Raw genomic sequence first — 115,343 nt, forward strand, 5'->3', positions numbered from 1 at the left:
TCGGCAATACAATCTTCTGTAATTGCTTATTTGCAATGTTGATATTTTCAATAAGGATTTTAGTATGAATGAATTCTTTTGACTTTTCCCGCTGAGCTTTTATTTTATTAACCGCGGAAACCAGTTCGTCAATATCAATGGGCTTGAGTATATAATAAGCTGCACTGCAATTAAGAGCTTTCATTGCATAATTGCTGAAAGCAGTTACAAATACAGTTTCAAATGTTATCTCATTTACCTGTTCCAGCAAATCAAAGGCATTACCATATGGCATTTCTACATCAAGGAAAAGGATATCCGGTCTACACTTTTCAATAACCTCCAATCCTGATTTTACTGAATCTGCAAAACCTACAATTTCCACATCCTGACAATACTTTTGAATATAATGCGACAATGTCTCTCTGCCGGAAACCTCATCATCTACAATAACAGCTTTCAATACCATATCCGACCTTATTTTGTGCCGATTGTGATTATGACCTTCGTACCAGACTGATTGGCTGCATCCAGATCTTCTATCACAACTTTCATTTGTATTTTGTACAATTCATTAATTATTCCAAGTCTGCTTTCAATATTTTTCATCCCCAGAGAACTGCTTTCTTTTTGATTCTGAGTTTTAAGTTCTTTAGACTTCTTTCTTCCTATACCATTATCTTCAATAACAACCTCTATCCCACTCTGAACCTGAGAAACTTTAACTTTGAGAAATCCCTTATCCTCTTTATATCTTAATCCATGCCATACTGCATTTTCAATATATGGCTGAATTAACATAGGAGGAATTTCAATTTCCCTGTTGATGGATTCATCTATTTCAAAGGTATAATCAAACTTATCCGGAAAGCGTGAATGCTCCAGCTGAAGGTATAACTCAAGTATCCTAATCTCTGTGGCCATAGGAACAAAGTCATGCTGACTGTTTTCCATTACAGCTCTCATTAATTTTGAGAAATCTGATAAGTATTTGTTAGCAGACCTTTCGTCATTTTTTGCAATGAAGTTATTTACTGAATTTAATGCATTAAAAATAAAATGAGGGTTCATCTGACTGCTCAAGGATTTTAATGCCAGTTGCTGATTAGAAATCCTTCTTTTACGTGAACTGGCAAATACAACCCAGGAACTGCCAAATACCAACAGCAATCCGGATAACAATCCATAGATGATCAATTGCTGACGTTTCAATCCTGCCTCTCTGATCTTCTGATCTTTTCTCAACAAGTCAATGGTCTTTTGATTCAGAGCCATATCCTTTTCGAGTATTTCTAATTTCTTTTGTCTGGAAATAAGATCATCTTTTCCATATAAAAGATGATTCAACTCATGTTCTTTCTTTGAGAGAATAGAATCTTTCAGAGATACATATTCTTCATACAATGCCATTGACTTCATGATATTTCCGGACTCTTTATACGCTTTTGACAAAGCTTTTAACCCATCAGCTTTTTTTATAAGATCTCCTGATTCTTCAGATAACTGAATTCCCTTTTCAATATAAGGTACAGCATTAGCAGAGTTTTTTTGTTCAAGATATAAATTACCAACATCCACATATTCTTTAGCCAAAGCCTCTTTATCGTCCAGCTTTTTATTAGCTTCCAACGACTTCTGTTTAGCAATCAATGCATCATCAAGTCTGTTTTGATTACTGTAGGCGCGGCTAATATTACTATACATATCAGCTTTGGTTTTTTCATCTTTGCTTTCTTCAGCTATTTCTTCAAGTTTTTTATAATGTTGAATCGCTTTATTGTTTTTTTCCTGTTCCAGATAAACCTTTCCTATCCGGTTATTCGCATCAATGATGCCTTCCTTATTTTTATCCTTTTCCTCAATAGAAAGTGCTGCAGTATACTCTGCTAAAGCTTGCTGAAAGTTACCGAGTAAGAGATACAAATCTCCATTTTTATATCTCCATTTGACCTGTTCTCTTTTATTGGATTTACCAGATGCATCCTTAATCAACTGATTATTAATTTCAATAGCTTCTTTTATATTGTTACCATTTTCATATGAAAGAGATAAACCTATAAGCGTTTTATTTACAAGATCTGATTCTTGTAAATTTCTGAAGATATCGAGCGCTTTCAGAAAATTCTCCTGACCTTTTGAATAAATTCCCTGATTTGTATTTATTTCACCAAGCAATTTGTAACATAAACCTTCAATTTTTTTATCTCCTTCCTTAAGGTTTAAAGTCAAAGCTTCCTGAATATAATCAATAGCCTTTGCCGGATCTTTAACAGCTATTTTTTCTGCTTTATCTATAAGAGAATAAGCAGGATCCGGAGCCATTGAAGATTTACTAATAATTTTCACTTTTTTATCCTGTGCCTGAAGATGCAATCCTCCTGACAGCACAAGAATTATCAATGCTAGTTTCCGCATCACAATTCATTTATATCAATCAACGGTAAAATTACAAAATAATTGACTAACAGATTTTTACACAACTATAAATATTTTCACTAAGTCCTCTGACAAATTCCCTAAGTGGAACTGTCTGTTGACTCAGTTTAACTTTACGCATGTCTCTATTCCATATACCTTTCAGAAAAAATAAAACTCTTATGGATATGCTAATGAGAAAAAAGACCATTTTCCTGCTTACTACATTTTGGTTTGCTTTTGCCTGTTCACTTTACGGAAATAACTTTCTTTCGCTGTTTAAAAAGACAAGTACTAAGGAAGAATTAACTCCTCCCGATCCTTCACCTAAGCAAAAGAAGATTAAGGTAGCTCTACTACTGGATACCAGCAATAGTATGGATGGACTGATAGAACAAGCTAAATCACAGCTCTGGACTATTGTCAATGAACTTGCCCAGGCAAAGTGTGATGGCATAAAACCTACAATTCAGATAGCTTTATATGAATATGGTAATGATAGACTTAGCGCTATGGAAGGTTATATCAAAATGGTTACTCCACTTACTGATGACCTAGATAAAATTTCTGAAGACCTCTTTAAACTGACAACCAATGGAGGTAGCGAATTTTGTGGTCATGTAATACAGACAGCATGCAATCAACTAGACTGGTCGCCGGACGGTAACGATTTGCAGGTAATCTTCATAGCAGGAAATGAGCCGTTTAACCAGGGAGGGGTCCCTTATCAAAAGGCTTGTGCACTAGCAAACTCAAGAAATGTAGTAGTCAATACAATTTATTGCGGCCCATATCAAGAAGGGATTAATGGTTTATGGAAAAATGGAGCAGACATTACCAAAGGGAATTATATGAGTATTGAGCAGGATAGAAAAACAGTTTATATCCCATCTCCATATGATGATAAAATTTCTGATTTGAACACCCAATTGAATACCACATATATTGAATATGGAAATCTTGGAAAGGAAAAGAAAATAAAACAGGTAGAACAAGATGCTAATGCTGAGAAATACGGCAAAGAAAATAAAGTAAACAGAGCAGTGAGTAAGAGCACACATGTTTATAAAAACAAAAGTTGGGATTTAGTAGATGCTTCAGATGAAAAAGACTTCAAAGTGGAAGAAGTGCAGACCGCGGACCTGCCTCAGGAAATGCAGAACATGACTACAGATCAGAAGCAGAAATATATTGAGACGAAGAAGGCTGACAGAGAAAAAATCAAGACCGAAATACAACAGTTAAATATCCAAAGAGAAAAATATATTGTTGAACAGAAAAAATCTGAAACTCCTGAAAAATCGCTTGATAAAGCGATGCTAGAAGCTATAAAAAAACAGGCCGCTCAGAAGAATCTTACTTTTTAAGCTTACTATATTTTTATCTGGAAGAGAAAGGTGATTTAACCTTTCTCTTTTTTCATTTGAAGAACAAATACTTTATTTAGATAAATATATTTCATTAAGTTTCTCACTCAATAACCAACCTTGTTTTTTCAATACTACCATCTTTCATTTTTATAACAAGTAAATAAATCCCTGCAGGACATTCAGAGGTAATGCTTGCCCCTGGTGAAAGCTTCCATAGTTTACCATCTGTCGCATATAAGGTAAGCTCAGATATATCATCCGGATCGTTAAGATAAAATGTACCTGATCCGGGGTTTGGATATATGGCAATCATATCACTTGAAAAATGTTCTTTAGACAATGATGTGATATCATAGAAATAAAGGTACTCTGTGTCTTTGCGGTAAAAATAAGTTACAGGATCCCATATCTCCCTAAGCGCGCTAACCATTTTACCATTCTCCAGTACGCGTGTATTGAGGTCAGCAGGAACAGCAAGTGATTGGTTGTTCTGAAATTCTTCTCTATATTTTTCATAACCTGTTTCATCATAATAAACTTCAAGCCTGTCAATGTTATTAGAAGTTTGCTTAACAGAAAATTCATCATACTCCCACTCTATATGAGAAATAGTATCATCTGAAGTTCCAACACTGTAAGATGCAAGTTTCCTGTTTTGCCCGTCATAATTGATCGTTTGAAGTATAGTATCACTTGATGAAAAGATACTAACAAAGGAAGATAAAAGTATAGAATCAGGAATCAAATCATTATATCTATGAAAGCTTAGCTGGGAACGTCTTTCTCTCAGACTAGCATTTCCATTAAGTACACGATAAACTGAAATAGTATCCAATACATTCTGTTTGTATCCAAATTCCGTTATTTCACTAAGAGCAAGATCTCCGGCACTAAATGAATAGGTTTGTTTTTCAACCCTTACAACTTGTCCTTTATCATTTCTCTGATATTTCCACCTTATTGAAGGATTCTTAATGACTCTTTGTCCCTCTGAGACATCCCAGAAATTATGTTCCTTAAGGGCTCCATATGTATCATATATCCACTCTTCATCCTGCCTCCAATTGTCAACATCTGTCTGTTGCTGATTTCTTACAAAATAAACCAGTCTGTTATTTTCATCATATTCAAAGGAGCATGTAATAGTAACAGGTCTGGGATCAATGATGGATTGAAATATTGGAGGCACATCATCCAGCAATCCTACATTGGTTTTAACATGCTTCTTTACCCTTCCTTGTGCGTCAAACTCAATAAAATGATTGTAGTAATGAGCTTTTGTCTGGGTATGATATTCATAATAATACTCCTCTACCTTTGGAGGATGGCCATATAATGGTAGGTTCTTTTCATAGTAAAATGGTAGATCGGGCTCCTGACTGTAAGCTGAGATGGACAGAACTATAAAGATGAGCACAGCAAATAAAGTCTGGATTTTAATCCTATATCTGACAATAATATATGTAATATTTGTAAGGCAGTTGAGGGAGAGAAGTACCATGATTATATGATTTTTATAATTCAGAAGATTCGAAGTTAAATGATTGTAATTGTAATTATAAAATATTTTTTTGGATTTTCTTTGTTTACTAATTTACCCACTATTATATTAGCGATCTCATTACTAGTAAAATAGTAAAGAATTTCCCTTCCCTAATTGATGTTTTTAAAGAACCTGTAAAGGCTTACGCCTTTGCATGATACTCCTTTGTACCATGGTTCTTTTTGCTTTATTCCCACCAAAAGCAAGATGTTATATTAAACCCATTTTAACATGAAAAACACATTGTCGAGAAGGTCTTTTTTAACCATTGACAAAGATCAGGACCCCCTTTTAAAAAACATCAGCCCCCATGCCAGAAAGAGTAATGATGGCATTGTGAATGCCCGATCACAAGGCGACAATTGCACTACCACCACTTCGGGTGTTAGTCCATATACCGGCACATTTGGAAGAGCAGAGCTCATTCATCTGCTTAAGCGCACTATGTATGGGGTAAAAAAATCTGATTTGGATTACTTCACCGGAAAGCCTTTAACAGAGGTGGTAAATGAGTTGACAGGCAGCATGCCTACTGCAATTCCCCACTATCCTTTGCGGGAATACGATTCTACTGTAGGCAAAAATGGTGATGGTTCTGTAGATTGGGGTGGTGTAGCTCTTGGAAAAGAATGGGGCCGGCCCGAAAACATACTCTCCGGAAGTGGCGGCCAGCTAGGGATTTCAGATCCTACTGCCGATAATTTCTGGAGAGACAGATCTCTTCAGAAATGGAACATAGGTATTGCATTGAATCAGGGACGAAGTGTCTATGAAAAACTCGTCCTCTTCTGGCTCAACCATTTTGCCATGAATTCCATTACGCTTAATTACTCCCAACGATCTTTTCTTTACACAAAGCTTATCAGGGAAAATGTCAATTCTGACTTAAGGGACCTTGTAAAAGGAATCACCAAAGACCCTGCATACCTGATGTATCTTAACGGTCAGGACAATACTGTCAATTATCCGGACGAAAACTTTGCCCGGGAAATTCAGGAACTTTTTTGCATAGGTAAAGAAGTACCATTCGACAAAAGGTATACTGAAGATGATGTAAAGATTTTTGCTCGTTGCCTTACAGGTCACAAAGGCATTATCTTCAGACAAGGTGTCACTTATAACTTTTTGGGTGCTGATTATGGATTTCAGCCCTCCGATCATGACTATGGATTAAATAACAATCCTGCAAAGCCCGCAAAAAAACTATCTGCGTTCTACAGTAACAAAACAATAACTGACAGTACCCGGAATTCTGCCACTGCCGGTGACAGCGAATTAAACCAACTGGTAGATATCATGTTCGATGATACCGACAAAAGCATTGCTACCCTAACAGGTACTGAATTCCAGGGTTGGTCCAGAGCTGATATTGTTGCCGACTTTATTGTAAAGAAATTATACAGATGGTTTGTATTCTCATATATAGATGACAATATAAAAGCCAATGTAATTAAGCCTCTGGCTAACCTTTACAAGCAGAACAACTTTAAAATACTACCGGTAGTAAAAACACTCCTCTCAAGCCAACATTTCTTTGATATGCGACATAGAGGAGCTATGATAAAAACACCTTTTGATGTAGTCATAGGTTTACTGAGAACAACCAACGGAGAATCACTTGTTAATGCAACTGATGTAAAACAACGCTATAATCACTTTAATGCATTGCATCAGCAATCATTAGGCATGGCAATGGGTGCGATAGAATCTCCAAATGTTGCAGGATGGTCTCCATATTATCAAATGCCTCAGTTCCATGAACTCTGGATTAACTCTGATACATTACCAAAACGCCAGGACTTTGCCAAACGCTATTGTGGTAATGGAGGTGGAGGCACATGGTCTTTTGATGCATTTCAACCTACACTGAACCAAATAGAATTTTGTAAAACACTGACAGACCCCTCCGATCCAAATGCTCTCATAAATGAGTTGAGTGAATTGTTTTTAGGAATTCCTCTTACTTCCAATCAGAAAAGCACAATCAAGATGCAAACGCTGCTCACCGGACAGACTACTGATAACTATTGGACTCAAGCCTGGAATGCTGCAGCTGCTTCCGGTGCTACTACCCAACAGAAAAATGTAGTCACCACAAGACTAAAATCTTTATTTGACGTGCTTGTGAGGCTGGAAGAATTTCAATTAACCTAAAACATAACATACAAATCTATCAACTATGAACCGTAGAAAATTTATAAATAACGGAATAAAGGCTTGTGCTGCAACAATGTTTTTAGAACAAATCATGAGGAGCCAAAGTCTTTACGCTCAAAGTTCTTTTCTTAATGCTATCTCAGGCTCCTGCACTGACAACATTTTGGTTGTTGTGCAACTATTTGGAGGAAATGACGGCTTGAATACATTTATACCATTAGATCAGTACTCAACTTTACAAGGAGTAAGATCAAATGTAATGATTGCAGAAAACAATCTTAGATTTGCTACTGCTGTCAATAACGGTATGGCAACTCTTGGGAGTCGTAAAACCACAACGAGTAAATATGCAGACCTTGCATTTCATCCTGCTATGGAAGGGTTATATGATTTGTTTGAAGCGGGGAAAATGTCAGTAGTAATGGGATGCAGCTATGACAATCCTGACTTTTCACACTTTAGAGCTACAGATATATGGATGATGGGAGCAGACTCTAATGAGTTTCTATCATCAGGATGGATTGGAAGGGAATTGGAAAGTGTATATGGTGGCTATGGATTCCCGGATCCATCAGAACTACTTAAAAACGGATATCAAGATCCTCTATGTATCAACATGGGTTCAGTATCTCCACTTGCTCTGAATGACCTGACTGGTGTAGCTGCCGGAGTATCAGTTACGTCAATCACAAATGATTATCCCCTTTTAGGTGGATATGGTGATCTAGCCCCTCAAACTTGCGCAGGAGACGAGTTAACTTATTTAAGAAAGGTTTCAGTAGATACAGATAAATATAATGCACGAATTGTAAGCGCAGCCAGTAAAGCACCAGACAGCTCATTCCCTAAATCTCTGTTGTACGGAAATGACCGTTTGTCCACTGATTTAAGAAACGTAGCCAGGTTGATCAAAGGAGGACTACAAACACGAGTGTATACAGTTTACCAGGGAGGGTTTGATACACATACAGGTCAGGTCGGAGGCAACACATATGATGGTACACATGCAGGTTTGTTAAATAGCGTATCCAGAGCAATATCGGGTTTTCAACAAGATGTAGAAAAAATGGGTATCGCAGATAAAGTAATAGGGATAGTTTTTACTGAATTCGGAAGAACCGTAAGATCAAATGGCGGCAAGGGAACTGACCATGGGCGTTCCACTCCTATCTGGTTGTTTGGTTCCTCGTTAAAAGGTGGACGTTATGGTTCTAACCCTGTATTGTTAAATCCAGACACCAATAAAGTTGAAACACAAGTACCTATTCAATTTGACTACAGAAGTGTATATTATTCAGTATTGAAAGACTGGTTCTGCCTTACAAATTCGCAGCTGGAAGCTGTATTTGGGGGAGCTACTAAGACGGCCAAATATGCAAGTCAATACCATGACTTGTTCCGCACTGGTACAGTAACTTCTAATACTGATCCGTCCAATATAGAACGAATAGATAAGCTACATGATGTATTCCCGAACCCTATTGAGCAATCAGGTACCATTTCATTCAATACTACAGGTGGATCAATAACATTAGAGGTGATTGATACTAAAGGCAATAAGGTCAGATCATTGATGGATAAAGAAATAAGTCAGGGTTATCACGAAATGTCTTTTGAAAAGCAGGATTTGAAGCCAGGAGTATACTTGGTGAGAATGCGTAAAGATAATTATCAGTCAACCAAAAAATTAGTGATATATTAATTAGTGTGATTACATTTTTTGCTGGTGCAATGTTCCGAAGTTGTTGCACCAGCTTTCTTTTAAGCTGAAAGCGGAAGGCTTAAAACTTTTTTTAAAACGACCAAGAGTTCCTCAATACTCACATACCAATTATTCTTAATGACCAATCATAAATTGGAAATCATTTGGTAATAATAAAAATCATACAAATCATATCAATAGTCACAGAAGAGAGTGCTGTGTTTTCAGGTGCAAATGATTTGATCTACTATCAATGAATGATAGCTGGTTCTAAACAAGGCTTCTTTAGGTGGTTATTTAGGCTAAAAATACTCTTTACACAAAAAAATAGTCCGCACCCAGGTACGGACTATTTACTTCATAAGGATCTCCTAATTTATTCGAATTAAACTTTCATTACAATTATTTAGCTGAAATTGAAGGCGTAATAAGAACGAATTCAACTCTTCTGTTATTAGACTTTCCTTCCTTAGTAGTATTAGTATCTATAGGCTTAGACTGTCCAAAACCTCTTGACTCAAGCCTTTGGCTATCTATACCCATTTTAATCAATGCTTCTTTGATAGCTTTTGATCTGTCATCAGATAAAATTTTGTTCTTCGTCGGATCACCATCGCTGTCTGTATGACCTTCAATACTGAACATCAATTCAGGGTGTTCTTTCATAACAGTAGCAATCTTCATGATCTCAGGGAATGACTCCATTTTAATAGTTGCCTTTCCTACGTCAAACAAAATATTTCTGGTAACGAATTTACCTTGACTCATGATTTGATCATAAAGCGTCATACCTTCTTTAGGTGTACTTACAGAACAACCATTAACGTCTGTAACAGTAACAGAATATTGCCCCATCTTCAATCCGATTACATCTTCAGTAGTTTTTCCATTGCTCCACTGATAAGAATAAGGACCTACACCTCCATTAACTGAAATAAAGATAGCACCGCTGCTGTCACCGCAACATTTAACTGTCCATAGAGAGTCAATTTTAAGTGAAAGCGGATTAGGCTGTGTGATATCTACAGATACAGAATTAAGACAACCATTAGCATCACTTATCAAAGCAGAATAGCTTTCTGCAGGAAGATCAAAAAGGTCTCTTCCGTTAGTAGCATTGCTCCACTGATATTTATAAGGAGGAACTCCACCTTCTACATCAAGAGTAATCGATCCCTTTTTCTCTCCATAACACAATATATCTGTAACTTTGGCAATTTTTGTTACAAATAAAGGAGGTTCAGTAACTCCTGCTGTAATAGTGCTTATACAACCATTTCCTTCTGTAATGGTCAGTGAATAATCCCCTGCAGGGACTCTTATAAGATCCTGAGAAGTAGCTCCATTGTTCCACTGATAGCTATAAGGTGGTACACCTCCACTAACACTAACATGAATTTCACCTGAAGTATCTGCATTACATTTCAGATTCATGATAGCATCTAATGACTTCACAAGCATTGCAGGTTGCTCAATAGTAGTTTTAAGTGTTTTGCTACATCCTAAAGCATCAGTGATAGTCACAGAATAGTCTCCACTAAGAACATTCTGTATATTCTGAGAAGTCTCACCATTACTCCATTTAAATTTATATGGAGCAACTCCACCTCTTACAGATACGATGACTTCACCTTCACTAAGACCATTACATTTCATATGACGAACACTTTCAATAGCAGTTACTAGTTCTGCAGGTTCAGAAATATCAGCAGTCAGAGTCTCCATACAGCCATTATGATCTTTGATCTTAACAGTATAATTTCCAGCAGATAAGCCAGATATGTTCTTCACAATAGATCCATTACTCCAGTTATATACATATGGTTGAGTTCCACCAGTTACGGAAATATTAATAGATCCCTGACGGCTTCCCTGACAAGAGATGTTGCTTACAGAATCCAACTTCACGGAAAGTAAAGACGGTTGTTTAACATTTACTTTGATACTATTATTAGTACAACCATTTTTATCAGTAACAGTGAGGTTATAATCACCTGCTTCAATTCCGGAAATATCCTGAGTTGTAGCTCCATTGCTCCAGTTGTATGAGTATGGTTCAACTCCACCAGCAACAGTAACATTTATTTCACCAGAACTTTCACCAAAACACTTAATATCTTTTAGATTATCCAATGTAGCAGAAAGTAATTTAGGTTCCTCTATAGTAGCTTCTGCCTTTGCAGTACATCCTTTCGCATCCGATATCGCTAAATTATATTTACCCGATTTTAAATTCTGTAAATTCTGAAGTGAATCTCCACTATTCCATTTGAACTTATATGGAGCAGTTCCACCTGATACAGAAAGGTTAATTGATCCTGATTTTTCACCTGCACACATGTTACTTTTCACTGAAGCGATACTAGCCGTCAATAATTCCGGTTCAGATATTGACTCTGCAACTGTTTCAGTACATCCGTTAGCATCTATGATTTTTACTGAGTAGTTACCTTTGCTCAAACCAGTAATATCCTGACCCTTAGCGCCATTGCTCCAGCTATAACTATAAGGTGCCACCCCACCTTCAACTGAAAGATCAAGGGCTCCTTTATTATCACCAAAACAAGATAGATTCTTAACATCAACTATTTTTGCAGTCAGTACCGACGGTTGTTTCACCGTAACTTTCTCTGAATTTATACAGCCATTCTTGTCTGTAATGCTTATTGAATATGTTCCAGCAGCTATACCGCTCAAATCTTGGGTTCTGGCACCATTATCCCATACAAAATTATATGGAGGAACACCACCAGTGATCGTCGTGGTTATAGATCCTGAATTATTATCAAAACAAGAAAGGTTTTTAACTTCAGCTACTTTTAATTTTAAAGTAGAAGGTTGTGTAATATTAGCTTTTAAAGTTTGAGTACTTCCATTTGCATCTTTAATCAATACAGAGTAAGCACCCACAGGAATATTCGTAAGATCTTCTGTACTAGATCCGTTGCTCCAAGTATAAGAATAAGGAGGGTTACCACCGGTTACTGCAATATTAATTGCACCTGAAACTTCCCCAGCACAACGAATATTAGATACTGATTCTATAGTTGCCACCAAAGAAGAAGGTTCTTCGATAACAGCACTTACTGATTTCAAACATCCATTGGCATCTGTAATTAGACATGTATAATTTCCTGCCGGGGCTGCAGCTAAATTCTGAGCAAAGGTACCATTACTCCAGCTAAACTTGTATGGAGCAACTCCACCAGAAACTGAAACAGCAATTGCTCCAGTGTTTTCTCCATAGCGGATAATGTTTTTTACAGATTCGACTTTTGCAACTAAGCTTGTTGGTTGGTTTACTGTAGCTGAAATAGTTTTACCCAAACAACCATTTGCATCAGAAAGAGTGACAGAATATGAACCGGCCCCTACTTCTGTTAAGTCTTGAGTAGTTGCTCCGTTACTCCATTTATAAACATAAGGTCCTGTACCACCAACAACAGTGATGTTTACAATTCCACTTTTTTCGCCATTACACTGAACATGCTTCACAGACTCCAGAGATTGAGTTAATACAGCAGGGCTTGAAACCTTAGCAGATAAAGTTTCTATGCAACCTTTAGCATCTGTAATAGTTACAGTATAGCTCCCTGCTGATAATCCTTTAAGATCTTCAGTAGTTGCTCCATTACTCCATTTGAAATTGTATGGAAGGGATCCACCTTTAACAGAAATATTAATTGAGCCAGTAGTATCTCCATAACATGGAATATTTTTAACGGCATCAACTGAAGCTGTTAACATAGCAGGCTGATTAATCTCCTGATTTAAAGTGGTGATACAACCTTTTGCATCAGAAACCCTTACAGTATAGTTTCCAGCAGGAACGTCCATAATATCTTCAGTAGTAGCGCCGTTGCTCCAGGTATAAGAATAAGGACCAACACCACCTTTTACTGAAACACTGATTGCACCTTTTTTCTCTCCATAACAATTGATATGTTTTGCAGCTTCAAGAGTTACAATAAGAGCAGGAGGCGCTGTGATATTTGCGGTTAAAGACTTTAAACAACCATTGGCATCTGAAACTTTTACAGAATAATTACCAGCAGAAACGTTTGTCAAGTCTTCCGTTTTAGCACTATTACTCCAGGCATAAGAGTAAGGACTAGTACCACCCTTAACAGAGATATTTACTATACCAGTATTCTCACCATTACACTCAACATTTGTTATCGATTCGATGGAAGTAATGAGAGTAGTTGGTTGAGATATATTAGCTGAAATATTTTCAGTACATCCATTCGCATCAGATACTTTCAAAGAGTAAGAGCCAGCTTTTAATTTGGAAATATCTTCAGAAGTAGCCCCATTAGACCATCTATAAGAGTAAGGCGTTACCCCTCCTTTAGCAGATACCTGAATTGCTCCTGTGCTATCACCATGACATTTAACATCTGTCACACCATCAAGATTAGCTTGAAATAATACAGGCTCTGATATTTTAGAGCTAGTTACTTTTTTACATCCAACAGCATCAGTAACTGTTACTGAATACAAGCCAGCTGGAACATCTAAAATATTCTGAGTAACCGCACCATTATTCCAAATATATGTATATGGAGTAACACCACCTTTAACTGTAATATTTACAGCTCCTTTACTTTCACCAAAACATTTAATGTCTTTAGATGATTCTACAGAAACTTCCATCAAAGAATTTTGATTGATTTTCGCAGATAAAGTATCCTTACATCCATGAGCATCTGCAATGCTCACAGAATAGGAACCTGCCTTAACACCCACTAAGTCCTGAGTAGTAGCTCCATTATTCCATTTATATGAATAAGGAAGAACACCACCAGAAACTGAGATATTAACAGCACCTTTGCTGTCTCCATTACAATTAATATTCGTTACTGCTTCCAAAGTAGAAACTACTTTAGTTGGCTGAGTAATGGTAGCACTTAGGGAATTAGTACATCCATTAGCGTCTGAAACATTTACAGTATAACTTCCAGCTACCGCATTACTAAGGTCTTTTGAAGTTGTTCCATTGCTCCATTTATATGTATATGGAAGAACACCACCTGCTACTGCAATGTTTACTGCTCCATTATTACCACCATTACAGCTAACATCCTTTAACGATTGCTTATCAACAGTAAGAGGAGTTGGTTGAGCAATACTTGCTTTTACAGTTTTAAAACACCCCTTAGAATCTGTTACTTTAAGAGAATAATCACCGGAACCGATATTAGCAAGATCTTTTGTTGTAGAACCGTTACTCCATGAATAAGTATATGGAGCTATACCACCATTCACTGAAACATTAATAGCCCCGGATTTATTTCCATGGCATAGGATATTTTTAACTTCTCCAACCTGCAATGCAATTGCAGGAGATTCAGTAATTGTTGTACTAACAGAAGTTAAACAACCATTGGCATCTTTAATTTCGGCTGAATAATTTCCAGCAGGAATATTAACCAGATCCTCTGTAATTGTTCCATTACTCCATTTATAAGTATAAGGCTTAACACCACCGCCCACTGATATATTCACTGATCCTTTGTAATCACCATTACATAAAATATTTTCCACAGCTTCTACTTTTGATGTAAATGGTTCAGGTTGATTGATAACAAAACTTAAACTTTTAGTTATGCCATTAGCATCTATTACTTCAACAGAATAATTTCCGGCACCAACTCCTGATAGATTCTGTGTAGTCGCACCATTATTCCATCTAAATTTATAAGGAGCCACGCCACCATTTACAGCAATCTGAATTTCTCCTTCTTTGTTTCCATTACACTTAACATCTTTCAGATTATCAAGCTTTAAAGAAAGCAATTGAGGCTGTGTGATATTTACTATAACAGTTTTACCGCATCCGGTAGCATCAGATACTATAACTGAATAACTACCAGCCTGAAGTCCTGAAACATCTTTAGTAGTTGCGCCATTTGTCCATTTATAAGAATAAGGAGGAACTCCACCATCCACTTTAATATTTATCGATCCATCTTTTCCACCGAAAAAGCTAACATTTTTAAGTTCACCTAATGCAGCACTTAACAATGGAGGCTGATTAATTGTAGCAGATATAGTTGTTTTACAACCGTTAAAATCAATTATGTTTAAAGTATAAGAACCTGCAGTGATACCTGTAATATCTTGTGTTGTTGCACCATTGCTCCACTTGTATTTAAAAGGTCCCACGCCACCATGAACTGAAACATTTATTGCACCGCCTTTATCTCCATTACATTTGATATGCTTCAATTCATCTATCTTTAAAGTCAGCTTCTCTGGCTCTTTTACATTTGTAGTTGATGCTTCCTGGCAATTATTTGCATCTGTTACCACAACATAATATTTGCCGGCTGGCACGTTATGAAGGTCTTCCTTTGTTGATCCATTGTTCCACAAATAACGATATGGTGGAACCCCACCTGAAACCGAAATATCAACTTTTCCAGTGCTATCACCACTACATTTTATATTTGAAACATCATCAATAGACCTTACAATTAAAGGTTTTTGCTCAACATTTACTGATAAAATCTCCTGACAGTTGTTAGCATCAGAAACCAAAACAGAATAAGTACCAGCTGGTACTTCATGGATATCCTGAGTTGTAGCACCATTACTCCAACTATATTTGTATGGTTCAACACCTCCCTTAACTGATATTTCTACCAATCCTTTCTTAAAACCAAAACATAATATATGCGCTACAGAATCTGTTTCTACACTTAATTTAGAAGGCTCCGAAACTTCCACTATAATTGAGTCCTTACATTTATAAGAGTCTGCAACATAAAGTTTATATGTTCCTGCTTTAAGACCAGTAATATCCTGTGTTGTTGCACCATTACTCCATTTGTAAGAATACGGAGGGATACCTCCGGTTACATTTATATCAATGGCACCTTTATTGTCGCCATTACATAAGTTGTTCTTTAGATAGACTAGTTTAACTTTAGTCAAAGTTGATTGAGTAATCCTCACTCCTGAACTATTTTCATCAGTCTGCCCATATCCATGAGAATACATGAATAAAAGCAAGAGAGAAAATAATATATGCTTAATCTGTCGTTTTAAATGCATATAATTAGGTTATTGATATAATAATTGCTGTTGAAAAATTTGTGATCCAATAAACCATCTTACTTTCCTATATGTAAACATTCAATATATGGCTATCTCTCCCTCTATTAAAGAGAATGAATCACAAGAATTTTATATTAGGAGTACTGATTTAAAGTAAATATGCAATACAGGAACTTATCGGATAAAATAATACCTGTATATATTGATTTAGCTGATGATTGACTGAAATAGAAGTTTGTTTACTCAAATATCTAAATTCATTTTGTCCAAAAAATCAAGCACTATTGATTTGGAAAATTTCCTTTGAACCTGTAAGCATATGTCTATTTGTAAATTTTCTTCGATAAAACTATGTTCATATAATTAATAAAATGACCAAATACAATAATGAGTAGAACCAGAATATTTATTCAAACATCACTTTTACTTCTGTTCGTCTGTTCTTACTTCTACCTTCTGTATTTTCATTAGATGCAATTGGGTAATTCTCCCCATATCCTTTGGCATAGACACGAACCGGATCTACTCCTTTACCTAATAAATAATCTCTTATAGCATTTGCTCTTCTTTGAGATAACCTTAGATTATCTGCATCATCTCCAACATTATCTGTATATCCAGCAATCTCAGCAACAAACATTGGATTTGTAACAAATGTATTGGCCAATGAATCTAACGAAGGTTGTGATTCACTCTTTATATCCCATTTATTAGGATCAAAATAAATATGCTCAAGTTTATAGGTCCGTCTGAAATCCATAGTAAAGGTCATCATATAATTCTGAACAATTTCCAGAGGGCCTTTAGCATTGGGCACTTGAGATGTAAAATCATATTCAAAGCCCATTTTTGTTACTTTAACATTATATTTCTTTCCTTTGGGTACAATGAGTGTAAACTTTCCATCTTCATCTGTTAGTCCCTTTTTATTGTAAGTTTTATCTTCACTTTTAATTGTATAGACAATATTTTTTTCCGGTATTTTATTCTTATCTGTAACAATTCCTATTAAAACCGCTTCTGTCTCCTTAGCATTAAGATTGTTCACAAGGTTCTGCGATTTTAAACCTGATGCTGTAATACATAATGATAAAATGATATAAAATGCGTTTTTCATAATCGAAGTAATGCTTTACCTATATATATAATTATAACATACATATAGCACATCGACACTATACGACAATTCCTTAACGATGTTTTCAAGGGGTGTCCGAAAAAATCTACAGGAAGAAATTTTACTTCATAAAAATTCCATCTCTGCCCTTGAAATATTAATGAACAATATATTTTATCGTCAAAAAAATATTTTTAAACAGACACAGTTACTTTCCCTCAAATATTTTGAAACTATTTTAAGTTGTATCCTTTTACTTAAATATCCGTATTGCAGAAATACTAATAGAGATAGCAAATGTATCCAGGTACATTTGATGGATAAATATTAAATCTTAAGAAAAATATCTAACCAAGTAAGATAAAAATCAAAAAAAGGGACAATAAAATGTCCCATGTTAAAGTAATGAAAAAGTGACAAAAGTCTGTTGTTCTAATTTACTTTCCATCATTTAGCGATAGAATTTCTTTAAGATCCTCTGGAATTTCCATGGGTTTAAGAGGAGGAACATTAGAACCACCAGTATTGCCAACAGGAATTTTCCCTACAAAAGATTTTACGCCACCTACAAGCAAACGTGGAAGTTGCCCCATTACTTCTCTGCTACTTTTTATCCTGATTCCGAACTTCAACATCAACCAATGTGCATATGAATGCTCTACAGGATAAGCCTGACCAAGTATGTGAGCTCTTTCTAAATGTCGCCATGCAACCTGAAGCTCTCCGGCAGTGGAAGCCTTTCGATATAAGGTTATTTCTTTATCAAAATAGACCTTTAGTTTCTGAGGAATTTTAAAGTAAAGTTTCATGACAAAATTTTTTTATAGAATTCAATTAATTAGATAAATAGATTTTAATACTCAAATTAAAAACCAATCTTACATAGCTGACATATTATGCCCATCCATATTTCCTCCACCCTTTTTCAGGATATGTTCACTTTGTAAAAGATAAGATCCGGAGATTACAATGGTGTCCCCTTCATTTAATCCATGAAGTATAGAAGCTCTATCTCCTGATATCTCTCCCAGATGTACCATTTTTGATTCATAAACTCCACCTTTTTTAACCCATACCATTGAGCCTTTACTATCCCTCAAAACAGCGTTAGACGGAACCATAAGTACTTTTTCATTTGCTTGATGCCAATAAATATTGGCTTGCATTCCTGGCTGTACATTTGGGAAATCTGGTACTATAAGAATTCTTACAATAGTTATTGAAGAATTAGAAGAAACCTGAGGCAACACTTCAATAACTTTTCCTTCTATCCTATGATCATGTGTACCCTCTATAGTTACATCAACTAAACTTCCTTTTCTTATCTTTGCAGTTTCAGTAGAATAAAATTCCGCATCAACCCAAAGGGTTTTATAAGTAGTAAGTTCAATCAAGGGACTTCCTTCCATTACAATAGCGCCTTCTGTAATATTAATTTTATTTATATATCCAGAAGATGGACTTTCAATCGGAAATGGTATAGAAGGTTTAGTTTGTTTTTTTACCTTCTCAATTTGTGCTTTAGAAATCCCCCATAATTCCAGCTTCTTAATAGCTGCTTCCATAATAGCTTGCATGGCTAAATCATTAGGATTATCCTGAAACTTTTTGTTAGCATTTATTAACTCACTTTGAGTAGAAGCCAGCATTTCAGAATAAATTTTATAAACTATGTCTCCTTTTTTAATATATGCACCATTTGTCTTGAAGTTCAGTTGATCAATTCTTCCATCCATTCTGGCATTGATGAAAATAGTATTGTTTTCGTTTTCTTTAACAACTCCATTGGCATAAACTTTACTGTCAATATAATCATATCCAACGCGCAAAGTCTTGATGTTTGCCAACCTCTCCTGTTGCTCACTTAGTTTTATACCTTTAGAATTGCTTATTTTAATAGGAGTTAGTTCCATCTTACATATGGGACACTTACCTGGCTTCTTCTCCAACACTTGTGGATCCATTGAACAAGTATAATATAGAGAATCATTATCCGAATGATCTGCTTGTTTTGTTTTACTTTCACAGGAAAATAAAATCATTACTATGAATAATATTGAAATATAGTTTATCATTATTGTTTAACTTTTATAAATGCCTCACTATCTATAAAATAAGATGCCACAGGTGCAATACTATCATTTTCTGATATTCCTGAAAGTACTTCAGTCCATTCATTCATTGTAATTCCAGTAAGAACTTCTTTTGCAATATATCCAACTTCTTGTTTTACAAATACAGCCGATCGAGACTTACCTAGATGTATAACAGATAAATTAGGAATCCAAAGCTTTTGAGCTTGATCACTTTTAACAGTGATATTTCCTTCAATAAGCGTACCTATAGTTAGGTTATTACTATTGGTGCAATTTAGGTATACTCTTACTGAGTAAAAATCATTACTTCCATCAAATGACTTTTCTATAAAATCAATTTTACCTTCATAGATCTTGTTATTTATATTCACCTCTACTTTCTCTCCTTTTTGGATAAGAGTTATGTCATTAGGGTAAATTTTAAACATCGCCCATATATCTTTTTCATTGGCAATAGTAAAGAGCAAATCACCTTTTTTAATATAATTACCTTTCTTTAATAAAAGCTCCGCTTCCTTAAGACTATTATCCATAGCGCTTGAACCTGATTCAGACGGCCATTCCAATCCATGACTGGCAATCTCACTTGCCAGAGCTAAAAAGTGTATATGTCCTTCGTAAGGAGAATATATCGGAACAGTAGCATTTACTTTTCCACTCCTTTCAATTTTCTTAATAGAAGACTCTGTCATCCCTAGATTAATGAGCTTTTGATATAAAGCGTTAATAGTACTCTGTTCAGCATCTGACGATGATTTATAAACAAGCAAATACTCATCTTGCGCAATTTGTAACTCAGGACTATAAATATCCATAAGCTGTTGTCCTTTACTAATCCTTTCAAAATTAAACTTTACATAGAGCTTTTCTATTCTTCCGGAAACACGAGCTGAAATGCTTTTGGTCTTATTCGGATTATATGTCAAATAACCCTGAGCTTTAATATGACTCTTTCCTTTATTGAATGATGGAGCAACAGGTATAAGAGAAGAAATAACAATTTGATTCGTAGGTTCGGTAAGATAACTTAAAGAATCTACTGCCTCAGTCATAAGTTCGAGGTCCATTCCACATTTAGGGCAAGTACCTGGTTTATCCGATACAACTTCAGGATGCATAGGACAATAATACTTATGGTCAGAATGTATTGTATCATATTTTGTTTCATGGTCTATATGTTTATCAGATTTTGATTTGCATGAAGCAATAAGTAAAACCGATAACATTAAGATTACTATATTAAAATAATTGTAATTGCTTCTCATATTCAGCCTGCAAAAGCAGTAGTTTTAACGTTATGTCTTCATATTGAATTTTAGCCATCTGAAAATTCATTTGCGCATCAAGTGCCACAAAAAGTTCTCCCGTATTTTGAGAGTAAGACAGCATTGCCAGATCATATGATTTCTTTAAAGATGGTAAGATCATTGTCTTATATAATTCCATCTGATATTTGGCAGAAGAAATTTCACTTTTCAATCCATATATCATACCAACTGATTCATTCATGATGGCTTGTTTCTGACTATAATAGGCCTTTAATTGGTAATTATATGCTAATACATTGGATCGATACATCTTCGATGACCATGGAGCAAAAGGAATACTCATCATACCCATAAGAGTAAACTGATTAGGATTTTCTCCAAAGGCAAACATGTGGCCAAATTCTATCCCAAAATCAGGACGAGATTTGTAGCGTTCCACTTTTTGCTTTAAGAAAGTAGCTTGTATATTTTTATCCAGCACTAGTAAATCACTTCGATTAAATTTTAGAGAAGCTGTATCAATAGCATACTTTTCATAGTCTTTTATCACAAGTTGAGAATCAACATGAAAAAGTTCCTCTCCTTTTCTATTCATTAGAGAGTGGAGATAATACAGCTTTTGTTTTCTTTCATTCTCCATCATGATCCTTTCATTCTGTAACTGGGCTTTTTGAGACCTGGCTTTATAAATACTCGAAAGCATTTCCTGATTATAAGCTATCTTACTTTCACCAAAAGTTATCATAGTTTCCAAAGTGTGCTCCGCATCCTTCAGAATATCTATTTTTCGATCAATGATTTGTATTTCATTAAATAGCTTTTTCGCATCATATAGCAACTTGTTGGCGGTTGTATTTCCAGATTCGGTCTCTATTGAAGAAACACTTCGTAAATATTCCCGATTGGCATTCAATCTTGCAGGATTGGGAATCATTTGTTTTCCTTGAATCATAAAATTCCCCATACCGGGCATCTTGGCATTCATCCCATTAAAAGTTTCAACCTGGGGACGCCAATAAGAAGTCTTATAAGGTGTCATAAAAAAGCCTGCACCTATCTGAGGTGCCTCCCAAGCCTTTGCTCCTTCTGCCATAGCATCCATTGACTTTGCTTGTTGTCTGTACATTTCCAGCTCCGGATTATCGAATAAGATGGACTTCTTAACAATATCAAAGTTGAGCACTTGCGCTGATGCATTAAAATACAGCAAGGCTAAAATTAAGGAGAATATATATTTATTCTTTAACATCGAGCAATTCAATTTTACCGTTTTTATTCAATTCGTGTTCTTTCATCATTTCGAATACAATTGGCGTCACCAGCAATACATAAATTACAGAAGAGATAGTCCCTCCGATGAGAGGCACAGTAATGGGTAGCATTACATCACTTCCAACTCCGGTCGCCCATAGAATTGGCACAAGACCAAACAAAGAAACTGAGACTGTCATAAGTTTAGGTCTTAACCTTTTAGCAGCACCTCTGATTACATATTCGCGTAGATCTTCATTTTTAATTAGTCCTCTTGAATTTCCCTTTTCCTCAACCAAGTGCTGCATAGCCTCATTCAGATAAATAACCATTAGCATCGCTGTTTCAATAGCCATTCCAAATAAAGCTATGAAACCCACTGCGACGGCTACCGAAAGATTGATCCCATAGAAATATACCATAAATACACCACCGACCAGTGCAAATGGAACAGTGATCATTGTAGCCATAGCTTCTTTAGCTGATTTGTAAGTATAGTACAAAACCATAAAGATGATGAAAATAACTATGGGCATAATCAGCTTTAAAGTTCTGTTGGCATGAATCTGATTTTCCCATTGGCCACTCCACTCTATAAAATAACCTTGTGGCATTTGAGCAATCATAGTATTAAGCTTTTCTTGTGTTTCTTGTACTGTACTTCCCAGGTCACGCTCTCGTACGTTAAATAGTACAGTTCCACGCAACATTGCATTTTCTGAATTGATCATCGGAGGACCTTCAGAGATTCTAATATTGGCAACATCAGAAAGAAGTATAGTTCCAAACTGCATTGTTTGTACAGGAAGACGTTTAATATCTTCAAGACTTTCACGATATGCCTGCGCTACTCTGGCGTTGACTGAAAATCTTTGTCTGCCTTCAAATGTATTAGTAAGGTTCATTCCTCCCAATGCGCTTTCTACCACCATATTTACATCATCCGTGGTAAGTCCATACCTTCCGATTGCTTCTTTATTTACCTCTATATCAATATATCTTCCTCCAACAATTGGCTCTACATACAGATCCTTTACCCCATCCACATCCTTTAATGATTCCTTTATCTTATTTGATAAAGTATAGATAGAATCAATATTTTGTCCATAGACTTTAATACCAACGTCAGTTCTGATGCCAGTAGACAACATATTGATCCTGTTAATAATAGGCTGCGTCCAACCATTAGTAATACCAGGAATCTGTAATTTTGCATTTAATTCATTAAGAATATCAGTCTTCGTAATTCCCTGTCTCCACTCATATTTTGGTTTTAGAAGAATGATAGTTTCAATCATGCTTATTGGAGAATTATCAGTGGCAGTAGAAGCTCTGCCAGCCTTTCCCAGCACGTGCGTTACTTCCGGAACTGTTTTAATTAATTTATCCTGAATCTGCAATATTCGCTTTGCTTCTGAATTAGATACATCCGGTAAGGTTACCGGCATAAATAATAAGGATCCCTCATCTAAAGGTGGCATGAACTCTGAGCCTAAGCGTGAAAGCATGATTCCACCTGAAATCAATAAGATTATATTAATGGCAATAGTCGTTTTCCTCCAATGCAAACAACATGTTAAAATCGGTGTATATATTTTTTCAAGTGTATGTGTAATCGGATTCTGACTTTCGGGCTTTAATCGACCTTTGAGAAAAAAGGATATAAGCACTGGTGTTAAAGTTATGGCAAGAAATGCATCTACCAAAAGAATAAATGTCTTTGTCCATGCCAATGGATGAAATAGTTTACCTTCCATCCCTGTGAGAAGAAAAACAGGTAGAAAGGAAGTGATCACCACAATGGTAGAAAAGAATACCCCAGGTCCAACTTGCTTTGATGAAGCACTGATGATTTCCATCCGCTCATCTAGTTTAAGTGGATCAGTATTTCGTTTAAACAATTTTTGAAATATATTTTTCATTTATTTTTCAATGATTAATTCATGATATGAATACACCTAGATGTTTCAATCATTGTAGTTAGACTCTTTTTTCATGTTCAACAGAAATATGTCTGTATGCATTTTCAACCATAACAATTCCATCATCCACCACTACACCTATTGCCAATGCAATACCAGTTAAAGACATAATGTTGGATGATATGCCAAATGTTTCTAGCAGAATAAATCCTACAGCTACAGATATTGGTAATTGTATAATAATGATTAATGCACTTCTCCAATTGAACAAGAACAAAATTACGATGATAGATACTGTAATCATTTCTTCATAAAGCGTTCCTCTTACAGAATCAATTGCTTCTTCTATAAGTGTACTTCTATCATATGATACCTTAAACTTCACACCTGCAGGCAATCCTTTTTCAACTTCCTTTATTTTTGCCTTTACATCTTTAATTACCTGATCTGCATTTTCACCGTATCTCATCACTACAATTCCACCGACAACTTCTCCGGTTCCATCCATATCAAATATGCCAAGTCGAAGATCTCCACCCATTTGTACACTTCCTATATCTTTAATTCTAACAGGTATTGAATTTCTCATACTGACAGGCATGTTTTCTATCTCCTTTATGTTCTTAATATACCCCAAACCTCTTATAATGTAGGACATATCGGTCATTTCGAATTTTCGCCCCCCGACATCATTATTATTGGCTTTTACAGTTTTTAGCACATCCATCAGTTGAAGGTTATAATAAGTAAGTTTATGAGGATCAATCACGATCTGATATTGTTTTTGAAATCCTCCGAATGAGGCGACCTCTGCGACACCCTGTACATTTTGTAAGGCAAACTTTATATACCAATCCTGCAAGGCTCTCTGCTCTCCTAAATCCATATTCGGAGCATCCAGATGATACCAGAAAATGTGTCCCACTCCTGTTCCATCAGGACCTAAAGAAGGCGATACGTCATTGGGTAATAGCTTCTGTGCGTAGTTCAGACGCTCCAGTACTCTAGTCCTTGCCCAGTATATATCTGTATTATCTTCGAATATCACATACACGAAACTCATCCCAAACATAGAAGAACCCCGAATATTTTTTACTTTAGGAATTCCCTGCAGATTAGAAACAAGTGGATAAGTCACTTGATCTTCGATCACCTGTGGGCTACGTCCCATCCACTCTGTAAAAACTATCACCTGATTCTCGGACAAATCCGGGATAGCATCAATCGGGTTCTTTTGTATAGAGTATATTCCCCATGCAAATAGCCCGGCTGCAATGAATAGAACAGTCCATCTGTTTTTAAGCGATATTTCTATTATTCTTTCTACCATAATTTTAGGCCTGCCACATATGTGACAGGCTTTATGCTTTACATTTTGTTCCGATTACTTTTTTCTATCATACTGGCAGCATCCAGGAAGCTTTTTATATGTTACTTCATTGGCTTTAACTTTTTCAGTATCATGTCCTGCTTCAGCTATCAGCTGATGAACTTTATCTAAAGTAATTATATGAGGATCGTATACTACTTTAATCATTTTAGTTTTCACATTCCAGTCTGCACTAACAATGGCCGAGTTTCCTTTTAATGAAGACTCTATTCTCTTTTTACACATTTCACAATTACCATACACTTTGAATGTTACAGTCTCATTATGCAATGGATTAGCAGATGTATTGGCTGAGAATAATGTAACTAATATGGCACAAATCAATGCGAAGATTCCTTTTGTAGATTTCATATATATTTTGAGTTTATAGTATTATTAATTTTTATTCTTTCGAATAATTCTTCGAAAGATGCATGGGAATTATTATGTTCTTGTATAATAAGGAGTATCATCTAATGTTTGACACCGCTAATACACAAAATAACAAGACACCTTCAAATGCTGCAAATGCAAACATTTAAATTAAGATTGATTAAATTTGATATGCTAGATTAGAAGATAGCACAGTAGTATTCCTATTCACTGTAGGAATACTACCAATGAGGAAAATAAAAAATATTTAAATTATAAGGGAGCGTATCTGTATGTATATAGGCGTCTTAGGTGGCCCATTTTTATAAGAGCAAAACCTTACAGAACTTGAATTTTCAAATGAAAATAGAGGCTGTACTGCACTAATGTATGAAGGTAATATAGCAATGAAATTGGAATAATCAGGAAAGACAAAATTGCTTTTGCTATGTATTTGTGAGTCATCCAATGAAAAGTTGAATTGATTATCCTTGCAACATTCTTTTGCTACTTTAATACTACACTGACCACAACCTTTGTTCTTGGGTGTAAAAAATGAAATCGAAGCTAATTTGCCAGCACAATAATGAGTATACACTGAAAGTCCTGTACTAAAGACCATGTACAACATTAAAATAAATATGGTGGCAATTCTTTTCATTTGTACAAATATGAGTTTTTTTCCTCTGATGTTATTACACATTTATGGGTAAGAGTTACAAAATTTTGACTCACTTTAAAACAATCGGAGCAGCGGTTTGAAATTCCTTTCTATGTATATCAGATTAAATCAATAACTTAAACATTTCAATTTGAATATTTTAGATTGCTTCTTTTTCAAGCTTATATTAATCCTAACCCCATAAAGTCTTGTTCTATCGGATTCATGAGAAAAAAATCTATATTAGTTATAACATATGAGAAAAGTTGTCATCATTTTATTACTAGCACTTACTATACAATGGAAAAGTACAGTTGCTCAATGCACTACTGATGCATTTGGAATTATACAAATATATCCGACCAAAGCCGGGACAGTTGAATGGAACTCTGTCCATTGGAATAATGGAATTCCAAGAACAATCAAATATGCAGTAGACTCTTATGACCCGACCGGATGGACTGAAGACCATAGTGGAAGTACAAATGGATTCAAAATAGATGGAAACGGAATTATGAACATGTCCGGAGGAAGCCCACGATTTCATGTCAATTCCTTAGTAAATAAAAAAGTACCTGCACAGCAATTTCTAAATACTGAATTTACAGCTTATTACCGAAGGATTGGAAATACGGGGCCTGCTTACGGAGGCATGGTAGTAGGTGCAAGAAGCGGTCCTCTTGGACATGCATCTCAAGGTGGAAATGACTGCGATGCTACGACGTATTACGCCCGATTCAGGCACGACGGCAAATGGGACTTTGAGAAAGAGCTTAAACATCCCACAAGTGATTATTGGTCAGGATCTGGCTTCCACAAACAAGATCCTCTCTGGAAAGGTCTGGCGATGCCTGAAAACAAATGGATAGGAATGAAATACGTTGTCTATAATATTGAAAATAATTCAAAAGTAAAATTAGAATTGTATATAGATACATTATCAGATGGAAATCCTGTCAATGGAGGTATTTGGGAAAAAGTCGGTGAATTAACAGATGAAGGCAATTGGCCTGCCGCCCCTTTTAATATCACAGGATGCATTTATAGTGATCCAAAAACCCTTATACTGGAAGGACATGGTACTTTTCTTTTAAGGACAGATGGTGATCAGGCTGAATACAAAATGGTCAGCATCAGAGAAATTATTCCAGGAGAAAAATCCATTAATGAGTGTGTCGCTTCGATAAACAGGAATCCACAAAATGATATCAGATTTTATTTTGACAACATCATGAAAAGGCAAATAATTGAAGCTGATGGCTTTTTTTCGTATCAAATACATGACATGATGGGAAATAATATCCTAAGCGGAAACTGTGAAAATTCCTGTGTTGTCAGCAGTGATGTGCCTTCAGGCATATATATTATAAGCTTCCAGACAGCATCAACCCTAAAACAACTGAAGTTCAATAACAATCACTAAGAATCCATAACTTAATAATTTAACAAATTAATGCCAAGGTTGAAAACTTTATTTTGTTATTTACCCTTCCCACATTAATTTGGCCCTCTGATCCGGCAAAGAATTTATATACAAGCTAAAAAATCGGATCCGGCTATAATATGATGAATCAGAAACCTGGCATTTTCTTTTTATTTTTATCATTCTTAGTTTACTCATTTTCAAGCATTGCCCAACCCAATGAAAAGTACAATGCTGCCGAGATACAACAAGCCATTAAGAAGCTGAATGTATTGGGAAGTGTGTTATATATTGCCGCACACCCGGATGATGAGAATACAAGGCTTATTACTTACTTTACTAAAGACAAGTTATATAATACCGGGTACCTTTCCCTTACCCGTGGTGATGGAGGTCAGAACCTTATAGGCTCTGAGTTGAATGAACAGCTGGGCGTGATAAGAACTCAGGAGCTTCAGGAAGCAAGAAGAATAGACGGAGGAAAGCAGTTTTTCTCAAGAGCCAAAGATTTTGGTTTCTCCAAAAACCCTGATGAAACCTTTATGATCTGGGATAGAGAAAAAGTCTTTGCTGATATGGTATGGGTAATCAGAAAATTCAGACCGGATGTATTGATAACCCGCTTCAATACCGAGCCGGGGAAAACTCATGGACACCATACAGCCTCTGCGATCCTTGCCTCTGAAGCATTTGAAGCTGCAGGTGATCCTACTAAATTTCCTGAACAGTTGAAGTATGTTCAGGTATGGCAACCTAAGCGTTTATTATGGAATACCAACTGGTGGTTTTATGGAAGTGAAAAAGACTTTAAGACAGAAGGACTTCTTAAAATAGATGTAGGCACTTTTAATCCTGCATTAGGACAGTCATATACAGAAATAGCAGCTGCCAGCAGAAGCATGCATAAAAGTCAGGGCTTTGGAACCAGTGGCACCAGAGGGACTTCTATAGAATATCTTCAACATACAAAAGGACCGAAACCAAATGCTGATATATTTGAAGATATCGATGTTTCTTGGAATAGAATTGAGGGCGGTGCAAAGATTGGGGAATTACTTAATAAGATCTATTCTGGGTTTAACACCACTAACCCTTCAGCCTCAGTAGGTCCCTTACTTGAAGTCAGAACACTTATCAAAGCTCTGCCAGACAGCTATTGGAAAGAAATAAAACTTCAGGAAATAGAAGATGTTATCAAAACCTCTCTTGGACTGTGGACTGAAGTAATCGCTTCTGATTACAGCGCTGTTCCAGGACAAGAAATAAAAACGAATGTTGAAATAGTGAATCGTTCTTCTATTCCTGTCGAAATAAAAAAGATTTCTTTTTCGATCAATAAAGACAGTAGCTTTACAACTTCATTAAAAGATAATATTCCTTTAACATTTTCCACACAGGTAAAAATCCCTTCAAATAGTCCTTACTCACAGCCCTACTGGCTGGTACAGAGAGGAAGTAAAGGAATGTTTGAGGTAAACGATCAGCAGCTGATTGGCAAGCCTGAAAACGATCCTGCTATAGAGACTACATTCGACTTTGTGATAAATGGACAAAGTATTCGTTATACAACACCTGTAGTATATAAAAAAGCGGATCCGGCCAAGGGCGAGCAATACAGACCACTGGAAATAATTCCACCTTTGTTTGTAAACCTCTCAGAGCGACTGCTGGTCTTCGGAGATAATAGTCCGAAAGAACTGGAGGTAAGGTTAAAGTCCGGGATTGATAATATCTCAGGAAAATTAATGATTGAAATACCTAAGAGCTGGAAAGCAGAACCTTCCATACAAGACTTTTCTATTAAAGGTAAAGGAAATGAGGATGGGTATAAGTTTAAAGTATTTCCTTCTGCAGATGCTATGACGGGAATATTAAAAGTGTTTGCAATTTCAGGAAAAGATACCCTTCAGAATGGTAATATTAACATCAAATACGACCATATCAAACCACAATTGCTGTTACCAGAATCCAATGCAAAGATTGTGAAGCTTGACTTAAAAACTCTAGGAAAAAATATTGGCTATTTGCCAGGTGCCGGTGATGACATTCCAGCATCATTAAGTCAAATTGGATACAAAGTCACTGTTCTCAAAGAAGATGCTATCACCCCGGCTCTCCTTTCTTCTTTTGATGCAGTGGTAATAGGTATCAGAGCCTACAATACAAGAGAAAAGTTAAGATACATCAATCCGTTGTTGTTGAACTATGTAAAGAACGGAGGAACTCTTGTGGTGCAATACAATACAATGCCATCGAGATTCGGAGATGGGAAAATGGTAACTGATTCTATAGGGCCATATCCTTTTAAACTGTCTAATGACAGGGTTACTATGGAAGATGCACCTGTTAAGTTCTTAGTACCTGAACATCCCGTTTTAAACACACCTAATAAGATCACAGATAAAGATTTTGAAAACTGGGTACAGGAAAGAGGGCTATATTTCCCTAATGAATGGAGTAAAGAGTATCAGGCCCTCCTATCTTGCCATGACATTGGTGAAACACCCAAAGACGGAGGACTTCTCTATGCCAAATACGGCAAAGGAACCTATATTTACACCAGTTATTCATGGTTCAGACAGCTTCCTGCGGGAGTTCCGGGAGCATACAGAATATTTGTTAATTTATTGTCTTCTGGCAACGAAGGAAAAAAGAAAAAAAATGGCAAATGATGATCAGCCTCCTTTCTTTAAAAGCTGGAAAGCAATGTACTGGTTTGTATTGCTCAATCTTGCTTTTACAATCCTGCTGTTCTACATTTTAACAATTTACTTTAAATGAGTATTACAGACTGGATCGTCCTTTGCGGTACGCTCACGTTTATTATCGGTTATGGTATTTGGAAAACAAGAGGAAGTAAGAATATAGAAGACTTCCTTCTTTCCAAGACTATGCCCTGGTACACCATCTGCCTTTCTATTATGGCTACACAGGCTAGTGCCATTACGTTTTTGTCAACGCCAGGGCAAGCCTTTGATGATGGCATGCGCTTTATACAGTTTTACTTCGGACTGCCAATTGCAATGGTCATTATTGCTATTACTGCAGTTCCGCTGTATGCCAAGATGAATGTATATACTGCTTATGAATATCTGGAAGGAAGATTTGACTTTAAAACAAGAACGCTAGCTGCTCTTTTATTCCTTATCCAAAGAGGCGTAAGCACAGGAATTACCATCTACGCACCTTCTATCATTTTATCTACCATCCTTGGATGGAATTTAAACGTTACTAATATCATCATAGGAAGCCTGGTAATATTATATACAGTTACCGGAGGAACCAAGGCTGTCAGTGTAACCCAGCAACAGCAGATGGCAGTGATGATGGGAGGAATCATACTTGCTGGTATTGTTATCATTTACAAACTTCCCTCAGATATCTCCTTGTTTGAATCTGTGCAGGTTGCAGGAAAACTGGGAAAGATGAATTTGGTAGACTTTAACTTTCAGCCAAATGACAGATACAATTTCTGGTCTGGTATTACTGGCGGAATGTTTCTTTCCCTATCTTATTTTGGAACAGATCAATCACAGGTAGGACGTTATCTTTCAGGTAAATCAATCACTGAGAGTCGTATGGGTTTATTATTCAACGGACTGTTAAAGATACCAATGCAGTTCATTATATTGTTTATAGGCGTTCTCCTATTTGTCTTCTATCAGTTTCATCAGGCACCTGTATTTTTCAACAAAACCGAACTGGCAAATGCTCAGAAATCTGTTTATGCAGGTGAATTAAAAACACTTGAAAACAAATATGATCAGAGTTTTATACGGAAAAAAGATGAGGTAAATACACTTGTTACAGCGCTCAAAGCTAAAGACCAGCAAGCAATTGATAACAGTCAGACCAAATTACTTGAAATTAAAAAAGAAGAACAGGCCATCCGTAATGATGTAAAAAAAGTGATTCTTCAGGCATCTCCTGATACTGAGGTAAAGGACGTTGATTTTGTTTTTATCACTTTTATTATGACCCAGATGCCCCATGGGCTGGTTGGATTACTTATAGCTGTGATACTGTGTGCTGCCATGTCTTCCACGGCCTCTGCCTTGAATGCACTTGCATCCACTACTTGTGTGGATATTTACAAGCGTTCAATAAATCCGCAAGCATCAGAACGTCATTATCTGAAAGCATCAAGAGCACTTACTATCGTATGGGGATTGCTTACAATCTTGTTTGCGCTGTTTGCATCTAAACAAGACAACCTGATACAGGCTGTTAATATTCTGGGAAGTTTATTTTATGGGACTATTCTTGGAATCTTTTTATGCGCCTTTTACTTTAAGTATATAAAGTCTAATGCTGTATTTATAGCAGCTATAATAGCACAGGTCTCTATATTCTTCCTATATTTCTATTCAGACATTGCTTTTTTATGGTACAATCTTATCGGGCCAGTCATTGTAATTGCTATGGGATATGCATTGCAATTAATTTTATCTGAAAAAGAACAAACAAAAATTTAGAACAAAAAAAAGAGAGTCGATGCATCAACACCGACTCTCAAAATTAATTAAACACTATTTACGAATATTATTTTTTGCCTTTGCACTCAGAGATTAGCTTCTCATTCATCTTCACATAGTCATCATTTTTAGCAGCCTTAGCAGCTTCAAGTGATTTCGTTGCAGTTTCTGTGGCACCTTTACAGTCATTAAGTTTCACTTGAATTTTTGCTTTCAAATGAAGGATATAGAATGCAGGATTCTTTTCTACTGCTTTATTGATCCACTCTAGAGCTTGTTTCATATCTCTGTTGGTATCATAGTAATAACCAGCAGCCTGAAAGTAAGTAAATACATTTTCAGTCTTAATTTTGATATCGGTCATTACTTTAGCATCAACATCATTTTCAATTTTAAATTTGACGCTTGTAGTTTCCCAGCTAATTTGAATGTTCGCTGTAGTCATAGTTAAATCTGTAAAGTCAATTGTGAAAGATTCAACATGAGCACATGCCTTTTCAGATTTCACTTTGAATTTTGCAGCTGCTTCTGATTCTTTAAAATCGCCTGCCTGCACTTTTGTATTTTTACCGAATAATACCGTCCATTCAGAAGTTCCTGGGATAGTATAAAGAGCGTATTCTCCCGGAGCAAGTTTGATTCCCTCTACAGATACGGTATCTGAGAAACTTACTTTAGTAGGTTCGTTAGCCCCCGTTCTCCAGATTTTATCAAATGCTACTACGTCGCCGAATACTTTACGTCCTTTAGCACTTGGTCTTGAATAGATTACTGAAACATCAGCTAATCCAACTTTCTGAGTTACAGTAGAAAGAGGGCTTGGTTTCGGGGAGTTAATTTGTGCATAACAAATCGTCATGGCTGAAACAGCAAAGAAGAATAATGCTGATAATGAAAGTTTTTTCATGAATGTGTTGTAGATTATTTGGTGGACAAAATTTGTTGCCACGAATATACAGCTTGTCAATAAAAAACCAACCATTTTCTGATATCATTCAGGATAAAAATATAACTATCTATTCCTTAAATACTTTCCCCGAACCAGATACAGAAACATCTGTTACAGGATTTCCGATATAGCCCACCGCACCACTACCAGAGATATTGACTTTTAAAGTCTGTATTGCATTCACAGATATACTTCCAGACCCGTTAATTTTTGCATTTACCTTCTGGCTTTCTGTATTTTTTGCATTGATTCTTCCTGAACCATTTATCTCATGAGATGAATTATATGAGATACCGGATAATGTGATATTTCCAGAACCATCTATTTTACTTTTCAGATTTTCCCCATTGAAATTCAGAGAAATATTTCCGGATCCATTAATGGAAACGTCCATTTCATCACCGGTGAATTGCCCATCTCCGTTGACATTGCCTGAGCCATTAAGCCTGACCTTTCTCAATGAAGGTATAGATATGTAGACATCTACCTTACTTGATTTTCTCAAACACTCATCATCATCAATTTCTATTTCAAGAATACCGTTTTCGACTTCTGTATCAATTATAGGAAGGATATTGTCGTCAGCAGTAATAACCACCTTTTGAACAGAATCCTTTTTTATATGTACATCAAAGCTTCCGTTGATTTCAACACCATTAAATTGGGGTAAACTTCTTTCAATGCTGGCAATATCTCCAGAGCCTTTCTTGCATCTCCCGCATGATGCACTGAATTGTATAAATAATAAAATTATAAATAGTCGAAAAGTTAGTTTTATCAGTTTCATTTTGTTTCAATATAGTTTGTTGGTTTATATAGAAATTACAGAAATGGTACCTCTTTCCGCGCATTCTGATAGTAAGACAATCAATAATAAAACTCCCCCTATTTCTAATAAAAATATTTTTTAAAAAGTTATGGTTACCCTGAAAATGGCTTTACTGTATTCTTTTGAAACTCTCTTGGGGAAAGGCCAGTATGCTTTTTAAATACTCTGATAAAATAGGATACATCTTCATATCCCAATTGATCAGCAACATTTGCAACAGGTATATCATTATGAATCAGCAGGCGTTTTGCCTCCAGAATAATCCTTTCCACAATGAGATCACCGGTTGTTTTATTTAACACTTCTCTGCTCAGTCTGTTAAGATGCCTGGTGCTCATATTCATCAGGTCTGCATATTGCTGTGGCAACTTATGTTGGCGGAAATGTGCATCAATCAATCTCTGAAGATTTTTTATCTTGAAGTAATTGGTCGAGGTCTCTATATTTTCATCATGAGCATCTTTAATATATACCCTTGAAAGTTCTATATATAACAAGTCAATCAAAGAACCGAGCTTCTCGGTTTTGAATGAATTTAAGGAATTAAACTCATGATTAATCTCTTCAAATCTTGATCTTATTGAAGATATTTCATTTTTATCAAGATATACAACAGGATGATTTTGTTGCAGATAGAAAAATGGGAAATCCGTAATTTTTCTGTTTGTAAAAATACTGTCATAAAACTCCCTTGTATGAAAAAAGACAAAACCATCAGCCTGTTCGGAAAGCTTCCAGCAATGGACTTGCCCGGGATTTAGTAAAAATACACTACCAGGTTTCACAGGATAGCTTGAAAAGTCAATCTGATGCTCCCCCTTTCCTTTAGTAAACAGAATTGTGATATAAGTACTGTGAATATGTGGGGTATTGATAAACTGATGGCTTTTCAGGTGGTTAGGCAAATCATTGGAATAAAAGTAAATTTCATTGCCGCTCCTAGAGAACTCCCTTATTCCATAAACAGGTATTTTTTTCATCCTGAATAATAACTAAAATGTCCGGATAATCCTATTTATTGATACTTTTTGCTTCAATTTAAAGAACTTATGTCCATAAATTTGCATTAGAGATTCAGAACACTTACTACTATGGCACTTATTCATATATTAAAAGATCGTTGTCCTTATTGTCACGAAGGATTGATATTTAAAAACCCTAACCTTTTCAGTTATAGATCTGGAGAGATGAACAATGATTGTCCTCATTGCAAAGCAAGATTTATGAGAGAACCGGGATACTTCTGGGGCTCCATGTATGTAAGCTATGCATTGGGAACTGCTGAAGCCTTTATTACATATTTTATCTGCAGAATATTTGGCACTGGCATGTTTGACATGATTAATCTGGTTGCAATTATTCTTGCTATAATTTTATTATCACCATTCAACTTTAGATTTTCAAGAGTTGTATGGCTTTATTTATTTTCCGGAATTGACTGATAACAATTTGTTCTAATTGCTCCCTAAATAAGGTTGATTCTGGTATCTTTAACAGGGATTAAGCATTTAAAAAAAATATCAATATTAATTAAACAATTGAAGATATATTCAAGCGATTGATTATAATGATTAACAGGATTTCAAGGGCAAATGCTTAATTTTGTGTTAATACTTTGAGTCAACCTTGTTATGAATGCTATAAAAGAATATTTCGGAGACATCGATATCTATCTGTTTGATCAGTTGCTCAAGGGACGTTTTGATCACTGTAAAACCATTCTGGATGTAGGTTGTGGAGGTGGTAGAAACCTTGTTTATTTTTTAAAAAATGAATTTGATGTATATGGCATAGATCCCGATCCTTCAGCTATCCGAAGAGCGCAGGATCTTGCAACTTCATTGAACCCCAACTTATCTTCAGGTCAATTTATTAATGGCGTTGCTGAAAATCTTCCTTATTCAAAAGACTACTTCGATCTTGTTATATGCAGCGCAGTGCTCCATTTTGCTAAAGATCAAAATCATTTTGAGCAGATGTTAAGCTCTATTTGGAATGTACTAAAACCCGGAGGATACTTATTTACAAGACTTGCATCATCTATTGGTATTGAGCATCTGATTAAAGATAAAGGAAATGGAACATGGCTGCTGCCTGATGGTTCTGTAAGATACCTTGTTGATGAAGAAGCCCTTTTGAAATATACTTCAACACTAAATGGAATGCTTTTTGAGCCTGTTAAAACAACTAATGTCCAGAACCTACGCTGCATGACAACATGGTGTTTGCAAAAGATGTAGGACTGTTACTCTCTTGTTTTAGAAACCTTATTAAATAGAACCTTATCCAAATTATTTGGTTTCCAATTACGTGGCCTTTATAATTTATACTTTTAATACTTTATAAACTTATGCACCTTGTTTCCAACTTTAGCAAAGTATATACCTGGCTGTAATTCATTCCCAAATTCAAGCTCGGATATGTTCTTGAAAACTTTTATAGACTTTCCATCTGCATTATAAATCTCAAGATCTTGCGGTACACTCAATTTAACATGAAAGCTGTTCATACTAGGATTCGGATATAGCTCAAATATTTGCTTCTCGTTACTTACAGCTACATCGGTAACTACAGTCGTGCAAGAACCTTTACTAACATCTTTAGTCATATAATCAATCTGATCAAGATTAGGTAAACCATCTGCGGTAGCAGAAGTGAGTTCAAGCTCGTGTGTTCCTGCGCTAAGGTTTAATGTTAAGTGTACTGTTTTATAAGTAGTAAATGCTCCGGTACCAGGGAAACTAAGAATAGAGCCCAAGTCATAACCATCTAAATTAAGAGTTGCAAGTCTGTCGGCAATTCCACCATTAGCATATCTGAAACTTATTGTCATACTTCCGGAAGCAGATGCATTGATTGAAAAGGTAATACTTGTACCAATTGCATTGTCAATATTGATATATCCTGATCCTTTGTAACCTGCATTTTTGGTTTCAAACACGCCATCATACCTGCAAGCATCCACCTCGACTTCAGCCACAAATTCTGACCCGGCGACACAAGGTGTTAAACCTGTCATTGCTCCAGCGCAATTGCCGCAATCATCCAGTGAACCGAAAACGCATTGGTTGATCATTCCCAAGCTTGATAAAGGTATTCTCGTAAATTCCACATCTTCTTTATTAGTAGAATAGACAGCATAAAGATAGCCATTCCAGATGGTGGTTTTTGGATAACTATACCCTAACGTTTTAGCTGTTCCTGTATATTGCTGAGCTTGTAAATCACTCCCACCCTTTCTCATCACAAATGCTCTATCAAACAATTGCCCATCCTGACTTAAGGTTATGGCCAATGGCATTCTGTTTTTATTAGGAACAGGATTGTGCACCATATAAGCAGTGCCATCAGGCAAGTTACCAGAACTTTGTTTTGCCCTTGAATCCGGATTATCGGTAAGTACTGCTGTAGACCAGGTTTTCCCGTTGTCAATACTCTTAGCTGCTAATTTAAGATAAGTGCTCGTTTGATCTCTGAAAATCATCACTGCAGAGCCATTTCTTTGCCAGAACCAGCTAGGTTCTATTTCCCTTGTCACATCACCTGTATAAGGCATGTTGGTATATGTAGCTCTTTTCCATCCCCTAATACCCGACTGATCATCGGAATAAATGGGAGCTGCAATTAATCCTGGTTGAAAATGTCCTGCACAAATGATGCGCCCATTTGGTAAGGCATGCGGATCTTGTTCAATGATTCCCTTCATTAAAGTTCCATCAGACATCTTTACCTGCTTTATTGCAGACCATGTTAAACCATCTGTACTTATTGAGTAATATGCTAATCCACCTCTGGGAGAAAGCGATGTAGGCCAAACATTTACATAGGCTACAAGTGTATCGCCATTTACCCACCATCCGCCTGAGGTACAATAATAAGTACTAGTCGGTCCGGCTATTTTCATAGGAGTTGTCCAGTTTTTTCCGTCTTTGCTTCTGCTAAAAGCTACCCAGGTATCCGGTGAGTCTTCATTGGTATCAGAGCTTTGCCATTGGCAGTACAAATATCCTTTAAAGCCAACCATTACAACCCCATTACTATAGTGATCAGAAGTGGCAGCGGCTTTAAAAACAGTAATCCTTTCTGTGCCTATAGCCATTTGCAATCCAAGATCATTGCTTTTAGTTTGGTCATACAATCCTGCTTTTGTTGTAAATAGCTGAGCATAAGAATTTACCCCTGCAAACAAAAGCATTAACAAAACAATGATTAATATTTTATCAATGAAAATTGGCAATCTTGACTTCGCTGTATTTACAAGGCATGGAGAAATTAAGTACATACAAATATATAGATCTAATTTTATGAAGAATACCCTGGAGAAATCCGATAAGTAACATATACTTAAAAAAAGATATAAAATTGAAACTAAGAAGATGATTGGTTGAAACTACAACTGACCTCTTTTCCTTTCTAGTATTTCACAAACTTGTAAACTTTGTTCTTAATTTTGGCAAAGTATAATCCAGGCTTCAGATCATCACCAAACTCCTGAAAAGACACATTGCTGAAACTTTTCAGAATCTTTCCTTCACCATTTGTAATTTCAATATCCTCTGGTTTATATAAGCTGATAGAAAAAAAACTGTTACTCGGATTCGGATAAATTGAAACTGAATTTTCCTTTTGAATATCTTCCAAGGCAGTAACAACCTGACAATTTGCAAAAGCTATTCCCTGACTCACGAAACCTAGTTGATCTATATTGGGCAGTCCATCAGTGGTGGCAGAAGATAATTCCAAGGTGTTAATTCCCTCCTGAACGTTTAGTTGAAAATCCACAGAATTCCATGTAGTAAAGGTACCTGTGGATGAAAAGCTGAGGTTATTATGAAGAACTTCATTGTTCAGTGTAACTGTAGCTGGCCTGTCTGTTGTTCCTCCATTTGCATAGCGGAAGCTTATGGTAGCATTCCCTGCATTGCTGGCAGAAATTTTAAATATGACTGAAGTTCCTATTGCATTATCAATATTGAGATAGGAATTCCCTTTATAACCTGCGTTTTTCTTTTCAATAACACCATCAAAGTTACAAGCTTCTGTTTCAGCTTCACTCACGGATGTGCAAGTAGTTTTACCCGTTGTTCCACCAACGCAACGACTGCAATTATCCAAAGTAGCTGTACCATTGATGGTACCGTTGCAATCTTTTGCTATGCCATTTACAATTATCGTAACCGGAGAAGATGCAGTCACTGCACCCGAATTATCTGTTGCTTTAGCAGTGATGGTATATGTCCCTGCACCTACTCCACCCCATGTATAGCTATATGTTGAAGTAGCATCAGTTCCCAACAAAGTTGCTCCGTTATAAAACTCCACTTTCGATATCAAACCATCTGTATCCAATGCAGAAGCATTGATTGTAATGGAAGCAGGTTCATAAAAACTTGCATTGTTTGTGGGTGAAGTAATGTTCACTGTCGGCGATGCATTAACTGGGGTTGGGTCGCATGTGGTAAATTCACCTACCAGACATCCTGCATACTCTTCAAGGTTGGTATATCCATCTCCATCACGATCTGCATTTTGATCTGATGTTGATTTGTTCAAACCATGAGCTGTTTCCCATGCATCCGGCATTCCGTCGTTATCAGAATCTATTGGGCCTGTCGTACTAGTATAAGTAGGGAAACCTCCTACTTGTGTTTCATTATCAATGATTCCGGTTTTTGCTCCGTATGCTCCTCCATAATTCGATGTCCCGCTTTTGACTGAGTTTACAGTTCGTGTATCTACGGCGTCTCTTTTAAGACTGGCTCCTGCTGTCGCTAGTACTTTGGTATAAGCATCCGCAGCCGATTGTGTATTGATGTTTATTCCAGAGAGAGCTGAGTTTAGTTTTAGTTCGCTAAGTGCAATAGAAGCATCGCCGGGTTGTACACCACCATTCCAGTTATCTGAGCTCACTGTTGCATTCCCATCAATATAGTTACCACTCACATACCATTTGCTGATTGGATTTCCTGCTGATTTTGAATCAGAAGGTTCTACAATCCGGTATCTTACTTTTCCGCTTAGCGTAGCAGGACCGGGTTTGTAATAGTTGTTTACCAAATTATGATTACCAGATTCTCCACCATACACATTGTTATAGCCCCAATTAAAAATCAAGTTGTTACGAAAATCAACTTTCTCAGTAGAAGCTGTTGTTAAATGATAACGTGCTCCGCAAAAACGTGGTGTTCTGCTTGTGTGGTTTGCAATAAGGTTGTGATGAAAGGTTGCACCCATTCCTCCCCAGATTCCTCCAAACCCGTGATCTCCTTTAGGATGTGTAGAATGATAAAAGCTTTCAGTAATGATGCAATATTGCATAGTGAAATTGGTATTGTCATAAAAACTAGCCTGTTCATCATTACCCCATGAATAAGAACAATGATCCAGAATAATATTGCTATTATTACGCCCCCAGGATGCGTCGTATTCACTAGTTTGGATACTTCCCGGTCTGAAACGCATATATCTGATAATTATATTGCTTGCTGATAATTGTACTGTGTAATTAGCAACACAAATTCCATCACCAGGAGCTGTCTGACCTAATATAGAAAGATCTCCATTGCTGATATTTATACCGGACTGAAGCTTGATTATGCCCGATATTTTAAAAATTACAGTTCTTTTGCCACTCGCTTGTAACGCTTCTCTCAAAGAACCGTTACCTGCGTCATTTAAATTGCTAACTATATATAGCTTTCCACCTCTACCACCTGTAGTGAATTTTCCATAACCTTCTGCTGAAGGAAATGCCAGTTGTTGTGAATAGACAGTTTTGAATAGAAGTAAGAATGCTATTACTGCAATTGTTTTTACCCGATAAAATGGTTTCATATTGTCATGTTTTTAATGATCGCTATTTTTATTTGCAAACTGACTGATTCATCTTTTTCATGAGGAATACCCTATTCAAAATTCAGAAGTAACATTTTTAAAAAAAAAAAAGATAAAAAATAATTAAGCACTGAAGTACTCACCTTCATTCTCATTGGAGGTCACCTGATTAACATATCTGTTTTCCAATTTAAATTAATAGAAAAATAATTAGGCAGCTGAAGACTCCCTAAAAAGTCATTTCAAACAAATTTTACTTTCATTGACTTCATTTAATTGACCTCTGTGAAATAACAGTTTATAAACATTTTTTAAATGAATGAATTTGACTAGTGTTATACACAATCATTAAATAAAGAGATGAAAACAACTCCACAATCAGAAGGAATAGGAACCAAATCAAAAGCTTCAGGAGATAAAATGAAAGCCATTGTAATTCATAATTATGGCGATGCTAATGTTCTTCATGCTGAAGAAGTGACTATTCCAAAAATTGGACAAGATGATATTCTAGTTAAAGTACAAGCCGCAGGAATTAATCCGATAGACTGGAAAATTAGAGAAGGATACAAAAAAGATTTTTTGGATAATAATAACCCTGGAATTCTGGGTTGGGATGTAGCAGGAACAGTAACAGAAGTTGGTGATCTTGTTACCAGATTCAAACCTGGAGACAAAATATTTGCCAATCCAACAGCCGCAAGAAACGGAGCTTATGCTGAATACATTATAATTCGTTCTTATGAAGCTGCTCTTGCTCCCAAAAATATTTCCTTGATAGAAGCAGCTGGTGTTCCTCTAGCAGCCCAGACTGCCTGGATTGGATTGTTTGAGAAAGCTAATTTAAAATCAGATCAAAAAGTATTGATCCATGGTGCAGCTGGTGGAGTTGGTACATTTGCCGTGCAATTAGCCAAAATTGCAGGTGCACATGTAATAGGAACCTGTTCTAAAGAAAATATTGAAATGGTCAAAAGTATTGGTGCAGACCAGGTAATAGATTACAAAAGTGAAGATTTCAGCATCAAGCTAAAAAATATAGATGTGGTGCTAGATACAATCGGAGGTGATACTCAGGTTAAATCTTTAAAGGTACTTAAATCAGGAGGTACGCTGGTTTCAACAGTTGGTGTTAATGCTGCTGAGAAAGCCCCACGTTCAGATGTGAACACAATAGCTTATTATTCGATTGCTAATGGAGCAAGATTAGCTGAGATCGGAGGTTTAATCGAAAAAGGTTTAATAAAAGTAATTATTGACAGGACTTTCCCATATGAGGACGTAAAAGAGGCTCATCAATTAAGCGAAACGCATCATGCTAAGGGTAAGATTATATTAACAATGGATCAAAAAACAAAAGGATAATTCAAATAGAAAAGAGCGTTATAAAATCTTCCATTCATTTTATTATTAACGCTCTTTTCTTTTAAAATTAATTTGGATTAATAAAATAGATTGATGCATTTACAGTACATTTTTGATTCACATTGTTGATTGCTGAATAACTATTCATACTTTCAAGAAACCTGAACCTAACTTCTCTTCTATTTTTGCAAAGCATATTTTTGATTTTCAATTTGAGGATCTCTTCCTGTTTCCTTTTTGTTACTTTCTTTTCAACCTTAATTTTGTATCGTCTTTCGAGTAATCTCGCTCTTTCCTAATCTTTTTTTCTCTCTCCAACAACTTTCTCTTCATATAAAAATAATTTGTCTTTGTGCAAAAAATGAGAGTTACTTCTTGCTGTCTTATTTGTAGATATCATAGTTTTTAAAATATTGATTTTTTTTATCAACCCAATATGAGAAATAAACTCGACCCAGTAAACCATAGAAGTTATGATCTTGATAAAAGAAAAATTTTTTCTATAAAACATTGTAACATATTCAACCTATTTGCGCCATTGATAAATATATCATTCACAAAAAAGGTCTGTTCTAATTATGTAAAAAACTCACCTGTATGTTGCAACACTACCATTTTTAGATTTTTATTTATTTGCTTCCTTTCATTTACTCACGTTATCTGCAAAGCACAAATAACAATTGATTCCATAAATACAACAATTAGTTCTTGCGGAAACAATGGGATAGCTTCAATTTTTGCAAAAAGTAAAAAATCAGATCCTGCACTTATGTATGAACTCATATCAGGACCATCAACTACAATAATTCAAAATAGTCCTGTATTTTCTTCATTGTCTCCCGGTAACTATGAAGTTAAAATTTATGATGTTGATTTTAATACAAAGGTCGAGCAATTTACAATTACCGGTAATTACCTGTTACCTTCATTGAATCCGGTAGGAATTAATCCTATATGTCCGGGGTTTACCAACGGCCAAATAAAAGGCAATCCTGATATTACAAAGGGAAGAGCCCCTTTCACCTGGGAAATGATATCTCCCGTGAGTAGCATTCCTCAATTGAGTGACCAATTTACCAATCTTACTACAGGATCTTATACAATTCGCATGACTGATGCATGTGGAAACTTTCAGACACGAACGGTTATTTTGGGTACTGGTAGTACAGGATTGTCACAATGGTCAAATGGAGTGCCCGTTGTTTCAAAGGTAGGATGTGACTCCATGATTTTAATGCACTACTTCAAAATTTCAAAAGAATATGCCAAGATCTCTCTTACGCTGACAATAGAATCCCCAGTAGGAGTTATTAACAAAAAAGTTATCCCTACACCAATCGACACAATTAATTTCTTTCCTGGATTATATTGGATAATTGACACAATTGCAGGAGCTGATTATGGACAACATTTAAAAGTATGTCTGACCGACACTTGCGGTGTTTCCATATGTGGTGCTACAGAGACCATATCCCCTTTTGATTTCGATCTGGAATATAAAGTATCTGGTAATTGTGATAATAAAATGAGTGCAATAGTTATCCTTAAATCTTATCCATGGTATAGTGATTACATGTATACAGATATTATGAAGCCCATAAAGATGACGTTGACGGATATTGCACTGAACACTGTCGTAGATTCAATGGAATGCACAAAAGATATGGCTTGCGGACTTACATTAAATGAGCATGAAGGCGGAAGAAATTATAAGCTTCAAATCATTGATGGTTGTGGAACAGTTTTCGAGAAAGATATTTTATGGCCAATCCCTGATGCTCCTTTTATTGCTTTTGGATCTGGAGCAGGTTGTCTGGACTCCACTTCAATAGGATATTTTCAAGTATTTAACTTTCGTTCAGTTGCAACAATGGAATTTCTTTCTGGTCCAACCACGCTAGGAAGCACCAAACCAGGATATAAATTTTCTGACAAAATCACTTACCCAAAATCATTCCAGATAATTCCGGGAGGACAGTTCTCTATTAAAAATATGGTTCCGGGAAGATACACTTATAGATGCTCTGATCATTGTGGAAATGTAATTACAGACTCCATTGAAATATATCCATTTACTGTATCAAATTTCAAGTATAGCTTTTCTTTAAAGAAAGGATGTGCCGGAGACAATATATTATATTTTGACGGGAGAAGTGATAATACTGCTGGACTTCATATCAAAGATCTTTCTACTGGAAATTATATCTATTTAAATCAAAACGTTTGGTCAAATGATTCACTAACATCTCTCCCTCCGGGGAAATATGGGCTTGAAATATACTATGGGAATTATAATTTGGGCGGCTACTTTTACAATGGATCCATGTCAGACAAAAATAATGACTGTTGGGCAGTATATGATACTATTACAATACCGGCTCATAATTTTAATGCTGTCAAATCAAACGTATCCATTTTCTGTAATGGAAACACATTTGTGGAAATAAATGTAGACAGCACTAGTGGCGTTCCACCATATCAGTATGAGATAACAAGTGGGCCTAAAGTTTTTCCATTACAAACCAGTAATCTTTTTAATGTCCCAACTTATGGAATATATACGATACGTGTGATAGATGCATGTGGAAACTCCAACTCAAAACAGATCACTGTAGATTCCACAAAATTCCTACCTATTATAAAAAAAGGGCCTTCATGCCTTGGAGGAAAAGTTGTACTTAAAGGGATATCATCCAGCTTTTTTTCTTATGAATGGAAAAAACCTTATGGCACTGTTTTTACAGGAGATTCACTTGTTATTTATCCAATGACCACAGCTGATACAGGTACATATTTAATAACAAAAAACGTTCATGTAAATGGATGTAATGATCAGTTTTTTTCTTCTTATCGTCTTCGCCTCTATGATATATCAGAGAACACTCATTCTATCTGCAAAGGAGGTTTTGTAAAGGTAGGTCCCAAAACCTATACACTTCCTGGCTTGTACAAGGATACTCTAAAAAACGCCTTTGGCTGTGATAGTATTATAATTTCCAGGCTCATTGCTGTTCCGCAAATATATGACACCAATCGCGTTGCAATTTGCTCAGGTGAGCATTTTGCTATCGGGTCCAATAACTACAACCTTCCGGGCATATATATAGATTCTATATTGAATACAGGAGGATGCTTCGATTACACTGTTACATATTTAAAAGTAAATGGAAGTAAAGATACAACTCATACATCAGTTTGTTCTGGAGGAAGTATTAAGGTTGGTAATAATGAATATCGCACAACAGGATGGTATACGGATACTTTTATTTCTCATTCTGGCTGCGATAGCATTGTTGTTACAGACCTTAAAATACTTCCTTTAAAATCAAACACCTTGAACAAATCAATATGCCAAGGTGAACATTTCACAGTCGGAAGCCACGAATATTTTCAAACCGGAATCTATATAGATACTATCACCACTTCCACATGTGACAGTATAGTCACACTGAATCTCACAGTAAACGCTATAAGAAAAGATTCATTAGAAAAAAGTATATGTTTTGGCCATGTAATTAAAATCGGAAACCATACATATTTTAAAACTGGAATATATAGAGATACAATACCAAGTATAAACTGTGATAGTATTATTATTTTGAACCTTACAGTACAAAAAGAAATAAGGGAGCCATTTGACGATCTTTCCAAGGAACATTGCTTCGAGGAAGGTGACCTATACGTTGGTCCTACATGGGGCAAGTATTTTCTCTGGAAAAATTCTGGAGATACAAATCAATTTATAAGAATTACTGAAGGTGGAATATATACAGTAACTGTCACTGATGAATTTGGATGCTCATCTACAGGAGACATTTTCATAAAAGAATATTGCATTCCAAAAATTTTTGTACCTGAAGCATTTTCACCAAATAATGATGGCCTACATGACGATCTTGAAATATTCGGTAAATATTTTACAAATTTTGAATTAAAGATTTTTAACAGATGGGGAGAAATCATATTCATCTCAAATGATAGAAATAAAAAATGGGATGGATATTACAGAAATGAACTCATGCCAATTGGCTCATACCCATGGATAATAAGTTACCAAAGCATATTTGAAGAGTACGGAGATAAACATGTTATGACTGGCAGCGTGACACTTGTTAAATAAAAAAGTGTTAGTGATCATTTTACTAAAAATTCTATCCGAATAATTTTGCTTTCAATTATGGAAATACAATTGATAAAACACCTATTCAGTATTAATCTGAACCTGATGAAACAACTTATACTCAATATTATATTGATACTATGTCTGACAAAAGTTAGTGCACAGGATTTACAATATTCCCAATTTTACGCAAATGCCTTATATCTGAGTCCATCTTTTGCCGGGTCTGAAGGCAATTCACGTGGCATCCTTGCTTCACGATATCAATGGCCTGGCCTTGAAGCTGCTTACTTTACTACAACAGCTTCGGTAGATCATTATTTTCATGAATACAGGTCAGGTGTTGCCTTAATAGCCACATCCGACCTTTCTATGGCATCGAAGCTTAAATCAAAAGCTGCAGGTATCATTTATTGTTATCAAATGAACCTTAACAAAAAAATTGTATTCAGGCCTTCCATACAATTTTCATATGTTACAAGAAGTATAGATTTTGACAAACTAACCTTTGGTTCACAATATAATGATGATGGTTTTCAGGGTGGAGCTACAAGAGAAACATTGAACTCCGCTACTATTTCATATGCAACCATAGCCGCCGGAGGATTGATCTATACAGAGGATTACTGGATTGGTATTACCGGTAATAATTTAAATACACCCAATCAAAGCTTTATGGATGGTAAAAGTTCTTTACCAGCGAAAGTTTCTTTCTTCGGAGGTTATAAATTCAGAAAGGGATCTCTGTTGCAAAATATAAATGCTGACCCAAACGAGGAAAAAAGCTTAACCCCAACCTTCCTATATAAGATGCAAGGTAAATCAGATCAACTGGATATAGGACTTTATGGAAGATATAATATACTTATTGCCGGTTTCTGGTATAGAGGAATTCCAGTAAAGCTTTATAAACCGGAAAGAAGTAATAATGATGCTTTAGTTTTTTTAGTTGGTCTTGCCCGGAATGGATTTAAAATAGGTTATAGTTATGATTATACAATTTCAAGACTAGCTTTATACTCTGGTGGATCACATGAGCTTACACTATCAATAGGGCAAAAAAAGGCTAAAAAAACAAAGATCCGAAAGAAACTCCCCTGTCCGAGTTTTTAAAAATGCACATGAAAAATGAAAAGTTTACATAAATCCTTCTTCAATAGATTAATCTTAATTAAATAAGTATTATATGTTGGATACCCAATATTATTACAATAATAAATTTAACTATCTCATTTTTATATTCATATCTAAGTAAACCAATCTTTACTCCTACCACTTCTTGCATCCTATCTTCTATATCAGCATCAAATCATACTTAGCATCAATAAAGCTTGAACCCAAAGGACTGTTATTAAAACACTTTTAGATTATTATCTAAAATGATGTGACCTGTCAAGTGGTTAATCGTAAGTCTTCAAGTGTATCAGTGTATCTAAGTGCTGACAGCATTTTTCACTATTGATGTTCAAAAACCTTTTTCTTTCAAGTCTTTAGTGCATAATCTCACTCCATTTTTTTTTAAAAAGAAAAACTTTAAACAATTCTTCTGTTTATTGATTATATAGGATAATCAATTTTATAAAACTCAGAGGGAGGAATTTTCCATTTAGATAAGTATTTTTTTCGATGGAAATCGATAAGGGAAAATCTAATCCGCTTTACAATAAACATTTAAATCTGTTTAAGACTATTTAAATTATGATCATCATAATCTTCTTTATATTACATTGGTACATTTCATTATTTTCTCAAACTTTCTTCCTGCATAGATACAGTGCTCACAGAATGTTCACTATGAATAAAACCTGGGAGAAGTTCTTTTATCTTATTCTGTATATAAGTCAGGGATCTTCATACCTGACACCAAGGGCATATGGAATTCTTCACAGAATGCATCATGCCTATAGCGATACTGAAAAAGATCCTCATTCGCCGCACCATAATAAAAATGTATTTACTATGATGTGGAAGACAAGGAAGATCTATAATGACATTGTCGACAATAATTCAAATGCAGAATCCGGTTTTAAGAAAAATCTTCCCGAATGGGAACTTATTGATAAGATTGGAGAAATGGGAATATCAAGAATACTATGGGCTTTGATATATATAGCCTTTTATATCACATTCGCCACACAATGGTGGATGTTCCTGCTGCTTCCTGTGCATTTTCTTATGTCACCAGTACATGGAGCTATAGTAAACTGGTTTGGTCATAAAATCGGATACAGCAATTTTAAAAATGGCGACGAATCAAAAAACACATTACCTGTAGATTTTTTGATGCTTGGTGAATTATTCCAGAATAACCATCACAAATATGCAAGCCGAGCAAACTTCGGTGTAAAGAAATTCGAATTTGATCCTGTATTTCCTTTCATCAAAATATTTTCATTCTTTCGGATTATAAAGATGGAAAAACTTTGAATAAGGTCCGAAGGAATTGAAGGACCAATATAGGTCAGAGAATTCCTCATGATATTAATATTTTTAAATGAGATTATTTATACCTAAACAACATCTTTTTAATCCACTTAGATAACTTAAGCAAGTTACCTTATTACTTGTTTCCTTTTTTAGATTTATTAAAACTGACCAATATTCTTTTAAAATCGGTCCTACTCTCCTTTTGCTTTGTTTTGTAAATTCAGGTATATTAATACCTTCATTTACCTTATTAATACTCAATGGAAATTAAATTTAAAGATATACTTTTTGGAATAGCTATTGGAGATGCATATGGCGCAGGTCTTGAATTTCAGGACCGAGACTGGATACGAAAGAATGTAGACTTTTCTTGTTTTCTGAATAAAAGAACAGATCTTGCAGATGTTGTTGATTCCTTTGGTAACAAAGTAAAAAATTATAATGAATGGGATTATACTGATGACACTGAAATGACCATAGGTTGCATAAAAGCCTTGGTTTCTAAAAAAAAATTTTCTGAAGATCTATTGATAGAATATTGGATAAAAGAATATGAAGAAGATAAAAAACAAAAAGGTATAGGTCGTCATGGCCATGGATCTATGCGCTGGGTTTATAATGGAGAAAAGACCATCGAAGACGTCCGGGACTTTCAAAAGAACAGACCTAACCCTGGCAACGGTCCTACTATGCGAGCAATCCCATTTGGCTTTGTTAACGAAGATCTTATTGATCGTTTTGCTACCATCAATGCAAATGCAACACATCCGAACCCTAAAGCAGTTGCTTCAAGTGTTTGTATTGCAAGGGCGGCGGAATATCTTATCATTAAAAAACTGAAAGCTGAAAAAATTATAGACTATTGTTTACCCTTTATCCAAAACATAGATACAGAATTTTATGATAAGTTAAAAACAGTAAACACTCTCCCCACCTTTTCCCTACTTTCAGAATCTGAATATGAAAATATTTGCGGAGCTCAGCCTATAATAAAGCCTTATTATCCCGAAGGTATTACAGGCCTCCCCTCAGACGCGATGTATACCGCTTTGAGTGCACTTTATATCTTAAAGCATTCCCAATCTACATTCGAAGGTTTTAAACAAGCTATTTACCTGGGAGGTGATGTTGACTCTGTTGCATCCATCATCACAGGGATACTGGCAGGAAGATATGGACTTGAAAGTATGCCTCATTATATGATAGAAAAGGTAGAGGGAAAAAGTATACTGTTAAAATTGGCAGACCTCTGGCAGAGATATTACTATTCATCTGATCTTTGAATCATGGCAATAATTCTATGAAAACCTACTCTTTGAGAACTTTGGTAGTTGGCAGTAAAATTTAAGCAACAAATAAATTGACAAAAGGAATATTAATATTATTTTTTCTTATAATGATACCAGGCACTGTAATCTTACTTGTTGCTTGGTTATATACATACGTTACAAAAAACAGTCACTTTCCAATATATATTCTCCTGGGAATATGGGCTGTCTTTATAGTGGGCACTGGACTTATGTTCTTGATAAGGCCATATTTTGAATTAATGATAGTGAATGAAGAAGATAATTACGGAGTCTATAAAATAGATTTAGAAAAATTTAGTCAAGAGCAATCAAAATGGCAACATGACAACTACGAGTTAGAATTAAACAGAGATCACTATCTTAGACTATATAAAAAAAAAACTGAAAGACATTTAATTGATTCAGTTAAATATGAATTTGTTAACGATCCATACAGCAAAAGGATTCGACTTGAAAAAGATTCTACACATCATCATATAATCGCCGATAATCCTACTTTATTCAGGAAACCATTTAACCATTTTTACTATGTATTCGAATCATCTAAATATGGAAATATGTTTTTTGAAAAGGATTAATATTAGAATGGGCTTTGATAATCTTAATAATATTCAGAATGCAATTTCAAGCATTCTTTTTTGATGTATAAGCATTTAATATTTTGTTCTTAATTGATTCTGCTATTAAAAGTGATTTCCCGGCAACCAGCATGAATACATGAATGAACATGGATATTATTAAATATCCAACAAACTCAATCTGTCGCAGCGTCTTGTATTTAATTTCATTAGTAATTTCCAAATGATTTTTCTTTACTTCATCTAGATTTAAACTATCAATTTCTTTATCAGACATAGTTTCTGATAAATAATATAAATTCTTGCTTCTGCATCCTCTGTAAAAAGCATTTATTACGCGTTTAGGCTTTAAGATAAACCCTGTAGATAATGCAAATAAATTCATTATAGAGATCAATGGTTTTCTGCAACTTCTGGATCCAAGCTCCCAGGCGCTAATTTCGCTTTCTCCAACTCTACCAATTCCATATCCAGCCATTATGTGATGTAAATCATGAAATTTAAGGTACTTTTTCCGAGCGCTCACATTGGGTACAGGAGCTAAAATACAACCTATATAAACTCTCACACAATGAGATTTAAAATCCTCACTTAAGTTCAGTTTATTAAATTTATAAAACCCAATTAATGCTTCTTTCGTGGTCATTATATAATAATTGAAATTCCTAAAAAACCGTTTTCTGTATTCTGTAATTTTTTGATCTTTATTTATTAAACAATTTAGTGATTATCCATCAATTAAGTAGCAAAAACGAATTCATTAACTGCAAATTGTAAGTAATCTTTTTATAAACTTCTATCCCTGACTTCATATTTATAGCCCTAAACATATTTGTCATATTATACAGTTGGTCTTTTAATAGGACATTTAAAGGGCACTTATAAATTCTTTTCCTGCAAAAACTGCCATCTAAAATGTCCTTTGAACATTCGGTTTTTATTTAAAAATTTGGAGATAATTAAAACTAAAAAATGATATGGAAACAACATTCAAAATTTGGGAAACAAGCAGAAAACGCTATTCAGAATACTTGGATAAATACGCATTAGAACAACTGAACAAGATTCCTAGCGGTTTTAACAATAATCTGATCTGGAATATCGGACATATCATAGTTGCTCAACAAGCATTGGTTTATAAATCCACAGAATTACCCTGGCATATTTCTGATGAATTATTTGATCTGTATAAATCAGGCACCAAGCCTATGGGAGACACCACGCAGGAAGAAGTCGATAATTTAAAAGTCCTTTTAACTTCTCTTATTGAAAAAACCAGAAAGGATTTTTATGATGGGGTATTCATTACTTTCAATGAACGGATAACAGGAACCGGGTTTCATCTGGGGTCATTAACTGATGCCTTTGAATTTAACAACTATCATGAAGCGCTTCACTTAGGATTTATGATGAACATAAGGAAGTTCGTTTAGGTGATTAACCTTATGCAGCCTATTTACCATGGCATATAAAAAATAAACAGCAAGAGTTTCTCTCATGAAACCCTTGCTGCAATAGAAAATATGAGAGCTTATTTCACTTCATACTTAAGTTTTTTTCCAAGTGCTTTCGCTACTTTTTCCATCTCTTCCCATGAGTCCATAATCGCAGTGCCTTTATTTCCTTTGTATTCAATTCTCATCCCATCTTGAGCAGCAACAGATATATTTCCTGTTAGCCAAACTTCTGCACCCTTTATTTCGGCAATAAGGCTCACTCTAGTCTTACTTCCTTTGAGCGTTTTAGGATTTGTGGCCACTTTTGAAGTATTTTTACCAGCCCTTAAAGTATAGTCTTTTTCAGAAAAGACCTCTTTGACTCTGTCTGCCACGCCATTAGAATCTGGAAGAGAAATTATGATTGTATTTGCCTTTTCTGGAATTGTCTGCGAAAACCCTAAAGTTCCTATCAGACCGAAAAACATTAGTAAAATTATTCTTTTCATTATTATTGATTTTTAAGTTTTATACGCATTTCTCATTTACGGTCTCAACTCAGTATTGTTGCGGAATGTGCATAATCCAGATACTAGATGTGTGTTTTTAATAATCCCTCAATTTATGTAATATCATAAGAAACATTAACATATATATCGTTCAGAAAATCAATCAATAAGGTAGCCCCTAAAGAGACTAAATTACGACTACAAAGTCTCACGATACATATTTTCCGATAAAATTTTAACACAAACCAACTATTAATTACCAGATAATTATCTTACCATCAATTCGACACTTTTTAAGTCCGTCGAATTACCTCCTGTCATGAGTGTAAATTTTCCGGGCTCTACGCCATAAAGCATATTAATATCATAGAATGATAATAAAGATGGATCTATGTTAAATGAGACGGTCTTTGTTTCTCCTGGATTCAGGGTCACTCGTTTAAAACCTTTCAGTTCCTTAACCGGCCGTGTTACTGAAGCTACCTGATCTCTGATATATAATTGAACAACTTCTTCTGCCTGCATATTTCCTGTATTGGTAACATCAACATTAAGAGTCAAAGAACCAGAAATACTCATTGTTGGCTGACTTAATCTTGGGCTACTATACTGAAAGGTTACATAACTTAATCCATGACCGAAAGCATATACAGGCTCATTATCTGAAAATGCGTAATCGAATGCACGAGACATGGATTTTCTGCTGTAGTAAGCAGGTATATGTCCTGCAGACTTTGGCAGTGAAACCGTGAGTTTCCCAGAGGGAGCAATATCTCCGAACAATATTGAAGCAGCGGCATTACCGGTCTCCTGCCCCATATACCAGCCCTCCAGGATTGCTTTTACTCCTTCATTGTCTTTAAGATTTCCAATTGCAAGTGGCCGCCCTCCCATAAGATAAATGATTACAGGTTTCCCTGTTGCTACTATCGAATTGATTAGTTCATTCTGAGAACCTATGAGATCTAAGGAACTTCTATCACCCTCATGCCCTTTCATCCATGCTTCACGGCAAGTAGTCTCATTGTCCCCAACAACAAGAACTACAATATCTGCAGCTGAAGCAACTTTTATCGCTTCATCAATCAGAGGCTTATTTTGTTCAGGTGTCGATAGTTTTATATCTAATGCATGTTTCCAGTTGTAGAAAGAATTCTTCTTATGATTTTGGGTAATCTCACAACCTTTTGCATATAATACTTCAACATTATTTCCAGCACGTTTTTTTATTCCGTCCAGAATAGAAACATTATAGAAAGGGGTTCCGCTATAACCTCCCAAATATGCAAAATCAGCGTTGGGGCCTATCACCGCTATTTTTTTATACTTGTTTATAGTCAGCGGCAACACGTTTTCATTATTCTTCAATAAAACAATTGATTTTTGCGCAGCCTTTAAAGCAAGTGTTTGAGACTCACCTTTCTTTGCCTCTGCAATGGCATTGGAAGCATTTACATAAGGGTTCTCAAACAGACCAAGGTTAAATTTCAAAATCAATATTTGTTTAACACACGAATCAATCAAAGAGATATCAAGTTTGTTTTCTTTAATCAATTCAGGTATCGTGTTATATGAATCAGGAAGCGGGAGCTCAATCTGAATCCCGGCCTTGAGTGCCTGTAATGCAGCTTCTTTAGGACCTTCGGCTACTTTATGATCAGCATGTAATTGGCGTATCCCTTCATAATCTGATACTATTAATCCTTTAAAACCTAATTCCTCTCTAAGTATCTCCTGTAACAGCCATGCATTCGAATGTGATGGTATTCCATCTATCTCATTGTATGATGCCATTACTGCGGCAGGCTTTGATTGTTCTATTACATATTGAAACGGATAAATATGAATTTCTCTTAGATCTCTCATGCTAATATTTCCAGAGTTTCTGTTTAGACCTCCTTCAGGACTTCCATGAGCAGTAAAATGTTTAAGAGTTGCCAGAACATGATATTTATCCACCACACCGCTGCTTCCACCTTGCAAGCCTCTTACCTGAGCTGCACCCAGACGACTGTTCAGAAATGGATCTTCTCCATAAAATTCTTCGATCCTTCCAAACCTCGGATCTCTTCCTACATCTAGTATTGGAGTAAGTGCCTGATGACCTCCACGGGAACGCATTTCTCGAGCGGTTATATCATATACTTCTTCAAATAATTTTTCATCCCAGGACGATGCAAGACCTATTGTCATAGGAAAAGAGGTAGCTTCTGGCTTCATAAGACCATGACAGCCTTCATCGTGAAAAATTGCAGGTATACCCAAACGGGTCTTAGTCATTAGAAATTTCTGTGCAGCATTTTTCCAGTTCACATCTTTTTCTATAGGTAAATTCATTGGACCAATCTCGCCTATACCATTTTTGAAGATTTCCTTAAATATAGTTTCCTTAAATGTACTGTCACCTGTAACTACCTTGGTTCCATCAATATCCCAAAAGCCTATAAGCTGAGCTGTCTTCTCTTCAATAGTCATTCGGGAAAGCAAATCCGCAGCCCTTTCCTCTGGAGATAGTGAGGCATTTTTATATTGAGGTTTTTCTTCTGATTTATGAAGCCATGCTGAACAAAGAATAATACATACAAAGCATAAACTCAGCTTAAAAAAGACTTTACTTTTGATATTGAACATTTTTAAGAATTATAAAATATGAAATGATTGTGAGGGATAAAGATATAAAATACAATCATTTAACCCAAAAGTCATCACTTGTAACAAGAAGTAAAAATGAAAACAAAAAGCCAGAAGAGCAATCTACCGGCCTTTTGTTTTTAATGTTAAAATAACTTAATTCAGACTCTTAGTGAGCCTCTGAACCCTCTGGCTGCATAGTAAGATTCCGCTCCATTGTGATACATAAAAACAGTGTTATAGCGACGATCACAGAAAATCGCTCCACCGAGCTTTCTTATATCAGAAGGTGTTTTTACCCAGCTGGATGTTTTAGTATCAAAGTTCCCAAGCTTCTGAAGTTCCCTATATTGTTCTTCTGTCAGGATCTCGATCCCCATGTCAGACGCCATCCCCATTGCACTATTTTCCGGTTTATGCTCTTTCCTAGCTTCTAATGCTTCATGATCATAACAAATACTTCTTCTTCCTTTAGGACTCTCAGCTGAACAATCATTAAAAATATATTCACCCGTCTTTTTATCATAACCTACCACATCAGGTTCGCCACCGGTTTTTTCCATTTCATTAAGCGACCATAGCTTTTCTGCATAAGCAGCCGCTATTAGCTTAGCATGGACAGCAGCCCATTCAAGTCCTTTATGGCGATTCATATTTTTCTCAAAACGAACTTTTAATATTGTGAGCAACTCTTCACTTTCTTTAGCTGACAATTTCTTTTTATTAGCCATGATTCTATTCAATTATTTATTCAATGAAATAAAACAGTCTCCAATCTAAATATACTAATCGTTTAATCCTCTTCCTTCGAGTATTTGTTGTATGCATTTTTCTATTCTGGACTCTCGGGTCTTGGATTGCTTGGGTTGAGAAAAATAAAATATGTATGCTCTTTGTCGTCCAGGTGTCAATTCTTCAAAAGCAGTTTTCAAAACCTTCATTTTATCTAACCTCTTTTGAAACTCTTCTGGTATCGGGTAATCTGAAGTCTTTTTCAATTCTACTTTTAAACCAGCTTCTTCAACTTCAACGGCTTCATAAATATAGGACTTCAATGTCTTTTCCAACTTCACTATTTCCTTCACATTTGTAAACCGAATCTGTCGTGCTGACTGTACATTTTCAGTTTGTTGGATTAGAATACCTTTCTTATCCTTTAAAAGTGCGCCTTTGAAAAACAAAAGCGCACAATATTCTTTAAACACATGTATTAAAACAATGTTCCTTTTCTCAAACACATAACAAGGACACCCCCACTTCAACTCTTCTGTCAGCGCAGTGTCAAGAACAATCGTTCTCAATTGCTCGATTTCTTCCTTCCACTTTTGGGCTTCATTAAAATAAAAGTCAACCTTGGGGTTCATGTTATTTATTTGTTTATTGATTTGATGAAACGAACTTTCTATCAGAAGGTCTGAAATACCAAGATACTATAATCAAAACGATTAATAATACTGGTCCGATATTTTCTGTGGGTGCGTCTGCCACGGCAATATGTGAATATAGAGCTCCTGACATGCAAAAGAAAAATCCTGCATAAGCCCATTCCTTTACTAAAGGAAATCTAGGAATGAGTATTGCTATGACTCCCAAAATTTTCCAGACTCCAATTATAGTTAAGAAATAAGCAGGGTAACCTAAATGGGTAACTCCCTTTACAGTGTCTTCCACATGAAGTAATTGTGCAATTCCACCGGAAAGCATTCCCAGTGACAACCAAAGGGTAGCAACCCAATAGATAATTTTGTTTCTCTTTGTCATAATATGTTACTTTAATTTATTTACTATTTCTTGTAATCTGTTATGCGCCATGTTAATTCCTTGGGCAAATGGCAACTGAAGTATCTGATCTCGTATTGCAACAGATCTGTATACCACGTGCATTCTGAGCTTGCTGGTATCATCTGTGAGCCTTTCAAAATCAAGGAACTCAAGCTGAGGACCAAACGGCGCATTCTCCATTTCAAACGTTCTTGTAATTTTCTCATTCGGAATAAATTCATGAATGACACCACTAAATCCATGTTTATTACCCTTGGGATCAAGCGTTTCAAATTGCCAGCTACCATGCTTTTTATTTTCCAGTTTCAACACTTTTGTTCCCATCCATTGCTCAACAATTTCCGGTTCAATGTATGCTTTAAAAAGCAAATCCAATGGCAACTCAAATTCCCTTGTGATCACTATCTCCTGCTTGCCTTCTACAGCATCTATCTTTGTTTTTAATTCCATTTGCTTACCTATTCTTTTGACTTGTATTTTTTCATTATGGATTCCAATTTATTAAACCTGTCATCCCACATTTTACGGAATGGTTCAATGAAGTCTGCAATCTCTTTCATTTTATTTGGGTTTAGGTGATAATACATCTCTCTGCCATTTTGCTCCTGTTTAAGCAATTCGCATTCTGTAAGTATCTGTAGATGTTTCGATACCGTCGGTCGGGCCGTGTCAAAGTTGGCAGCTATAGCTCCCGCAGTCATGGATTGAGAGGCAACCAACAGAAGTATAGCCCTTCTTGTAGGGTCTGCTATGGCTTGAAATACATCTCTTCTTAAATTCATTATGTAGCTATTTGACTACAAATATACATGTAGCTATTTAACTACACAAATTTTTTAGCATTTTTTTTAGTAATTTATTCATCCTAAGATAAAGCATCTTAGGTTCAGCAAGCATATCTAACTCAGAATTACAGATTTGTATCTTCCCTCCGGTAATAAATAATTCTGAAAAAAAGAAAAGATATTGAATCTCTTATAAGCCTATTACGATTTGAGAAAACCATAATAGTTAATTGACATACATCAGATATGAAGAATAAAAGAACTTTAGCGAGTTCTTTATTTTATTATCAATGAAGTGAAGGATATGACTTATATTCAGGAAAAAATTTGTATTATATAATACGTCACAAGTAAATTGACAACATTCTCCCCCAATAAATATAGTCTGATATGCTAGACCATTTTCCATTTTATTTAACTCTGATAGTCCTTATAGTATTGCTGATAATGCTGAGCAATAAAATTAAAGTTGCATACCCGGTACTATTAGTTCTGGGGGGATTGACAATGAGTTTTATTCCTTTTATTCCAGTAATGAAAATTGATCCTGAATTGATTTTCATAATTTTCCTTCCACCATTATTGTATGAAGCAGCATGGACCAATTCCTGGAAAGAGCTCTGGCATTGGAGAAGGATCATAGGAAGCTTTGCATTTATTGTCGTCTTTCTTACTGCAATCGCAGTAGCTTTTATTGCTAACTCAATTATACCTGGATTTTCACTGGCTTTAGGTTTTTTATTGGGAGGAATTGTTTCGCCACCGGATGCTGTAAGTGCGAGTGTAATTCTAAAACTTGTAAAAGCACCTAAAAGAATGTCCTCTATTCTTGAAGGAGAAAGCTTACTAAATGATGCTTCCTCACTTATTATCTTTCGTTTTGCAATGATAGCAGTGGCCACTGGACAATTTATCTGGTACGAGGCAGCATTGAGCTTTGGCTGGATGATCATTGGAGGCATTGGTACAGGTTTAATCGTAGGATTGCTTTTTTTAAAAGCACACAAATGGCTTCCGACGGATGTAAACATGGATATTATCCTTACGCTTGTGACACCTTACGCAATGTACATCGCAGCTGAAGAAGTACATGCTTCGGGCGTCCTTGCAGTAGTGAGTGGAGGACTGTTTTTATCCTATTTCAGACATCATTTCCTTACGGGCTCTTCTCGTTTGAGTGGAGAGAATGTTTGGCAAAGCCTTATATTCCTATTAAACGGATTGGTCTTTTTGCTGATTGGACTGGATCTTCCTGAAATCATTTCGGGATTACAAGAAGAAGGATTCGGTTTTTACCATGCAACTGCATATGGATTGTTTATTACTTTTGTGCTGATCATAGGCAGAATGATTGCTGCTTACGGTGCATTAATTACCACATTGTTTGCTAGTCATTTCATTAAAGTTGCTGATAGTAATCCTGGTTTAAAAGCTCCTCTTCTACTCGGATGGACAGGTATGCGAGGAGTGGTTTCTCTCGCGGCTGCACTATCTATTCCTGTGACACTTGACAGTGGGATGCCTTTCCCCCATCGGAATCTTATATTGTACATCACATTTATAGTAATACTTGTAACATTAGTATTACAGGGATTAACATTACCTTTCCTTATTAAAAAAGTAAAATTACCGAACTTCAACGATCATCTTCCTGAAGAAGAAACAAAAAACCTCCTTCGTGAAGCATTGGCAAAAGAGTCTCTGAATTATCTTACAGAAAATCATAAAGTAGAAGTAGAACATAGTTTCCACTTACAAAAGCTGGCTACCAAATGGGAGAAACAAATGACAGCAGATGAAGATCCTAACTTGTCTGAAAGAACAAAATTGATTTATGGGAACATACTTGAAAAACAGAGACAGTTACTAATTCAAATGAATAACAAGGAAAAGCATATTGATGAAGAGATCATTAGGAAATTTCTACATCAAATAGATTTGGAAGAAGAAAAACTGAAGCTCGAATAAAGTTAAAAATTAAAACTATTTACTAACTAAGATCTTTTTTGCAACAATCTGATTATCGGCACTGACAGTTAGAATATAAATTCCATTCTTCAGATCTGAAAGGTTTATATCCTGGCTAAAGCTGCTTTTTTCAAATTGATTAAAGGAAAGAATATTTTGTCCCAGAGTATTATAGAGGTCAAAGCGAACATTATTTTCTCCATCCATTAGAATATCAATAGAAACCAGATCAGTGGCAGGATTCGGATATGTATTTATAATAAGAGAAGGTGAAGCCCTATAGATTTTAATATTATCCAAATAAACAGAATTACCTGCAGTACCATAACTTGTTATATATAATTTAGCACCTTTCTGATTGGCAACCGCTTCTAAAGGTATATTCACTGAGCTCCAATCTCCAGGCTCCGGATAGAAGTTATCATTTGTTTTTCTTGCAGTATTTAAATCTCCACCATAAATCGTTTTTAACAAATATTTCTTATCTATACAGCCAAGAGAAAACTCAATAACCAGACTATCTGTTTCATTAGAATTATTAGCTGCTCCCGCAATATCAAAGTATAAATTTGGATGATCATTATCACTAAAATCCAGATTTGGGGATATAAGTACATCATAAGATTTAGGATTCAAATGATAGGAATTTTTGTTTGAAATTGAAATACAGCGATTACTTTTTTCAAACGCTCCAGGAAAAGCCAAGTCCCAGGTATCAGAAGCATCCGGATTATAAATTGACCATCCTTCTGACAGCATTCTGTCTGATTCAAAAGTTAAGTTTTGAGTATATTGATGAAGGGGCTTTGAACAACAACCTCCACTTTCTAACAATTTCTTTCTACGGGGACTCACTTCTAAAAAAGTACGCATTCTTTCCTTTTGTCCCTGAGTAAATATGTTCATGCATTTATCTACTGTATAATCAAGGTAATTCTCATACATCTTTGGAACTCGCACTCCGGAACATTCTGTATATCTAACATCACAAAGTGTTTCGGTTGAATCAGCATGCCATTCCTGAGTTGGTGTGTCTGCAATAAAATCGTCTCCGCAATAACTGTCTCCCCAGATATGAATAAGACCCAACCAATGACCTACTTCATGAGTAGCCGTCCGACCCAAATTGTATGGTTTAGCAGCTGATCCCGTTGTTCCGAATGCTTTGTAATCAATTACTACTCCATCAGTAAACTCAAAGCCATCATTGAATGGTGCTCCAGGAATACCTGCCCCTCCAGGTGATTGAGCATATCCTAAAATTTTGCCAGCAATGTTGGTCACCCAGATATTAAGATATTGATCGCTTGGCCAATAAGAAAGTTTTTTTAACTCAACATCATCCATCTGGTAATCAAAGGATAACTTTTTATTATATACTCTGACAATACCTTTAGTAGATCTACCATCAGGATCATATTGCGCCAGACAAAACTGGATGCGGGTGTCTGCTCCAACGGGATTTGTATTAAAGCCATGAGTGCCTGGCATCTTCCTGAAATCTTCGTTTAAAACTGTAATTTGAGAATGAATTTGTTCATCAGAAATATTTGTGTTATTAAACCCTCCAATGAAATTATTTTGGGAATTATGAACAACATGAACGACTATGGGAATTTCATAAACGAACGTATCCGATATTTTTGCATTTCTCTTTTTGATAGTTCTTAAGAAATGTTCAACCTGATCAGGGGTTGGTAATGGCCTCGAATTTTGGGGATATGAATTCGTTATGCATTCTCTTTGTGCAAATGTTTTTGAAAGAAGAAGAACAAAAAATAATAAGACACAAAAAAATCTCATAGTCACTTATATTATATGTAAATAAAAAACTTATTCTGTTTTTTAATCAAGTTTCCTATATTCTTAATCACTGATTAACGTTAAATTTCAAAATTAATATAATTACTTTAGTGGAGAACAAAGTTTGTTATTTACGTAATAATGAAATAAGGAAATGAATGGCGAAAATGAATTAATTAACGATATTGTTATACCTTTTTTAATTAAAACTAATTGAATACATTTTTCGGTTATTGAATGGCTGTATGAATAATTTTTACGTTGAATAACTAACCTAACTATGTTATATGAAAAACTATTTTAACCTACTCCTTTTCTCCTTTATTATAATTCTTTCAAGCTGCAGTGGATCTGATGTTTATCAAGGTAACTGGAAAGCTACAGACACTAATGGAAATAAGTTTGAAATTAATTTTGAACCTAAAAAATTTTCAATTAAAAACGTTGACGGTAATATTGAAACCTTTGAATACACTCAAAATTCAGTGAAAATTGAAAATTCTGTAAGAACTTATGGTATAAAATTAAGTGATGGAAGGGCATATAATATTTTATTGCCAATGAAACAAGCAAAGGGGTAATTATGCTTGAAAACAATGAGTCACTTTATACCATAAGCAGGGTATCCTATATTCAATACGAAGATCTTTATAAATTAACAAACTAACTTACAGTATAAAACATCACATAATTACTAAAGACTAAAAATTATGAGAGAAGCCCATATAACTGATATTGAAGACTTACTGGTTAGTGAAGAGGAAACATTTACATTAGAAAAAGATTTTATTGAAAAAGTTAAGGTACTTGGCATTAAAGAAATTGAACCGCTTCTGGAAGAGTATGTCAAAATAATAGGTAGACTCGAAAAGTAACAATTTCTTACACTTTTAAGGGACCTGTTTATTGAGTTTAAAAAACTTGCTTAAGATATTTAATTAATATCTATGATTTACAGAAGTCGATTTCTCTTCTCAACTGTTATCATACTTTTCCTATAATAAGACTTAACAAAGTAATACTGTTTCTGGTAACTTGCACAAACTACTTTTTAATTACTTATTACTTTTGATCATAATATGTTGCTTGAGTTAATTCAACTTAATACTTTCATATAAACTTTACCACCAATTTTATATTAAACATTTTGTTCTTATTGAGGTTTGCGAGTTAGCTTAAACATAACCCATTCATTATGAGAAACAAAATATATCTACCAGCACTTATTTTTTTACTTTTCACATTAAATAAAATCATTGCTCAACCTATACTTGTAACAACTGTACCACCTGAGAGCTACAGCTATTTCAAGGCATTGAACAAACTTTATTTTTTTGATAAAGATAGTTTATGGACCTCAGATGGAACGTCTGGTGGTACTACATTTCTTAAAGATCTTGGTCAAAGAGGAGTATCCTTTTCGGAATTTTCCTCTTCAACTGTAGCCTATGAATTGAGTAGCTCCTTTGTATTTGTAACAAAAAAAGCCTCTGTGATGAGCCTTTGGAGGAGCAATGGCACTGCAACAGGAACTGTTTCTATTGCCAATTACAATTTCATAAAGCCATTAGGTGTGCTCAATAATGAGTTCTATTATGGTGCACTTACCGGTACGATCTCCAGATTATATAAGATAGGAAATACCGGTTCCCCTGTTCTTCTAAAGACAATAAATCTAGAACCATTTTCAAAACGAGATTCGATTTTTCAAAGAGAATTTGATGATCATGAAGTTTTAGGCAATTCATTGTTTTTCCGAGTTGAACCTTCAGGCACTTCAACGACCGCAGAGCTATGGAAAACCAACGGTACAGCTGCAGGAACTGTAAAAGTAAAAGATATTCCCGGAGTTAGTGAATTTCCAAACTTCACTAACGTTAATGGAACCCTCTTTTTTGCTGAAAATAGCTTTCCTGTTAAGCTTTGGAAAAGCAATGGCACTAATGGAAACACTGTCATTGTAAAAAGCTTTTCAGAAGAGTTTAATTTCATATCTTCTTTTGCCGCATATAAAGGAAAACTTATTTTTAATCAGAACTCATTACTTTTTTCAAACTCATATCTTTATGTGTCAGATGGAACTGAAAACGGTACTAATATTATTAAAGTACTTCCTAGAGGAGGCGAAGGAACAGCTGTATTGCAAGCCGGCATAATAAATGATCAACTTGCTTTTTTTAATACCTCGATAGAAGAGCCAGCGGTTTTATTCAGATCAGATGCTACTCCTTCAGGTACTATCCTTGTCAAAGAGCTTGCTGTTCCTGGTCTTGGAGAGGTTGAAAATTTATCAGATTACCTCTTTTTTTCAAGTCCTCTTGAACTATTCGGAGCATTTCAGCTAGGTCAATCTGATCTTACTACTCCAAACACCCTTCCAGTGAAAGTTCTTTTTCCCGGCACAGATTTTCCAACTTCTCAAAGTCTGGTAAATTTGAATAATGTCCTCTATTTTACAACTATCGAAAATGGTATTAAGAAACTTTGGAAATATAATCCCAATGTGCCTAATCCCTTAACAGCTTATTTTACGGTTGTTAATGCTCTGACTGATCAGGATAGAGCTCTTTTGAGAGAGAACGACACGATTGTCAAATACCAGCAGGAAACCATCAACATCCGTTATAATCCACTATCAAACCCTGGTAGTGTGAAGTTTATTCTCAATGGGTCTACTTTCAGGGTTGAAAATGAAGCACCATTTGCTTTGGCAGGTGATAATAATGGAAACTACAATGCTTGGCTTCCTTCAAACCAGGGATACTATACAATTGTAGCTCAGGAATTTTCCGGAAACAATGGAACAGGTACATTGCTGAGATCTACAACAATAAATTTCTTTGTGCAGGTTATAAACTTTGGACAATCACCTGTTGCAAATGCCGGGATAGATAAAAATATAACCTTGCCAACAACATCTACAACCTTTACAGGAAGCGCATCTTCACCTGGAGGAAGTATAATTGGAACACTTTGGACTTATATTAACGGTCCAGCTCAAAGTTTAGGCATTGATAATCCCGTAATTGCAAATCCAACATCTTTGACAACCAATGTGACTGGATTTGTTGCACCTGGACAATATCTTTTCAGGCTCTCTGCAACCAATAATTTTGGCATCACTGCATACGATGATATCTATGTCAACGTAAATGGTCAATCAGTATATGGTTTCAGAATTGTAAGAGGAGGAACAGAAGGTGATGGATTTTTAATCTCGGATGGAGATATAGTTAATCTGGCTTTATACGAAGCTACCAATCTTAACTTTCAAGCTCTTACAAGTCCTGAATCAATAGGTAGTGTCAGATTCAATTATGATGGCACTAACCGAACTGAAAATCAACCTCCTTATGCATTTTATGGTGATATCAATGGAGTATATAATGGAGGCCCAATTACAAACGGCAATCATACTTTGTCTGCAATTCCTTATACTGGGAATAATGCAACGGGCACAGCCGGTCTATCCAAAACAATTTCATTTACTGTAATTAATGGAGCTTCTTCATTAAGAGCTGGAACAACTACATCTGCGCACACTGCAACTTGTTATCCTAATCCATCATCAGGAAATATGAATATAACTGTCTCCGTTGTTGAAGATAATTATAGCACCATAGAGATTTATGACGGTCGTGGAAATTTTGTTGAAAAGCTCTTTGAAGGAAGCGTTAACAATGATTCTGAACTTAACTTTATATGGAATTCACATAATAAAACGGGACTTTATCTATTAAAGATAAAGATGGGAGATAAAGAATCTATTGAAAAACTGATTGTATATTAAATTTATTTTTGATATTGAGATTTATAAGAGAGATACTTTATTTGATATCTCTCTTATCTCTCTTATTACTTTTTAACTACCCCTTTATTCATCAGATTCATTAGTTTCCTAAACACATACTTCCCTCAATTGAAAATTCACATTGGTTAAACATCCAAAATATGCATAATGATCTTATCTATTTTTATCCCATCAGATAAATCAACTCTTCTAATTAAACTTTTAACTCATATGCTATCATACGCGATTGATAACCTTTGCAGCACTGTTAACTTCAGCCATGCTGAAGAAAAAAAAGAATTTGAAAAGAATTTTTACAAAGCTTTTAATAAATTAAAAGAACAGAAATTCATCAGGAGCATTTGGAACTGGGATGATGATCAACAGACAATCAGTTTTAAGATACCTAATGAACGAATAACCATCTATACATATAAAAATGAAAGAGAACAAAATGTCATGTATTCGGGAGGGCTTTTCGATCGTGAATATTGTCAATTTGATAAATTCGGATTTCAGCCACCTGTGACTAATGATAAATACATGGAAGTATTAACTTTATTTTCAACTAGTCATTTCGATAGGAACTTATATAATGTTGAAAAAATATTTATAAAGGAATACTGCTGTGAACAAGCTCGAGAACAAGGCTGCAAATTTATTCTTGCCACCTGTACTCCTCTCCTACTAAGACTTTATTTGAAATGGGGATTTAAAGTAATTGAAACAAGAGAACTTAACGGTGCAATCAGACATTTGATACAACTTGATTTATAAGTAACTTTTTTGCTTTACCCCAGGACTAACAAAATCAAAGACATTGTGCAAACATAATACTTTGCTTGATGTCTTTGGTTTTATTCTAAAAATTGGTACTTAATACATTGCAAACAAATGAATATACACTATATTCAGCCTTTATTACCTATTTATAGAATACTAAAATGAACATTATTAAAATATTACTTTTTATTCTTTTCACTTCTACCACTATATGCGGACAAACAATCAACTCCTCTGTTCCAAAGAAAATTGATAAGACCGGAAGATATATCTTTTATCTTCATGGAAGAATCATTGAAGAACAAGGTATCAATGCAGCTCACCCTACATTTGGAGAATATAGATATTTAGATATTCTCGATTCACTAAAAACACACAACTTCAATGTAATTAGTGAAGCAAGGCAAAAAAATACCGATGATATTTTATACGCAGAAAAAGTCTTTAAACAAATAGATACTCTTATAAATGCAGGAGTTGATCCAGATAAGATCTTTGTTTTCGGAGCATCTAAAGGTGCATATATAACACTCTGGATTTCTTCGAAAGCTTTAAATAAAAACCTCAATTTTATTGTTATGGGAGCCTGCTCTGACGAAACTATTAATAAACTAAGTGGTCATAAAATCTGTGGAAATTTTTTATCCATATTCGAAGCTTCTGATAATTTTGCTGCGTCTTGTGTTTCTTTATTGAAGGAGCAGAAATGCATATCAGATTTTCAAGAGATAAGATTAACTCTGAATAACAAACATGGATTTTTATATAAACCATATAGTGAATGGATGACACCATTGATTAATTGGACCAACAAAATTGATTAATTATAAATCAATACTTTATACTTATGAGAGTAATGTTATTTTTTTGTCTGACTTTATTCACCGCCAATTTGTGTGCGCAAAACAAATACATTTGTATCACTGTAGATGATTTACCAACCGTAACTTATGGTCAAAATAATGACAAAATAATAACTGATAAATTAATCCAATCCTTTATAAAGTTTAAAATACCAGCAATAGGTTATGTTAATGAAGCTAAACTTTACACAGATGGTAAAATAGATTCATCAAAAATTGATTTATTAAGAATGTGGTTAGAAAGTGGTAACGATTTAGGAAACCACACTTACTCTCATCTTGACTTCAATACAGTTGAAGATTCCGTATATTTCAATGATATTTTAAATGGAGGAATAATAACAGGTAGGTTAATGAATGAGTATGGAAAAGAATTAAGGTACTTCAGACATCCGTTTTTGCATACAGGCATGAATGAATCAAGAAATACTTCATTAGAAAATTTCCTCAAACAACACCATTATACCTCTGCTCCTGTAACAATTGACAATGATGATTATCTATTCGCAAGGTTTTACAATCAAGCATTTCTTCAAAAGGATGATAGTTTAATGATCAAAATAGGAAATTGCTATGTTGACTATATGGAGAAAAAACTTATTTACTTTGAACAAAAGTCAAACGAAGTTTTTGGCAAGGCTATTGCTCAGACCTTGTTAATCCATGCTAGTCTTTTAAATGCAGATTTCATGGATGAGTTAGCAATCATGTATCAAAAACACAATTATAAATTCATCTCACAAAAAAAAGTATTACGTGACAAAGCTTACAAAAGCCCTGATAATTATTTTACAAAAAGGGGAATTTCCTGGATCTATAGATGGGGATTCACTAAAGGAATGAATGAAAGTATGACAACCGGAGATATTACCACTCCGGAATATATCATCAATATGTCAAATGAGTATTAATGTAACTTGATTTGTTTTTTATGGTACGAATTATATTTCCTTCTTGTGTGCTGTTTATATTAATTTTCATTCTGAGCGCAATAAATCTTAAAAGAGATACTACAATGGCTTCAGGTGAAAATTTCATAATAGCGGGAGCTGACCAGGTTGAGCTTTACCTTCCTTCCCTGAAAGGGAAAAGGGTTGGAATGATGGTTAATCAAACATCCATTATTGGCAATAAATCAATTGTTGATAGCTTACTTTCCTTAAACATCGCAATTAAAACCATATTCGGCCCGGAACATGGTTTCCGATCTAATGCCAGCAATGGTGCTGCAATAAAGGATGAAATAGACGAAAAAACTGGCATACCCATTATTTCCTTATATGGCAAAAAAAGAAAACCATCAAAACAGGACATGGATTCCATTGATGTCATGATTTTTGATATACAGGATGTTGGTTGTCGCTTTTATACAAATATTAATAAGCTTTTTGATGTGATGGAGGCATGTGCAGAAAATCAAAAAGAGTTAATAATATTGGATCGCCCAAATCCTAATGGCTATGTAGATGGTCCTGTATTAGATATGAAGCTTAAATCAGGCATAGGAAAATTCCCAATACCAATTACACATGGACTAACCCTTGGAGAATTTGCGCAAATGGTGAATGGTGAAAAATGGCTTCCCAATAATCTGCATTGTAACCTCAGAATCATTAAAGTCAAAAATTATAATCACGATTTGTATTATAAATTACCTGTAAAACCCTCTCCCAATCTTAACACGCAACAGTCTGTTATGCTTTATCCGTCACTATGTTTGTTTGAAGGCACAGTCATCAGCCAAGGCAGAGGTACTCAAATGCCCTTTACCGTATTAGGAAGTCCGGATCTCAAAGGCATGTATACATATTCATTTACGCCAAAAAGTATTGCAGGAATGAGTGAAACGCCTCTATACAAAGACCAAATATGTTATGGTTTGGATTTGCAAAGCTTTGACACAAAGAAATTACACCAAACAGGAAAGATTAATTTAAAGTGGCTTATTGAGTTTTATAATAAATATCCATCTAAGGAGTATTTTTTTGATACTTCTAAAAGCAATCAAATTGGTGATTTTGACAAGTTAGCAGGAACGACAGATCTCAAAAAGCAAATTATAAATGGTGTGTCTGAGAAAGAAATACGAGACAGCTGGGAACCTCAATTATCAAAATATAAAGAGATGAGAAAGAAATATTTACTCTATCCCTGAGCAGAGAGGCCATGCATGGCGCCTCTCTATCGAGGAATGCCCTTTTAATTTATCAAGACACAATAATCGGAAACAATATTTGTCTGCAATATTTGATCCTCATAAATCCTATCACCATTCACCATTGCATTCCAACTTCAACTCATTTCTGCCGTAGCCTTTAACTCCTTCTTTCTAAGGTTAGGCAAATAAACAAAAAAAGTAGTTCCTTTACCTGCTTCACTTTTTAGATCGATAGTACCGTTAAGTTTTTCAATGGCATTTTTGACAAGGTAAAGCCCAAGGCCACTCCCCTTTGAATAATCTGTGGCTCTGAAAAACATGTCAAATACCTTTGCCTGAAATTCCCTTTCTATACCAATTCCATTATCTTCAAAAGTAATTAATACACCTTTTTTATGATCCGCGATTGTAACCCTTATAAATGAATCTTTTTGCTTTCTGGAATATTTTAAAGCATTTTCAAGAAGATTTAGAAATATAGTATTAAGGTATCTGCTATCACTGAATAATTCATTAACCGCATAGTTATCAATGGAAATATCTATCTTCTGCAAATAATCAGTTTTCCGAAGCACCGCCAATGTATTTCTAATCAGAATGTCAGGATCAATAAGTGTAAGGTCTATCTGTCCTTCTTTTATTTTAGTAAGCTCTATAAGATTATATATAATTTCATTGAGTCTGATTAAAGTTAAATCTATCTGTGAAAAATATTCAACCGCAACAGGATCCTTTATCTCCATTCTGGCAGTAGAACATAAGCCTTTAAGGGAAGCTACAGGGCCTTTGAGATCATGCGAAACTTTATAACAGAAAGTGTCCAATTCCTGATTTTTATATAATAATTCTGACTCTGCCTGCTTTCTTTCTGAGATATCCTGAACTACCCAAATCTGATATTCTGGTATTCCATATTTATCAAACTTCAATGAACAGGTTAAGTACACCCATATCATCTTACCAGAACGATGTTTTATCTGCTGCTCAAGGGTTATGTTTTCCATGCTATTCAGTAATAGTTTGCCATACTGTTCTCCATTCATTTCTAAGGTATCTCTTATGAATTTTCTGGAGGTATTCAGATTGAGTAGTTCATCAGCACTAAAGCCCAATATTTCACACAGTTTTTTATTTACCCTCAATACCGTACCGGTAAAATCTATATGCGCGATGCCGACAGCTGCTTGCTCAAATGTAGATCTAAAATCGAGTTCACTTTTAAGAAGAGCGACATTTTGTTTTTCTATTTTATTGGAATATTCTTTAATCTCCTTCATACCATCCTGTATGGTTGTTACCATTGAAATAAATCTTCTGCTTAAGATACCTACTTCATCTTTATCTGAAAATTTAATACCACTAAAACCATCAGTAAAGTTACTTTTAACAACTCGTTCAAGCTCTGTCGTTAATGTCCTGATTGGCTTGGTGAGCACAGACGAAAAGAAAAAACTTAAGCCCAATGAAATTAAAATGCAAATAGATAAAACTCCAAACAACATTTTCTTCAGGTCATCTTTCAGGCTATCATTGAGCACAACAGTTTCCTCCTCTATGCCAGCCATCAGCTGCCTTATTTTCTGATTATGAACTATGAGCCTGCCCAATAAACCAGCTTCATTGCTATATCCTATTGAACGTTCTACTGACACTACATCTTTAAAAGTTTTGAGATAATCATCCAGTGCCAGATTAACCTTTTCGGCAATGTCCCTTGGAATCTTTTTAGTCTGCAATACATCCCTTTTTGCTTCTCCAATCAGATATTCATTATTAAATACATATAAAGAATCTTTAGAGATAAAATAATCTTTTTCATTTTGCATAAGGCTCTCAAGAATCTCTGCACCAATGAATGATCTGAACTTATGTAAGGACTCTTTTCTTTTCTTCAATTCTCCTTCCAGACCGTAAATATGTGTTCCCCTCTTTTCAATGGTTCCAACAAGGTATCCGAATGTTCTCTGGTAATCTTCGATTTCACGCAATACTTCTTTCAATTGAAGTTTCATTGGTTCATTCTTATTCAGAAGAGATTCGTTTAAAAGGCTTTCTATTGTTAGGTCTATTTCTTCAATCAGTTGCTGATGCTTTTTTATATATGTACTTGTATGAGTAAAATGATAAGTAGGCTTTTTTGAATCATAATGAACAAAATCCTGTTCAACAGCATTCAAGGAAAACACCATGTATGAAACATTATGAATTGTGTGAATCATTCTATAACTCAGTTCACGCTGATTCAGGAAATAAATAAAACAACAACCCATCGATATTATTATCCCGACAAAAATGCTATAAACCAGAAAAAGCCTGAGCTTAATTTTACTAAACATGTTACTCTTAATATTTCGAGGCAAGTACGAACAAAGAAGAATGGTCAACCAAAAAGTTATATTAAGTTTTCATTAGGATTCCGTTAAGAAAATTCAACTTCCTAAAAGGCTGAGTTGTACGGTTTCATATTATTAAATACTATACATTATAAAAAATAGTAAACATTCAATAATAAATTTAGTTATTTGAAGAATAATTTATTTATTAGCCTAAAGTTCAATATTTTATCATTCCTTCCGAGAAATTAATTCCATTAGCCGGTCGCAGAGTAATTCGGGAGATCTAATTTCAGGGAAATCCCGCAATTTCCTGAATTTTGTAACAATGTTTGTTATCGAATCGTACAAAAACTATAAAATCGGTGGCTTATGAAAATTAATAGATTACTTCTTGTTGATTGTGATACAAAAACTAACTGCCTTAATGAAAAAACTATTGTTGATTCTGGACTAGTAGATCAACTAAAAGTGACATTAAACGGGGGGCATGCGTTACTTTACCTTAATCAGATAAGCCACAAAACTATCAACTCTAAAACCGTTGTGGTTTTAAACATGAATACTCCAATTGCAGATGGATTTGATTTTCTTGAAGGGTATAAATTTTCCCATGACATTCATAAAGAAAATGTTCTGATTGTGGTTATGCAAGACAATATAGATAAGGACATCCAGGATAAAGTGAGAAGATACGGAGTAAATTTTTTTATTAGCTCTTGCATTTGTCTTGAAACCTTAAATAATCATATTAATAGTTACTTTGATAAAAATACTGATACTAAAAAAGTAGTTTACGCTGCTTCGGAGACAGTCAAAGCCGAAAATCTTCCCAAACAAAACTTTGTAGAAGCTCCACAAACTAAAAATCAGTCAAAATCCAAAAAGCAAAACAGAAAAGTTCTTGTAAATATGGAAGCGGGTAAAAGACCTGGCGCAGGAGCTATTTAAATAAAATATTAATGATAAAAAAAAGGCTTTTGAAATAATCTTCAAAAGCCTTTTTTTTATCATTAATCATCGTCCTTATCTTTTTTATTTTTAAGATCTGGTAAATCATTATTCTGAACACTTTCATCTCTTAAAGATGTATTCCAGAAATAATATACTTCATCTTCTTTTACAAATCTTCTTCCCTTATCCTCCAATTCAAAAGATTTTCCAAGGTTTCGAAATTGAAAAGGTCGGTTGTTAATAAACTTTGCAGCCATTTTACTTACCTCCTTTCTTACTTAAAAAAGTCTTAGTATACAGTTAAAGTTCAGTAATCCATTTACTTTCCCCTTAAAAGTATTTGATTGAAAAACAATTTGATAACCAAAAAACAGGATTGTTTAATCTATAAACAACCTCAAAAAATTAAATTATTACAAGAACAACCTACTATAAAAACTTTCTTGTAAGCTTGTCCCTTCAATATTCATTTATACCAGATAACCTTCCGAAACTAATACCGAAAGGTTAAACATAATATCATTTTGTCCGGAAGATATTTTGAATTGCCAATAATGGAACATTCTGGTTTCAAGAATATTTACTTTTTTTATAAAATAAAAAAATCCGTTTTCCACTTAGTTTATCCAAGTGAAAAACGGACTTAATGTATTCTTAAATACTTTACTTCTTAGTGATTTAATCCTGCAAACAAATACTGACCAATTAGGATCATTACCGATCCAGCAAAAATTAAAACCGCAACTTTTATCATTTTTTCCTGGCTCAAACCGCCTTTTTCATCTGCTACAACCGCAGGCATTGCAAGGAACATTCCACCGAAAACTCCCATGATAAATCCTACGACCATTAATATAACTCCAAGTGTTTGCATAGTAATGTATATTATAAATTTTTCAGAAAATATGGCGCTAATTTAGTTTTATTTTTGCCTTATTCTATAATAAAACGAGAAAAATTTACTTCAGGGTTTCATTTTTTTCAACACCTTAATTAATGGTGGAGCTGTATACATTTGTGAATTACAATTGTAAACTCTGAGATTTTTCAGGAATGTGCAAAACTAGTTTACAAAATACAATCATGTAATGTTGTGGTTATGTACATTTGTGAAGTTATATTCACAAAAATGAATTCAATAACAGAAAGAATACTGGCAATACTGGAAAACAAAGAATTGACACCTTCGTCCTTCGCAGATACTATAGGTATCCAAAGGTCAAGTATGTCACATATTCTATCTGGTAGAAATAAACCCAGTCTGGATGTAATTCATAAAATTCTTATTACATTTCCTGACATACTATCAGATTGGCTCCTAACTGGAAAAGGTCCTATGAAACAGCTCAACTTATTTGGAGAACCACAGAAAACAGACCCGGAAGAAGAGAAGAAACAAATACGCAAAGAATTAGAAAAGAAAGAAGAAATTCTGGCAAAGGCAGAAGTATCTGCAGAAATCGTTTCCGGCTTGCTATTTTCTGAAAACACCTCTCCTGCTCAAACCGAATCTTTTTATACTCCTGAATCAGAACCTTCTGTGGATGCCTTTTTCAATAGTATATTCGAAAATGCCAATTTTTTTAAAGAACAGCATGACGAAATTCTAGAGGAAAAATCCGATGCTGACATTGAAGATATATTTACCAGAACCGAAGCGAAGGAAAAGGAATATCCTGAATCACTATTAATTTCTGATTCAGAAATTTCCCCCGAAGCAAAACTAACAGAAGAACTTTCCATATCTCCTGAAAGTGAAGCCATCTCAGAGGTAGAAGCAATTGAGAACCCGGGAGAGATAATAGAAGAAATTGAGAATATAAAAGATTTAGAGGGCATAGAGGTAGTAAATGAATTAACTGCAATTCAGGAAATTGAATTGCCAATATTCCCTCCTCAAGAACCTGAAAAAGAAGTAGAAGCCCTATCGGTAGAAGCAAAAAATCCGGAAAGCGAAGAAATTCAGCCGGAACTAGAGAATATAGAACAAACAATTAATCAACCTATTACAGAAGCCAAAGAGATTGTTATGATCACAGAGACGATGAGAGAAGTGGAAAACTCAGCAAATTCAAATCTGACTGTTAATGCTCAGGATGCAGCATTTCAACCTGTCGCAGAGAAAAAACCGGTTCAAAAACCTAAAAAAGTGCAAAAAATCGTCATATTTTACGATGACGGAACATTTTCTGCTCACTCTCCAGAGTAATAAAAAAGTCCCCCCGAATGTATCGAGGGGACTTTTTATTTATACAGCCCTTATTAGATTAATCATTTTTATAAATCCTGTAAATAGCATATATCAATCCTGGAATGTAGAACAGGATTGTAAGCAAAATACTAAGCCAGAACGGTCCATGGATCCCGTCAACCAAAGCAACTGCAAGAGGAGGAATTAAAATAGCGATGATCACAAGCAATAGCTTGCTTACATTACTATCATTTGATTTACTTTCTTTAATAGCCTTTTTCACTATCTTCTTAATTTCCTTTTTAGAAGGAGTCGCAGCTTCTTTCCCTAAAGCTTGTGGCTCATCAGAAAGAATTGCTTTAATTTCATCTGAATTATTCTTTGAATCACCTATCTCAGATTTAAAAATTACCTGCTCACCAACTGCAGCAACAATCTCTTTATTGGCAGTAGCAATATGATTTTGAATTTCAGGTTTAATAGTTTCTTTATTCGGTCTATTCATACTAGTATATCCAGTAGGATAATGGTTAGTAAAAAACGCAGATTCTTTTTTGCTGCATGATAATAGAAATATCAGTGAAGAAAGAATTATTCCATTCAGACAAAATAATGTTTTTTTCATTGTATCAGTTTCGTTGGTTATATCACTGATTTTAACCATCTGCTATTTCATTTGTTTTATATTTGAAAATTTAAGACAGGAAATGAAAAGTTTATAATTTTACCAGACTCAGGAAATAAAAAAAATAAAAAAGCTGAAAAGAAGTTTATTCTTTGAGTCTCATAAATTTATGATAAAAATTCCTCTCTAGGGATAATATGCAATCATGTCAATTGTTAAAATTGAACCGGAACTTTATTTTATTTGTATTCACAGATTATAAAAGGTTGACATAATGAGTAATCAGGAACAGGGATTTTCCTTAAAAGATTTTAACTGGAAAAAATGGATTAAACCGGGAATGATATTTCTGGCGGTTCTATTCGCTTCAATCTTTATTTACATTACGTACCAAGTATACAAAAACCTCCCCGACGGAAATGACCTGAAAAATATCAGGAATGCTACAGCTTCTGAAATCTATTCTTCAGATGGAATTCTTATAGGAAAGTATTTTATTCAGGATCGTACGGATATAAATTTTGAAAAACTTCCTAAGCATTTAATCAATGCCTTGCTGGCTACAGAAGATATCCGCTTTTACAAACACAATGGATTTGACCGCAGAGGGATGCTTAGGGTGCTTTTTAAATCCGTCATAATGCAGGATGAAAGCTCTGGCGGAGGAAGTACTGTGGAGCAACAGTTGGCCAAAAACCTATTTCCCAGAAAGAGATATAGGTTCTTTTCTATGCTTATTAATAAAACCAGAGAAGCAATTGTAGCTACAAGACTCAATGAAACTTTTAATAAAAATGAGATTCTGACTCTGTACTTCAATACGGTACCCTACGGTGAAAATGCTTATGGAATAGCAGCCGGGGCCAGAAGATATTTTAATAGTGCTGTAGATTCTCTGAATGTTCAACAGGCAGCGACACTGGTTGGAATGCTTAAAGCTACGACCTCTTATAATCCGGCAAAAAATCCGGAAAAAGCAAAGGAACGCAGAAATGTTGTCTTGCAGCAAATGGCAAAATACCAGTTTCTTACACAAGAAGAAGCGGAGAAATATCAGAAGAAAGATTTAAAAATCAGATATAATTACCTTTCTCACAATACTGGATTAGCCACGTATTTCAGAGAATATCTTAGACAAGAATTAGATGAATGGTGCAATACCCATTATAAACCGGACGGAACACCTTACAATCTGTACACAGATGGTTTGAAAATTTACACCACCATTGATTCAAAGATGCAACGGCACGCCGAAAAAGCGATGACAGAGCATATGTCCAAATTGCAGGTTAGTTTCTACTCTCACTGGAAAAACACCACTCCGTGGAAAAAAACTCCCCAGGTATTAACTGATGCATGCAAAAGGTCTGACAGATATCAGTATTTAAAAAGCCTTGACCTGGATGATACAGATTTAAAAAAGGAACTGAATAAAAAATCAGAAATGAAAGTGTTTACCTGGGCTGGAGAAAAAGATAAAAACTTTTCAACTCTGGATTCCATCAAGCACTACTTATATTTCCTTCAAGCAGGTTTTTTTGCAATGGATCCATTTACCGGTCAAGTCAAAGTCTGGGTTGGTGGCATCAATCATAAATACTTTAAATATGATCACGTGACCTCCAAAAGACAGGTTGGTTCAACATTCAAACCTATTGTGTATGCTGCTGCTCTGGAATCTGGAATTAGTCCTTGCGAATACTTCCCTAATCAAAGACAAGTGATTGAAGAATATGACAACTGGTCACCTAAAAATGCCGATGGAAATTATGGGGGATATTATTCTATGACAGGCGCGCTGACCAATTCTGTAAACACTGTTTCTGCAAGCCTGATCATGAAAGCAGGAGTTAATAAAGTTGTAAACTTTGCGGAAAAACTTGGCATCAGTTCCCCTCTGGACCCTGTACCATCCCTGGCTCTCGGCACTGCAGATGTTTCTTTAATGGAAATGGTTTCTGCATATGGTGCATTTGCCAATGGCGGGAAAAGTGTTACTCCAAATTACCTGTTAAAAATAAAAGACAAGGCAGGTAAAACAATATACAAAAGTAATCCTCCTTATTTTCGTCAGACAGTAAGTGCTCCAACTGCTGAAATGATTACCTATATGCTTAGAAAGGTAGTACAGGAAGGTACTGCAGCTGGTATGGCTAATTATGTAGGACCGGATGCACAGATTGCAGGAAAAACAGGTACAACACAATCTCATGCAGACGGATGGTTTATTGGCTACACTCCTTCTCTTGTTGCAGGATGCTGGGTTGGTGCGGAAGATAGAAGAGTTCATTTCAGGTCCATAGATCTTGGTCAGGGTGCACATATGGCAATGCCAATATTCGGGAAGTTTATGGGGAAACTAGGCAAAGACAAAAAGCTAAAAAAATATGTATACCAGCAATGGCCTGACCTCAGCGAAGAAATGTATGAAAATATGGACTGCGTTCCTTTTTCAGAAAATGCTCCTGATGGCTATCCTGTAGATAACAGCAATACCAATGAAGCGTCTGAAGAAGAATTAACAAGCCCTTCAGAAAATCAAAGATCTCACCGTCGTCAGGAATCAAAAGAACCTCTGAACTGGTTTAAGAATATATTTAAGAAGAAAAAACGAGAAAGAACTTCATCTGAAAATGAAGATGATGAATGGTATTAAAAAAAATCCCTGCAAAATGAGCAGGGATTTTTTTTGACTAAAGACATTAAGCAGAAAAACCTTTCCCTACCACCCTTTTGTATTACCTGTCAGATGAAATATAAGCATAGGATGGTTTGATATATTCAATACTTTTTCGGTAGTACTACCAGCTAAAATAGCCTCAAAAAAACTTCTGTGATGGGTAGCCATTACAAGCAAATCGGTATCGATCTCATCTGTAAACTTCTTTATAATTGCTGACACGTTGGTGCCCATTTTGGTAATCAGTTTTATATTTTTATAATGAACGTGATCCATAATCTCCTCAAGCATCACCGCAGCTATCTCCGGATATTCCTGTTCCAATTTATCTATCACATTCAGGATAATTATTTCCGCATCAAATACTTTTGCATACTCACTTAATACATTAATATTTTCATGATCTCTTACAGAAATGGCACATGCGTAAACTATAGTTTTTACAGGACTGAAATGAATATCCTCTGATATTGCTAAAATTTTACGACTACCTTTTTCAATCATTCCGGCTACAGTATCACCATTAAAAATTCTTGTAAAGATCCCTCCCTTCTTATTTCCCATAACAATAAGATCAACACCATATTTGTCGGAAATCTTATTAATTTCTTCCTGTGGATCCCCTTCTGCAATAATTTGATCCACCTCAAAATTATTGCAAACCTCCAATATGCGGGTGGTCGTCTTCATTAACTTTGCTCCCAGCTCCTTTTTATCGGAAACCTGTTTTTCAAACAACCTGTCATAAGGAACTTCTGTGGGTATTAATGGTACCTCCACAACATGCAATACCAAGAGCTTTACCTCGAATGGTCTGGCAAAATTGATAAAATAATTCAATGCATTTTCTGCACTTGAAGAAAAATCTGTTGCAAACAAAGCGGTGATTCTTTTCATGAAAATACCAGGAGATTAGTAATCATATTACCTTTACAAACGATCTATTGTTTGAATAAAGAATCTATGAAGGCAAAAATTCATTTTTTAGGAGGAACAGGCACTGTTTCAGGGTCAAAATTTTTATTAGAAACCTCAAAACATCAGCTCCTTATTGATTGTGGTTTATTTCAGGGGAGTAAATCTTTGAGACTGCTGAACAGAGCTCCTCTCCCTTTGGATTACAATAAACTTTCGGCTGTTCTGATAACGCATGCTCACTTGGATCACACAGGTTACTTACCTGTACTTATAAAAAACGGTTATAAGGGACCGGTATTTATGACGACACCAACTGTAGCACTTACTGAAGTAATTCTCAGAGATAGTGCCAAAATCCAGATGGAAGAAGCAGATGCAGCTAATCAGGGGAATTATTCCAAACACAAACCTGCCTTGCCCCTCTATACTTTAGACGAGGTTGAACAAACATTGAATTTTATTCTGGACTGTGGTGAAAATGAATGGATCTCACTTGCAAAAGATATTAAATTCAGGTTTAGAAAAAATGGTCATATTCTTGGTTCTTCCTTTCTCGAAATAGATATTTCGGATAAAAAATTAATCTTTTCCGGAGATGTAGGACGGACAGAATCACTTTATCTTCCTTCCCCTTCTATACCTGAGCAAGCTGATATACTAATACTGGAATCAACCTATGGCAACAGATTACATTCTAAAGTGTCACCAAAGAGTCAGCTAAAAGACCTTATAAACAAAACAATTCAGCGAGAGGGAAATATCTACATTCCTTGTTTTGCAGTAGGCAGAGCGCTTGAAATAATGCTGCTCATTGATGTTTTGAAAAAAGAAAATAAGATACCACATATTCCAGTTGTTTTTGACTCTCCAATGGGTGCGGAAGCAATTGTGGCTACTTCTAAATTTCCAGATTGGCACAAACTAAACAATACCGATCTGATAGATTTAAACAAGGAAACGTATTTTGTTAGAAATATAGAAGAAACCTTTAGCATCATTGATCGAAAAAAATCCAAGATTGTAATTGCGGGAAGTGGAATGATTACTGGCGGAAGAATTTTACATTATCTGAAAGCCGGAATAGAAGACAGTAATAATCTTGTAATACTTCCTGGTTATCAAGCGGAAGGAACCAGAGGAAGAGCATTGCATGACGGGGAACCCGGAATTAAAATCATGGGGAAATTTTATCAAGTAAATGCCGAAATAGCTCGTCTCGAGAATATATCAGGCCATGCGGATCAGAAGGAACTCCTCAATTGGATTGCCGGTTTCAGATACAAACCTAAAAAAGTCATTCTTATCCACGGGGAAAAAGCTGCCGGACAGGTTTTAGCTGAAAAAATAAATGAAAAATTCGGAATTACTGTTGACTTGCCGGATTTAAATGATATTGTTGAAATTAACTAAAACCACCTAATCAACTGAATATCAAAAATTATCCTTTACATTCATTCAAAAACTTCGATATAAAAGCAAAAATTCAGGCATTTTAACGTAATTTTGTAACTTCTTTTAGACGGAATACACTACAATGAAAGATAAGATAGAAGTAATGGCACCTGCAGGCTCCTTTGAAGCCTTTATGGCAGCTATTCAGGGAGGAGCAGACTCCATTTATTTTGGAGTAGATCAATTGAACATGAGAGCTCGTGCAGCTAATAACTTCCTTTTGGAAGACCTTCCGGAAATCGGTCGCATTGCCAGAGAGCACAATGTTAAAACCTACGTAACTCTTAATACGATCCTTTACGATCATGATATGAGCATCATGAAACGTATTATCGATTCCATAAAAGAAAACGGACTTACAGCTATTATAGCTGCTGATCATGCAGCCATTCAATATGCTTTTACCAAAGGTGTGGAAGTACATCTTTCAACTCAGGTAAATGTCACCAACCTTGAAACTGTCAAGTTTTATGCAATGTTCTCTGATGTCATAGTACTTTCAAGAGAATTAAGCTTGAAGCAAATTAAAGACATTACAGATGGTATCAAACGTGAAAATGTAAGAGGACCAAAAGGGGAACTTGTTCGTATAGAGATCTTTGCTCATGGCGCTCTCTGCATGGCTGTCTCTGGTAAATGCTATCTGAGTTTACATACTGCCAACTCTTCTGCTAACCGCGGTGCTTGTCAGCAAAACTGCAGACGTACTTACAAAGTAATAGATCTGGAAGATGGTCATGAGCTTGAAATTGATAATGAGTACATCATGTCTCCTAAAGATTTATGTACAATCAATTTCCTGGATGAAGTAATAGCCAGTGGTGTCACAGTACTAAAACTGGAAGGTAGAGGCCGTGCACCTGAATATGTAAAAACTGTCACCAAATGCTACAGGGAAGCAGTCGATGCTTATCTTGATGATACATTTACAGATGAAAAACTTCAGGATTGGATGAACAGGCTTGAAACCGTTTATAACAGAGGCTTCTGGAGCGGTTATTATCTTGGCCAGAAACTTGGCGAATGGACAAACAAACACGGGTCTTCTGCTACTACACGTAAAATATTCCTTGGTAAAGGAGTACGTTATTTCCCAAAAGTTAAAGTTGCCGAATTTATCCTGGAAACACATAAACTCAAGATTGGTGACGAAATTCTGATTATCGGACCTACGACAGGCGTGGTTGAAACTACAATAACTGAGATAAGGGTTGACGACAAACAGGTAGATGAAGTAGGAAAAGGTATTTCATTTTCAATACCTCTTGAGGAAACAATCCGTAGCAGCGATAAAATCTATAAAGTAGTTCCGGCCAATGATTAAGATCATTCAGCAGAGAGAGAAATGCATAGGCTGCAATTATTGTGTTGAAGTTGCCCCAGACCGTTGGGCTATGTCTAAGAAAGATGGTAAGAGTGTTTTGATCGGATCAAAAGATAAAAAAGGATTTCATGCGGTAGATGTCTCAGAAGTAGAACAAGATGCTAATAAAAAGGCGGCAGAACTCTGTCCGGTAAAGATTATCCAGGTAATTCAGAAATAATAGAATCATAGTATTTGCAAAATAAAAAAGCCCCCAACCGGGGCTTTTTTTTATGAACATGAATTTAAACCTGATCTGGATTTTTTCACAAGCACTCTTCAACTTATTTGAAATGATTAATAAGCTAGATTATCTATCTAAATATTCCTGACAAGAGTAAGTTTTTGGTTTATAAATAAATCCTTTGAATTTTGAAGCAACAAAATAATTCAAGCAAGTTAAATGATAAGGTTCCTTAGTGGTACATTTATAAATCAGTTAGCATTTCATGAAATTAAGGGACAAAAAATCCAAAATTACTATTGTCATAATTGGCATAATTATGACAGTTATTACTTCTAATTTAAATTGGGGAAAGGACCATTGGAAAGCAATAATCGAATCTGATGCAAAAGGATATTATGCTTATTTACCCGCGGTATTTATATACAAAGATCTCAACTTTGATTTTTTTCAATTTATTGAAAAGGAAAAATATTATAACGAAAATCTATTCTATGATTATAGAACAAACACTTCCAACGGAAAAGTAATTAATAAATATTATTGCGGAACAGCTCTTGTTCAATTGCCATTCTTCATCATAGCCCACTTTTCAAGTTACTTAGGCCACTATGAAATGGATGGATATTCAAAATTGTACCCCGTCTTAATAAGTATTGCAGCAATATTTTATCTATTAATGGGTTTGTTCTACCTTGATTCAATATTGGATTTATATAAAGTATCAGAACCTCAAAAAATTTTAGTTCTACTTTCAGCTGTTTTTGGGACTAACTTATTTTATTATACAGTTGGAGAACCTGGCATGTCACATATCTATTCTTTTGCCTTCATAGCCATGTTTATCTTTTATGTAAAACTATTCTTTCTTTCTTTCAAGAATAAATACATAATAATAATTAGCATTCTTTTAGGCATCATTTTGTTAATTAGACCAATTAATGGGTTGATAGTTTTCATAATACCTTTTCTTGCATCAAATATCAGTGCTATAAAGGAAGGATTTAATAAAGCAATGAGTGAAAAATGGCAACTAGTATTAAGCTTTTGCATACTAACGACAATACTTTCAATTCAATTAATATACTACAAATTGGCTACTGGTGATTTCCTTGTGTATTCATATGCTGAAGAAGGCTTCAATTTTCTTAAACCTCATATTTCAGAAATTCTCTTTAGTTATAAAAAAGGGTTATTTATTTATACTCCAATGTTCTTGCTTTCTTTAACAGGAACATACTACTTGTGGAAATCTTCCAAATTCGAATTTTATTCAATAATTACATTTCTATTCTTAATTGTATACATCTTTTCTTCCTGGTGGATGTGGTATTATGGAGGAAGTTTTTCATCAAGAGTGTTTGTAGAATATATTGCTTTATTTATGATCTTATTAGCGATAGCGCTTAATAGAATGCAATCCAGACTTCTTCGTATAGGTTATATTTCTTCAATTGTTTTTTTTATTTTTCTCTGCCAATTAAACACTTATCAATACAGATATAATATTATTCATTGGTCAGAAATGACAAAAGAAAAGTACTGGAATAGCTATTTACAAATTGGCCGATTAATAAAATAAAAAATTATAAGATGATGCCCTCAATGCCTGATAAACCAAGAAGATTCACTACCTGAAAACTACTGAGTCCGGCATTTATTTTGCTGCTCTTATAGCCTTCACTTTTGAAACAGGAACAGCATTAGCCTTATTACCAAAATTACTCCTTACATAGGTAAGCACATCTGCAATCTGTTGATCATTTAACACAGATCCAAACGCTGGCATTGGATTAGAATAATACTCTCCATTAATTTCAATTTCTTCCTCCAGGCCATTTAACAGGATTTTAACTAACTTATCCTGCGGACCGAGCACATAAGTTGTTTTCTTTAATGGAGGATTTAATCCAGGAACCCCACTCCCATCTGTTTGGTGGCATGAAAGGCAATATTCTTCATATACCTTTTTACCCCTCAAAGCTGATTGCTGAGTTTCATTTTGACTAACACGATCTGGTAATGTTGCACTAACAATTATTAATGCCGAAGACAATATCAGTAAAGTTAATTTCATATTTCTAAATTTGATTTTCACTAAAAAAACAATAAAGCGTAGCCAAATATAAATATAAGGACTGCGCTTTAGATTATCTGATTAAATCGGGAAAGATATATAAAGTTACTTTTTCTTTGATGGAACGATTGGTGTGTTTTTCAATATCATCTCATCTCTTACTAATTGACCAGAAGGGGTGAGATCCGAATCCTCCCATCCTCCTGCGCTGAAGCCTCCTGGCTTTAAAGCGGAAGCAGTCTCATCTTTGTCAGCAATGGACCAGTTGCACCAACTGATTTTGTATTTATCCATAAAGTCAAACCACAGCCTTGTCTCTTCTGGATCATAACTTCCATTACCGCTGGCATGGCAGGTACCAAACTCAGTCACAAATAATGCAATGCCTTTGTCCATTGCTTTTTTTGCCTCATCTCTCAGCCATTGCTTGTGAGATCCAGCATAGAAGTGAAGAGTATATGCAGAATTGGTATCTTTAACAGGATCTACGGCAGCTTCACTAACCATTTGCGACCACTGTCTTGTACCGATTATTATAATATTATCCGGATCATATTGGCGAATGCTCTCAATTACCGTTTCAGCATATGGCTTAATGTCTTTTGACCAGCTTACATAATTTAATGGTTCATTGTATATTTCATACAATACATTAGGATACTTACCATATTTCTTAGCCATATCTGCAAAAAATTTCTTTGCCATATCAGGATTGGTATGAGCTTCATGGCTATGATAATCAATGATAACATATATACCACTTCTTATTGCGGCATCTACTATTGTCATTACCTTTTCTCTTTCAGAAGCCCTGCTGTCTGCATATCCTCCCATATCGACACCCATCGCTGCCCTGATCACTGTGCATTTCCACTTATCCTTAAGGTATTTTACAACATAGGGATTATAATACTGGCTCATCCACTGGCTCCAGAAGAGAGACATTCCACGCAATTGAACTGTATCTCCATGTTCTCCTACTATGTAATTGCCTTTTATAGAAAGCTGACCATATTTTTCTACAATATTACTTTGAGCAAAAAGGCTTGTATTACTAAGGAATAGAACTAATACACAAGCAATTAAAGCAAAATTTCTTTTTAAGCGCATTTAATTTCTAATTAATAAAGTTTACTTTATCTAAGTTATAAAAATCAGATTTTATAAATAATCAAAACCTTTTCATTTTTCAAAAGGGATTACATTTTGTAACGGAATAAGACAATTAATATTCCTCCAAATACATGCTTTAAACTCTAATTGTTTTAAACTGAATTAAATAAAAAAGCACAAATGTTTTCTATCCATTTGTGCTTTCCATTATTATTAATTGTTAACTAAGCTTTCATCCACTGAGATGCTTTATTCATATCGTCAAAGTATTGTGATACAAAACCAGCGCCTTCTACTTTACTCATAATTTCTTCAACGCTCATCTGGTTAAAGATATCGTCAGAAATGATAACCCCCATTTTTTTAATTCCGGTAGATAATGCTTTTGGAAACCACTCTTCATTTGACCATTTCTGATCATCAGGATCTATCGCTCCTAGGTTTCTAACATCACCAATCCAATTTTTAGCTTTGGTTGACTTCAACAACTCTAATCCCTGATTTAAGCCTTCTCTGAACTCAGAAGAAATGGGAGCCGTAATCCATTCAAGCACAACAGCATCAATTTCTTTATTATAGTTAATTTTTAATACATCATTTTTCATAGCAAAAATTGTGGTGGTTATGTTTTATTTTTTCCGGATAGTTTACTCTCTAATGTTGCAATCTTAGCTTTATAGTCATTTTCTGTTTGTTTAACTTTGTCCATAAAGTTTTGCATCATTTTTTTCTGAGCTTCTATTTGACTATCTGCTCTTTGCTTTTCAAGCTGTCTGACCTCTTCTATTTCTTTTGCCTTTTTAGAAAGCTCCTCCTGAATGGTATGCAGTTCTTCCATATTTTGCCTTAGCTCCTCTTCCTGAGACTTCATTTGTTCTGCCTGTTGGATCAATTCATCTTCCTGTCTTTTAGAATCTGAAATATCTATGGTTATACCATACACCTTTTGAATTCTTCCATCATGATCCACTACAGGATTATAATATTCCTGAAGCCAGAAATTTTTATTTTCAAGCTTCATTTTTCTTATTTTCACAAAGGATCTGCCTTGTTTTAGATTTTGCCACATTACAGTAGCTTCTGCCTTCTCCTCATCTGTCTGACAAAAACTCATATAATTCTGACCCACTAGATTATTTCCGGGCATGCCTAAAACCTTTTCAATCTGATCATTGATCTTGAGCATGTTTCCTTCAATATCATACTCAGCAACAATAGCAAGGCTGTCAATAGCTGTAAGCAAACTTTTAGACTCAGCTTCTTTTAGTGAAAGCTCTTCCTGAATAGTTTGCATTTCCTCCATATTTTGCCTTAACTCTTCTTCCTGCGCCCTCATCTCATCGGCCTTTTCAGCTAGCAGCAGTTCTTGCTTTTTGGTTTCGGTTATATCTATAGCAATTCCCATAATCCTGACAAGGTCGCCATTTCTATCCCTGATTGGATTATAATATTCCTGTAACCAGATGTCTCCTTTCCCAGTCGTCATCTTCCTGAATCTCGTTATTGTTTTACCTCTCCTCAGATCTTCCCACATAGACTTAGCTTCAAGTTTCTCCTCATCGGTCTGACAAAAGGCTAAGTAATTCGTTCCAATCAATGCATCTCCTTGAAGTCCGGCAATAGACTTCATTTTTTCATTTATCTTAAGAACATCCCCCTGAAGATTGTATTCAACAACAATAGCTATGGAATCAAGGGCAGTAAGTAAGCTTCTGGATTCGGCATCATGCCTGGCTAGTTCTTCCTGGGTAGCATGCATTTCTTCCATATTCTGCCTCAGTTCTTCTTCCTGAGACTTCATCTCCTCAGAAGCTATCTGTGATGCATGAAGAAGCTTTTGAGTTCTTTCGCTGATTTTTACACTTGAAATAGAAGAAGCAATGCTTTCTCCCAGTTTCTCAAGAAACTCTTTATGATGAGGCTTAAATTCCTTGAAAGAAGCAATCTCAAGCATTCCATAAACAACATCATTTACCTTAATGGGAACAATAATGATAGCCCTCGGTAATGCTTCCCCTAATCCCGAAGTGATACTTAGATAGTTTTCAGGTATTTGTGTTAAATAGGTGGTTTCTTTTTCTAAAAATGACTGTCCCAGAAGACCTTCTCCAATATCAACCCTTTTCTGAGCAAACTTTTTCCTGTCATAGGCATAACAGGCCATTAATTCCAGAAACTTATCTTTCTCATCTTCATCATTTAAGATAAAGAAGCTGCCCTGATTTGCATTTAGATAGGTAACCAGATTAGAAATGATGTTTTCACTTAATATTTTAATATTTTCATTCTTTGTCCTTAAAATATCGGCAAACTTAGCAAGTCCTTCTGTTACCCAATTTCTATCGCCTTCACGCAATGCAATAACCTGCATTTGCTCTCTCATACTTAATAAAGCATGAATAAGGCTTTTTTCATCTTGCCCGTCTCCATTATATTCAGCATTCAGATCCCCTTTTTCAATAGTTTTTATAAAATCTGTAGCACTGACAATATCTCTATTAAGTTTTTCAATTTGTTCCTGAAGACTTTTTAGGTAATTCCCCTTTACAATTTTGTAGGACATAAACAAAAATTAAGTAATTAATCTTCATCCTATTACGTAAAGGCCATTTTGGGTTTCCTGATATGTAATAAAAAAGTTATTTTTTCAGCAAAATCTAATACGACTATATTTTCTCTAAAAGTCAAGAATCTGTTATATAGCAAATTAAAGGCAGATCCAGATTGAGTAATAATGTAATAGGTATCTTTAACAAAAAAATTAAAAAATCTTCCTCAAGCATTTTGGGGTTATCCAATCACTTGAGGAGATTTCAATATTTTGGAGCAAAAAGCTCATAGGACGGAGCTTTTTGCTGACATTTGTGAGCTAAAAGCTCACATGACGAAGCTTTTTTGCAACACGTGTAGAATATTCTATCCTCAATGCTTCAAGCAAGTCTTTGACAATGAATGATGATTCCATCGCCTCTTTTCCTCTGATAACAGCTTCAAAATATTAGTCAATATGCTTCAGGAAATTCACATTTATCTAAACTAATTAATCAGCAACATCAACAGAATAACCCTTTTCTCTCAGACAAGAAGCGTACAATTCATTAAATTCTTTTTTATCTTTTTTGGATTTTTTATGCCCGCGATAAGCTCCTGCTGCCCCGCCTGCAGCAGCTCCGACACCTCCATGGCCCAAAATACCACCCACAACTCCTCCAGCTGCAGCCCCTGCACCAGTGTTTTTCAATGTCTTATGTTTGGAATGATCAAACTGAGACTCAGCGTCTGCATAGCAATTGTCTTTATCTTTGCTAATCTGAGATTCAGTTTTATTTTTGGATGAGGTAATTTTTACTTTGTCAGTATTTTTATCCTGGGTAAATCCTGCAAAGGCAGTAAAGAATAAGATAACAATCAGGATAAATCCTTTTTTAAAATTATCCATAAATCCTCCTTCTCTTTTAACTTAAAACAATGAAGGAATTACAACAATTCGATTCCTTAAAAGAAATCAAATCCATTTATAAGGTCTTATTCTCTTTTGAATATTCTATTCTCAATGCTTCAAGTAAGTCCTTGGCAATGATCATTCCATCCCCCCTCTTTTCTGCTCTGATACAGCACAACTTTAAAATATTGGCAATATTGGCACCAGTGACATCAAACCGTTCAGCAATTTTTTCCATTAATATATCAGGATTATAAGAATAACCGGCTGACAAACTTTTGTACCAGAGGTTCAATCTTTCGTCTTTGGTAGGACGCGGAAAATAAACCTTAGCCTGGAACCTTCTTGTCATTGCGGGATCAAGGTTTTGATCAAAGTTTGTTGCCAGTATCGTGAGCCCTGTAAATTGTTCCATACGCTGAAGCAGATAGGACATTTCCTGATTGGCATATTTGTCATGGGCATCTTTTACCACACCTCGTTTGCCAAATAATGAATCAGCTTCATCAAAAAACAATATCCAATCTTTTTTCTCAGCCTTGTCAAACAGGCGACTTAAGTTCTTTTCCGTTTCACCTATATATTTTGAAACAACCATCGACAAATCAATCTGAAAAACTTGTCTGTTAGTCAATTTGCCAATTAAAGAGGCTGCCATGGTTTTTCCAGTGCCGGGAGGTCCATAAAACAAAGCAGGAAATCCATCCTTTACTTTACCTTCAGGTCCTTGTCTTTCAAAAATCTTGTCTTTGAAATTTACCCAATCAACAATTAACTCCAGTCGCTCTCTTGTAAAATGGGAAACCACAAGGTCATCCCATTCATATCTTGACTTTATAAGTTTTGCAGGAAAATTACTATTGAAAGTAGGTAAAGTCTCTCTGTTTCTTGTAAGGTGGGCAACGAATTCAGGAATAAGTTTAAGTTCCAGATTAATAACCCTATCGCTATCAGGACCTATTTCTTTAAATATTATAATCTGTTCTTCTATCAGAATATTCTCTTCTATAAACCGAGTATAGAGCTGTCCAGTAAGCGATGAATTACTTCCAGCAATCAGATATATCAGGGTTTTTAGGGTTGGGAGAAACTGACAGCAAAAATTCTCTGCGATACCTCCAAACTCGTCATACCTCAACCTGAACCCTCTTTCTCTTTCAACCAATTCGGAGAATACCTCCGGATGATATGCAGGTGCCAATGTCATTATGAGTAATATCCTGCCATACGTATCAAGCTCGTATTTCTCAATAAACTTTGCATATGGAGTTTCTTTATGAACTATGACCGGAGGATTCAGATCCATTGGTAATGAGTTCATCTCTTCATCATCAAAGAAACTGATTCGTTTCTTTATGAGAAACTTCAGCCACTCAAGTTCTCTTTTTAATACTTCACCATTTTTTCCTATCAGGTCATAATCAATTTTCACTTTGACCTTTTCAGCAAAATCATTCACGGGGGAACTCAGAACCTTGTTGAAATCTTTTTCCATTTTTAAGCTAAATTCTGCTTTTCTTCAGGTTGTTAAAGCACGTTTTAACCTTACTCTTCTTAATTATTAAATTTAAGCTAAAAATTCTCTAAATAAAATATTGAGTTCTATTACTTCCACTCTACATAGATGATATTATTCATCCATGGCATTTTAATCATTGCAATAGACCAAGGCAGTTTTTCTACCAGAATATCATAGGCCTTTTCTTCCACTTTCAATTTCCATCCCTTGGATTCAAGCACAAGCCGCCCTTGACGGATCAGGAAAGAAGACCTGAAGTTGTCGTTAGTGGTTTTCTTTAATATAGTCCAGTTTTGAATCACACCTTCCAGTAAACCTTCGCAGGTTTCTATTTCTTCAGGAGTAATTTCTATATCACGCAACAAAGGAGTAGTAAGGGCTATTCCGCAAATCAGTTTATTCAAAACTAGTTCATGCTCTTCTGCACTTGTGTTTTTATTCACCAGGTATTGCAATATGTGAGCAGCTTTATGAGAGGAATATTCATCTTTAAATGCCCTGCCTTCAGTCAGGTTGAGCATTTTAAAAAATCTTGTCAAATAAGGATGAACTAACACAAGTCCTGCATTGCTGATGTATACAGGCTCCCCACTTTCCATTTTTTTATATTCCAGTTTAAGTTCTTTCTGCACCATACCGTCACCACCTTCAACCTTTGTTATAGCTTTGTGGTCTGTATTAACAATGACCTTATTCTCGCCTCTTACTTCTTTTATTAGCTCCTCCAAAGCTCTGTCATGACCTTTGATCAAGCTCTCAACACGTTCCAGCTTCTCACCTTTCAATGTCTTCAATACAGACTTTTGCTCTTTTACAGACAATGACTTAAAATAGGAAACAGCAACAGACGAATACTTTTCAAAAAATAGAGGAATTAGTGTCTCAAGCTTTACCTCACTGTTAGTGATATTGCCATTCTTTTTCTTTTTGCCTTTTACACCATCACCTCCTGCGGTTTTGCCTTTCCTGGTTGATTTAGGGGACGATTTTTTAAGTATAATATTTAAATGATAGACTGCACTTTCAGGAGAATTAATCTCTGAAAGTCTTGTAGCAAAGTAGCTATCGTCATCCTCATCCAGATTCTTTCTATCCTGTTCTATATTATCAGGGGTGGTATCCTTTCTATTACTTTCCTCAGTGGTTGAATTCAGCAGCTTTTCTTCTTCATTAGATTTCGGATACTTACCTTTTCCTGATTGAGTTTCCAGTCTATTGAGAAAAGGCCTCAATTCAGCTTCCTGTCTGGCCAGTTTGAAAATACTTTTAACCACCTCTACTGTAAAGATTTCCATCAATAAAGGTATTTTAATATCCTTATCCGAACTCTCTACAACTGCACGTTTAAAAATTGCGGCAAACCATTCCGGATTGTACTCTGCTGTTTTCAATAGAATGGTCTGAAAGACCTTAAAATCCTTTGTAAAAGGCTTACTGTAAAGCACCGGGATATGGCCTATCTCAAAGAATCTTTGAATCAGATTTTTTTCCTGCTCAATTACACTTTGTTCAAATTCTGACTCGGTTTTCTTTAGAATATTTAAAATGATCTGCTTCCGGATTTCTTCAGAAAACAGATCCAGATATTTTATTGTAGCCGGTTCTTCCAATGTCCAGCCTGCGACTGCAAAGCTCTTCTTTAAAAAATCAGGATTAGAAAAACTAAAGGTTTTTATAATCCTTTCCACTCTAGTTATAATTTCACTCAAAGAGCTTTTTTCAACTGCAAATATCTCATTTCTTAAAGATAAAAACTTTGTTAAAATAAGTTCTTCTTCCTTTTGTTGAAGCTCTTTATTTCTCCTGTCAAATGAATCATTCGTTGTTCCTGACTCCGGATCTCTGTTATTTTGCTTTTTACTTTCTTCGCTCGTTTTATTCTCTTTAATACCCTTCTCACCGAAAAGCTTTTCTAATTCTTTAGATTCGGATATTTTCTTCTTCAATGTTGTATCTGAAAAATTATCCCTTAATAAAATAGCTTTTACACTTTCTGTAATTTCAGGAGCAACATGCTTTAATGAATTATTGATGGCATCATCAATAGAATTATAAAAAGCCAGTACTACATTATAATATTCTGTCTTGGTTTCTTCAGAAACAAAGTTCATGAGATTCTCTGTAAACTGAATAGTCTCAAAATTTGTCTTTCGCTCAATGATTACTTCATTTAAAATGAAAGGCCAAACGAGATCTCTGAATTCCGAAAAGGTATTTCTAATGATTGGTTTTCGTTTGTATAAAGTGACAATTTCTTTATAAAATTGTTTAAGGAAAACGGGCTCCCCAATCCACAGTGTAATAATTTTCCATAAAACTTCATCATCAAACTGACGAATAAGCCTCGTCCTCAAAACTTCATCAGAAGTAACTTTTTCAATATATTTCTTGATTGTTGGAGGATTATTCTCAATCAGTTCTATTAATAACTTCTTTACAGAATATGAAGTGTATTCCTGATGGATATTCCATGGCAGAAAACCATTTTGAAGAAAAAAATCAAAAATCTGAAGGTCCGAAAGCTCTTTAGATAAAAAAGTTACACTTTCCTGAGTATTGCCGGTAAAATGTCCGGATAATAATAAAGCAATCTTATCTGAAAGCTGAGATTTTATTTTAGCATAAATCTCATTCTCATAATTATCAAAAGAAATTTCTCCTAAATCCAGCGTTAATTTATCTGCACTTAGAAGAAATCCTTCAGTAGCTTTGCTTAAAACTTCGTCGGTAAGTGCTACTATTGTTTCTTTTATAAAATCCGCAAGCTGAGTCTGAAACTTATAAGCATTTTCTTCAGAATCATAGTTAACATCAAAAACATACTTCTGCACAAAGTGCTTACTCTCAGCCATTACGCTTTACTCATTTTGATAAGTCATCAGCAATTCGCTCAACTGATTGCTGTATTCATCAAGCAGATCCTTATCCGGATTCTGTTGACGAAGTTCCTCCATCCAAAGATAATAAACAGTTTCAAACTCCTGCATTTGTGATGGATGAAGCCAGAAACAATTGAAAGAAATATTTGCAGGCTTGTTTTCATGAATGGTGTCTTCGATGATAGCCCTGAATTCCTTATTGCCGAATCTTGCAGTCCAATTAGGCAAAATTATACTCGCTCTGTAGCTGAAGAAGTCCTCAGGAATAATTCTGTCAGTATGTATATTTTTTATATATAAGCCAATCTTTCTTTCAAATGGAGTGATTTCTTCCTGATCTGAAATAAACCTGAACAACCTTTCCATTTTCTCGTGAGTAGCCTCAACAGAAATATCGGCTTCCATACTTACAAAATGGTATTTGTCGTCCGGAGTTTTAAAATGAACTTCAAAATCCTTATCAACAGTGGTCTCTACAGAATAGTTGGCAAATTCATACAGGTGGCTCTTAATATCTTTCAGGATATTATCCCTCTCTTTAAATGAATATTGTTCAGCACTTCTTAACACGGGTTTCCTATTCTCATCATAAATCAATACCCCATGATTCTGATCTTTCAAATCAGGTCTTAACAGTATGTGTTCAATTATATGAAGACCTTCACTTTGAATATTGAGCTTTTTCACGTGAGAAATAAGCTCCATAACAGCAGCTATAGCATCTTTTTCCTCTACAAAGTTTCCAATGTTCTGCCACTTTTTATTTGCCCCTCTAAAAGCTATATAGAAGCTTTCGTCCTCTTCATTAGCGAATTGTCCAAGCCTGTAATTATTCAGAATAATACCTTCCTTCAGAAACTCAGATGGAATCAATTTACTTTTGACAGGTAAAGTCTGAGATAAAAGTGATCTCCTTTTATTGTCAGAAAAATCCGTAATTACAACTTCATCCGTATCAATAAAATCAAAATACTCTTCTATATATTCCTCATTTAGGCCGTTAGGAAACACGCCTTCTTTATACCAGGATTCCTTTTCACTATCCTCTGCATCATCATTTAATAATTTAGCTCCAAAGCTGCTATAGTGATCTACCAGAGAGTGTGCTTTATATTCGGATACCTGATCAGAATGGCTTCCACCAAGTCCCAGCAGAATGGAAATTTTAGCTTCCATCCCTGTTATGTTATCTGTGTCAACACTTGACTCCAGATAGTTGAAACCTCTTGCCCTGTTCTTATTAATAGTTGATAGTGATTTCAAAAGCCTGGTCTTATTCTGAATAAGATGTCTTTCAAACTCACTTTCATTGAAATAATAATTAAACTGAGAAAGTGAATATTGTGTATATGATTCACCGTGAATAGCTAACAGATAATCAAGAAATCTATTCCTTCTGTCAGTATAGTTGTCTTTAACTTTTACAAGCTCTGGTAAACCAAGATAATAATTTAATGAAGTAGAAAAATGAAGATCTGTTTCATCAATAAATTCATGTTTCCTTTCTTTGAGCAATGGCTTTACATCCGGAACCGAATCTAGTGTTTGATAAAAATAGGTCTGCATTAAATCTTCTTTTAATGAGAACAACTTTTTAACATTTGCCAGCTGTGACAGATAATTGGCAAGTATTTGTTCATATATTAACAGAAATCCTTTTAGCTGTTTTGCCTGAGCTTTTCTTTTAATATCTGCCGAACTAGGCAATCCATACTGACCAATACCATAGACAAGAGGAAACTGATTCTGAATGGAGAAATAAGGCTCCACATCCAGTTTTTTTCCTAAAGGAATTGAGATTGTTTCTTCACTTAATCTATAGACCCTTTTATTAGCGGATTGAAGTTCGTTCAGCTTCCTTTTAACTATGTTAAAATCTATAGTTGTATAATTGACTGCACCTCTGAAAAACTGGATACTGGAGTTTCCCTGAGCATCAGTCAGCATAGTCAGGAGTTTTGGAAGCTCGTCTTCACTTATCTCTATCTGGTTTTCAAAAATCTTTTCTCCAACTTTAAGATGAAGATTCTTCACGCTCACCACTCCTGGTACCTGCATGATGAATTTTATCACCTCAGATATAAGTATTTTATTTGACTTAGGCTGTAGCTCAGAAGTTTTAATAAAACCATGTTTCAATAAAGGTCCATTAAATATTTCATTTAATGTAAATCCTTCCTGCAACAATTCACTCAAGGAATAAAACCTTATCTCAGGACTTAAATATTCATCTACTTTAAAGTAAATATATGCAAGTATGCTTTCAAGGTCCCTGATTCCATCCACTTCAATATCTGCATAAATACCTACATCAATCTGATCAAGAATTTTTATCTGCTCAAGGTCCTCGCAAATGTTTCTATTGTCACAGAAAACCTTTCTTGTCTTCTCTGAAACAGCCAGCCTGTCCTCTTCGGATTTAATGGCAGGATCAATATCTATAAGGATTTTATAAAGTCCGCGAAATGAACTGCCATCATCAAGGATAGGCAGTACCCAGACATTTTTGAGTTCAAATACTTTATCAAAAATAAGCTTCCTATAATCATTCAATGTTAATGCATTACAAGGAAGAATTGAATGTGCTTTTAAAAAAGTATCGTCTTCAGGATCGTTGTATAAATGATCCTGTATATCAAACTGAGTACGATAAGAAAGGTCTGTTATCGCATAGCATAGAAGTTCGAGAATAGTAACACCGGGATCATGCTCGTTATAATCTGTCCAGAAAGCTCCCGTAAGTTTTTGAATTATATTAACACCTTCTGCTCTAAGCAAACCATAATCCAGACCTGGATTGGTTTCCTTTTCAGAAGAAATAAAAGCAGGTTTTTCCATAACCGGTTATTTTAGCAATTGGTCAATATCGAATGAAGCGTCGGAAATGAGCGATTCAGAATTCCCTTTTTTTAAGGATAATTGAGAGTTTGCCTGCTCGTTGAGCTTACCTATGAGTTCATAGACTTCAACAAAAGGAAGATTTCCCAATGCCTTGAATATTTTATTGGCTTCATCAATCGATACTGAAAAATTGATATTTCCTGAATTTTCATTCTCTAATTTCATGATGCTTATAAATTATTTTCCGACACTATTATCCATAAACTGGTCAAACCAAAGTTTGGAAATAAAATATTGAATATAAAACTCCCCATCGTAGGTATTACGAGTTCTCATTTCCAGGCTAAAATTGTAAGTTGTACCAGTCCACCGTAACTCTATTCTGTTACTTCTTACTCCATAATAAGCCTGACGGATATCTATCTTGTTCTTTGACTTTCCGAAAGCACTTAATGCAAAAGCATGGATAAGAGCATACCTTCCTGTTTTCTTTTTCCCAATACCAGCAACTATTTCGAGTGCATGACAGCCGTTCAATTCAGTAAGTACAGGATGCCATTTTCCGTCAGCAAGTATCTTTCCTTTATAAGCATTTCCCTGCCTTCCTGCCATGGCTATAGCACCATTAACATCCAGTTCAAATTCAGGCGCAGGATTATTAATGCCAACTTTGCCAGTATTCGCCAATGTCAATACACTATCTCCTACATGGTTATTGAAATTAATATTGCCATTACCCTGATCTATTTCAAGTCCCCAGGCCGGACTCTTTTCCTCAATACTCTTATAAAAACTGATCAATTTCTTTGATCCGCCGATAGGAGAAAGCATTAAGCCGTCTTCCAACGTCTTAGACATCCCATCGTCAACTTTATTTATCATTGAATCAATAAGGTCAAAGAAGTTGCCTTCCGAAGGCAATTGACCTTTCTTGAAAAAGGTTTTTAAAGAATTTCGATTTTGTAAAGACATAAAATGATGTATTCCTTAATAATTTAATGTGTTTATTCTATAATGAAATCATGACCCAGCTCAAGAGAATCAATACCAGCCTGAAGAGATCTTTCTTCATATTTATCATTCAATACAGTGATCTGATGCTCCAATGCGGGTACAAGCACTGACCATGGTTTTGTAGCTTGTAAAAATGACTTGGCCTCTCCATCCCTTGCAGTGTCAATCAGTATCCAATTACCTGCGAAATCACGGGCTGCCTGAACCATTGAAAACTTCGTAATAAAGTCTACATAAGGCAATGTTCTCATAAAGCTTAGGATATCAGAGGTGTTTATTTTTCCCCCTAAATGTAATCTTGAATATCCCTCCTCATTGCTTTTACTAAGGTATTTCTTCAACTCCTCATTCAGCTTCTGAAGGAAAAATCCATAATTGTACCCATCAGTAAATTTAACTCCGCAAATAATTTTTATCCTTTCATAATTAGGGTTTCTGATTTCTAATTTAACAAACGGACTAACGAATTGCGTTATGTAATTTTTAATCTGGTATAACAACTCACTACTTGCCATTGGCTCGTTACCATCCAGATTATTATTGTTTTTAAATGGAGAAATTACTAACAATACACTTCCTGGTGCATCAAGATTACTGCTTGTCATATTTGGCAAACACGCCACTTTATATACAGATGGGAATTTCTCTAGGATAATTCTCTCATAATCCCAAGCCATGATTGCTCTGGATTTATGTCTCAAGCGTTCTCCTACTCTTGTATAAAACTCTTTATTACCTTCTTTAGGCAGACCATTATAAGACTCTAATGGCTGAATGATAGACTCCACGCCTTCAATATTTTCAACAGATCTTTTTACTGTGAAAGCCGGTAATGGCTTTTTAAGGTGGTTGCCATCAAGGTTATAAGAATCGGAAAGTGTAGCAGATATAGCCTGTGTATATACACTTATGGTTTTTGATGCTACTTCAATATTATTAAGAGCACTTGCCCTTACCCAAAATAAATTGGAATCCAGAATAGTGTTATTCCTGTTTATTTCATAAGGTAAATCAATCTGAATAATACCGGTTTTGATAAAGCTACTTGTATCATCTCTCAGTATTTTAGAAGGCTTCAACAAATGCCACTTGTTATTTGCAAGATAGCTCCATTCTATTACCGGAGGATCTTCTTCCGAAGAAATTGTAAATTCATCAAACATCTCAAACAGCATGGATACTGATTGAGGAGGATTGATATTTGAAAATCCGATCAACAAAGAACCATCATGATTGTACTCTGGCAATAGGTAAGTAACCTGAGACGAATTATCAGGATATACCAATTCTTCGCCAAAAGGATGAATATGGTAAATCGCACCTCTTAATTCATTTCCATCCGATCTGTTAGATCTGTCTTTTAGTGATATAACAGAAGCAGAGCTATAGTCTAGTGATAAAGATTTAATCTGAGGAGAATATGGAGGATTAGGCATCTTATCCATTTTCTTCTCAACCAGCTGTACAAGACTAGATCTTGAATTTTTAATTGCTGTTTCAGAAAGCACAGCAGGATAAATTGTATGAGCAAAAGCAGCTTCCGGAGATGACAGTTCGATTTTCAAAAATCCCCTCTGAGAAGTGCTGGTGTAAAGAGAATTCAATTCTATCCCAGCAAAATCAGGAGATTGTTTGATTCTGTTTATTTCTACAGAATGAATCAATGTTTGTTCATCCAGTTCTGATTTTGCATTAATAATTTCCCCTCTAGGATCGCCTTCTGACCTGAATAGTTTAAATGACTGTTGTTCCTTTACTGATGGTCTCCACCTTCCGTTTTCAAGTATTGAAATTTTAGCTTCAAAAGAAGTATTATCAATATTTATCCCATAATCTTCATAGTGCCCGAAAAATCCGCTTTTATTTCTGGGAAGATCAAACCATTCAATATTGATATTTAAAGAATCTAGGCTCTTCCTGAAAATCTCATTATTCCCAACAACAAGGTAAGAACCAACATTCGGCATTGGTCCAAATGGATAAAAAGGACTGTCAGGGCTTAGCTGTCCCATATTGTTATATAGAACAAGATCTTTTACACCCGTTACATTTACTTTGATATCCACCTCTTCAAGTATCAGGTCTTTAAGAAGTGAATAAGGATAAATATAAGTGTCGCTATTTAAGCCTATCTTAATCAGCGGAGCTTTAGAAGAATATATTCCTTTGTGAACCCCTGAATTATATTTTACAATAGCAGGATCAGACTCATCCAAATCAAACCTTATTACTAAGGAAGAAGAATCTACCTCCCTTGATATCACATATTTTCTTACTCTGAACCAACCTTCAGGTGCCGTTATATCCAACTGAAATGCTTCTAAAAAACTTTTAATGAAGATTTCACTTTCCGTACTTCTTTCTACATGAGCAATGTCCTCAAGCTTCTGAATCAATCCCTGAAACTTTTCAGGAAGGAACTGAAGCTTTAATGAAATTTCTCTATAACCTTCTTTCAAAAACAATACTGGAGAGGCAATGACAAAACCAACAGTTGCATTTCCCATCGTTTTCTCCAGCTCTCCTTTTCCATCCTGGCTTTCACCAAAAGTAGCAAATGATTTGCGAGGGAAATTATCTTCTGCTTTTCTAGTTAATGTTTTTATATCAGAGTCTGCAGAGAGGATATTTTTGAATAATATTTTTTCTACACCTCTTACATTCAAAGATTTTTTCTCAATAAAGATTGAACGAAGACGTTCTATTTTAGCTTTGTTTACCAGCAAAGGATAATCTGCAGTATATAGAACCTCCTTCCCATTATCATCTTCTTTACCAATAAATACAGTACCTTTCTTTACATGAGCGACAACAGATGTATCATATGTTTTAAACGAAAGGTAGACTTTATCTTTTATAGCATTCTTAGGTGATTGCTGAAGGCCTACATTATAATAAAAGTCAAGATGTCTTTTTGAAATATTATTAATTTCACCTTGAGCGTGCTGAAATAGTTTTAAGAATGCAAGAAATAAAGAAACCTCCGGATAATGAGTATCTGTCCTGAGAGATTCCTGAAGATAATCCGGCGCCTTGATCTTCAGATATAACAAAGTTTCATAAAACGACTGAAAGCTCAGTTGCAGTTGTTCTGAAATTACTAAGCTCTCTTGTTTAAATGAACTAATGTCCTTTTTCTGGCCATCATCCTGTAATGAATCTTTAATTCCCCATAAATCATCGAACCTATGGTAATTAAAAACCATGGTTTCATCTTCACTTAAAAATCCATTAAGATTACGTTGTTGTTCTACAAGAATTTTTAAAGACAAGTTTAACTTACTTGAAATAGCACTTGAAATTTCATTTCTGATTTTCAATTCCTCACCAGAAAAAGCCTCTACAGCTTTAAGCCTGCCTAACCAGATTTGGAATCGAAGTGCGAGATCAAAAACCTCTTTAAAGCATTTTTTAAAGTAGAAAATTTTTTTCTCAGGTCTCTTAAAAAGGATTGCTTTATTAAGATTATTCTTAAAGTTTATTTCTATTCCGGATGGATTAGAATCAATAATAGTAGCCAGAATTACTGTTTCGTCCGTCAGAAACTCAGACCAATCTCCTTCTACCTTATTTTTTAAATTATAAAAATTGATAAGCCTAGAGAAACCTGAAGAAAATACCAACAGATCTTCAAACGACCGCTCATCAATCTTAACATAATTAAAATCCAACGCAGGAAACGCCCTGCTTTCCTGTGATGTACCGGCACTTGTAAGTCTTATAAATTTATTACCTTCCATGCTTTGGTTTGGTCAGATCAAAAAGTATTCACTGCCCTGAAACGGGCTTCATTTCCTTCAAGAATATAATATGGATATACCATGTTACTTCTCTTATTTGTCTTTCTTATGGTATACTGTACATCAATCAACAATAAACCATCATTTGTTTTATCCTGACTGATATCAATTTCATTTAGTATAATTCTCGGCTCAAAGTAAAGAATGGCGTTTTCAATCATTCCTTTCATTTCAGTAATCAGAGAACTATCAATGGATTCGAAAATCATCTTATTCAAATCACATCCATATTCTGGCAACATTGTTCTTTCACCTGGTTTGGTGGAAAGTAGAATAAAAAGACTTTCTCTGATATCCTCTTCTTCTGAAACCAACATTACACTTCCAGAGGTTTTATCAAAAGTAGGTGGAAACTTCCATCCGACACCTAAAAATGTTTTTTTATGCTTCATATTTAACCTCCAATAATTACAGTAGGACAACCTAAAACTATAGATCCGCCATGTGCTGTTGAATCACCCATTCTTGCTGCTGGCATACCGCCAATTAAAACTGTAGCAGACCCTTTAACAATGCTATCAGGGGGCCCCACACATGTGCACATGTCACCCACTCTGGCAGCTGGCATTCCCCCAATTAATACAGTCATACACCCAGGTGGCATTACAGGACCTCCTACATGTGGTATAGGTGGAGTACCTGGCGTCATCATAGGGCAAGTATGCATATCTCCCGCTCTCGCTGCAAAAGGCATCTGATTGTTTTATATTTTAAAATCAATTAATCATAACTACACCACCTTTTATAACAGTCTGGCCAGATCCTTTAACTTCAGCCATAGCTGCTTCAGCGGCAAATTTTGTACTTCCTTTTAATTCAACAGCCATTCCTTCTCCTTTAAGATTTCCAGTAGCCTTAGCCTGAATATCTTGCTGTGCTTCGATGATAACTTTCCCTTGAGCCTTAATTGTAAAATCTTTCACACAATCAAAGGTAATTCCAGCATCATTCATCTCCATTTTATTATTGTTCTTGTCAATGGCTGTTATTGCTCCTTTATCATCATCCAATACTATACTATTGTTACCTGGAGTAATAATTGTAATGATTTTCTTTTCTTCATCGAAAGTCAATTTCATTTTGCTTCTGGTAACAAATGATTTCGTGTTATTTTTTTCTTCAGAAGTGAAGGCAGGAACATTTTTAGCACTATAAACAGAGCCTAAAATAATAGGCTGTTCCGGATCCTCATTTAAGAAACCAATAACAACTTCATCATTAATTTCAGGAATAAAAAATGTTCCAGATCCATTCGTTGCATAAAAAGTAGAAAGTCTGGCCCAAATTCCCATGTTATCCTGTTTCAATGTTGGATAACTTATTTGTATTCTGTGCTGACCTGCCGGATCAGCATCTATTTTTTTAACTATTGCAGTTTGCAGCCCTTTGATCCCAGCCGTTATTCCGCTGACAGAAGGGGCTACAATATCATTATTACTTTCAGAGTAAGATTTGAATGAAATTCCAAAGCTAGCCTGTGTAATCCACTCACCTTCTTCAAGAACATGGTTTACAGCACTTACATATACATCACCGTTGAAATGATTACTAAGGCCTTTCAATGTTAAAACAACATCCGGTTTAACCAAGGCACTTCCAATAAATTTAGCATGACCTTGCAACATGGATAGTTTCGATCTTGTCAACTTACCTGTTGCCCAGGCCTGCAGTACGTTGTTGGGTAAATTTGCAGGTGTCTGAAGCTGATATTGAGTAATTCCATGTACACTACTTAATTTATCGGGGGTAATACCCACAGCTGGTACTGTTACACTACCAGAATTTGCCTCCAAAACCTTTTGAGAAGCCACATCCCAGGCGACACTTGTGACTTTTGGAAATTGATTTCTCGCATCTATTTCAATGTCTATTTCCATTAAAGTCTGCCCGTTTACCACCTCAACAACCGGAGCGGACGAAACATCAGGTTTGCCAACTTTAATCTTGGCTCCTTCTGTAACAACAATATGTCCATTGAAGTCTGCTCTCATCAACATATAGTCCCAATCAGAGCAAAAATATTGTACAAGTTCCGGATGTGTTGCTTCTGTTGAAGTCACAGTTGCCTGAAGACCGCTTTTACCTATTAAATCTGAAATAACCTGACTATCTGTTTTGTCAAGATATATAGCATTATTTCTGGCAAGAGCCATTTTATAAGCCTCCTCTTTACAATCAATAATTAACTTACGACTGTCCTGAGATAGACTCAATCCCTGTTTTACAATAATACCTTCAAAAATTATTTCATTTTTGGCATGATAGCCTGCCTTTATTGTTATTTTTTTACCCGGATCAAATATCCCTGAATTAGAAGAGGGAAAATCTTCAGCTAAGCCGGTAAACCCTCCATCAACAATAGTTACAGTTGCTGTTCCAATTCTATTTACGGCCCTTGAAACATTAATTGAAACAATCTGATGTTCACCAGGAATAAGAGCACCATCAGTGAGAATGTCGTAGGTTACTAAACTGGTATCATTTGCGATCAGGGATGTACTCATACTATTGGAGGAAAAATAATCTCTGTACCAGGTTCCAGATTACGAAAATCTACCAGGTTGTTAAACTTAGCTACTTTTAAGTAGAGAGAACAATCATTATAAATTTCATTACACATTAAAGGTAATGTATCTCCAAATTTCACTGTTCTTAAATGTGTTAAATCAGGAGACTGAAGATCATGCTCCTTTGCTTGTTTGGAAGCTTCTTTTGAGCTTTCAAATGAAGCTTCTAATGTACTTCTTAAAGGGTCACCATTTGACTTGAACATATTGTGGGTAACTGTAAGATTTCGCAATCTTCCCTGGAATGTATTTACCCCCCAAATTATCTTTACAAATGGTATATCGTGTGTTGAGCCAATAAAATCATATGTTGCTTTTTTAAAGGCTTTAATTTCTTCCATTATATCAACGGTTTTACTCCCGTTAGTTCCGGCTTGTCCTGTTACTCCTGTTGCATCAAGAGTAAGAGTAATATTCAATTTTTTAGAAGGAGCTTTTTTCAGCTTCTGCGGACTATCAGTAGAACCTGGAGGCGCATCTTCTACAAACTCGACAGCATATTCCTGTTTGAAAGTAGTTGGATTAAACTGCACCTTAAATCTGGCATGCTCATCTTCAAAGGTCGACTTTTTATAGCCGATTATTTCCATCTTAGTCAATCCACTTTGATTTGCAGCCATACTATCTGTCTATCTTTGATTGTAATTTTTGCATAACTTTCTCCACACATTCCTTCACTATTTTGTTTTTAACAGAAGAAGGCATATCCAACTGCACAGCTTTCTTCTCCCCATTTGAAGAAGAAACTGTCATTTTAATAATTAATTCTTTAATTTCTATTGCCATAATTTAAACCTTTACCTGCTCAAATCGCTTATAGGTTAGTTCCAGGCTTTCAATAACAATATCATTATTCTGGGCATTAAAATTTGATACACTCCACTTAGTGGGATAAGCATCTATAAACTTCCAAGACATGAGCGGCTCATTTTCTTCATCTAACAAGCTTACTACAACATCCTTGGTAACTATTGGCTGGTCAAAGCCATTAATCAATGTTGTTTTACACCATTCACCTAAAGCTGAAAGAGAGGACACTAAGCCTCTCTTTAGCTGTAAAGGTGAATATTTCATTGTTTTAGGAAGCTTATAAGTAAATGAATTCACTCCCCCTTCATAAAAATCCTCCGTCGGTATCTCAGCAGATATGCCAGATACTTCCTGAAAATTTGAATCTAAACCAGAGCTGTCATTTGTATTAACTATTCTAACCCTGAAGTGAAACCCAACAGGTGGATAGTACTTTGACGTCCCACCAGCAGACGGTTTTTTCTTGGAAGTTGAAGTTCCAGTTGCCATTATATGCTTCCGTAAAAATTATTTTAATTAAGCAAGAGTTTGCACTATACCTTCATGAGCAAGCTCAAGAGTTTCTATTGCTACCTCGTTTGCATCTGATTTAAGATCAGGAGCAGAGAACTTAATTGGGAATGCGTTGTTGATTGTCCAAGTAAAAAGGGGATTACCTTCTTCATCAAGCAAGTTAATGATTACAGTTTCTCTTCTTTCTTTATTTACCTGAACATCATTCCACCAGTGCCAGAATGTTTCGTCACCTTGGAACATACCTTTCTTCAAAGTGATGTTTCCGTTCTTTTTAAGTCCTGGTATTTTCTGAGTTAAAAATGTTGAATCATTTCCTGCGCGGTACTCAATAAATTGAGTTTCCATGCTTAATCCAGAAACCTCCTGGAATCCAACTTGAGTTCCTCCTATTTCTACTGAAAAGTGGAACTTAGGAATGGGCCATTGTGTATCTGCCATATTTATATTTTTTTATAATTAAAGACAATTATCAGTTTAGTAATAAAAATTTAAATTAGTCAATTAAGACTCCTGCATTTTTTGCTGGAATGTGATCACGATAAACTCTGCAGGTCTTGAGATAGCTACTTTCACAGAAATTCTCATAACACCATCAAGTACATCATTTGGAGTCATTGTTGCGCCAAGGCCAATCTCAACCTGATAAGCTTGCTCAGGAGATGCTCCTACTAAACCACCTAGTTTCCAAAGATCGTTCAGGAAAGAAGAGATCATACTTTTAACCAATACCCAAGTATTAGAAGTATTTGGTTCATATACATAAGCTTTAGCTGCATATTTTATAGACTGCTCTATAAATATCAACGTTCTTCTTACGTTTATATATCTCCAATCCTGGCTATTCCCGTCTAGGGTTCTAGCACCCCAAACTATTGTGCCCTGACCAATAAATGATCTGATAGCATTAACTGATTTACCTGTTACAGTAAGGTTAAGATCTTCCTGATCATCATGAGTAAGTTTTACAACAGGAGAAATAACAGAAGCAATGCTAGTGTTTGCTGGAGCTTTCCATACACCTCTGGAATTGTCAATAGCAGTATAAATACCAGCCATTGCAGGGCTTGGAGGAAGTACATTCAAAAGATTTCTAACTTTTGTTAAAACTGATTTGAATACAGGGCTAACTACTTTTAAAGTCTGGTTAACACTTTCTGAATCTGCATCAGGGTTAGAAATTTTTTTGATCTCAGTTTTTATTTCGTCTGATTTCTTTTTATCATCAGTAGAACGATCAACCTCTTTAGTAAGTAGGCTTTCCAGAACATCAAGATTTGAAATGTTTTTATAGCTTACTTCTTCATTCTGTACAATTGATGTATTCAAGAATGGGTAATAAGCAGATCCGTAAGCAAGGAAGTTGCTACCAACACCTTCTCTGAATCTTGTAATTACGTCATTTCTGTCATAAGTTCTTGCCACTGTACCTTTGAATACATCAAGGATGGCAAATCTGTTCTTCATTTTGTAACCACAATGAGAAATCATGGCTTGTTGAAGTGCAAAACAGTCACCTTCTTCCAGTTCTATAGCCTCAGGAACTACTACCATAGTTGGCTCTTCTTCACTGATCAAAGCTATAAGGCCATCTTCTAGTGCCTTTTTAGAAACTGAATTTAGCTTTGGACCTGAGCTCGAGCTGTAGTAGTCATCATCTGACTGACTTGAATCTGCTTTGTAATAAGTACCAACAGAAACGATGTAGCAAGTTCCACCTCCGTTTGCAAAGAACAATCTCAACGAATCATAGAAAAGAAATCTTGATTCGCTGTCTTGAACAAGCTTGTAAGATGCACCGTCTACTTGGAAATCAAATGATGATCCCTGACTTTGCTGAATACTAAATGTGGTTTTTACTCCTGCACCAAAAATGCTGTGGTATTCCGCAAGAGATGTGATTCTTACCGGCTGGTTGATTAAAGACTCTCCTTCTCTTATTGCTTTTTCGGTATATCCGATGAATGCCGGAATGGCAGTAGGAATACCAGCAACAGAATTAGGAAAGGCATTTTTCTCTTCAATATAAACGCCGGGGGTTGCTAAAGTTTGCGCCATAGTTATTAATTGTAAAAATTATATGTGAATAATTATTTCCGAAAAAATTTTGGATTTTTCATCCCGTGACTCAGGTTTAACAATTTCAAATGAAGCAAACGGTAATTTATCCATTATTACCTTCCCTCCTGCACTTCCACTCTTCACGTTCTTCAATTGAAACCTGTAATCATACATTTGCTTCAATGGCAAAGGTTGATCGGAGACAAACATTATCGCTTCAGCTCCGTTATTCAACTTTATCTCTTGAGGACCTGAAAATTTTAAATCACCAGAACCGCTATCGATAATTGTATTCTTTAATCCAGTATTGTACTTACTTATCAGTAAATATTTCCAATAGGTCGACCTGGAGTTAAATACTACTTTATAACTATAAAATGGAATATCAAAACTCTTTATCCCACTTATAAGTTCTTCTTTAATTATTCCACTTAAAGAAATATCAATAATTCCAACAGGTTTTACAATTGGAGCATTTGTATACAAGACAAATGAATCTTTTAAAGCTCCATTTTCATAAAGGAAATATAGACCTAATGGCAATTGCGCATTACTAATAGATATACTCCCACCTGGAGCGACTTCTTTAACTAAGACAACCTGATTAAAATCATTTTTAAATTCAAATTTACTTCCTTTATCTCCAGCCAGCAGTACAATTTCCTTTTTTAAAGTATATCTTTCTTTGTCTCCTGCATATTGTCCCTGATGCAATAAAAGGGTTTCATTATCTTTGGTTACCCGATTGTTGGAAAAATAAAAAATTTTCAAATTATTTTCTAATGAAACATCAGTAAAGTTAGAAAAATATTGATTCTTAGTATATAATAAGTAGGTTAATTTTAATTCTTTTCTCTCAATCAGATTTAACAGACCTTCTACCTTTTCAGGAGGATAAAGAAAAAAACATTCACCTGCATCTTCTTTTGTAATGAGATCAAGCTTACGAAGCAGCCCAGTACTTTCAGATGCTAAAACAATCTTCAGATCTTCACCTGGCTTATCAGCATAAAAATTATGCCCAACTGCTAATTTAAAAAGTGTTTTATAATTAAAACTTATATCGAGCATTGTTCAGCCTTTTATTTTTTTATACTATACTGCTAAAACCTGAAACCCTTGTATAATCATCTTCAAAATTGCCTTCCTGAATAGTCACCATGCGGACTTTATATAGAATAGAAGGTAGATATTTTCCGCCCAATGTTCCCCATAAATGACTTTGATTTTGCAAATCCTGATTCACTATTTCAAAAGTCAGCTTTTCAATATTCCTATTTAAATCAGGTGTATTGCTATGGGTGAATACGCAATTGGATTGAAAAAAACTTAAAGTAGCTGATAAAAATTTTAAAGCTTCCGGATAGTTTTTATCTGTAAAGTAGGCAGAACACATGACATAAATATTCAGGTTAATTGGCCGGGCCATGTTAACACTAGAATTTAATCTGCTGGATACTGTTTCTTCCTGAATATTGACTAAAGTGATTACCACTTTATCTGATTCAGTTATAGCAAGACTGCCGTCCTGATTTACTATATTAGATAAGATGACTTTATCCTCACCTAAAGCAAATCTGTTCTTTAGGTAAAAATTGAGTCTTTCTCCAATTATATTTAGTACTGAATATATCATTTATAAAAATAATAATAGTTTTAAGGCAAATCTCTTTCAACCAAAAACTGTCTGCTAAAAATAAGAAATAAAATTCCTGCAATTATAAATCCGCCTAATAAAAATGCAACCTCACGTAAACCTGCATATCTTAATGTAAAGAATATAAGACCAAGAAGTATAAGTAATACTAATGAAATCCCTCCTTGTAAAATAATTTTCCAATATCGTTTGAAACGATATCCGTATCTGAATAGTACTAGAAATCCGGCTATACTGATTCCCATTAAGGAACCGAATACGATAAATAACGGTCTTGGGTTCGTTACCAGTACTCTTGGATTCTGAAGTATTCTCATAGCATAAGATAACATCATCTGCCATGAGAATGATGGTTTCTTTACAGAGGCTTTCAATACTTTGGGTTTAACAACAGAATCTTCTTTTATTGAAAATTTATCTGCAAGCAACTCCCATAATTCTGTATGACCATTATCATAACCAAGAGCCCAAATACCTATACCTCCAATTTTTTTCTCTTTTATCCAATCATACTTTTTACCTAAAGAGACTTTATCCTCGAACCAGATTTGTCTGTACCGATTCTGATCATCTCTGTAAACATGAAATTTACTGCCACTGACCTCATCGTCGCAACATAAAAGTTCACCATGTGTATTTTTGATACTTCTGTACATTGAGTATCCAACAAAAGCCTCTACTTTACTAGGGAACTTGAGATCTTTAGTTTGCCATTCTGCCCCATAATATGGTAAACCCAGAAGCAATTTACCAGGTGGAACTCCTGCAACCAAATATTCATCTACTGCTCTTTCTAGGTTATAAGGCCACCAAACATTACCACTTTGAATAGGCGCTACAGGACCTGCCACTTTGCTATTAGCTCCATAAAATTCATAACCCATGATTACAAATAAATCAACATATTTTGACAGCTGTTGCATTTCATAAACATTATCAAAGTCAACCGCTGGTAAAGCAATTGTTATAAGATAATCCTTTTTGGAAGCTCTTAAACTTGAGGATAAATCTATGATAAAGTTAGTCAGATCTGCCCTATTAGATGAAGAAATCGCTTCAAAGTCTATATTGACACCATCTGCATTCTTCTCTCTTAATAAGGTAATAAGTGTATTAATAAATGTTTTCTGTGCACTTATATTAGATAAAAACTTACCGTTATTTCCAGTTCCAAAGTTCGTTACACTTAATACAACCTTACAACCATGGGCATGGGCAGAGTCTATTAGAGATGTAGTCTTCCACTCATGAATATTAAAATAAGATCCTGTATTTGGATCCAGTTCATAGCTAAAATAGGCTATAACTGATAATAAAGAAAAATTATAACTCTTGTATGCATTCCCCATCCAATAAGGATGCCATCCAAATACATGCTTGGTTGAGTCTAATGTATGGTTTTTCTTATATACTTTGTTATTTGTAATCAAAAATTCTTTCTGCCAGCCTTCTTCACTTGTCAAATTAAAATTGGGCTTTCTTGATTTAACAGAGAAGTTTCGCTTCTTAAATTCGGTGGTATCAAATTGTACAGCCACATCAAGGATCTTCGGATCGTCCTGTTTGAGAGAGTCTCTTTTGGCAATAAGTTTTTGTAAAGAATCTTTGAGAATCTTAACTGTTTCTTCTTTCTTTTTTTCTTCAGCTACTTCACCTTGCTTTTTGTCAACAGTGTTATCTATAAGATCTCTCAAAACATTCTGACCAAATGAATCTAACTGCTGTAATAAAAGGACTGAACAAACAAACCAAAAAATTAAACTTTTATTGAGCATAATTGCTTATAAAACTATGATTCTAAAATTAAAACTTACTTTATGCATTCTTAAAAATGGAGATTGCTGGCCATTAAACAAAGTTTAAACACTTCTTGTAAGCAGATACAAAGATATTTTTTTTTCTAAAAAAAGCGAGCTTTTTCTCATGAAACTTACTTAGAAAGAAAATTTTTTTTTTTTAATATTGTAACTTTAGAATCTTCTATGAAAAAATACTTTTTGACTTGTTTATTTTCCCTTCCTTTATTCTCTTATGCTATGGCTGGAGGTAATAAAAATGAGGTCTATCAGAAGCAGGAAAACCCACTGGATTCAGCACGTTTATTACGTGAGGAACATATTAATGCCCTAAAAACATTATCGCCTAGTATGACTGGGAAAACACCGCGAGGCAATAAATATGACCTATTCGGCATTAAGAAAGGAAAAGAATGGACATTTCTGATTCTTGATAGTACAGACTTCTACTCTATAAGAAAGATTAAAGGTAAGGATGAAATGGAAGAAAAAGATCAGTCCTATACGGATATGATTTGTCTTATGGTAGAAAGCAAGTTAATAAGACAAAAGAAAAAACCCAGGAATGTTGACGGACTAACTTTCGCATGTTATTATAAATTTAAGCCTAATGCGAAAAAAATGTATAGAAACTACAACAAGATTTCTAAAGATGCGAAATTCTACCTAAAAAATGCAAAAGGAGGAAAAGCGGGAAGGGTAAAAATTCTGGATAAGGCATTAAAATAAAAGAGGAGGAATTAACTATTCCTCCTCTTTTATTTTAATGCCTTATTTATCCCAAAAACTCATTCATATTTTTCTTTAGTCTTTCTTTTCAACTTCGGTTTATACAATGGATAAGAATAACCTAATGAATACTGAAAAGAATTTACTTTAAAATCACTGTCGGTATAAAAGTATTTGTACATAAGATCATCGTTTGAGTATCTTTTATCAGGATCGTTGAGCTTATTCAACCCATGGCAATATCTCACATCCAGAAATATATAACCTCTACCGATAATATTCTTAACTTTAATACCAGCTCCTAAAATAAGATTATAATTTAATCTCTGTCTTAAATCTGTAACATCAATTTCTCCTTCTTTAACTTCACGACCTCCTCCTACATATAAAGAATCTTTCCTTAATGGAGACATCCTTGATTTTGCCAGGTAAGAAATGGAAACACCCGCATTAACATAAGGTACCCATTTTTCTCTTCCAAAGTTAAAATTAACTAGCACTGGAAGTTCAAAATAAGTTTGAGTTTCGGGAAGTTCAATTGTTGAATAATTAAAAAGCTTTTCTTTAAAAACAAACCTCTTTTGGCTGTACAATATCTCTGTTAACAATGAAAACCTTTTGTATATAGGAATTTGTACAAAAACTCCTCCTTGAATTCCTGCTTTAGAGTTGTAATCCCCGATGTTTACTTGAGAATTTTCATAACTAAAATTCTTTTTGATATCAATATCGGAAACATTTACTCCAAACTTTCCTCCGATTAATAAATACGGAGTAGTTCTGAAGCTATTATAAAGCTGGACAAACTCATTTGGATCTGTTGGCCTCAATTTATACTCAGGTCCGCTTTTTAATAAGAGTGTCATTGATTTCTCTGCTTTTTCTCTCTCATTAAAATAAAGGTTTGACAATGTTAAAAGTCTATATGCTTCTACTTTTTCCTGTTTTGTAAAACCTTCATTTAAGCATGGTTCAAGTATCTCGGCTATTTCAGAAATTCTACCTTCTTTATATAAATCCTGAGCTTTTGAAAGCACCTGCCCACAATCACTGGTTTGGGCAGAAACCTGACACATCATTGCTAATATGAAATTTAAAAAAGTAGTTAATAAAAATCTGGATGCTAATGAATTCATTTTCCGTTTCCTTTCGGTTTATCTAAACAAGTTTTTTCATATTCGATATCATCTCCGACAAATTGTTCCCATTCTTTGTTATTCATGTTCCTGCTTACTTTGTCACAAACAATGTCTTTCATCAATTCTATTTTTGTAGGCCAAACTTTTATTTTATTATCCTTACAACCGGCAAGTAGTTTATTGCCATCAGGACTAAATTCGATTGACCAAACCCAGTCATCATGATCTTTAAGGACAATAGGAGCATCATAAATATTCAGCATATTCCAGATTCGAACAGTTTTGTCAAAACTACCTGTTGCAAGCTTCTCTCCATCGTTGCTAAATCTGATATTATTGATCCTCGCTGTGTGTCCTGAAAGTGTTGCAAGAATCGTTTTGGTTTGCATATTCCAAATCCTTACAATTCCTTTTTCATCTCCGGCAGCAAGCAATAGACCATTTTTACTGAATACTATCGACACAACTGGTACATTATCATGAAACAGTACTGATTCCTGATTTTTCCTATCCAGATCGATTAAAATAATATCACCATTTCCTTTAGCTGCTGCAACAATATTTGATGTTGGATTTGTGGCAATAGCATTGATTTTAGAATCACTGATGATGACTTCCTGAGAAGTAGCAGATTCAACATTCCATTGGTAAATCCTTTTATCATTACCTGCGGAAATAATACTTTTAGAATCTTTAGTAAATCCAAGGAACCAAGTTTCGGTTGTTTTTGACTTAAAAATTTTAGGTTTAGCACCAATCTGAGATAAGTCAAACAACTGCAAATAGCCATAATCACCGCCAGCAACCAGAAATTTATTATCCGGACTCAATGCAATCGATTTATGGATATGAGTTGGTGATTCACTGATTAACTGCCTGGAACCATCTTCTTTTTTAGGATCCCAACGATTGATTTTACCATCACTTCCTGCAGAATAAATCATCTTTCCGGTAATGGTTGTTGATAGCGCACGGACATTCTGAGTGTGCCCTTTTAAAGGTTTGAAAGTAGAATCGCCAAGAGATTTTATAGCATTGTACATTGCATCAAAGATATCCGGATCGTTATCTTTTCCTCCATGTTCTTTATTAAACAAAAACGCTTGTTGCGCTACAATCCCCTTTTGCTCTTTATCCACAAGACTTACAGACTTTATTGCCATTGATTTTGCAATAGAAAGCATTCTAAGGTTAAACGCTTTTCTTTCTTCTGTTAAAGCTATCTGATGTGCTTTCTCAGCCTTTGCCTTTTCGATAAGTGCATTTTTAGTCGCAAGTTCTGCCAATAGTTTCTGTTCTTTAGCTAACTGTGCATTCTTCAAAGCCTTTTCCGTTTCATTTAAAGCTATTTTCTTCTGCTCTAAAGCTTCTCTTTCACTTGCCCTGGCCTTTTCACTTTCTTTTTGTGCAATTTTGGCCTGTTCTTCTGCTACTTTAGATTGTCTTCTAGCTTCAGCTTTCTGCTTTTCAGCTTCTCTTCTTTGCTGCTCTCCATATATGAAGAATAAAAAGGCTACGATAGCACCTAAACCAAGTATAAGCGCAGTTATTCTTGCAGCGATCAACCTTCTTCGCTGCATTTTCTCTTTCATAATCTGCTCTCTCTCGAATTCTTTTTTACTGAAATCAAGAAAAAGCATAGTTCTTTCATAAGCCTTGTGGTAACGAAGTCCCCAAATCTTAGACGGATTTTGTTCTGCTTGCCAGTTAAGCGCTATTTGCAGATCTGGTGGTCTCCATAGACCTGACTTTCCTTGCTGATGCATCTCAGCTGCTTCAGCTAATCTCAGGTACATTTTTACTGACTCAGCTTCCTCCTCAACCCACTTCGTAAGCATTACCCATATTCTCATCAAACTTTCATGAGAAATATCAATAACACTATTTTCCTCCAACTTTACATTTGACGGAGGCATCAACAATGTATTTCCTGTTTTCCTAAAATGGTCTACAACCTCTACAACTTCTACAACAGGAGCATTTGCTATCACTGCAATATCAGAAAGTTTAGCAGGTCTTCGCACTCCCCTGCCTTCATCCCCTTTTTCAGTTATAGACTTGAAAATCTTTTCACATATCTTTTTCTGATTTTCATTGAGTTCATTGAAAGCCTCATTAGCATGAACTGAAAGAGCTTTTTGCATACCTCCAACAGCTTCATAATGGGCTATCTCCATGAAATCCGAATCTCCATTTCTTTGCCAATAATCCCAAGTTCTCATCAATGCGTGCTGCATAATTGGTAGAGCATCTGCATTGTCGCCAACATCATTTAATAGTTGTTGAACGAGACGATCATCTATCTTGCCTCCCATTACAGAAACAGGTCCTAAAATAGCCTGCTTCTTTTCTTCTCTCGTCATTTGAGGGATCAAAAACTGGCTGTCATTGATCAACCTTGTCAATTTGGGAAACTGAGAACAGTCACCCACAAAATCCGATCTCATTGTAATTACAACATAGATTGGAATTTCACGCTGACTGACAGCTTCTGTAATAATCTTTATAAATGCCGATGCCTCATCTACTGCATGATCATCGGTACTTTTAAATCTAAATAGTTCTTCAAACTGGTCAATAAAAATAAGATGGTTCTTTTTTTCTTTTCTTATTTTGGATTTTACAAGTTCAACCAAACCATACGAACTGCCTTTGAGAGTTAAGAAATTCATGTTTGACATGATCTCCCTTTTCTCAGGATCCGCTTCGTTTTTAATTTCACTATCTATAAGTGCATCAGAAAGATTTTTGATAGGTGCAATTCCGGGTCTGCAGATAGATACCTCCCATTGTGATGAATCTCCTGTTTTATAATCTCCATAAATTACCGGTAGCAGACCGCAATACATAAAAGAAGACTTTCCAATACCAGAAGTACCTATAACTCCCACAAACCTATGGTCTACAAGTTTTTTAAGCACTTCGTCTATTTGTCCCTCTCTTCCAAAAAACAAATGACTTTCCTCATACCTAAAGGGTCTGAGACCGGGAAACGGATTAGGTTTTTCTTCCTGGAGATTTCTCACCTGAGAAACCTTTTTTCCCGGTTTTACTTTTCCTGATGTTTTTGTTGAAAGCATCCTTTTTATTTAAAAAGCTGTATTAAAAAATGAAATTAAAACTTCTTTATCAATTTGGCCATCAGCCTTTACATGATATACATTTTTGAAAATTTCATCGCCAGGCAATTCTTCATTTTCAAAATTAATTACACCCCGTCTGAATGAAGTACTGGTATATTCCCAGGACTTAAGTTTATAAAGCTCACACATTTTGCTCCTCAACCAACTTGACTTTTCATTGTGATAATAAAACAGTATAGAACCACTTCGTTCAACTTTATCTTTATCTATCGTTATCTTATTTAAAAAAACTTCATATCCAAACTCTTCAAGCATGAACTTTACCGACTCTGCCCCTTCTTTATTCTTCTCACTGTTTACAATATAAACAGCCTTTTGTCCGCCTCCGGAACTACTTGCATTGCCTGATGAGGAAACACTATCATTAGAGGTCAGTTTCTCAATAATAATGTCCTTGAGTTCTTCAACTGTACTTTTTATTATATCAGCTCCTGCATAATG

88 protein-coding genes (2 of these 88 running past the window's edge) are annotated in these 115,343 nt (G+C 35.2%); 31 read left to right on the top strand and 57 right to left on the bottom strand.

Features of this window, described 5'->3' with window-relative positions; all coding sequences use genetic code 11:
- Positions 1-448, bottom strand: the 5' portion of a protein-coding gene (locus K350_RS0101175) for a LytR/AlgR family response regulator transcription factor (RefSeq protein WP_028978357.1). The gene continues 299 nt to the left of window position 1, outside the view; only the first 448 of its 747 coding nucleotides appear in the window; its start codon is at positions 446-448; the stop codon falls past the left edge of the window.
- Between the two features lie 8 nt (positions 449-456).
- Positions 457-2,394, bottom strand: a complete 1,938-nt coding sequence (locus K350_RS26895; protein ID WP_028978358.1) for a tetratricopeptide repeat-containing sensor histidine kinase — start codon at positions 2,392-2,394, stop codon at positions 457-459.
- Positions 2,395-2,582: 188 nt separating this feature from the next.
- On the opposite strand from K350_RS26895, the gene K350_RS0101185 reads away from it, so the two are divergent.
- Positions 2,583-3,761, top strand: coding sequence for a vWA domain-containing protein (locus tag K350_RS0101185; protein ID WP_162144108.1), 1,179 nt, complete (start codon positions 2,583-2,585; stop codon positions 3,759-3,761).
- Between the two features lie 103 nt (positions 3,762-3,864).
- On the opposite strand, the gene K350_RS0101190 is transcribed toward K350_RS0101185, so the two are convergent.
- Complete coding sequence (locus tag K350_RS0101190; protein WP_028978360.1) at positions 3,865-5,265, bottom strand: T9SS type A sorting domain-containing protein; 1,401 nt, start codon at positions 5,263-5,265, stop codon at positions 3,865-3,867.
- Positions 5,266-5,538: 273 nt separating this feature from the next.
- Here K350_RS0101190 and K350_RS0101195 point away from each other — a divergent pair, with 273 nt between their 5' ends.
- Together K350_RS0101195 and K350_RS26900 are read left to right on the top strand one after the other, a co-directional pair.
- Positions 5,539-7,461 (top strand): DUF1800 family protein, encoded by a 1,923-nt coding sequence (locus K350_RS0101195; RefSeq protein ID WP_028978361.1) that lies wholly within the window; start codon positions 5,539-5,541, stop codon positions 7,459-7,461.
- A gap of 25 nt (positions 7,462-7,486) precedes the next feature.
- A complete protein-coding gene (locus tag K350_RS26900) occupies positions 7,487-9,166 on the top strand; it encodes a DUF1501 domain-containing protein (protein ID WP_081670840.1) in 1,680 nt (559 codons plus the stop codon).
- Positions 9,167-9,568: 402 nt separating this feature from the next.
- On the opposite strand, the gene K350_RS32185 is transcribed toward K350_RS26900, so the two are convergent.
- The 10 genes from K350_RS32185 to K350_RS33050 form a co-directional block, all read right to left on the bottom strand.
- The gene (locus tag K350_RS32185) at positions 9,569-16,225 is read right to left on the bottom strand and encodes an OmpA family protein (RefSeq protein WP_156026811.1); all 6,657 of its coding nucleotides are present in this window, start codon (positions 16,223-16,225) and stop codon (positions 9,569-9,571) included.
- Between the two features lie 409 nt (positions 16,226-16,634).
- Positions 16,635-17,345, bottom strand: a complete 711-nt coding sequence (locus K350_RS26905; RefSeq protein WP_028978364.1) for an OmpA family protein — start codon at positions 17,343-17,345, stop codon at positions 16,635-16,637.
- 437 nt (positions 17,346-17,782) lie between these two features.
- Positions 17,783-18,154 (bottom strand): DUF3703 domain-containing protein, encoded by a 372-nt coding sequence (locus K350_RS0101215; RefSeq protein ID WP_028978365.1) that lies wholly within the window; start codon positions 18,152-18,154, stop codon positions 17,783-17,785.
- Positions 18,155-18,223: 69 nt separating this feature from the next.
- A complete protein-coding gene (locus K350_RS0101220; protein ID WP_028978366.1) occupies positions 18,224-19,420 on the bottom strand; it encodes an efflux RND transporter periplasmic adaptor subunit in 1,197 nt (398 codons plus the stop codon).
- The gene (locus tag K350_RS0101225; protein WP_162144109.1) at positions 19,420-20,667 is read right to left on the bottom strand and encodes a heavy metal-binding domain-containing protein; all 1,248 of its coding nucleotides are present in this window, start codon (positions 20,665-20,667) and stop codon (positions 19,420-19,422) included. The genes K350_RS0101220 and K350_RS0101225 overlap by 1 nt, the downstream gene beginning before the upstream one ends.
- Before the next feature lie 13 nt (positions 20,668-20,680).
- Positions 20,681-21,958, bottom strand: a complete 1,278-nt coding sequence (locus K350_RS0101230) for a TolC family protein (RefSeq protein WP_028978368.1) — start codon at positions 21,956-21,958, stop codon at positions 20,681-20,683.
- A complete protein-coding gene (locus K350_RS0101235) occupies positions 21,945-23,819 on the bottom strand; it encodes an efflux RND transporter permease subunit (RefSeq protein WP_245598398.1) in 1,875 nt (624 codons plus the stop codon). The genes K350_RS0101230 and K350_RS0101235 overlap by 14 nt, the downstream gene beginning before the upstream one ends.
- Positions 23,820-23,940: 121 nt before the next feature.
- Positions 23,941-25,212 (bottom strand): efflux RND transporter permease subunit, encoded by a 1,272-nt coding sequence (locus K350_RS0101240; protein ID WP_028978370.1) that lies wholly within the window; start codon positions 25,210-25,212, stop codon positions 23,941-23,943.
- Between the two features lie 54 nt (positions 25,213-25,266).
- Entirely contained in the window at positions 25,267-25,623 is a 357-nt protein-coding gene (locus K350_RS0101245; protein ID WP_028978371.1) for a heavy-metal-associated domain-containing protein, read from the bottom strand.
- 268 nt (positions 25,624-25,891) lie between these two features.
- Positions 25,892-26,326, bottom strand: a complete 435-nt coding sequence (locus K350_RS33050) for an HYC_CC_PP family protein (protein WP_028978372.1) — start codon at positions 26,324-26,326, stop codon at positions 25,892-25,894.
- 214 nt (positions 26,327-26,540) lie between these two features.
- Here K350_RS33050 and K350_RS0101260 point away from each other — a divergent pair, with 214 nt between their 5' ends.
- The 3 genes from K350_RS0101260 (at position 26,541) to K350_RS0101275 (ending at position 32,182) form a co-directional block, all read left to right on the top strand.
- Positions 26,541-27,707 carry a hypothetical protein gene (locus tag K350_RS0101260; protein WP_028978373.1) on the top strand — a complete coding sequence of 389 codons (1,167 nt, stop codon included), beginning with the start codon at positions 26,541-26,543 and terminating at the stop codon, positions 27,705-27,707.
- Positions 27,708-27,847: 140 nt separating this feature from the next.
- Positions 27,848-30,379: a PIG-L family deacetylase gene (locus K350_RS0101265; RefSeq protein ID WP_245598399.1), complete on the top strand. Its 2,532-nt coding sequence runs from the start codon at positions 27,848-27,850 to the stop codon at positions 30,377-30,379.
- Positions 30,380-30,484: 105 nt separating this feature from the next.
- On the top strand, positions 30,485-32,182 hold the full coding sequence (locus K350_RS0101275) for a sodium:solute symporter family protein (protein WP_028978375.1): 1,698 nt from the start codon (positions 30,485-30,487) through the stop codon (positions 32,180-32,182).
- A 67-nt stretch (positions 32,183-32,249) separates the two neighbouring features.
- Here the strand turns inward: K350_RS0101275 and K350_RS0101280 are convergent, their stop codons facing one another.
- The 3 genes from K350_RS0101280 to K350_RS0101290 all read right to left on the bottom strand — a co-directional run bounded on the left by K350_RS0101280 (position 32,250) and on the right by K350_RS0101290 (position 34,940).
- Positions 32,250-33,089, bottom strand: coding sequence for a DUF2911 domain-containing protein (locus K350_RS0101280; RefSeq protein ID WP_037573530.1), 840 nt, complete (start codon positions 33,087-33,089; stop codon positions 32,250-32,252).
- A gap of 109 nt (positions 33,090-33,198) precedes the next feature.
- Positions 33,199-33,918, bottom strand: a complete 720-nt coding sequence (locus K350_RS0101285) for a head GIN domain-containing protein (RefSeq protein WP_028978377.1) — start codon at positions 33,916-33,918, stop codon at positions 33,199-33,201.
- Positions 33,919-34,052: 134 nt separating this feature from the next.
- Complete coding sequence (locus K350_RS0101290) at positions 34,053-34,940, bottom strand: helix-turn-helix domain-containing protein (RefSeq protein WP_028978378.1); 888 nt, start codon at positions 34,938-34,940, stop codon at positions 34,053-34,055.
- 111 nt (positions 34,941-35,051) lie between these two features.
- On the opposite strand from K350_RS0101290, the gene K350_RS0101295 reads away from it, so the two are divergent.
- Entirely contained in the window at positions 35,052-35,402 is a 351-nt protein-coding gene (locus tag K350_RS0101295; RefSeq protein ID WP_028978379.1) for a hypothetical protein, read from the top strand.
- A 189-nt stretch (positions 35,403-35,591) separates the two neighbouring features.
- A complete protein-coding gene (locus tag K350_RS0101300) occupies positions 35,592-36,200 on the top strand; it encodes a class I SAM-dependent methyltransferase (protein WP_028978380.1) in 609 nt (202 codons plus the stop codon).
- Positions 36,201-36,292: 92 nt separating this feature from the next.
- On the opposite strand, the gene K350_RS31860 is transcribed toward K350_RS0101300, so the two are convergent.
- Together K350_RS31860 and K350_RS31865 are read right to left on the bottom strand one after the other, a co-directional pair.
- Entirely contained in the window at positions 36,293-38,242 is a 1,950-nt protein-coding gene (locus K350_RS31860; protein ID WP_081670841.1) for an exo-alpha-sialidase, read from the bottom strand.
- 131 nt (positions 38,243-38,373) lie between these two features.
- Positions 38,374-40,794: an Ig-like domain-containing protein gene (locus K350_RS31865; protein WP_081670842.1), complete on the bottom strand. Its 2,421-nt coding sequence runs from the start codon at positions 40,792-40,794 to the stop codon at positions 38,374-38,376.
- A gap of 360 nt (positions 40,795-41,154) precedes the next feature.
- Here K350_RS31865 and K350_RS0101315 point away from each other — a divergent pair, with 360 nt between their 5' ends.
- The 6 genes from K350_RS0101315 to K350_RS0101350 all read left to right on the top strand — a co-directional run bounded on the left by K350_RS0101315 (position 41,155) and on the right by K350_RS0101350 (position 50,594).
- Complete coding sequence (locus K350_RS0101315; RefSeq protein WP_211236700.1) at positions 41,155-42,159, top strand: NADP-dependent oxidoreductase; 1,005 nt, start codon at positions 41,155-41,157, stop codon at positions 42,157-42,159.
- Positions 42,160-42,595: 436 nt separating this feature from the next.
- The gene (locus K350_RS0101325; RefSeq protein ID WP_081670843.1) at positions 42,596-46,279 is read left to right on the top strand and encodes a T9SS type B sorting domain-containing protein; all 3,684 of its coding nucleotides are present in this window, start codon (positions 42,596-42,598) and stop codon (positions 46,277-46,279) included.
- A gap of 105 nt (positions 46,280-46,384) precedes the next feature.
- On the top strand, positions 46,385-47,392 hold the full coding sequence (locus K350_RS0101330) for a PorP/SprF family type IX secretion system membrane protein (RefSeq protein WP_037573716.1): 1,008 nt from the start codon (positions 46,385-46,387) through the stop codon (positions 47,390-47,392).
- Between the two features lie 585 nt (positions 47,393-47,977).
- Positions 47,978-48,706, top strand: coding sequence for an acyl-CoA desaturase (locus K350_RS0101340; protein ID WP_028978384.1), 729 nt, complete (start codon positions 47,978-47,980; stop codon positions 48,704-48,706).
- A gap of 260 nt (positions 48,707-48,966) precedes the next feature.
- The gene (locus K350_RS26920; RefSeq protein ID WP_037573532.1) at positions 48,967-49,989 is read left to right on the top strand and encodes an ADP-ribosylglycohydrolase family protein; all 1,023 of its coding nucleotides are present in this window, start codon (positions 48,967-48,969) and stop codon (positions 49,987-49,989) included.
- 266 nt (positions 49,990-50,255) lie between these two features.
- Positions 50,256-50,594: a hypothetical protein gene (locus K350_RS0101350; RefSeq protein ID WP_162144110.1), complete on the top strand. Its 339-nt coding sequence runs from the start codon at positions 50,256-50,258 to the stop codon at positions 50,592-50,594.
- Positions 50,595-50,640: 46 nt separating this feature from the next.
- Here K350_RS0101350 and K350_RS0101355 read toward each other — a convergent pair whose 3' ends face one another.
- Positions 50,641-51,240 carry a hypothetical protein gene (locus K350_RS0101355; protein ID WP_037573534.1) on the bottom strand — a complete coding sequence of 200 codons (600 nt, stop codon included), beginning with the start codon at positions 51,238-51,240 and terminating at the stop codon, positions 50,641-50,643.
- Positions 51,241-51,571: 331 nt separating this feature from the next.
- On the opposite strand from K350_RS0101355, the gene K350_RS0101360 reads away from it, so the two are divergent.
- Positions 51,572-52,027 (top strand): DinB family protein, encoded by a 456-nt coding sequence (locus K350_RS0101360; protein ID WP_028978387.1) that lies wholly within the window; start codon positions 51,572-51,574, stop codon positions 52,025-52,027.
- Between the two features lie 98 nt (positions 52,028-52,125).
- Here the strand turns inward: K350_RS0101360 and K350_RS0101365 are convergent, their stop codons facing one another.
- The 7 genes from K350_RS0101365 to K350_RS0101400 all read right to left on the bottom strand — a co-directional run bounded on the left by K350_RS0101365 (position 52,126) and on the right by K350_RS0101400 (position 57,734).
- A complete protein-coding gene (locus K350_RS0101365; RefSeq protein WP_156026813.1) occupies positions 52,126-52,539 on the bottom strand; it encodes a hypothetical protein in 414 nt (137 codons plus the stop codon).
- 267 nt (positions 52,540-52,806) lie between these two features.
- The gene (locus K350_RS26925) at positions 52,807-55,170 is read right to left on the bottom strand and encodes a glycoside hydrolase family 3 N-terminal domain-containing protein (protein WP_081670844.1); all 2,364 of its coding nucleotides are present in this window, start codon (positions 55,168-55,170) and stop codon (positions 52,807-52,809) included.
- 161 nt (positions 55,171-55,331) lie between these two features.
- Positions 55,332-55,901: a DUF4256 domain-containing protein gene (locus K350_RS0101380; protein WP_028978389.1), complete on the bottom strand. Its 570-nt coding sequence runs from the start codon at positions 55,899-55,901 to the stop codon at positions 55,332-55,334.
- 54 nt (positions 55,902-55,955) lie between these two features.
- A complete protein-coding gene (locus K350_RS0101385) occupies positions 55,956-56,534 on the bottom strand; it encodes a YdeI/OmpD-associated family protein (RefSeq protein ID WP_028978390.1) in 579 nt (192 codons plus the stop codon).
- A gap of 13 nt (positions 56,535-56,547) precedes the next feature.
- Positions 56,548-56,931 (bottom strand): DoxX family protein, encoded by a 384-nt coding sequence (locus K350_RS0101390; protein WP_028978391.1) that lies wholly within the window; start codon positions 56,929-56,931, stop codon positions 56,548-56,550.
- Positions 56,932-56,937: 6 nt separating this feature from the next.
- Positions 56,938-57,402: an SRPBCC domain-containing protein gene (locus K350_RS0101395; RefSeq protein WP_028978392.1), complete on the bottom strand. Its 465-nt coding sequence runs from the start codon at positions 57,400-57,402 to the stop codon at positions 56,938-56,940.
- A gap of 8 nt (positions 57,403-57,410) precedes the next feature.
- The gene (locus tag K350_RS0101400) at positions 57,411-57,734 is read right to left on the bottom strand and encodes an ArsR/SmtB family transcription factor (RefSeq protein WP_028978393.1); all 324 of its coding nucleotides are present in this window, start codon (positions 57,732-57,734) and stop codon (positions 57,411-57,413) included.
- 393 nt (positions 57,735-58,127) lie between these two features.
- On the opposite strand from K350_RS0101400, the gene K350_RS0101405 reads away from it, so the two are divergent.
- A complete protein-coding gene (locus tag K350_RS0101405; protein WP_028978394.1) occupies positions 58,128-59,705 on the top strand; it encodes a Na+/H+ antiporter in 1,578 nt (525 codons plus the stop codon).
- A gap of 15 nt (positions 59,706-59,720) precedes the next feature.
- Here K350_RS0101405 and K350_RS30645 read toward each other — a convergent pair whose 3' ends face one another.
- A complete protein-coding gene (locus K350_RS30645) occupies positions 59,721-61,508 on the bottom strand; it encodes a T9SS-dependent choice-of-anchor J family protein (protein ID WP_051312752.1) in 1,788 nt (595 codons plus the stop codon).
- Positions 61,509-61,795: 287 nt separating this feature from the next.
- On the opposite strand from K350_RS30645, the gene K350_RS26935 reads away from it, so the two are divergent.
- The 7 genes from K350_RS26935 to K350_RS0101445 all read left to right on the top strand — a co-directional run bounded on the left by K350_RS26935 (position 61,796) and on the right by K350_RS0101445 (position 69,099).
- Positions 61,796-62,089: a hypothetical protein gene (locus tag K350_RS26935; RefSeq protein WP_051312753.1), complete on the top strand. Its 294-nt coding sequence runs from the start codon at positions 61,796-61,798 to the stop codon at positions 62,087-62,089.
- A gap of 129 nt (positions 62,090-62,218) precedes the next feature.
- Complete coding sequence (locus K350_RS32190) at positions 62,219-62,383, top strand: hypothetical protein (protein WP_156026815.1); 165 nt, start codon at positions 62,219-62,221, stop codon at positions 62,381-62,383.
- A 320-nt stretch (positions 62,384-62,703) separates the two neighbouring features.
- Positions 62,704-65,298 carry a T9SS type A sorting domain-containing protein gene (locus K350_RS0101425; protein WP_028978395.1) on the top strand — a complete coding sequence of 865 codons (2,595 nt, stop codon included), beginning with the start codon at positions 62,704-62,706 and terminating at the stop codon, positions 65,296-65,298.
- A 231-nt stretch (positions 65,299-65,529) separates the two neighbouring features.
- Positions 65,530-66,075 (top strand): hypothetical protein, encoded by a 546-nt coding sequence (locus K350_RS0101430; protein WP_028978396.1) that lies wholly within the window; start codon positions 65,530-65,532, stop codon positions 66,073-66,075.
- A gap of 167 nt (positions 66,076-66,242) precedes the next feature.
- Positions 66,243-66,905: an alpha/beta hydrolase family protein gene (locus tag K350_RS0101435; RefSeq protein ID WP_028978397.1), complete on the top strand. Its 663-nt coding sequence runs from the start codon at positions 66,243-66,245 to the stop codon at positions 66,903-66,905.
- A gap of 23 nt (positions 66,906-66,928) precedes the next feature.
- A complete protein-coding gene (locus K350_RS0101440; protein WP_028978398.1) occupies positions 66,929-67,855 on the top strand; it encodes a polysaccharide deacetylase family protein in 927 nt (308 codons plus the stop codon).
- A 20-nt stretch (positions 67,856-67,875) separates the two neighbouring features.
- Positions 67,876-69,099, top strand: a complete 1,224-nt coding sequence (locus tag K350_RS0101445; RefSeq protein WP_028978399.1) for an exo-beta-N-acetylmuramidase NamZ family protein — start codon at positions 67,876-67,878, stop codon at positions 69,097-69,099.
- A 137-nt stretch (positions 69,100-69,236) separates the two neighbouring features.
- On the opposite strand, the gene K350_RS30650 is transcribed toward K350_RS0101445, so the two are convergent.
- On the bottom strand, positions 69,237-71,321 hold the full coding sequence (locus K350_RS30650) for an ATP-binding protein (RefSeq protein WP_028978400.1): 2,085 nt from the start codon (positions 71,319-71,321) through the stop codon (positions 69,237-69,239).
- 486 nt (positions 71,322-71,807) lie between these two features.
- Between K350_RS30650 and K350_RS0101455 the strand changes: the two genes are divergently transcribed.
- Positions 71,808-72,386: a response regulator gene (locus K350_RS0101455; protein WP_028978401.1), complete on the top strand. Its 579-nt coding sequence runs from the start codon at positions 71,808-71,810 to the stop codon at positions 72,384-72,386.
- 62 nt (positions 72,387-72,448) lie between these two features.
- Here K350_RS0101455 and K350_RS0101460 read toward each other — a convergent pair whose 3' ends face one another.
- A complete protein-coding gene (locus K350_RS0101460; RefSeq protein ID WP_028978402.1) occupies positions 72,449-72,646 on the bottom strand; it encodes a hypothetical protein in 198 nt (65 codons plus the stop codon).
- 413 nt (positions 72,647-73,059) lie between these two features.
- Complete coding sequence (locus K350_RS0101470; protein WP_028978403.1) at positions 73,060-73,263, bottom strand: hypothetical protein; 204 nt, start codon at positions 73,261-73,263, stop codon at positions 73,060-73,062.
- Positions 73,264-73,518: 255 nt separating this feature from the next.
- Here K350_RS0101470 and K350_RS30655 point away from each other — a divergent pair, with 255 nt between their 5' ends.
- Positions 73,519-74,598 carry a helix-turn-helix domain-containing protein gene (locus K350_RS30655; RefSeq protein WP_051312754.1) on the top strand — a complete coding sequence of 360 codons (1,080 nt, stop codon included), beginning with the start codon at positions 73,519-73,521 and terminating at the stop codon, positions 74,596-74,598.
- A gap of 58 nt (positions 74,599-74,656) precedes the next feature.
- Here K350_RS30655 and K350_RS33055 read toward each other — a convergent pair whose 3' ends face one another.
- Complete coding sequence (locus K350_RS33055; RefSeq protein WP_245598400.1) at positions 74,657-75,205, bottom strand: YqaE/Pmp3 family membrane protein; 549 nt, start codon at positions 75,203-75,205, stop codon at positions 74,657-74,659.
- A 274-nt stretch (positions 75,206-75,479) separates the two neighbouring features.
- Here K350_RS33055 and K350_RS26955 point away from each other — a divergent pair, with 274 nt between their 5' ends.
- Positions 75,480-77,861: a penicillin-binding protein 1A gene (locus K350_RS26955; protein WP_051312755.1), complete on the top strand. Its 2,382-nt coding sequence runs from the start codon at positions 75,480-75,482 to the stop codon at positions 77,859-77,861.
- 66 nt (positions 77,862-77,927) lie between these two features.
- Here K350_RS26955 and K350_RS0101490 read toward each other — a convergent pair whose 3' ends face one another.
- Positions 77,928-78,782: a universal stress protein gene (locus K350_RS0101490; protein ID WP_028978404.1), complete on the bottom strand. Its 855-nt coding sequence runs from the start codon at positions 78,780-78,782 to the stop codon at positions 77,928-77,930.
- A 66-nt stretch (positions 78,783-78,848) separates the two neighbouring features.
- On the opposite strand from K350_RS0101490, the gene K350_RS0101495 reads away from it, so the two are divergent.
- The 4 genes from K350_RS0101495 to K350_RS0101510 all read left to right on the top strand — a co-directional run bounded on the left by K350_RS0101495 (position 78,849) and on the right by K350_RS0101510 (position 83,384).
- Positions 78,849-80,213, top strand: a complete 1,365-nt coding sequence (locus K350_RS0101495) for an MBL fold metallo-hydrolase RNA specificity domain-containing protein (RefSeq protein ID WP_037573538.1) — start codon at positions 78,849-78,851, stop codon at positions 80,211-80,213.
- Positions 80,214-80,337: 124 nt separating this feature from the next.
- Positions 80,338-81,579 (top strand): peptidase U32 family protein, encoded by a 1,242-nt coding sequence (locus K350_RS0101500; RefSeq protein ID WP_028978406.1) that lies wholly within the window; start codon positions 80,338-80,340, stop codon positions 81,577-81,579.
- Positions 81,572-81,799, top strand: a complete 228-nt coding sequence (locus tag K350_RS0101505; RefSeq protein ID WP_028978407.1) for a ferredoxin — start codon at positions 81,572-81,574, stop codon at positions 81,797-81,799. Before K350_RS0101500 ends, K350_RS0101505 begins: the two co-directional genes overlap by 8 nt.
- A 322-nt stretch (positions 81,800-82,121) precedes the next feature.
- Complete coding sequence (locus K350_RS0101510) at positions 82,122-83,384, top strand: hypothetical protein (protein WP_156026817.1); 1,263 nt, start codon at positions 82,122-82,124, stop codon at positions 83,382-83,384.
- Between the two features lie 75 nt (positions 83,385-83,459).
- Here the strand turns inward: K350_RS0101510 and K350_RS0101515 are convergent, their stop codons facing one another.
- The 22 genes from K350_RS0101515 to K350_RS0101620 all read right to left on the bottom strand — a co-directional run bounded on the left by K350_RS0101515 (position 83,460) and on the right by K350_RS0101620 (position 109,870).
- A complete protein-coding gene (locus K350_RS0101515; protein WP_028978409.1) occupies positions 83,460-83,879 on the bottom strand; it encodes a c-type cytochrome in 420 nt (139 codons plus the stop codon).
- A gap of 105 nt (positions 83,880-83,984) precedes the next feature.
- Complete coding sequence (locus K350_RS0101520; RefSeq protein WP_037573541.1) at positions 83,985-84,989, bottom strand: glycoside hydrolase family 5 protein; 1,005 nt, start codon at positions 84,987-84,989, stop codon at positions 83,985-83,987.
- Between the two features lie 227 nt (positions 84,990-85,216).
- The gene (locus K350_RS0101525; RefSeq protein WP_028978411.1) at positions 85,217-85,597 is read right to left on the bottom strand and encodes a hypothetical protein; all 381 of its coding nucleotides are present in this window, start codon (positions 85,595-85,597) and stop codon (positions 85,217-85,219) included.
- Positions 85,598-85,614: 17 nt separating this feature from the next.
- A complete protein-coding gene (locus tag K350_RS30660; protein WP_051312756.1) occupies positions 85,615-87,555 on the bottom strand; it encodes a PAS domain S-box protein in 1,941 nt (646 codons plus the stop codon).
- A gap of 477 nt (positions 87,556-88,032) precedes the next feature.
- Positions 88,033-88,431 carry a glycine zipper 2TM domain-containing protein gene (locus K350_RS30665; RefSeq protein ID WP_051312757.1) on the bottom strand — a complete coding sequence of 133 codons (399 nt, stop codon included), beginning with the start codon at positions 88,429-88,431 and terminating at the stop codon, positions 88,033-88,035.
- 76 nt (positions 88,432-88,507) lie between these two features.
- On the bottom strand, positions 88,508-89,929 hold the full coding sequence (locus K350_RS0101540; protein ID WP_081670846.1) for an ATP-binding protein: 1,422 nt from the start codon (positions 89,927-89,929) through the stop codon (positions 88,508-88,510).
- Between the two features lie 110 nt (positions 89,930-90,039).
- Positions 90,040-92,805, bottom strand: a complete 2,766-nt coding sequence (locus tag K350_RS30670; RefSeq protein ID WP_028978413.1) for a contractile injection system tape measure protein — start codon at positions 92,803-92,805, stop codon at positions 90,040-90,042.
- A 6-nt stretch (positions 92,806-92,811) separates the two neighbouring features.
- On the bottom strand, positions 92,812-95,670 hold the full coding sequence (locus K350_RS0101550) for a hypothetical protein (protein ID WP_028978414.1): 2,859 nt from the start codon (positions 95,668-95,670) through the stop codon (positions 92,812-92,814).
- A gap of 6 nt (positions 95,671-95,676) precedes the next feature.
- Positions 95,677-95,898 carry a hypothetical protein gene (locus K350_RS0101555; RefSeq protein WP_037573544.1) on the bottom strand — a complete coding sequence of 74 codons (222 nt, stop codon included), beginning with the start codon at positions 95,896-95,898 and terminating at the stop codon, positions 95,677-95,679.
- A gap of 12 nt (positions 95,899-95,910) precedes the next feature.
- Complete coding sequence (locus tag K350_RS0101560) at positions 95,911-96,645, bottom strand: hypothetical protein (RefSeq protein WP_028978416.1); 735 nt, start codon at positions 96,643-96,645, stop codon at positions 95,911-95,913.
- Between the two features lie 32 nt (positions 96,646-96,677).
- Positions 96,678-100,427, bottom strand: coding sequence for a baseplate J/gp47 family protein (locus K350_RS0101565; RefSeq protein ID WP_028978417.1), 3,750 nt, complete (start codon positions 100,425-100,427; stop codon positions 96,678-96,680).
- 17 nt (positions 100,428-100,444) lie between these two features.
- Positions 100,445-100,879 carry a GPW/gp25 family protein gene (locus K350_RS0101570; RefSeq protein ID WP_028978418.1) on the bottom strand — a complete coding sequence of 145 codons (435 nt, stop codon included), beginning with the start codon at positions 100,877-100,879 and terminating at the stop codon, positions 100,445-100,447.
- A 2-nt stretch (positions 100,880-100,881) separates the two neighbouring features.
- On the bottom strand, positions 100,882-101,181 hold the full coding sequence (locus K350_RS0101575) for a PAAR domain-containing protein (protein ID WP_028978419.1): 300 nt from the start codon (positions 101,179-101,181) through the stop codon (positions 100,882-100,884).
- Positions 101,182-101,203: 22 nt separating this feature from the next.
- On the bottom strand, positions 101,204-102,991 hold the full coding sequence (gene vgrG / locus K350_RS0101580) for a type VI secretion system tip protein VgrG (RefSeq protein WP_028978420.1): 1,788 nt from the start codon (positions 102,989-102,991) through the stop codon (positions 101,204-101,206).
- Positions 102,988-103,674, bottom strand: a complete 687-nt coding sequence (locus K350_RS26975; RefSeq protein WP_051312758.1) for a CIS tube protein — start codon at positions 103,672-103,674, stop codon at positions 102,988-102,990. Before K350_RS26975 ends, vgrG begins: the two co-directional genes overlap by 4 nt.
- 1 nt (position 103,675) lies before the next feature.
- Positions 103,676-103,840: a DUF5908 family protein gene (locus tag K350_RS32195; protein ID WP_156026819.1), complete on the bottom strand. Its 165-nt coding sequence runs from the start codon at positions 103,838-103,840 to the stop codon at positions 103,676-103,678.
- Positions 103,841-103,843: 3 nt separating this feature from the next.
- Positions 103,844-104,353, bottom strand: a complete 510-nt coding sequence (locus tag K350_RS26980) for a phage tail protein (RefSeq protein WP_051312759.1) — start codon at positions 104,351-104,353, stop codon at positions 103,844-103,846.
- 27 nt (positions 104,354-104,380) lie between these two features.
- Complete coding sequence (locus K350_RS0101600) at positions 104,381-104,818, bottom strand: phage tail protein (protein WP_028978421.1); 438 nt, start codon at positions 104,816-104,818, stop codon at positions 104,381-104,383.
- A 63-nt stretch (positions 104,819-104,881) separates the two neighbouring features.
- The gene (locus K350_RS0101605) at positions 104,882-106,435 is read right to left on the bottom strand and encodes a phage tail sheath family protein (protein ID WP_028978422.1); all 1,554 of its coding nucleotides are present in this window, start codon (positions 106,433-106,435) and stop codon (positions 104,882-104,884) included.
- Between the two features lie 18 nt (positions 106,436-106,453).
- The gene (locus K350_RS0101610) at positions 106,454-107,509 is read right to left on the bottom strand and encodes a hypothetical protein (protein ID WP_028978423.1); all 1,056 of its coding nucleotides are present in this window, start codon (positions 107,507-107,509) and stop codon (positions 106,454-106,456) included.
- A gap of 19 nt (positions 107,510-107,528) precedes the next feature.
- The gene (locus K350_RS0101615) at positions 107,529-108,074 is read right to left on the bottom strand and encodes a Pvc16 family protein (protein ID WP_028978424.1); all 546 of its coding nucleotides are present in this window, start codon (positions 108,072-108,074) and stop codon (positions 107,529-107,531) included.
- A 20-nt stretch (positions 108,075-108,094) separates the two neighbouring features.
- Positions 108,095-109,870: a glycosyl hydrolase family 18 protein gene (locus tag K350_RS0101620; protein ID WP_028978425.1), complete on the bottom strand. Its 1,776-nt coding sequence runs from the start codon at positions 109,868-109,870 to the stop codon at positions 108,095-108,097.
- Positions 109,871-110,077: 207 nt separating this feature from the next.
- On the opposite strand from K350_RS0101620, the gene K350_RS0101625 reads away from it, so the two are divergent.
- On the top strand, positions 110,078-110,620 hold the full coding sequence (locus tag K350_RS0101625) for a hypothetical protein (protein ID WP_028978426.1): 543 nt from the start codon (positions 110,078-110,080) through the stop codon (positions 110,618-110,620).
- Between the two features lie 59 nt (positions 110,621-110,679).
- Here K350_RS0101625 and K350_RS0101630 read toward each other — a convergent pair whose 3' ends face one another.
- The 3 genes in view from K350_RS0101630 to K350_RS0101640 are tightly spaced (at most 9 nt apart) and all read right to left on the bottom strand, a layout consistent with a single transcriptional unit that may run on beyond the window.
- Positions 110,680-111,756, bottom strand: coding sequence for a porin family protein (locus K350_RS0101630; protein WP_028978427.1), 1,077 nt, complete (start codon positions 111,754-111,756; stop codon positions 110,680-110,682).
- Positions 111,753-114,839 carry an nSTAND1 domain-containing NTPase gene (locus K350_RS0101635; RefSeq protein ID WP_081670847.1) on the bottom strand — a complete coding sequence of 1,029 codons (3,087 nt, stop codon included), beginning with the start codon at positions 114,837-114,839 and terminating at the stop codon, positions 111,753-111,755. Before K350_RS0101635 ends, K350_RS0101630 begins: the two co-directional genes overlap by 4 nt.
- A 9-nt stretch (positions 114,840-114,848) precedes the next feature.
- Positions 114,849-115,343 carry the end of a hypothetical protein gene (locus K350_RS0101640; protein WP_028978429.1) on the bottom strand. 879 nt of this gene lie beyond the right edge of the window, so only the last 495 of its 1,374 coding nucleotides appear in the window; the start codon falls outside the window, past its right edge; its stop codon occupies positions 114,849-114,851.

Source organism: Sporocytophaga myxococcoides DSM 11118 (assembly GCF_000426725.1).
In the GTDB taxonomy this organism is placed as follows: Bacteria; Bacteroidota; Bacteroidia; order Cytophagales; family Cytophagaceae; genus Sporocytophaga; species Sporocytophaga myxococcoides.

Coding starts and splice junctions, on each gene's coding strand:
- K350_RS26895 (WP_028978358.1), bottom strand. CDS start 2,394: ATGCGGAAACTAGCATTGATAATTCTTGTGCTGTCAGGAGGATTGCAT.
- K350_RS0101185 (WP_162144108.1), top strand. CDS start 2,583: ATGCTAATGAGAAAAAAGACCATTTTCCTGCTTACTACATTTTGGTTT.
- K350_RS0101190 (WP_028978360.1), bottom strand. CDS start 5,265: ATGGTACTTCTCTCCCTCAACTGCCTTACAAATATTACATATATTATT.
- K350_RS0101195 (WP_028978361.1), top strand. CDS start 5,539: ATGAAAAACACATTGTCGAGAAGGTCTTTTTTAACCATTGACAAAGAT.
- K350_RS26900 (WP_081670840.1), top strand. CDS start 7,487: ATGAACCGTAGAAAATTTATAAATAACGGAATAAAGGCTTGTGCTGCA.
- K350_RS32185 (WP_156026811.1), bottom strand. CDS start 16,225: ATGCATTTAAAACGACAGATTAAGCATATATTATTTTCTCTCTTGCTT.
- K350_RS26905 (WP_028978364.1), bottom strand. CDS start 17,345: ATGAAAAACGCATTTTATATCATTTTATCATTATGTATTACAGCATCA.
- K350_RS0101215 (WP_028978365.1), bottom strand. CDS start 18,154: ATGAAACTTTACTTTAAAATTCCTCAGAAACTAAAGGTCTATTTTGAT.
- K350_RS0101220 (WP_028978366.1), bottom strand. CDS start 19,420: ATGATAAACTATATTTCAATATTATTCATAGTAATGATTTTATTTTCC.
- K350_RS0101225 (WP_162144109.1), bottom strand. CDS start 20,667: ATGTTATCGGTTTTACTTATTGCTTCATGCAAATCAAAATCTGATAAA.
- K350_RS0101230 (WP_028978368.1), bottom strand. CDS start 21,958: ATGTTAAAGAATAAATATATATTCTCCTTAATTTTAGCCTTGCTGTAT.
- K350_RS0101235 (WP_245598398.1), bottom strand. CDS start 23,819: ATGGAAATCATCAGTGCTTCATCAAAGCAAGTTGGACCTGGGGTATTC.
- K350_RS0101240 (WP_028978370.1), bottom strand. CDS start 25,212: ATGGTAGAAAGAATAATAGAAATATCGCTTAAAAACAGATGGACTGTT.
- K350_RS0101245 (WP_028978371.1), bottom strand. CDS start 25,623: ATGAAATCTACAAAAGGAATCTTCGCATTGATTTGTGCCATATTAGTT.
- K350_RS33050 (WP_028978372.1), bottom strand. CDS start 26,326: ATGTGTAATAACATCAGAGGAAAAAAACTCATATTTGTACAAATGAAA.
- K350_RS0101260 (WP_028978373.1), top strand. CDS start 26,541: ATGAGAAAAGTTGTCATCATTTTATTACTAGCACTTACTATACAATGG.
- K350_RS0101265 (WP_245598399.1), top strand. CDS start 27,848: ATGATGAATCAGAAACCTGGCATTTTCTTTTTATTTTTATCATTCTTA.
- K350_RS0101275 (WP_028978375.1), top strand. CDS start 30,485: ATGAGTATTACAGACTGGATCGTCCTTTGCGGTACGCTCACGTTTATT.
- K350_RS0101280 (WP_037573530.1), bottom strand. CDS start 33,089: ATGAAAAAACTTTCATTATCAGCATTATTCTTCTTTGCTGTTTCAGCC.
- K350_RS0101285 (WP_028978377.1), bottom strand. CDS start 33,918: ATGAAACTGATAAAACTAACTTTTCGACTATTTATAATTTTATTATTT.
- K350_RS0101290 (WP_028978378.1), bottom strand. CDS start 34,940: ATGAAAAAAATACCTGTTTATGGAATAAGGGAGTTCTCTAGGAGCGGC.
- K350_RS0101295 (WP_028978379.1), top strand. CDS start 35,052: ATGGCACTTATTCATATATTAAAAGATCGTTGTCCTTATTGTCACGAA.
- K350_RS0101300 (WP_028978380.1), top strand. CDS start 35,592: ATGAATGCTATAAAAGAATATTTCGGAGACATCGATATCTATCTGTTT.
- K350_RS31860 (WP_081670841.1), bottom strand. CDS start 38,242: ATGTACTTAATTTCTCCATGCCTTGTAAATACAGCGAAGTCAAGATTG.
- K350_RS31865 (WP_081670842.1), bottom strand. CDS start 40,794: ATGAAACCATTTTATCGGGTAAAAACAATTGCAGTAATAGCATTCTTA.
- K350_RS0101315 (WP_211236700.1), top strand. CDS start 41,155: ATGAAAACAACTCCACAATCAGAAGGAATAGGAACCAAATCAAAAGCT.
- K350_RS0101325 (WP_081670843.1), top strand. CDS start 42,596: ATGAGAAATAAACTCGACCCAGTAAACCATAGAAGTTATGATCTTGAT.
- K350_RS0101330 (WP_037573716.1), top strand. CDS start 46,385: ATGAAACAACTTATACTCAATATTATATTGATACTATGTCTGACAAAA.
- K350_RS0101340 (WP_028978384.1), top strand. CDS start 47,978: ATGATCATCATAATCTTCTTTATATTACATTGGTACATTTCATTATTT.
- K350_RS26920 (WP_037573532.1), top strand. CDS start 48,967: ATGGAAATTAAATTTAAAGATATACTTTTTGGAATAGCTATTGGAGAT.
- K350_RS0101350 (WP_162144110.1), top strand. CDS start 50,256: ATGATAGTGAATGAAGAAGATAATTACGGAGTCTATAAAATAGATTTA.
- K350_RS0101355 (WP_037573534.1), bottom strand. CDS start 51,240: ATGACCACGAAAGAAGCATTAATTGGGTTTTATAAATTTAATAAACTG.
- K350_RS0101360 (WP_028978387.1), top strand. CDS start 51,572: ATGGAAACAACATTCAAAATTTGGGAAACAAGCAGAAAACGCTATTCA.
- K350_RS0101365 (WP_156026813.1), bottom strand. CDS start 52,539: ATGAAAAGAATAATTTTACTAATGTTTTTCGGTCTGATAGGAACTTTA.
- K350_RS26925 (WP_081670844.1), bottom strand. CDS start 55,170: ATGTTCAATATCAAAAGTAAAGTCTTTTTTAAGCTGAGTTTATGCTTT.
- K350_RS0101380 (WP_028978389.1), bottom strand. CDS start 55,901: ATGGCTAATAAAAAGAAATTGTCAGCTAAAGAAAGTGAAGAGTTGCTC.
- K350_RS0101385 (WP_028978390.1), bottom strand. CDS start 56,534: ATGAACCCCAAGGTTGACTTTTATTTTAATGAAGCCCAAAAGTGGAAG.
- K350_RS0101390 (WP_028978391.1), bottom strand. CDS start 56,931: ATGACAAAGAGAAACAAAATTATCTATTGGGTTGCTACCCTTTGGTTG.
- K350_RS0101395 (WP_028978392.1), bottom strand. CDS start 57,402: ATGGAATTAAAAACAAAGATAGATGCTGTAGAAGGCAAGCAGGAGATA.
- K350_RS0101400 (WP_028978393.1), bottom strand. CDS start 57,734: ATGAATTTAAGAAGAGATGTATTTCAAGCCATAGCAGACCCTACAAGA.
- K350_RS0101405 (WP_028978394.1), top strand. CDS start 58,128: ATGCTAGACCATTTTCCATTTTATTTAACTCTGATAGTCCTTATAGTA.
- K350_RS30645 (WP_051312752.1), bottom strand. CDS start 61,508: ATGAGATTTTTTTGTGTCTTATTATTTTTTGTTCTTCTTCTTTCAAAA.
- K350_RS26935 (WP_051312753.1), top strand. CDS start 61,796: ATGAAAAACTATTTTAACCTACTCCTTTTCTCCTTTATTATAATTCTT.
- K350_RS32190 (WP_156026815.1), top strand. CDS start 62,219: ATGAGAGAAGCCCATATAACTGATATTGAAGACTTACTGGTTAGTGAA.
- K350_RS0101425 (WP_028978395.1), top strand. CDS start 62,704: ATGAGAAACAAAATATATCTACCAGCACTTATTTTTTTACTTTTCACA.
- K350_RS0101430 (WP_028978396.1), top strand. CDS start 65,530: ATGCTATCATACGCGATTGATAACCTTTGCAGCACTGTTAACTTCAGC.
- K350_RS0101435 (WP_028978397.1), top strand. CDS start 66,243: ATGAACATTATTAAAATATTACTTTTTATTCTTTTCACTTCTACCACT.
- K350_RS0101440 (WP_028978398.1), top strand. CDS start 66,929: ATGAGAGTAATGTTATTTTTTTGTCTGACTTTATTCACCGCCAATTTG.
- K350_RS0101445 (WP_028978399.1), top strand. CDS start 67,876: ATGGTACGAATTATATTTCCTTCTTGTGTGCTGTTTATATTAATTTTC.
- K350_RS30650 (WP_028978400.1), bottom strand. CDS start 71,321: ATGATTCACACAATTCATAATGTTTCATACATGGTGTTTTCCTTGAAT.
- K350_RS0101455 (WP_028978401.1), top strand. CDS start 71,808: ATGAAAATTAATAGATTACTTCTTGTTGATTGTGATACAAAAACTAAC.
- K350_RS0101460 (WP_028978402.1), bottom strand. CDS start 72,646: ATGGCTGCAAAGTTTATTAACAACCGACCTTTTCAATTTCGAAACCTT.
- K350_RS0101470 (WP_028978403.1), bottom strand. CDS start 73,263: ATGCAAACACTTGGAGTTATATTAATGGTCGTAGGATTTATCATGGGA.
- K350_RS30655 (WP_051312754.1), top strand. CDS start 73,519: ATGAATTCAATAACAGAAAGAATACTGGCAATACTGGAAAACAAAGAA.
- K350_RS33055 (WP_245598400.1), bottom strand. CDS start 75,205: ATGAAAAAAACATTATTTTGTCTGAATGGAATAATTCTTTCTTCACTG.
- K350_RS26955 (WP_051312755.1), top strand. CDS start 75,480: ATGAGTAATCAGGAACAGGGATTTTCCTTAAAAGATTTTAACTGGAAA.
- K350_RS0101490 (WP_028978404.1), bottom strand. CDS start 78,782: ATGAAAAGAATCACCGCTTTGTTTGCAACAGATTTTTCTTCAAGTGCA.
- K350_RS0101495 (WP_037573538.1), top strand. CDS start 78,849: ATGAAGGCAAAAATTCATTTTTTAGGAGGAACAGGCACTGTTTCAGGG.
- K350_RS0101500 (WP_028978406.1), top strand. CDS start 80,338: ATGAAAGATAAGATAGAAGTAATGGCACCTGCAGGCTCCTTTGAAGCC.
- K350_RS0101505 (WP_028978407.1), top strand. CDS start 81,572: ATGATTAAGATCATTCAGCAGAGAGAGAAATGCATAGGCTGCAATTAT.
- K350_RS0101510 (WP_156026817.1), top strand. CDS start 82,122: ATGACAGTTATTACTTCTAATTTAAATTGGGGAAAGGACCATTGGAAA.
- K350_RS0101515 (WP_028978409.1), bottom strand. CDS start 83,879: ATGAAATTAACTTTACTGATATTGTCTTCGGCATTAATAATTGTTAGT.
- K350_RS0101520 (WP_037573541.1), bottom strand. CDS start 84,989: ATGCGCTTAAAAAGAAATTTTGCTTTAATTGCTTGTGTATTAGTTCTA.
- K350_RS0101525 (WP_028978411.1), bottom strand. CDS start 85,597: ATGAAAAATGATGTATTAAAAATTAACTATAATAAAGAAATTGATGCT.
- K350_RS30660 (WP_051312756.1), bottom strand. CDS start 87,555: ATGTCCTACAAAATTGTAAAGGGGAATTACCTAAAAAGTCTTCAGGAA.
- K350_RS30665 (WP_051312757.1), bottom strand. CDS start 88,431: ATGGATAATTTTAAAAAAGGATTTATCCTGATTGTTATCTTATTCTTT.
- K350_RS0101540 (WP_081670846.1), bottom strand. CDS start 89,929: ATGGAAAAAGATTTCAACAAGGTTCTGAGTTCCCCCGTGAATGATTTT.
- K350_RS30670 (WP_028978413.1), bottom strand. CDS start 92,805: ATGGCTGAGAGTAAGCACTTTGTGCAGAAGTATGTTTTTGATGTTAAC.
- K350_RS0101550 (WP_028978414.1), bottom strand. CDS start 95,670: ATGGAAAAACCTGCTTTTATTTCTTCTGAAAAGGAAACCAATCCAGGT.
- K350_RS0101555 (WP_037573544.1), bottom strand. CDS start 95,898: ATGAAATTAGAGAATGAAAATTCAGGAAATATCAATTTTTCAGTATCG.
- K350_RS0101560 (WP_028978416.1), bottom strand. CDS start 96,645: ATGTCTTTACAAAATCGAAATTCTTTAAAAACCTTTTTCAAGAAAGGT.
- K350_RS0101565 (WP_028978417.1), bottom strand. CDS start 100,427: ATGGAAGGTAATAAATTTATAAGACTTACAAGTGCCGGTACATCACAG.
- K350_RS0101570 (WP_028978418.1), bottom strand. CDS start 100,879: ATGAAGCATAAAAAAACATTTTTAGGTGTCGGATGGAAGTTTCCACCT.
- K350_RS0101575 (WP_028978419.1), bottom strand. CDS start 101,181: ATGCCTTTTGCAGCGAGAGCGGGAGATATGCATACTTGCCCTATGATG.
- vgrG (WP_028978420.1), bottom strand. CDS start 102,991: ATGAGTACATCCCTGATCGCAAATGATACCAGTTTAGTAACCTACGAC.
- K350_RS26975 (WP_051312758.1), bottom strand. CDS start 103,674: ATGGCTGCAAATCAAAGTGGATTGACTAAGATGGAAATAATCGGCTAT.
- K350_RS32195 (WP_156026819.1), bottom strand. CDS start 103,840: ATGGCAATAGAAATTAAAGAATTAATTATTAAAATGACAGTTTCTTCT.
- K350_RS26980 (WP_051312759.1), bottom strand. CDS start 104,353: ATGGCAACTGGAACTTCAACTTCCAAGAAAAAACCGTCTGCTGGTGGG.
- K350_RS0101600 (WP_028978421.1), bottom strand. CDS start 104,818: ATGGCAGATACACAATGGCCCATTCCTAAGTTCCACTTTTCAGTAGAA.
- K350_RS0101605 (WP_028978422.1), bottom strand. CDS start 106,435: ATGGCGCAAACTTTAGCAACCCCCGGCGTTTATATTGAAGAGAAAAAT.
- K350_RS0101610 (WP_028978423.1), bottom strand. CDS start 107,509: ATGCTCGATATAAGTTTTAATTATAAAACACTTTTTAAATTAGCAGTT.
- K350_RS0101615 (WP_028978424.1), bottom strand. CDS start 108,074: ATGATATATTCAGTACTAAATATAATTGGAGAAAGACTCAATTTTTAC.
- K350_RS0101620 (WP_028978425.1), bottom strand. CDS start 109,870: ATGCTCAATAAAAGTTTAATTTTTTGGTTTGTTTGTTCAGTCCTTTTA.
- K350_RS0101625 (WP_028978426.1), top strand. CDS start 110,078: ATGAAAAAATACTTTTTGACTTGTTTATTTTCCCTTCCTTTATTCTCT.
- K350_RS0101630 (WP_028978427.1), bottom strand. CDS start 111,756: ATGAATTCATTAGCATCCAGATTTTTATTAACTACTTTTTTAAATTTC.
- K350_RS0101635 (WP_081670847.1), bottom strand. CDS start 114,839: ATGCTTTCAACAAAAACATCAGGAAAAGTAAAACCGGGAAAAAAGGTT.